Origin of the sequence: Corynebacterium durum, from assembly GCF_030408675.1 — a bacterium.
Classification (GTDB): Bacteria; Actinomycetota; Actinomycetes; order Mycobacteriales; family Mycobacteriaceae; genus Corynebacterium; species Corynebacterium durum.
The window spans coordinates 2,534,099-2,649,441 of sequence record NZ_CP047200.1; the positions used below are offsets into that span (position 1 = coordinate 2,534,099).

The window sequence follows — 115,343 nt, forward strand, 5'->3', positions numbered from 1 at the left end:
AGACGCCCGACATCATACTATGAACCGCCCCTAGCTGCGACGTTATGGACTGTGAGATTGCCTGAGCGATCGATGGAAGCACAATCACAACAAAGCACATTGCCTTTACTATTTCCACTAACTAGCATTAATAAAAAATCAAAGAAGGCACATAACATTACAGAAGTGCAATAGTTGCAGCATATCAGCTTATATTCTCAAACTAATTGCCATAGCACGCATTACGACCACCACTCGGTTTCACTATCAGCTGGCGTTATCATCTCTATACAGTCTTTCACATCCAAAAACGCCGTGTTCTTTATTGGCGCATTAACAGAGATATTCCCGCCACGATTCCGATACACAGTGACATTACTATTAGCCATCGTCTACACACCTGACAACAACCAGCACCCAAAGACGATCTACAGCCCCAAATCCGTTTTTATCCCCCATTTTGCTATTCAAGACCATGACACAGACACTCTTGGTGGCTGACCCCTTTTCCAGGACACAAATCGGAGACGACTATCACCACGAAACCGCAGTTTGCCGGAACTTACCGTCAATACCGACAATCATTGTTTTACAGCCAACTATCATGCAATAAGCCAGGCGTGTCTCACGATTATCGCTGGATAAGCGTGTTACGGTGGGTTATCTACGTTGACACGCCTCCATCAAAGCGCTATCCCCCCAGTTCAAGTATGGTTTTGAACGGGGTTAACGCGTGGGGGTGCAAAACCGGCTTGAGAAAACTCGATACCGGCGTTTGGTGCGTAGTGGGTTTAACTGGTGTTTTTATCGTGATTTAAGGAAGCAAATGTGGGAATGGGATCTATTCGACGGGGGTGTGTAAATCGTTTCCTCCGCCCCTGGTCAGAGGGGGTGTTTTTCTGGTAGGGTTGGAAACCAAGTACCGCGATATAGCGGATGGAAACTCTACAATCATGGCTTACCCCTTTCAAGGTACGAAGTCAGAACCCAAGTACCGCGATATAGCGGATTCAAAACAGGTCTATTGACAAAGCCGGACCGCTTTATTGAGTTGTCGCCAAGCGTTGTGTTTATTACAAACTCTTGGCACTATACATTGTGCGCCCCAACAAAAACAAAGTCCTACTCGCATGTAGGCTAGGCTCTTGTTTTTCATCCAAACAGCATGCACAAATTTTAGTTTAATTTGGCACGGATACCAGAAGTATCCCCACAATACACGAATGACACAAAAGCAGACAGGCCACTAAGATCAAATGCGCAGCAATTTTATTGACAACCAAGACTACGCTTACATCTGCAAAATCTCCACTCCACGGGACAGCGGAAACACTATCACTTACGGCAAAATCGGCGACAAGCTTGTTTTTCTATAAATCTCGATAAGCAACCTTGATGCACTCAACAGCCCAAAGGTTACATCTGCGGGCAATAATGCAACATTTCTCTCACAACGACTTTTTGAATGGAAAATTTTCCACCTACTGGACCATACTGATGTAAGCACAGATGCAGACCCGGAAAGAAGGAAAGTAGTAACGCTCAAGAAGAAGGTAGATCCGTTAGATGTTTAAACAGAGTTCCTGATGAAGCTGGCGGGAGTGATTGCCCAGTCTGCACATTCTGTTGCGCAGAACTGGACTAGGGCCGCCGTCATTTTAAATCAGATTGTCTCTTCCGAAGGCGCTCTGACCCGCACGGTTGTGTGTCCATTCCTTGTCGCTGATGGGCAAGGGCGGGAAATGATGCGCGTCGTAGAGGAGTAGCAGAGGCGTATGAATGAGTACGACTCAAGCTACGGAAAATGGCGCATCAGCGATTATGAGGAGGTCAACTGGTGGGCCTTCCACGAAGATTTCCACGGACACCCCTGAGCGGTAGCCCGGCAACGGTGACGCGGATGCTCGACGGCGGTTGCGCGGCCGTCGATAAGCGATAACCGCAGTTATTCGTACCGCAGCGCGTCAATGGGGTTGAGTTTGGCGGCTTTGTTCGCAGGATAATAGCCGAAGAACAGGCCAATTCCCAGGGAGAAGAACAACGCGATGAGCACACCAGAGATCGGTGGGTAGACAAAAGCACCCATCATGGCTGAGCCAATCATGCCTATAGCGCCGCCGAGGATCACGCCGATGATGCCGCCGAGCAAACCAACAATCATGGCCTCTACCACGAATTGGATACGGATGGCGTTGCGTGTCGCGCCGAGAGCTTTGCGGACGCCGATTTCGCGGGTGCGTTCGGTAACGGTCACCAGCATGATGTTCATGACGCCGATGCCACCAACCAACAGGGAGATGCCGCCGATAGCAGAGACGAACATGCTGACCGTAGATAGTTGCTGGTTGAAGCTTGCAAGTTCTTTCTTTGCATCCTTCATTGCGACCCGGTAGTAGACGTCGTTTTCGTACTGCTGGTCAAAGAATTCCTGCACTTTTTGTTTGACTTGGCCATCGTCAGTGCCAGGAGTGGGGCGGACACTGACGGAATCCCACGCGCCGTCAGCATTAGCGAAGCGTGATTCTGAGGGCCAAGGAACATACATCGTAGAATCATCCCTCAAATTAACAAGTCCTCCTTTTGATGCCGTTTCCTCGTAGACGCCTACGACAACAAACGAGGTGCTGCGGCCGTCAGTGTTGGTGAAATCCACCTCGGCCCCCAAGGCAGCGTTGTTATTTCCGTCGAAGAGCTGTTGTACGGCCTTCGGGGAAATAACGGTGACCTGACGGTCACCCTCAATGTCTTCCTCGGTAAGAAGTCGGCCCACTGCCGGCTTCAATTTCTTCATGGTAATGAAGTCTGTGTTCACCGCGTTGAGAGTGATATTTTTGGTACCCACCTGAGCGGGAGTAGAGATAGTCCCCTGATACTGGGAGGCACTGCCAATGCCTACACCAGCAATTTGTCCAGGGAAGCGTCTCTTCAGATCGCTGATCATGTCGGCACTGATTTTGCTACTCTGGTCAACCTCCACCGGAGACGTGCCGTAACTGTTCTCGTCCTCTTCCTCCTCCTCGTTGGTGGTTCGAGATTTCACCTGTGCGGTGAGGTCGTTGATCCCGGCATCCGCAAGATTCTGCAACGTCTGGGCCTGCAGGGCATTACCCAGAGTCACAATCGCGATCACCGAGGAGATACCGATGATCACGCCCAGCAACGTCAACAGCGCACGCATTTTGTTGGAGCGCAGGCTGGTCAGGGCGAGTTTTATGGATTCTGCGAGGCTCATGCGAATACGCCATCCACCATGGTGACAATACGTGTTGTTTCCTCCGCCAATTCGGCGTTGTGGGTAATGAACACGATTGTTTTGCCTTGTTCCTGGTTGAGCTGGTGAAAAAGATCCATGACGAGCCGCCCGGTGCTGGAATCCAGGGCGCCGGTGGGTTCGTCGGCAAGCAGCACTTCAGGGTTGTTGGCCAAGGCTCGGGCAATGGCCACGCGCTGCTTCTGACCACCAGACAGCTCATTGGGCTGATGCTTCATGCGGTCTTTCATGCCCACAAGTTCCAGCAGCTCGGTGGCGCGTTCGTAGCGTTCCTTGGCTGAGTAACCCGCGTAGATCATGGGGATTTCCACGTTTTTGATGGCGTTGATCCTGGCGATCAAGTTGAAGTTCTGGAACACAAAACCGATGTTTTTGCTGCGGTAGCGCGCGAGCTGATCGTCATTGGAGTCCAGCATGTCCACGCCGTCGAAAAAGTAGGTTCCTTCGGTGGGGCGGTCCAGCAGACCGATGATGTTCATCAACGTGGACTTGCCGGAGCCGGAGGCACCAACCACGGAGACGAATTCGCCGCGGTCCACGTCAAAGTCGCAGCCGTGGATGATGGTGAGTTCGCCTTGATCGCCAATGTTGAAGCTTTTGACAATATTGCGCATTTCAATAAGGCGGTGGGGTTCTGGCTGCAAGCCGTGCATGTCCTGCGCGTCCTGCCCGCTGACGACCTTGGGAAAATTCTGTGTGTGGTTACCCATCCAGCTTCACCTGCTGCCCTACCAAACTACGGTAGCTGTCGGGGTTGCTCAGTACGGTGTCGCCACTCTTGAGGTCACCTCCGGAGATGATGGTATCCACGTCATTGGCCGAGCCGACCTTTACCTTACGTTCCGCCACCACTTTCAGACCGGAGTCTTCAGCGACAACGAGCACGCATTGCTCACCTTTGTCGTTGGTGAACACGGCGTCACGAGGCACCGTCAGAACATTGGCCTTCTTTTCGGTGATCACCTGGGCTTTTGCGGTACCACCGATGAGCAGGCCCTGGCGCTCACCCGTCACCTCGATTTCAATGGGGAAGGTGACTTTCTGGGTACCTGAGCCGGATGCGCCGCCACCGCCAGCTCCACCTGCACCGGCTGCTGCGGAGGCACCACCGCCACCTTGGGCACCACCGCTCGGCTCTTGTGAGCTGCCGCTGACGGACGAAACAGAGGTGACGCGACCGTGGAATTCCTTGGCACCCGTACCCACGGTGGTGAAGGTCACCGGGAGACCGGGAGTGATTTTGGAAACGTCAACTTCCTTGACGTCGGCACGCACCAGCAGCTTGGAGTCATCGCCCACAGCAAGCAATGCACCGTTGGCGGCTTTGCCCTGTTCAGCAGCCACGTTGGTCACCACGCCGGAGAAGGGCGCGCGGATTTCCGAGGAGGAAATGTCGTAGCGCAGCTGGCTGTTGGCCTGCTCAGACACCAATTGCCCGGCCTCAGCGGCACGGATGGCCTGTTGCACGCCCTGGTTGTAGGTGCTCAGCTGCTGGTCAGCGGCAAGTTTTGCCGATTCCAGGCCAGTAGCGGCCTCGCGTTTGGCGGCGAAAGTACCCGCCACATTACGCTGAGCAGCAGCCACTTCCTGATCCACCTTGGCCAAGTTATCCAAGTAGGTTGCCTCAGCTTCGCGCAGCTGACGGTTCGCACTGTCCAGATTATTGATGGCATCGGCACCGTTGAGAATGCCATTGGCAATGCCCTGACCCGGGAGTCCGGCGATGCCGCCGCCCTGCTGACCCTGGCCTTGATCACCGTTGGCACCGCCTGCCTGGCCACCGGCTCCTCCGGCACCTCCACCTGCGGCGGCGGCACCGTTTCCAGCGGCGTAGAGGAGGTCAACACCAGCGCGAACGGCATTGATGGAGGCCGTCAGCGCCTGGGTGCGTGCCGCGTTCACAGCGTTGGCCTGGTCCCTGATCATTGGGTCGCGGCCGGTCGCACGGTCATGATCCTTAATCTGGAAGTTGATCACTGCGTCGTTAAACTGCCCATCGGCATTGCGCAGCGCAGCCTCGGCCTGATTGATCTGCGAGTTAAGCCCTTGGTCAAGTGCATCTTTGTACTGGTTGTACTGGTTCTGTGCCTGCTCGATCTGGTTTCGCGTGTTCACAGCGCCACTGTTCTGCTCGGCCAGCTGCTTGTTCAACTCGCGCTGGTTGCTGGACACATCAATCTGCGCCACCAATTGGTCCTGATTCACATGGTCGCCCACGCGCACGTCAAGAGCACTCACCGGGCCGGTGAGGTGCGTGTACAGGTTTGCGGTTTTCACCGGCGCAACCGAACCATTGACGGCTACGCGACTGGAAAATTCTTTAGGCTTGAGCACCTGGTAGTCGCTAGTCGGGATGACCGTCGCAGATCCTCGTAGCAGGAGGAAATACGCACCCAACGCAGCAATCAGCACCAAGGCCACGATAGACGTGATAACCCACTGGCGTTTACTCAAATTCCTTATTTTCATTGCCGCCCTAAACGTATTCGGTCACATGAGATTCTTGCAATAATCTTACCGATACATATTTATAAGGCACGTTTAGTGGAGCCAACTCTACCCCTAGCCGCAGGTAGAGTGAGATTCACTACAAGTTTACCGATACACATCATTTTCACAGAATATTAACAGCAATATTGCTATTTACACAGCGGCAGTATACTTATCGCCATGCGTGTGCTTGCGTTACGCTGCGGCTGCCCCACATTCGACCTGCCCGAAACCTGCGAGGTTTTCGACCTCCCGGCTATTCCAACTCGCCGCGACCTCGCGCCCCTCGACGATCCCATCCGCAACGCTCTCCCCCACGACCCGACGCCCTCGCTCGACGAGATCGCCGCCATGCCCGACGTCGCGCATCTCGGAGCGCCAACGCTCGCGCCGCAACAACCCGACGAGCCCCTGCGGATAGTTGTGGTGGGTACCGACGCCGCCCTCTCCACCGTACTCACCCGCCTCATGCGTATCGACGCCCTGTGGGCACAGATCGGCTTTATCCCCACCGCACCATCCACCGCTGCAGAGAACTGGGGTTTACCTGGGGATACGGCTTCGGCATTAGCGCTGGCAACGGAGGGAGCGGTTCATCCTGTGCCACTTATCCGTGATGATTCGGGTACTGCGGTGGCAGGTTCTGCGACAATTACGCCTTTTGAAGGGCGCGACTTTGTTGGCGAAGTCATCGTGGACGACCGCGTTCTACTCAGCGGCAACAATGAACTCGGGGCGCGACTCGTTCCCATGCTCGACGCACCGGGAATCGCTGCAGTCCGCTACAAGCGAGGATGGTTCGGACGCGTTGGAGCCGATATGAGTTCCTTGTCTACAGGACGCGCCTTGCAGGCGGGCGGTGTAAAACTCAAAGTCTCCGTGGACGGTGTGGATAGACCACGACCTGTGGATAAGGTCACCTTCTACCGGCATTTACGGGATTTGCAGGTTGTACGGGGATAGGGCTATTTGGGGATACTATGCCGCAACTTCTGCGCGAACATTGAGCGTGATTCAGGAAAAGTATTTCCACAAACACATTAATCACCGTCGAGTGCGCTGCAGAAACAACCTAGGAATGGATTTGACATCCGCCAACGTTTCACATGTGCAACGGATCACCTCACCATATACCCGTCTTGTTGAGCGTGTTTATTGCGGGCTTTTTTCTTAATTAAGTCAGATACCCAGAGATTGTGCGAGATACCAAAATCTGATGGAAACCCCCATTTAATCCCACAACTCCGGCGGCATCGCCGGATGCTCGGACGTGGGTTTTAGAACCGCCACTGCGGATTTCTTGGACAGGCCGCATACCTGTAAAAGGTCCACGATGATGGACCGGGTCTGTGCCAGAATAACCTGGGCGGACAGCACACGCCCTTCAGCGACGTCCAAACCTGCGGCCGAGCCGAGTTTACGTAAGCGTTTGACCAGCATCGGAATTTCGGCGGACTCGCTCACCTTGGTTTTCCCCATGTACAGCACGCTTAACTGGGACGCCACATCGGCTAGTTCTTCAATGATCTGGATTTGTTTTTCACTCACCGTGTCGTGATCTTCCAAAAGCACCAGGGCACGTCGGGCCAGCACGCGAGTGTTGCGAATGGCGTTATCCACCGGGTTCAGGATGCGGATAAGCGATTTCACTCTACGGCGTTCCGGCCACAATAGCGGCGACATTCTCATGGATTCTTTGCCGCCTTTAGCGGCAGCGATCATGTTGTTGATGTTGCCCTGGGTACCGCGCGCAGCGGCCAGGGCATGGCGAACAACATCGGCGTTATTGATGCGCAGAGCGTGGGCGACGTCGGTGAGCACGTCCGAGATGATTTCCAAGATAATGGCGATTTCTTTGCGCCCCGCAGACAGCGGCGAAATCGGGATGAGGCTCATGATGATCAGTCCCACCATTCCGCCGATGAATGCGTCTGACATGCGGTCCGTCCCACCGGACGTGCCGGGCGGAAGAATCGTGGCGATGAGGATTGAACCGAATGCAGCCTGGTTGGCCACCAGCGGGCCTTTATCCACTAACGTGGCCAGGACCAGCGACAACGTCACTGCCACCATGATTTGCCACGTCCCGGATCCCACCCACGAGATAATAAAATCTCCCAGCCCCACCCCTAGACTCACACCCACTACAAGTTCGATGGCACGACGGATGCGATCGCCGCCAGTCAGGCCCAACACAATGATGGCGGCCATGGGAGCGAAAAACGGGAGAGGGTGACCGAACAGGTTTTTCGCCACCCAGAAAGCTGCACCAGCAGCAACGCTGACCTGGACGATCCCTAGCCAGGATCGACGAACCCGGAGTAGACCAGCGTAAAGGCTGTTTACAGGGTTTTTCAACATGGCGCTCTTGGCCCGACTCAACGCGTGAACTCCTTGATGTTCAGCAGGCACACCAACGCCCCGGCTGCCGCTGGCGGCGCTGGGGCGAAGCGTGTTTTTAGGTAGATCGATTACTTCGACAGGGAGCTTCCCACCGAGTGCAGATCCTGGCAGGCTTCCACGATGCGGTCAGCCATGCCCTGCTCGGCTAGCTTCATGTAGGAACGCGGGTCGTATGCCTTCTTGTTGCCGACTTCGCCGTCGACCTTCAGCACACCGTCGTAGTTGGTGAACATGTGGCCCACGATCGGGCGGGTGAACGCGTACTGCGTATCGGTGTCTACGTTCATCTTGATCACGCCGTAGCGCAGGGCCTCTTCGATCTTTTCTTTCTCGGAGCCGGAACCACCGTGGAACACGAAGTCGAAAGGCAGGGCGTCGTCACCCAGGCCAAGCTTTTGGCGGGCAACCTTCTGGCCGTCTAGCAGAACCTCGGGGCGCAGCTTCACGTTGCCGGGCTTGTACACGCCGTGCACGTTGCCAAACGTTGCAGCCAGCAGGTAGCGGCCGTTCTCGCCGGTGCCCAGGGCGTCGATAGTCTTGGCGAAGTCCTCCGGGGAGGTGTACAGGTTGGCACCAGCCTTGGCCTCTACGCCATCTTCCTCGCCGCCGACGACGCCGATCTCTACCTCAAGGATGATGTTGGCAGCGTGTGCCTTGGCCAGCAGTTCCTGGGCGATTTCCAGGTTCTCATCGATCGGCACTGCGGAACCGTCCCACATGTGCGACTGGAAGAGCGGAAGCTCGCCACGATCCACGCGCTCCTGGGAGATAGCGATCAGGGGGCGGACGTACTCGTCAAGGACTTCCTTCTGGCAGTGGTCGGTGTGCAGTGCAACGTTGATGTTGTAGTGCTTTGCAGCCTCATGAGCGAAAGCAGCGAGGGCGCAGGCGCCAGCCACCTTGTTCTTAACGGACAGGCCGGAACCAAATTCGGCACCACCAGTGGAGAACTGGATGATGCCGTCTGACTCTGCTTCCGCAAAGCCACGCAGTGCGGCGTTAATGGTTTCTGAGGAGGTGCAGTTGATGGCCGGGTAGGCGAAGCCGCCCTTCTTGGCCTTGTCCAGCATCTCGGCATAGACCTCTGGGGTTGCAATTGGCATAGTGTGTTTCCTCCATTAGGTGACACAAGTTGGGCATTCTAGGTTTTAAAGTCCTGAGGTCGATTATGCCCCTGTTCTGCACTTTGTGCCCGTCTAAAGGGGGAATTTTTAGCGCCGCAATGCCCGATCAAACAAAACAAATACATTCCCACATTACGAGCAGGGCGTTGACGTGGCGAAACGCTCAAGAAAACCCAAAAAGTGAAATGCAACACCGTTGCACTCGGGCATCGCCACATCACACAGATACCACTCAATCACCCCCGTTGCCTGTACTCTTCGCGCCACCATGATCCGAATCCCGCATGGCATCCACCTTCACGGCGGCTTCCAAGAGCATCCAGCCGGATAATTGAACAGACAAATCTCGCTCGGGAATGTGGGAACTCATCACTGCGCCCGCGATGGATTGCGCCGCCACCCCCGAGTTCTGCGGCAGCCGGGCATCCTCCGTCCAATCGGAAGCAAACACCGGCAGTCCATCCACCTCTAGACGGTGGTTCCACACGCTTTCCGCAGAGGCCAGGACGAGGCGCGCGGCAATGTCCCGTGTGGAATGGTTCAGTGGGGAATCGTCAGGCAACCGCACCGCCACATCCGCCAAATAACGAGCCAGAATGCCTTTGAACAGCCCCCCATCGCCGCCGCCGGTATTCCAATCGATCACGCCCTTGGGGGTTGCCATGTCTTTGGCAACGGCGTGCACGAGGTCGCGCAGCCGGGACACGTATTTCATGGCCACTGCGGCCTTTTCGCCTTCGCTGACGGTGGTAAATCCATGCTGATTCACTATGCCTTCGTATTCCAGTAGGCGTTCCGAAAGTTCCAGGCAGGCCCCCATCATCACGCCCTGGCAGTAGGGGTGAATATCTTTGACCACCTCGGGACCGTGCATACGCATGCGCACACCGTCCATGACCAGGCCCTGATCATTAATCAGGTTGTCGTAGACCCAATCGATCAGCTCCTGGGCCTCCGCAATTCGTCCGTTGCGCGCCAACATAATGGCGGCGGGACCATTAGTGGGCACGTTGTAGAACGTCTCATTGTGCCGCCACGGCAGCACACCCGTCAGGCTATCCCTGCCTGCAGAAATGTTGGACTCCAGCGCGCGCAGACCTTTTGGGGGACGAAGTTTGCGCACCCCACCAGCCCGGGCGGCCGCCAGCGCCAGCCACGCCTTGTCGTCGTAGTAGCGGTTGTGGGTCCAGCCGCGAAGATTGCGCACTCGAATTCCCCGCATGGTGTCCCTGATCAGTTGCAGGCGCTTGGTGGTGGTGCGTCTCGACGCCGCGTCGACCAGACAATCCAGGTAGTGCGCCTGCCACCAGTAATGCCACTGCACAAACAGTTTGTCTTTGATGGCCGGTGGCCAACTCACCACAGCCAGGTTGGTCCGTGGAATACCCCACACGCGGCTGGCATGCCGCTCGTTAATGGCGGCTTCAGCAAGGTCGGCGCGGTGCGCCCATTTTTCTTCCACAGTGTCTCTCCTACCAGGCTTGTGAAATATCAGCGTGCTGGCGTATCCACGCATGCATAGCAATACCCGCTGCCACACCAGCATTAATAGAGCGTGTGGAACCAAACTGCGCAATCGAACACGTCATCAACGCCCCACTGCGCGCCGCCTCCGTCACACCCGGACCCTCCTGCCCGAACAGCAACAGACAGCGCTCCGGCAGCTCCGCCGTTTCCAGCGGCACAGACCCAGGGGTGTTGTCGATGGCCACAACAGTCAGCCCCTGCTCCTTTGCCCATTGTAAAAGCGTATCGACGTCCGGGTGGTGAAGGAGGTGCTGGTACCTATCGGTCACCATCGCCCCCCGCCTGTTCCAGCGACGTCTACCTACAATGTGTACCGTATTCACTGCGAACGCGTTGGCGGTGCGCACAACCGTGCCAATGTTGGCATCGTGCTCGAAATTCTCAATGGCCACATGCAGATCATGCCGACGGGTATCAATATCGGCGACGATGGCATCCCGCGTCCAGTACCGGTAGGCATCCACAACGTTGCGCCTATCGCCTTCGGCGAGCAACGCGGCGTCGAAACGCGGATCGGTGGGCAGCGGCTGACCAGGATGTTCTACCTCCCACGGCCCGACACCAACACGGGATTCTCCCCACTCGGTGGGGCCGGGGTGCTGATCAGGCAAGACCAAGATCCTCCAGGCCCAGGAGGAAACGGTAGTCCAGCCCCTCATCCGCAATGACCTTATCCGCACCCGTGGCGCGGTCCACCACCGTGGCCACCCCTACGACCTCCGCACCAGCCTCGCGCAGCGCCGCAACAGCGGTCAGCGGGGAATTACCGGTGGTCGTCGTATCCTCCACCACCAGCACCTTCTTGCCCACAATGTCTGGGCCTTCAATACGGCGCTGCATTCCGTGCTTCTTCGCCTCCTTGCGGACCACAAAGGCGTTAATGTCGCGACCATCGGCGTGCATAATCGCCGTGGCCACCGGGTCCGCCCCCAACGTCAAACCACCCACAGCAACGTAATCCCAGTCGGCTGTCAGCTCTCGCAGCAGCTGGCCAATCAACCGCGACGCGCGATGATGCAGCGTTGCACGCCGCAAATCCACGTAATAGTCGGCTTCCTTGCCAGACGACAACGTCACACGGCCATGCACCACGGCCAGTTCCTTCACCAGCTCCGCCAATTCGGCCAGCTGTGCATTATTTACCATCAACAACTCCTCAAACTACAGGGTGGGACCATCGCGCAGTGGATTCGTCCCAAACTCCTCCGCCAAATCCTCAAAGATACTGGAGGGGCGGCGCTGCTCCCGCACAATACGGGGCGTCTGGGTCGGCTTGTCTTCCGGCTTCTTCTCCCCATCGGCGATGGCGTCCACTTCATCCACGCCCACCATGCGAGGCTCCACCACGCCGCGCACCTCAGAATGCATCCGACTGGGCATTTCCACCGGCGTATCGGGACGCTGCACCCGCAAAAACGGTGCTGGCTCCGGCTCTGGGGTGGGGGCTGGCGTCGACTCTGGGGCGCTCTCTGAGGCTGCAGGCATCGGGCGACTCGACCCCAAGCTGTCAAATGCATCCACCTGCAACGCCGAGGTGCGTGGGGGTAGCATGCGCGCGGCGTCGGCAAGCAACGCCAACGGTTCCGAGGCAGCCTCCCACACCACCGGGGTGGTGCGGGGAACAAACTGCGCAAGAATCCAGTCCGATTCCATCCATACCTGCGAGACCTCAGCAGGCATGGCGGTCAGGGCGGCCTCCACACGCGCATCGATCAGACGCTCCGTGGCACCGACATCATTACTCAAAATGCGGAAACCAGCGGTGGAACGCACGGGAACCAAATCCTCCGCGCCCTGCGGCACGCCGCGATGCGCCTCCACCACAATGTCCGACGAGGAACCACGGCGAACAGCCATTACCGTCGTGCCGCCAATATCGGCCAAATACATCTCATAATCGCCGACGGTTCCACTCACCACTTCCCGCACAGGCGCGCCCGAGGCTGCGGTGCCGCGAGCCCACTCATCGTGCAGAAAATCATCACGCTTGGTGTAGCCAAAACCACGAGACATTGCCCACTGACGACGCTCCCGGCGCGACGACCCCGGCCACTTATCACGCCGACCGGGTGCCTCAGATTCTGACTGTTCTGCATGTTCTTCTTCTGAGTTAGCGCGATCCGCGATGGTGGCCTTGGTGGTCACCACAGGCTCAGGCTTCGCGTGCTTGCCTTTCGACGGCTTTGCCTTATTCGGCAAGACGATCTGCCGAGTATCGTCAGAGCGAAGCCCGCCAGCCGGGGCGACTGCCTGTTCGACGGTGCCATTGCTGTCCTTGGCCTGCTGCAACTGGGGGTTCCGACGCGAATCAAGAAACCACAAGCCAACAGCGGCTGCTGCTGCTAACGCAGCCAATATAAACCACACGATGCCCTCTCAGAAGAATTCACTGATGTCTAATCGCTACGTTCAACCGGGTTATTTCGGTCGGCACACCACTGCGACCACCCACCCAAATACAAAGCGGCACCCGGAAGACCCGCATGATGCATGGCGGCAATGGCCTGGGCGGAATGTACCCCAGAACCAGAATAGACAATGACGTTGTTGGGATCTGTCACCCCAACCTTCTCAAACGTGGCGCGGATCTCCTCGGCGGGACGGAAGGTGTTGTCCGGGTTGAGGATTTCGCGGGTAGGCACACTCACCGCGCCAGGAATATGGCCGGCCTTCAAATCAAGGCGTTCCTTGCGGCCGGCGTAACGGTTCGCCTCACGAGTATCAATGAGCACCCCATCGAAGTTTTTCACTTCATCAATAGTCGCCACAGGGAGCTGACCAGCAACAACCTCCTGGGCCTGACCACGACCCAGGTTCCCCGGGCCGCCGACAATCTGGTACCCGGCGCGCTCCCAGGCGGCGAGGCCACCATCAAGAATGCGCACGCCTTTTACACCCGCCCAGGTGAGAATCCACCAAGCGCGGGCGGAGAACAGCCCCTTGCCTTGGTCGTAGACGATGATCTCGCGGTCGTCGTGAAGCCCCCAGTGGTTGAACCAACGCTGCAGTTTATCGGGGTCCGGCAGCGGGTTACGACCAACGGAGCTGCTGGGAGTGCTGGCCAGCGCAGCGGCAGTATCGCAGAACAAGGCGGTGGGGATGTGTTCAGACTGGAAAAGCTGGAAACCGCCCCCCTCATGGGGCATCCACAACGACGCCAAAATGGTTGTTTTGGCACCGTGGCTGATGCGTTCATTGAGATCTTGTGGAGAGATGAGGATGCTCATGTCTGCGATTGTATTGCCTTTCTACCTGGGGGCGCACCGGGTGTGATGCTGGGGTGTGCTTTGCGGGCGTGATTGGGGTTGTGGTTGGGGATGCGGTTGAGGTACGTGACCAGCCCCATCCGTAGCACACACTCTAAAATTGTAACTGGTGTGAATATTGTAAATTAATGTGACACAAGTTCGCAATTTATGGTGCGATTGATCGGGAGGGCGGGGGTCCATGATCGCCGAATGCACGATAGGTCCACCGGCAGGTATGGAAATCAGTGTTTTCCTAGCTCAGCGATGGACTCATCGTGCATCTGCATAGTGTGCTTATGCCCAAGCACGAAAATGGGACGTTTTTGAGCTTGGAGATAGGCATACTTTCATGCAAGCGTTTGCACTAACGCCGTTCAGTGGCTGTGTGTGCGCCGCGCTCTATCACACTCACGTTTTGAGCAGGTTTTTGTGCAGTGTGGTAGAGCACAGCACCCTTCTACGCAAGCCCCCAATCACGCCGTCGCCATCGCTGGCTCACGCTCACCCGCAGTCGGTCCTCCAACCACGCCCCGCCGTGTGGATCGCCACACCCCCACAACACTGAGGGAAAGCCCACCAAAGAGAATCAGAAGACGCATCCCCAGCACGGTCCGATCGCTGAACTCCATAAGCGCCAACACCTTCGGGGAGTTCAGAAACACCAGGCTTGTCCCCACAACACCACCGAGCAGGAACGGGTTCACTCTGCTAACCAGCCATGCGGCCAGCGGGGCAGCAATAACCCCGCCGAGCAGCAGCCCAGCAACCGCCACTGCGTTAGCCACCAGGTCATGCCACATCCCCAGCGCAAACCCGAGGGTGGCGGCAAGAGTAACAAGGAACTCGGCGGTATTGACCGCTCCGATAACGCGGCGCGGCTCCGTGCGTCCCAAACTCATCAACGTGGAGGATGTCACAGGACCCCAGCCACCCCCGCCGGAGGCATCAATAAAACCACCACATACCCCCAGCACGGCCAGAAACACCGGGTTGTAAGGCTGTTTCATTGGCGGGGGCGCCGACGCACCCCGGGCAAACTTCGCTACAAGCACCACACCCAGCACACAGAGGATACCGGCGGTGACTGGCGCTGCTACAGCCGTGGACATGTGGCTGAGCAGGGTGGCACCAAGAAACGCACCGGTCGCGCCGGGTACACCAAGGCGAAGCACCACGCCCCAATCAACGTTGCCAAATTTCCAGTGGGACACTCCCGAGGCGAGGGTGGTACCCAGTTCAGCAGTGTGGACTATCGCGCTCGCCTGCGCCGGTCCGAGTCCAGCGAGAACAATGAGGACGGTACTGGCGGTCACGCCGAAACCCATGCCGAGGGTTCCGTCGATAAGTTCGGCCGCAGCACCCGCCACCGCAATGAGGAGTAGTTTTCTCATGGGCTTTTCCTAGGCTGGTACGGTGACGCAGTCGCGGTAGCGCGCTGCGACTATTCCGGCAAGGTCGCTGCCGAGCGGCGGACTCACAGTCACATGCGACGCGCGTATATCCACTTTGTCTAGAAGCAATCCGGCAGTCACAAACAGCGGAAGAATATGCAGTTTGTTGCTCTGCGCAGCAACGTCGCCAATGGTGATGCCGCGCGTCGCGGCGACAGCCCACACCCAACGCCCGGTCAGTTCAGCAACGTCATCGGCGAGGTTCACCACGCTGCGGTTGGCATCGTCGCAGCTGGTACCCACCGAGTAGAGGGCAATATCGGCATCGGTGGGGGCGTCGCGGCGCACACGCCACGCAAGGAGCTGCGCCATGTCCTGCCCAACACCCAACCCGTGCGCAAGCGTAAGGTTCAGGCCACTGGCCGCGTGGGCCTCCGCCACTGCGCTGGGCACATCCACCCGACTGTGATAAGCGCGTGTGAACAGCAGGGGGACGACCACCGCATGGTGGTGGGTGGCGGCGAGAGCGCAGGTGGCGTCGATAAGCAGCGGTTCGTTGAGGTCAAGGTAGGCGGCGTGGGCGGGCACCCCCAGCAGATCGCCAGCTGCGGCGGCGAGCGTATCGACGCCCCGTGGCGCATCGCCGTGCCGCGACCCGTGCCCCAGCGTGATGAGGGCTACCATGACGTCACCAACCCGGCACCAAGCGTGTCGCCGCTGGCTTGGTCGATCACCAGAAAGGCACCGACTGCCCCGCGCGCTGCATAGGGTTCCACGGGAAGTTCGGAGGCGAGGTCGATACGCACCTGGGTGACGTCGTTGAGGCCCCACTCACCGTCAGCGATGCGGGCGCGAACCAGCGATGTTCCGTACCGGACTCGCACATTCTGACCTAGCCGGACATGTTTATCCGCAAGCCCCACTACCGTAGCGGTGATACTGCGTACAGCATCGGGGCGGTCAGGGCCTGCGATGAGGTCACCGCGGGAAAGATCAATGTCATCCGCTAGCAGCAACACCACCGCATCGCCCGCCTGGGCATGGTCCACTGGACCATCCGACGTATCAATGCCGAGCACCTGGGTTGTCCGACCCTGACCCACCGTCACCGTATCCCCAACAGCGACTTGACCTGTGGCAATACTGCCCGCATAGCCGCGATAATCGGAGGAATGCTCGCGGATCACATACTGGATAGGAAACCTGAACCCCAGGTCGTGGGCGCGATCTGCGGTCACAGAAATGTTCTCCAGCAGCTCCAGCACAGTCGGCCCGGTGTACCACGGCATGTGAGCACTGGGTTCCACAACGTTGTCGCCATACAATGCGGAAATAGGCACCACGTGCACCTGGTCAAACGCGGCGGCGAGAAGGCGGAAATCTTGGGCGATTGCGTCGAACGTGTTGCTGTCAAAGTCAACAAGGTCGATCTTGTTCACCGCCAACACCACTGTGCGCACCCCCAGCAGTTCGGCAGCCCGCAGGTGGCGACGCGTCTGCTCCACAATGCCGGTGCGTGCGTCCACCAACAGCACCACAACCTGGGAGGTAGACACCCCGGTCACTGTATTGCGCGTGTACTGCACGTGCCCCGGTGTATCCGCAAGAATGAACGTGCGTTTAGGCGTGGAAAAATAACGATACGCCACATCAATAGTGATGCCCTGCTCGCGCTCAGCGCGCAAGCCGTCCACCAGCAGCGACAAATCCAGCTGGTCCAGACCCTTTTCCCGGGAGGTGCGCTCCACAGCGGAAAGCTGATCCGCCAACACACTCTTGGTGTCATGCAGCAACCTGCCGACAAAGGTGGATTTCCCGTCATCCACGGAACCCGCCGTGCATAGCCGAAGGGTTTCACGGTCCTGCAGATGATCCTGCACATAAGTAGTCATCAGAAGTACCCTAGAAGTACCCTTCCTTTTTGCGGTCCTCCATGGCGGATTCGCTGAGCCGGTCATCGGCGCGGGTTGCACCCCGTTCCGTCAACCGTGAGGCGGCAATCTCCGCGATCACCTCATCCACGGTCGCGGCGTTAGACAGCACAGCCCCGGTGCAGGACATATCCCCCACCGTGCGGTAGCGCACCCGTTTGACCTGCACTGTTTCGCCGTCACGGGGGCCACCCCACTCCCCTGCTGTCAGCCACATGCCGTCGCGTTGGAAGACTTCACGTTCGTGCGCAAAATAGATCGGTGGCAGCTGAATATCACGGGCGCCGATGTATTCCCACACATCCGCTTCCGTCCAATTGGAGATGGGAAACACGCGAATGTTCTCGCCAGGCAGGTGCTCGCCGTTGTACAGGTTCCACAATTCAGGGCGCTGGCGACGGGGATCCCAGCCACCAAAAGAATCGCGCACGGAAAAGACGCGCTCCTTCGCGCGGGCGCGTTCCTCATCGCGGCGGGCACCGCCCAGAACGGCCCCATGACCAACCTCGTTGATGGTGTCTACCAGCGGGATTGTTTGCAGTGGGTTACGTGTTCCATCCGGGCGCTCCACTACATCACCACGATCAATCCAGTCCTGCACTGCAGCCACCCTCAGGCGGGCACCCGTCTGTTCCACCAGGCGATCACGAAACTCAATCACTTCCGGAAAATTATGGCCCGTATCCACATGCAGCAGTTCAAACGGAACGGCGGCGGGGGCAAACGCGCGGCGCGCCAGCTCAAACACCACCACCGAATCCTTGCCACCGGAAAACAGCAAGGCAACCCGGTCGAATTGGCCCGCAACCTCGCGAAGGATATGAATGGACTCGTTTTCCAAGTCCTTCAAGTGAGGGGACAACGGCGTAGTTGCTGTAGAAGTCATTGTTGTTGTCATGTGTGTAGTCCGCATTCTGTTTTGGCGTGCCCGGCCCAACGGCCAGCACGGAGGTCTTCACCAGCGACGACGGGGAGGGTGCAGGTGGCGCACCCAATCGAGGGATAGCCCTGGTGTGTAAGGGGGTGTTCAATGAGGTTGTTGTCAGTGATAAACCGCTCCGTATCCTCCAGCGACCACGTGACCAGCGGGGAAATCTTCAACCGGCCGGCGCTATCCAACGCCAGCGCTGGGGTGGTCGTGCGGGTCGGCCCGTCGGCGCGCCGCAGGCCCGTCACCCAACCCACATAGGGGCTGAGGCTCACCGCGAGCGGTTCCACCTTGCGCATTCGGCAACACGCCGCCGGGTTGCTCTGATACAGATTCGGACCATATTCCTGAGCTTGCTCATCGGCGCTGAGCACCGGTTTCGCCGTGACCAGGCGCTGCGGGTACCTGCGCTCCACCTGCGCCGCCACGTCCAGGGTTTCGGGAAAATGGAAACCGGTATCCAGGAACAGGAAATCCATGTCGGGTGCGTGGCGGGCCGCCAGCTCCGCCAGCACCGTATTCTCCATCGACAGCGTCACCACCACCCTGCCTGGCGAGAACTCCTGCGCCCACTGCATGATCGTCGCCGCATCAGCGTGGTACAGGTTTTCAGCGTGCTTATCGACGAGCTCCTCGTTCCGTTTCCGCAGCTCATCCGGCAAAGGTTCCGTGGTTCGGGGCCCGTCGGGGCTTACAGTGGGATCGCGAAACAGCGACAAGGTTGTCGGTATCTGAGTTGTATTATGAGGCAACATGATTGTGTCCGTGGGTTCGTAGGCTGGTGCGTAGCGCCTGCGCCGTTGATGCTGCTGGGGCGGGCGTTTGGTCGGGGTCGTCTTGGCCGTGGAACATGACGGAAAACACGCGGCGGCATTCTCCGCAGCTCCAGGCGAAATCATTCTCTACGTCGGGAAACAACTGAGTTCCCGCACAATAGGGGCAATACTCTGGAAAATTACGATTAGCGTTCGGTTGTCTGCGCAGGCTCATTGCAGATCCTCCTCGGCGGCGCGCAGCACCCACTCGCGGAACTGCTCGCCCTCTCGGCGCTGCTCCTTGTACTTAGTGACAAGGCGAACAACGTAGTCGCCCAGCTGCGCGGAGGTCACCTTATGTCCACGGAGCTTTTTGCCAAAGTCGGGGTCAAAGCCGAGGGAACCACCCAAGTGCACCTGGAAGCCCTCAACCTTGTTGCCCTGTTCATCGGTAACCAACTGGCCTTTCAATCCAATATCGGAAACCTGTGTGCGGGCACACGAATTCGGGCAGCCATTCAGACTGATCCGCAAGGGAACATCCAGATCACCGAGGCGTTGTTCCAGTTCATCCACTAGCTCAATGGCGCGGCCCTTGGTGGTGACCAGCGCAAGCTTGCAAAACTCCAAGCCAGTGCAGGAGACCACGCCGCGACGGAACTCACTGGGCTTGGTGTACAGGCCAATCGCGTCAAGATCCTTGGATAATGCCCCCACCTGATCTTCTTCCACGTCCAGGAACAACAGTTCCTTATCCACCGTGGTACGCAGGCGGGTCACGGCGTGTTTGTCCGCAGCGTCGGCAATAGCGATCAGCTGCTCGCCGGTCGCGTGACCGACCGTCGGTTTAACGCCGACATAAAACCTGCCGTCTTTCTGCTTGTGCACGCCAATATGGTCGCGATTGCCTGGATTGATGGGAGCTGCGGGGCCGTCAGCAAGGCGGTAGCCCAGGAAATCAGTTTCCAGAATTTCCCGGAACTTCTCCACTCCCCACGCGCCAACCAGGAATTTCATGCGGGCGCGGTTACGGAGGCGTCGATAACCGTACTCACGGAACAACCGCACTGTTGCCACCCACACCTCCGGCACCTGCTCCAAAGAAACCCAGACCCCAAGACGCTGCGCAAGCATCGGATTCGTGGACAAACCACCACCCACATACACGTCGAATCCCGGGCCAAATTCTGGGTGAACGGCACCAATAAACGCCAAATCCTGAATCTCGTGCGTCACGTCCTGGCGCGGCGACCCCGAAATAGCCGACTTAAACTTGCGCGGAAGATTATGAAACTCCTCCCGGTGCAGCCACTTTTGCGTGAGTTCTTCAATTGCTGGGGTGGCGTCAATAATCTCATCCGCCGCCACGCCTGCAACCGGGGAGCCAAGAATCACGCGCGGAACATCGCCGCAGCCCAAGAGAGTAGACAAGCCAACGGAATCCAGCTCCTGCCAAATCGCAGGCATATCCTCAACCTGAATCCAATGCAGCTGCACGTTTTGGCGATCCGTGAAGTCCGCAGTGCCCCGCGCATACTGCTGGGAGATCTCACCGACCGTGCGCAGCTGTTCCGTGGACACCACGCCACCATCGAAACGAACACGCAGCATAAAGTACTTATCCTGCAACTCGGCGTTGGTCATGGTGCTGGTGAACTCGCCGCCCAGGTTCTGCTTCCGCTGCGAATACAAGCCCACCCACTTAAACCGGGGCGCAAGATCTTCTACGGAAATCGAATCAAAACCCTGCTGTGAATACAGCTCGATAATGCGCTGCTTGCAGGACAAACCCGGGTCTTCCTGCTTAATGCGCTCATCATCGTTCAACGGGTCCGTGCCGTCTAATGCCCACTGTCCATCAGGTTTCTTCGTGCGGGCGGGGCGATTCCGGGCGGTTCGGGTCGCAGTGGCGGTAGGAGGGGTCATAGGGAGTCCTTCAGTCGGAGATGTTTGTGTGGAGCACGTGGGGTTTCGGTGCCGCTCGGTTCGTGGACACAAGTAAAACATACCACTTTGTCTATATCAACGATACGGCAAAGATTGAAGTGAAAACAGAGCGGTTCGGCGCAAAAATACAGCCTTTTAACTGGTATTTTGTTTTTATTCATCAGCAACGAGCCATCCGGGTTGCAGCATCAAATGGTCCACTATCCGGCCAGTTTTGCTCATATCGGATCAAGTTTAAGTGATATATCTCAAATTTTGCATACAGATTAGTCTAGTTAGAGAAGACAGGTTCGCCTCGGAATCCATAAAAATGACCGAGATGTGGGCATTAAATTCACAAAATTTACAACAGGACGCCGGAACAACAGCAGACCAGCTACCGACATACATGCTGTTCATATGGGTTTTATTGCGAATAATCTTGCCCTTAGACTGTCCTCGCCTCACTACAGACAACTTAGTCTGTGATTGCTAGGCTACGTTTTGGCCATACGTGACTAGCCACATATCTCTGACGCCTGGCATCGCAGCAACGGCGATGCCTACTGAGCCACCGGAACCACCGAGGCGTCGTAAAGCACGAACAACACTGCACAGCACTATTTCACCTACCCGAAAGGCAGAACAACCATGACACACCCCCTTCGCGTCGCCATCGTTGGCGCAGGTCCCGCAGGTATTTACGCTTCGGACCTGCTGATCAAATCTGCGGCTGACGTGAGCATTGACCTGTTTGAACAAATGCCAGCGCCATTTGGGCTGATCAGGTACGGTGTAGCGCCCGATCATCCGCGCATCAAAGGCATCGTGAAATCCCTGCACAACGTACTGGACAAGCCGGAGGTGCGGCTGCTGGCCAACATCACCATCGTACGCGACATCACCGTCGACGAACTCCGCTCCCACTACGACGCCGTTGTGTTCTCCACCGGCGCCGTCGGCGACCGCGACCTCGGTATTCCCGGGGCTGATCTTGAAGGCTCCTTCGGTGCAGGCGAATTCGTGGGATTCTACGACGGCAACCCCCACTTCGCACGGTCCTGGGATTTGTCCGCGCAGTCCGTGTCCGTGGTGGGTGTCGGGAATGTGGGTCTTGACGTTGCACGCATTCTTGCCAAAACCGGCGACGAGCTCCTAGTCACCGAGATTCCCGATAACGTGTATCAGAGCCTAAAAAACAACAAGGCCACTGACGTGCATGTGTTTGGGCGCCGCGGGCCTGCGCACGTGAAATTCACCCCGCAAGAACTCAAAGAACTCGACCACTCCCCCACCATCAATGTTGAGGTTGACCCCAACGACATTGACTACGACGCAGCCTCCGAAGAAGCACGTCGCAGCTCAAAATCACAGGACTTGGTGTGCAGCATCCTCGAAAACTACGCCATTCGCGACCCCAAAGACGCACCCCACACCATCCACATTCACCTCTTTGAAAACCCCGTGGAAATTCTCGGCCGCGATGGGCATGTGGTGGGTATACGAACCGAACGCACCGAACTCGACGGCAAAGGCGGCGTACGAGGAACAGGAAAATTCACTGACTGGCCTGTTCAAGCCATCTATCGAGCCGTTGGATACCGCTCCGATGCCATCACCGGACTGCCCTTTGATGAGGACGCCGCTGTTATCCCCAATGACGGCGGGCATGTAGTTGATGTTGATGGCAACGCGGTTTCTGGAGTGTATGTGACCGGGTGGATCAAGCGCGGGCCCGTCGGACTCATTGGCAACACCAAATCAGACGCAAAAGAAACCATCGACATGCTGCTTCACGACGCCGCGAACAACCAGCTCCCCACACCCGGTAAACCCGGTAAAGGTGACATTGTTGAACTACTCGAAGAACGCAACATCACCTACACAACCTGGGACGGGTGGTACCGTCTCGACGCAGAAGAACGCCGCCAAGGTGAACTCGAAGGACGCGAACGCAAAAAGATCGTCGAGTGGGACGAGATGGTGAACGCGTCAAACTCGGTGCCGGTGGTGGGGTGAAAGGTGAGGTTAAGATGTTGATGACGTGCGTGACACGGCGCGTTGCTTACCGCACGAGACACACCTCACGGTTCAAAAATTTACAGCACAACCTGCGCAGCTAAGCGTTTAGGTTTACACCGACATCAGAGTAAATCTGGGCAATACGCTTACGCGTATCTTCTTTAACACGCGGCGCTACAATGACCCCAAGATACTTTGCGCCGCGTTGCGCATCCAGTGGCTTAGCATATGCGGCCTCGTCGTCAACGAGATCTTTAGTGATATATTTGGCCGCATCCCGATCAAGCTCAGAATCAGAAAAACGCATATGCTTTGCCGCTTCCCGAAGGTCTGCAACATACTGAAACCAATCAAAAACAATAAGATTCTGCCATGCAGGATTGGGTTTAACGCGCCCCATATCTATCCCGTAGAACTCGCAACCACGCAACCTCGCCTCCGAAAGATCAACCCCCTGACACTGAGTGTGCTGGGCATTTTCCCTGAAGACCACATGATTAAGAAAACCAGAGATCGTCGAATCAGTTATGTTGTTGATGAAGCTATCACCATAGCCATTAAGGTCTACGTGCAACAATTGAGTGTTTTCGATGCTGGTAAATGCATTATTTGAGAACCTAAATGTATTACTAAAATTCTCAATGGAGCAATCACGTAGAGTAAGATACGCAGCACCCAACCGTTCAAAACTAAAATCTTTTGCCACAATGCGTGAAACCATGCAATTGACCATTAGCTCTACTGAATAAAATTCAACGTCATTAATTTCAATCTCAACAAATTCCACATTATCGAAATTTGTTCCACATAATAATTTCTCATTCTGAAGCCTAAGTCCAGTGACATGGGCATCGCGTATAGTGGCTGGCCCCATCGTAGTAATAAACTCTATCGTGTTACGAAGTTCTTCTCCATAGTTTTGGAGTTCTTCCCAGCCAGTTAGTCTAATCATAAAACTATCCTCACACGTTTCTACGAGTTTAATGTTGGGCGAAGATCTACACCAAGATCAGCATAGACCTCTACGATTCTCTCGCGTGATTTTTTAGGAATTCTTGAAGCTGTGACGAGGTCAACGTACTTCGATCCTCGTCTTGAGTCCAGAGGCCCCCTATAGCCAAATTTTTCAAAAGTTAAATCTCCTTGTATGGCCGAAGACGCCTTTCTATCGGCTTTATCCGATGACGATCTAAGCTTTTCAGAGGCTTCTATTAGGCGATCCACGTATTGAAACCAATCTGGAACTATGAGATGCGCCCATTTTGGATTGGGATTGACTCGCTCCATATCAACACCAAAGAAAGCAGAATCAATTAACTCAAGTTTCGAAAAATCAACGCCCATACATTGAGTACGTTGAACATTTTCGTTTAACACCATATTCCGGAACACCCCGGAAATCTCTGAGTCTACAATATTATCAATAAAGGGATGTTCAGCACCATCAAAATCTACATTAACTAGCTTACATCGCTCAATGCTATCAAATCCGAGATTAAAAGGGCGGCTTACATATATTGAATCTTCAATAGTTGAATCCGATATAATTAGATTTTTAAATCTGGCACTCAGCACCTTAATATTTTTGAAAAATGAGTCTGCGATCCAGCAGCCATCCTGCAAAAATAAAGGAGTCTTAATAACAATATCTTCGAATACCATATTGGAAAATTCACATCGGCGAAAATAATTTTCACAGTCTATTTCTCTACGATCGATTTGCATGTTAGATATCATCGCGCCATAAATAACATTATATTTTTGTTTCACTTCCGCGTTTCTGTCGAAAATTTCCGTCATATAATCGTCTAAATTCATTTAAGCACTCCAGTATAGTGTGTCGATGAAGATTACTTTACATAATCAACTATCTTGACTTTCCATAAAACCCAGACTTCGCGTAGTTAGATCCCACCAAACCAGAATTATTTGGACCATCACACCCACAGCATTTCACCAGAAACAGAAACATCTTACATATATTATTCTTGTTCAGCGATATATCTGATAATTCTCTGATTCAAATCTTGCACAGTCACGTTACGATAATTACGGTCCGAACTGCGCTAGCTGCATATGCTTTAGCCTTGATTGCATTCTGCTCCGCAATGTTATACGCGTTAATGGCATCAACAACAGCTTGATGTTTTATCCGCCCATCCTTGGCGGTACCCCACATCTCAAAAAGATGCTCGCCTAAAGTCTGCCCGTAGGAGTCTAGGAGTGCCCCGACTGCGCCGTGGACTTCACTGATGTCAGACAGAAGCTTTGGCCTAATTTTTTTGACCTGGGCACTGTAATACTCCCCCTCCGTTCCCCGGAACTCATCAATCGGTAACCCATGTAGTTCTGCAATAATTTCTTCAGCGGTGTCATTGAAAGACGTCCACGTTGCACTGGTTTCCCACACCAAATCCGGATCGCCACCGATATGAAACTCTGGCTTTTCAAAAGCTTCAAACGGTGGGATCATCATCTTCGGCATGGCGCCTCCAAGAGTAGGTCTATTAAAGTAATTACTTAGCCTACCGCACCAACCTTCAATTTTTCATACACAACAGATGAAAAATTTCTAACATATCATGAACTGCGGAAACATCACAGCGACCCATCACTAAGACCACGGATTCAAAGCACTCATGACCAGAACCATCACTGTGCTACCACGCTTTTATCCGTGAACGAGATGGTCGCGGGACCGAGTTTATCGAGACTTCCCTCATGGGTAACTAAGAGCTCCGAGTAATCATTACCCTTCACGCCCTTGACGGTGTTGCCAGATACGTTGACGCCTTTAATGTCTCCACGGACCTCCTGCCTGCCGTTTTGCGCTTTCGACACTTCCGCACCCACATACACAACAGGAAGAGTTTTGTTACGCGGGGTGAAAGTATTGCCAGTGATGGTGATGTTTTCCAGAGGACCATTTCCACCCGCGTACCGCACAGTCTCACCCGAGGGTTTCTTAGATTCCCCTTGAACCATATAGGAATGCGGGTTATCCTTCGCACCATTCAGATGAGACAGACTTGAATCTCCGTCCCACACGGATTCCACCCCAACAAATGCGCGGTTTGCCGTTCCGTCAACGGTATTGCCCGTAAATGTTGTCCCGCCAGAGTCGGGCCCCACGTACAGCAGCCAGCTAGGATGTTTGTCTCGGGTTGTCACACTGTTTCCGCTGAACGTGTTGTTTTTACTGCCCTGGTACGCCTGCAATATCCCCTGCCCATATGCCCGGCGAGTCACAATATTATTACCTTTCACATCGTTATGCTCCGAGCCATAGGCAATATGAACGCTGGAAGATATACTGTCCCGCAGCTGGTTGTTCTCCACGGTATTGTTGCTACTGCGGTCCTGCATGGAGATGTTGCGGGTGTTGTTTCGGATGGTGTTGCCCGTGATGTGACTACTCGTCACGCCGGAAAATTCAATACCGTAGTAGCCCCCGTCAATAGTATTGTCAGTGATCTTAATATCAGTATTTTTGAACATCGGATCCGCCGTTTTTCCAGTCGCGACATAACGCTCCCACACTTCCGCGCCTTTGCCCGTATAGTCGTCTTTTACACGATTCGTAGACACAAAGATCGGCACAACGCCGTCGTTTTCGTTGGCCATCGTGATGGTACTGCGATCCACCGTCACATTGCTCACATCGCCATGATCAGCAAGAATGCTTACTCCCCGGTAATTTACGTCGTTCATGGTGACGTTGCGAACAGTGACGTTTGAAATATGATCCCCAGAAATTCCGCTACTAAAACTGGAATTTTTCATATTGAGAGTGAAATCACTCAGCTCGATCCCAGAAGTTTTGCTCTGAAGCTCAAACGCACTGGCAAGCGTGCTGCTCGTTCCCTTCGTCCGCACGTCCAGGTGCGCACCGTGCCCGCGGATGTAACGCACCCCCATTGGCACATTCAGCGTCTCTGGCACCACGTAGGTACGCCCCGCCATCAGATCCACCCCGGCATTCTCCTGGCCTGCCTTCTTCAGCATTGCCTGCAGTTCATCCGCTTGGGCAGATGCGGGTACGCTTATCGACGCCCCGAAACACAGCAATCCAGCTATCACACTGCTTATTATCTTCCGCATACCAAAGAGCATACCTATCATTTTTTCAGCCCGCATCTGTGCTACCCGTCTCATCATGACCTTCCGCTACCCCCCATCCTGCGTCGCAATCACATTGTCAGTAACTAATATTCTATCCAATTATCACATGTAGATAAAGGTTTACACACCCCAGCGCATACAATATTATTCAATATTTTTCAGCACAATAACTAACAGAACAAAGAGCGCTCCCCGCGAGGGTTAATTTTATTCATTACCCCCGCATCTTTCATTATTTCCACCCCAATATATTATGAGCTTTATAAACATCTTTTCAGTTCATTCCAAAGGAGCCACACATGTCTTTGTCTCGGCCACTTGTCCGCACTGCCATCGTCGGCGCAACGGTAGCACTCACAGCACTGGGTCTTTCACCCTTGGCCTCTGCCGACGACCTTGAAGGTACCTTCCAACCCAGCACCGGCGAAATAGTCCGCATCAAGTACACGGATGCCTCTGGTCTGTTTTGCATGAGAGTTGATTCCAATAAACCCAACGCGGGAGGTTTTAACGTCAGTTTGGTTCCCGAGATCCCCAAGGGAGCTACGGCAAGCTCAGCAGTTGGGTTCTTGGTCCAACCCAACACTGGGTGGAAGTGCGAAGATCATCCCAAGTTTGCCGACGAGGATACCTTGTACACATACACCGTGAGTCGTGACAAGGTTGCAAAGTACGAAGGCACGTTCCGTACCTAAAAACCGCTATAAAAACCACCGCACCCCCGCAAGCATTCCTGCGGGGGTGCGGGTGTCGCGGCGTCGATAAGCGCCTAAGCACCTTTAGCTGGAGTAAATATCCAGCTTCTCGCCACCATCAGCAACGTCAACGTTGACCTCGTCGCCGTCGTGGATGTCGCCTGCCAGCAGTTTCTTGGCCAGAGCATCGCCCACGGCCTGCTGTATCAGCCGACGCAACGGGCGGGCACCGTAGGCGGGATCGTACCCACGTTCGGCGAGCCACAGTCGAGCGGCGTCGGAAACGTGCAGGGTGAGGCGTCGAGCGGCAAGGCGACGGGCCAGTTCGTTGATTTGGATATCAACAATGCTGGTCAGCTGCTCTGCCGAGAGCGGCTCGAAGATCACCACGTCGTCGAGGCGGTTGATGAACTCCGGCTTGAAGTGACGCTTCACAGCCTCCATCATCTGCTCTGGGGTGCCACCTGCCCCCAAGTTGGAGGTCAGGATAATGATGGTGTTGCGGAAGTCCACAGTCCGCCCCTGGCCGTCGGTGAGCCGACCTTCGTCGAGCACCTGCAGCAGCACGTCGAACACCTCGGGGTTCGCCTTCTCCACCTCATCGAACAGGACCACGGTGTAGGGACGACGGCGCACGGCCTCCGTCAGCTGACCGCCCTGATCGTAGCCAACGTATCCGGGAGGGGCACCGACGAGGCGCGCGACCGAGTGCTTCTCGCCGTACTCCGACATGTCGATACGCACCATGGCGCGTTCGTCATCGAAGAGGAATCCGGCCAGTGCCTTGGCCAACTCCGTCTTACCCACACCCGTCGGGCCGAGGAACAGGAACGAACCCAACGGACGGTCAGGGTCGGCAACGCCCGCACGGGAACGACGCACCGCATCTGACACCGCCTGCACAGCCACTTTCTGGCCGACCACCTGGGTGGCCAGTTCCTGCTCCATGGCCAGCAGTTTCTCGGTTTCACCCTGCATCATCTTGCCAGCAGGAATGCCTGTCCACGCGGAAACGACCTCGGCGATGGTGTCGGGGGTGACTTCCTCCGTGATCATCGTGTTGTCGGTGCTGTCTGCAACGTTGGCTTCGGCGTCGGCTACTTCCTTTTCCAGCTCGGGAATGCGGCCATAGCGCAGCTCAGCCACCTTGCCGTAGTCACCGTCGCGCTCAGCGATTTCGGATTCCTGGCGCAGCCGCTCCAGTTCCTCCTTCGCGCCACGCACCTTGTCGATCGCGGATTTCTCGTTGGCCCAGCGTGCCTTGAGTTCTCCTAGTTTTTCGCGCTCGTCGGCGAGTTCTTGGCGCAGCTTCTCCAAACGGTCTTTCGAGGCGGCATCGGTTTCCTTTGCCAAAGCCATTTCCTCGATTTCCAGGCGGCGCACCACGCGCTCCAGGGCGTCGATTTCCTGCGGTGAGGAGTCGATTTCCATACGTAGGCGCGAGGCGGCCTCATCCACAAGGTCAATGGCCTTATCCGGCAGGAAGCGGGAAGTGATGTAGCGGTCCGAGAGTGCGGCGGCGGCAACCAGAGCGGAATCCTGAATCCGCACGCCGTGGTGCACTTCGTAGCGTTCCTTCAACCCACGCAGAATGCCGATGGCGTCTTCCACAGAAGGCTCGCCCACAAATACCTGCTGGAAGCGACGCTCCAGGGCGGCGTCTTTCTCAATGTATTTGCGGTATTCCTCCAGAGTGGTGGCACCAACAAGGCGTAGCTCACCGCGTGCAAGCATAGGTTTGATCATGTTGCCCACGTCCATGGCGGATTCACCGGTGGCACCGGCACCCACGATGGTGTGCAGCTCGTCAATGAAGGTGATGATCTGCCCGTCGGACGCCTTGATTTCATCAAGAACAGCCTTGAGACGTTCCTCAAATTCACCACGGTATTTGGCGCCCGCGACCATCGACCCAAGATCCAGGCTGATCAGGGTCTTGTCCTTCAGGGATTCCGGCACGTCACCAGCCACGATGCGGCGGGCAAGCCCCTCCACAATGGCGGTTTTACCCACACCGGGTTCGCCGATCAGCACCGGGTTGTTCTTGGTGCGGCGGGAGAGTACCTGCACCACGCGGCGAATTTCCTGATCACGCCCGATCACCGGATCGATTTTTCCTTCGCGGGCGAGCTTGGTCAGGTCGGTGGAGTACTTCTCCAGGGCCTGGAACTGCCCTTCCGGGTCTTGGGTGGTCACCTTGGAGGAGCCACGCACAGCCGGGAACGCTGCCTTAATCGCATCGTAGGTGGCACCGTGCTCTTTCAGCAGTTGTGCCGCGTCGGAATCGCCGCGTGCAATGCCTGCGAGCAGCACCTCGGTGGACACATACTCGTCGCCGAGTTCACCGGCCAGTTCCTGAGCAGCGGTCAACGCATTGAGGGCGTCACGGTTCAGGTTCGGGTTGGCCATATTGGAACCCTGCGCACTGGGGAAGGAATCCACTAACTTACGGGCGGCGTCAAGAACGGCTTTCGGATCCGCACCTGCGGCCTGCAGCACGGGTGCCGCAATGCCGTCCGGTTGGTCCAGCACGCCCACCAGCAGGTGAGCAGGGCGAACATCAGGGTTGCCCTTAGCGGAGGCAAGTTGCACTGCTGTTTGCAGAGCCTCTTGGGTTTTGGTCGTGGGGTTAAAAGAACTCATGATTATTCCTCTCGTTTCTATCTGTGTCTTATCGTTTGGCCTTAGCTGCGCGCTCTAGCCTGAGTCCAATCAGCCCACTCAGCTGGTAGTTCAGTACCGTCACGCGCGGTTTTTCTTTGATGTCGTTATGTACAACGTCGCCCAGGTTGAGTCTGTTCCACTCAAGTCTAAATTTTTTAGTTGAGTGCATCACACTCAACTTTGGCGATCGACGCGATTGGGGCATCAGACTGACATTCAGGCCACCCCACCTAGCGACACCCTGACCAACAACCAGCCCGCCAGCAGAAACACCATCCACCCTCTACATTTACCGACGCTCCGTTTATCAGCACGTCAATTCATCACACCATGTACGGGCCACAAAATTACCAGTCCAGGCCGCCACTTCCCGACTGTACCGAAGAATGAGAAAAGGGAATCTGATACCTTTCTTAATGGCAGATACTTGACATGTACCCCAAATTGGAAATAAGGATGAACACAACAGGTGAGTTGGTGCACAATAGAAGAGTGACAATGGAAACCCTCAGCGTCGTCGCCGAGTGTCTTGAACGACACCCGGACCTTTTTCGCACCCTCGCGCAGCGCTATTTCCTCGACGATTGCCCCGAGGCACGCTTCCTTTTCCCCACCGACGACAGTACCGCGCACGCCGACCTCGCGGCCGCCCTCATCTTCGTTTTTAATCACAGCAATGCTGACGGTAGTCTCACCCCCAAACTAGTTTCTATACTCGAACAATTAGGCCGTGACCATCGTAAATTCCAGGTAGCAGATAACCATTACGAGCGCTTTGGTAACGCCCTGAATCGTGCCCTGAAAATCGTTGGAGCACATGCCCCCACCTACGCCATCACTGCCGCCGAGAAGGCCATCACAGCCACCCTTGAGACCATGCGTCGGGCCGCCAAAGAAGAGGACGATACGGGCCTTCCAGCGACCTGGACGGGCGAGGTGATAGAGACGCAGCGACGCAGCCGATACATCTCTGTGGTGCGCCTGGTAAGCGAAACTCCACCCCCGTTTGCCCCCGGTCAGTACTTGCCCGTCACCTGCTCCCTCATGTCCCGCCAATGGCGTTACCTTTCCCCTGCATTACCGCCCAACAAGGAAGGTCACCTGGAGTTCCACATCAAAACCACGGACACAGACAGCAACTCACGCATTCTGGCCAACTCCCGCCCCGGTGACATCTGGACCTTCGGCGCCCCGCTCGGAAAAATGCACATCAGCGGCACACGCGACGTTCTAGCCATCGCCCACACCACGGGGCTTGCCTCGATCCGCTCATTGCTTCTCGACGCCGCGACACTCTCCGACCCTCCCCGCACCCACCTGTTCTTCGGCGCAGATTACCCCGGCGAGCTGTACGAACTCCTCGGCCTATGGAATTTCGCAGCCAGCGCCCCCTGGCTATCCGTCACGCCAGTGACCACCTACACAGAAAACGAATGGTGGGTCGGTGCCACCGAGCACTCCGTAGCACCACGCGGCTTGCATTTGCCGCAGTACGGGTCACTCTCCTCAATAGTCAGTTCCTACGGTTCCTGGGAGGACCGCGATGTACTTATCGCCGGCCCTAATGAAGTGGTACGGGATGTCGTGAACACACTCCTTGCCTCCGGCACCCCCGCCAGCCACATCCAGCACGACCCGTTCTAGGCCGCATGCTGCCGTATGCTTAGGCGTTTTCCACGTATCGACGCCCCGCTGCCCGAACCACATACCAGCTCGCCACGCACCCCAGCGCGGCCAGAGGCATCGCAATGATGAAGCGCTGCACAGGTATGGCGGTTTCCGGCCACGCCAGTGGCGCGATCACCCACAGAAAACTTTCGGCCAGTACATCGCCACCGATGAGGACGGTCACGATGGTCCACACGATCATGGCCACCAGCGTCGCCCCCATGCCAAAGCGGATCACCAGCGCCAGCGCGAGCAACACGAACACGGACCCCACCAGCAGCCACAAAATGAGTTGCCGCAGCACCTCGCCAGCGGGCTGTCCCACCGCTACCAGCGACGCTGACGTCACCCCGGCAAGCACGGCGAGAATGATGATGTGCGTGGCAACATAGGCGGGAAAGAACCTCGGATTTTCGGCAGTAGTGTGCGCGAGGTTTGGCCCCACCGCCGCCCAGGTAAGCACCGGCAGAATACCTACACCGAGAGACACAATCATATAGCTGAACAGCCCCGATGCAGTATCAGCTGGGTACCACGACGCGAGAGCCACGACAACAAGCGCCGACAGAACCACGCAGGTGAGCACCCCGCTTCGGCGCAGAATGGACACTACCGCCAGGATCGGGAATGCAGGCAGCTGGCGGGATGCGGACGCGGTGGTAAAGGCGGGCGTCGATAATGGCGCACTGTGGGGTACGGAAACCTGGGGCGCGGGCCGACGTCGAACGGGCCGGGCTTCACCAGTTTCATTCATGAGCGCTGCCGCAGCGAACGTGACCACACCGAGCAGGACGCACAACCCAGCCCCCACCAGCGGCGGATCGTGAAGCGCCGGATTATCGGCAGGAATGGGAAGGCCACTGACCGCCACACCAACAGGAACCAGCAGAATCCGAATCGGCCACGTCGGCGGACACAAAAGCCACCAGCTACTTTCCGCAAACACCACCCCAATCAGTTGCCACACCACACCGACCGCGAGGGCCGCGATCATGCCGAAACGACGCGCCACCAGTGCACCCAGACCGATGAGCCCCAGCGAACCGATCCAGCAATACAGCGCCGCTACCATCCCACGATCCAGCGGCGCGCCGAAAAGAATAACAATCCCAAAGTTCAGCACCTGGAGCAGCGCCGATATACCCGCCAGTATCAGCAGGCGAGCTGCGCGGTCCTTCCGCTTGTCGACGCCCCGCCACCACAGGCCGCCATGGCGCGCCCGCCGCTCGCGCTGCTCCGACAGGGCTGCCATCAGCATCATGAGCGGGGCAGCCATGCCGGTGAAGTACATTACTTGCCAGGAAAATGGCACCGAAATGTAGCCGGCGGACTGCACCCCTGCGGACAACACAACTGTCATGAGAGCAAGTAGCACGCCCACCCATGGGAAATACGCAACTGACGTTCGCCGGACGCGAATCACTTCAGCATGCAGATAGGGAATCATGGTGGTTACTCCCCTTCCGCAACGTCGGGCAGCTGATGCGTCAGATGGAAGAAGCGAGATTCCAGATCGCCACCCTGCGTCAAATAATCAGCGGTACCACTAAATACAGTCTTTCCCGACTCAATGACCGTAATATCGTCGGCCAGCCGCGCAATCTCCCCCAATTGATGAGAACTCACCACCACAGTTCCGCCGCGCTGCGCCCACTCCTTAAGAAAAACTCGCAGGTCAGCGATGCCTTGTGGATCGAGGCCATTTTGCGGCTCATCCAGCAACAGAATCTTCGGCGACCCCAGCATCGCAATAGCCAACGCCAAACGTGCCTTCATGCCCGTGGAAAAAGACTTTGCCTTCTTCCTGCCTGTTTCAGACAATCCCACCAGTTCAAGCACGCGATCAATGTCCGCGTCAGGTAGCCCCAGCAGTAGCGTATGGACTTTCAGATTCTCCCGTGCTGTCAAATGACCATACAATGCGGGACCGTTAATCGATGCTCCGATATCCCGCCGATGCCCGGCGTTCAATGGTTCCCCAAGAATATTCACGGTGCCGGAAGTGACTGGGACAAGACCCAGAATTGTTTTAAAAGCTGTGGATTTACCTGCACCGTTACGCCCCAGAAGCGCGTGAACCCGCCCGGGTTCCACACTCATGGACATATCATTAAGAATGCTATTTCCGCCCAGGCTTACGTTTACATCACGTAGTTCAATTATCGCCATAGTATTACTATTGTAGAAGTAACCTTGGCGGTATCGCGACCACGAATAATGTGATGAAATTATTGTTTACACAGCCGCAATTCTTGTTGCAAACCCGGCACATGTTAAGAAGGGGCTTACTTCATTATAAAAAAAGAAAGGAAAGGAACAATGAAGAAAGCCTCCCACAGCATAACATCGTTAGCACTGCCGCCACTGGAGAATCGTCAATTAATTTCAGGATTGGGCGAGTGAGGGGTTCTAGCAGGCCAGTCCAGCACCGGAATGGCTTTGCGTGCCCGCCGAACGTCGGTGAGATCGATGTCGCAGACAAGCACCTGCTCATCGTAGCCTGCTTCAATGATTCGCCGCCCAAACGGGGAGACCACGGCGGAATGTCCAATGCCGGTGGGGCCGTCGTCATGCCCGGCTGCAGTCTCTCCACCAGGCCGGGCCTGGTCTGCGGCAATAATGAAGCTGGTGGAGTCGAGGGCGCGGGCAGTGACCAGGGTTCGCCACTGGTCAAGTTTTCCAGGGCCGTCTTGCCAGGACGCTGGAACAACAATAACCTCAGCACCCAACTTGGCAAGGTTGATAAATTGTTCGGGGAAGCGGATGTCGTAGCAAATAGCCACGCCGACACGGGCGCTCGGGGCGTCGAAAAGCATCAGATCGGTGCCGGGAGCAACGGTGTCAGATTCGCGGTAACCGAAGGCGTCGTATGTGTGTATTTTTTGGTAGCTTTCGTGTACGTCAGGGCCGGTAACCAGCGCCATGTTGGCCACGCGGTTCCGGGTTGTACCGTCTTTGTCCACGGTGTCGGCGGGGCTGAACATGCCGATGACCGCGATGACCCCAAGTTCAGTCGCGTGGTCGCGGATGAGGGTGGCAAAGGGGCCGTCGAGGGGTTCGGCGATGGTGTCCAGCCGCCCACCACCGAAGGAACGCATAGTGGCCTCGGGAAAAACAACAAGCTCGGCGCCTTGAGCGACAGCGGTATCCATGCCGGAGATGACGTGGGACAAATTCTCCATTGTGTCCACACCTGACTGCATTTGTACAATCCCGATTCGCATATCTCCCAGATTATGTGGATAAGTCCTAGTTGTACACAGGCTGATGGGTGTGCGGGACGCACGGCGCACGGTGCTAACCAGTATGGAAGGTATGGGATCTTTTACTCTTCCTCCAGAAGCTGTTGCTATTTTAAGCAACTTTAAGATGGCATCGTTTCAGGTCAACCCCGGACTGCAGCCGAGCCACACGAGTTCCGTGGTGTCGTCGTTGGTGGATGGCTGGATGTCCAAGAATCGTTCGCTGTGCGAACGGCACGCAGCTTTGTGCGACAACATCGCCGATTTCTGTTCCACTCTCCAGGACATTGATGCCGACCTCGCATCGAGGTTGCGTTGATGCCTCCTTCGTTGTTTCCCTTGAATAGCGAACAGCTGAGCAACCTGTCTGCCGCGTTGAAAAGTTCGGCAACAAACCTCGCCCACAATGCCGTCGAGGCTGCTGAGCGCTGGCAATACATTTATGGTCTAGGGCTCGCGGGCGAGTCCTTCAATGCTGCCTACGAACAGGAAGACATGACACATAGAGCAAGCAGGCAGACGGCAGCACAGTTGGCGGAGCTGGCGAGGACCATGGATAAGGCCGCAGCGAAGCAGAAAGTGCTGGATGGACTGGCACAGTATGCGCTTCCATTTCTGGAGGCCGAGGGGGAAATCAATATTCCTGTTTCTATTTTCATGACGCAGCTAGGCACACTCGCGCGGGCCTTGGACCTGGCCACTGCATTCGCCGCTTCAATGATCGGCGGTGACGATACCAAGGTTCGCGGACTCACACTCGCCGATTTTGGGGATATGTCAGCCGCCGAGATCAACGAGATCAATTCTCATCGCCTCACCCCCGAGGCCGCCGCCGCGCTGGAGGAGTTCACCAAGGATCGCAAGCCGGGCGACCCACCAGTGCACGTGTTGGAGGTGGAACCGGGAAAGATGGTGGTGGCGGTTGGAGACATTGATACCGCCGATTCCATCACCACCCTGGTCGCCGGGGTGGGGTCCAGCAATCCTGCGGGCTGGGCGACGTACCTGCACAGAACCGACCTGATTCAACAGCACACGCACGGTGCCGCGATCATGTGGCTGGGTTACGACGCCCCGCCTTCCGTGCCCGCCGCCGTCAACCCACGCGCTGCCCGTGAGGGGGCGCCTTCCTTGCAGGAGATGCAGAGTACGCTGCGCAGACGGGATGAAGTGCGCAACGGGGCGTCGAAAAGCGGGCATAGGCAGCGGCTTCTCGTGGCTGCACATAGTTTCGGCTCGTTGTTGGCCTTTACGGCAGCAGCGTCACCAGGCGGCCTGGAGGCCGATGGGTTGTTGGCGATGGGAAGCCCCGGAGCTGCGGTGCTGCACAAAAGCCAGTTGAATTTGCATGCAACTGATGGTGATCCTGAGGTGTACGCGGTCACCGGCTCGCGCGATTGGATCAGTATGTTGGGCTCGGCATTTGGCGGCTATCATGGTGCCGATCCTTCGGATGCATTGTTCGGAGCGGAACGGTGGCCTTCAGAGTCCGACCATGATTATTGGAAGGATGAGTCTTTTTTGAAGCGTGTGGGCGAGGCCGCCAACGCACGGTAAATGCACGTCGGCCCACCCCACACCGCACAGGGAAAGCGGCGGGAGGCGGGCCGACGTGTGTCTCTTTTAGTAGCGGATGCTCATGCGTCCGTCGATACGGCCGTGGCGCATATCGTCAAACACAGTGTTGATGTCGTCGAGTTTGCACTCGGTGACGGTGGGCTTAATCAGGCCGCGGGCGTAGAAGTCCAGGGCCTCTTCCAGGTCCTGGCGGGTACCCACCAGGGAGCCGCGGATGGTCAGGCCCTTGAACACGATCTCGAAGATCGGTGCGGGGAATTCCCCTGGGGGCAGACCGTTGAACACGATGGTGCCGTTCTTGCGGGCCATCTTGATGGCCTGCCCGAATGCCTGCTCGTGCACAGCTGTCACCAGCACACCGTGTGCACCGCCGCCGGTGAATTCAGCCACGGCTTCGCCGGGATCAACCTCGCGAGCATTTACGGTGAATTCTGCACCATGCTTGCGGGCAAGTTCCAGCTTCTCATCGGCAATGTCCACGGCAATGACACGCATGCCCATGGCCACGGCGTACTGCACAGCAATGTGACCGAGGCCGCCGACGCCAGAGATAACCACCCACTGGCCAGGGCGGGTCTCCGTCATCTTCAGGCCCTTGTACACGGTCACGCCTGCACAGAGGATGGGGGCAACCTCAAGCAGGTCAGCACCTTCTGGAATGTGTGCGCAGTAGCGGGTATCTACCAGCATGTATTCACCGAAGGAACCATCAACCGTGTAGCCGCCGTACTCGGCGTTGTCGCACAGTGTTTCCCAACCGGTGCGGCAGTGCTCACAGACACCACAGGCGGACCATAGCCAGACGTTACCAACAAGGTCACCAATCTTGACTGCGTGCTCGCCGGGGCCGAGTTTGACCACTTCACCCACGCCCTCGTGGCCGGGGACGAAGGGCAGACCTGGCTTGATCGGCCAGTCCCCCTGAGCTGCGTGCAGGTCAGTGTGGCACACACCCGAGGTAAGTACCTTCACCAGTGCCTCGTTTGGTCCCGGCTCCGGCAGGTCAATGTCTTTGAGGTTGAGGTCTTTGTTGAACTCTTCAACCACGGCAGCATGGAACTGGTCTGGGTGCTCTGCGTTGGAAGTCATCTGCTTTTCTCCTTGAAAAGTAGTAGGAATGAAAGTCTTGAAATATGTGGCGCACCCTGCGGTGCTGCACGGCGCGCCAAGTCAGAGGTCAGGGGGGATGGCTGAGGATGCCAGAACAGGTGCGTTAGAACAGGCCGACGGGTTTCTCGTCGTAGGACACCAGCATGCACTTAACTTCCTGGTACTGACGCAGCATCATGAGGTGGTTTTCGCGACCAATGCCGGATTCTTTGTACCCACCGAATGCTGCGTGAGCTGGGTAATTGTGGTAATTGTTCACCCACACGCGGCCCGCCTGGATGGCACGCCCTGCCCGATAGGCAATGTTCTGATTTCGGCTCCACACACCAGCACCGAGGCCAAAGAGCGTGTCGTTGGCAATGGCGATGGCCTCATCAAAATCCTTGAAGGTAGCCACGGACAGTACGGGGCCGAAAATTTCATCCCGGAAGCAGCTCATGGTGTTATCCCCACGGAACACCGTTGGCTCGATGTAGTATCCACCTTCAAGCCCCTCGAGCTTTGCGACGTGCCCGCCCGCCAGCACTTGCGCACCTTCAGCAGGTCCGGACTCCAGGTAACTGGAAATCTTATCCATCTGCTCTTGGGAGGTTTGAGCACCCATCTGCACGTCCGTGTCGAGCGGGTTGCCCACGCGGAGTTTCTTCACGCGTTCCACTGCCAGCTTGAGGAACTCATCGGCAATATCCTCGTGTACCAGGGCGCGGGACGGGCAGGTACACACTTCGCCCTGGTTGAGAGCGAACATGGTGAAACCTTCAACAGCTTTGGCCAGGTAATCGTCGTCCTTGTCCATCACATCGGGGAAGAAGATATTGGGCGATTTTCCACCGAGTTCGAGAGTGACGGGGATGACTTTGTCTGCGGCCATCTTGTTGATGAGCTTGCCCACTGGAGTGGACCCTGTGAAGGCGATCTTGTTGACGCGACCCGAGCCAACAAGCGCGGAACCTGTTTCCTCGCCCGTACCGTTGACCACGTTCAACACTCCGGGTGGGATGAGGTCACCAACGAGGTCCAGCCAGTACAAGATGGATGCGGGCGTCTGCTCAGCTGGTTTCACCACGGTAGGACATCCTGATGCCAATGCCGGAGCAATTTTCCACGCTGCCATCAAAAGCGGAAAATTCCACGGGATGATTTGCCCGACTACCCCAATCGGCTCATGGAAATGGTAGGCAACGGTGTCGTTATCAATTTGTGAAATATGGCCTTCTTGAGCGCGAATCGCACCCGCAAAGTACCGATAGTGATCAATTGCAAGCGGAATATCTGCCGCAAGAGTTTCACGAACCGGCTTACCATTTTCCCATGTTTCAGCAACAGCAATTTGTTCTAAATGCTGTTCCATTCGGTCGGCAATATTATTGAGAACACGGGCACGCTCAGCTGGTGAACTAGTTGCCCATGATTCTCGTGCAGCATGTGCAGCGTCCAGTGCTTTATCAACATCGGCGGCGCTTGACCGCGCTACCTGGCAAAACACTTCCCCAGTCACCGGAGTGATATTGTCCATGTACTGACCCTCAACGGGAGGCACCCACTCTCCACCTATGTAATTTTCGTACCGTGGCTTGAAAGTGACAATCGACCCGTCGGTCCCCGGGTTCGCATATACAGTCATGAAAATTTCACACTCCTTACGATGGGGCCTCACATGAGTTAGTGGGGTTGCGGTCCATGCTAACCAAAATTCGCCACATTCTGAATCACGTTTTGACCACAATAGAAAACTATCGCCAATAGCAACACTCGCTCCCCCGGTTCCCCCTGGTTATATCAATTTTAGAAACGAGATAACATGAGATAATCACCCTATACCAGGGGTGCCCCATTACCCGGAAGGCCAGATGGATTCAGCCCACAACCGCGAACACGGCCGCCATTTTACGTCCCCCACCCCACCTACTGGCACCACATACCACCTCCCGTTCTGTGACTAAGCAGACACCTCCACTACCCCCGTAGGGGTGACCCCCAGGCAGAGCGTAAAACGCCATTAATTCACAGAAGGATTCACAATAAGTTTCCCCCGACCATGCCCCCGTTCACTATAAGAATGCTTGTCAGCATTTTTTCCAACGAAAAGCAACGATCAATATGTGGTTTTATTACCCCATGATAAATCAGCACTGATACCTGCCCAACTGGTATCTATCGGGGTACAAAAAATATCTAATCGGCACAAATATCTTGTGCACGCGCCTCCCCCGACTGTGTGGGATCCGGCGCTGAAATGATTTGTTCAAAAACCAGAAGCCAGTACGGCAAACGAACGCGTAAATACATCCCCGCCGATAGCGTCCACGACACAAATCCACCGCCATGCAATCAGATCAGTACCGCACTCAACCCATGCACACAATCTTGCTTCATGGCCGATGCTGTGGCATACACCTCCGCCTCGGCATGGCGAGCAAGTTGGATCGCTATGCCGATGACGTTTTACGCCCCCGTATCCTTCCGCCCCCGGCGCTTACGGTTAGGGTCCCACATGACCACCGCCGTGGAACGTGGAACATGCACGATCTCACCACGGGACCGCAGAGACTCATGCTCAAGATGAGCAACCTCCGCTTTCAAGCGGTTGATTTCGGCACGGGCTTCGTCGAGTTCTTGTTGTAGGTTTTCATTTTCTTGGTTGAGGGAGATGATGGCCTTAATTCCTGCCAGGTTCACTCCCTCTTCTTGGCTTAGTCGCTGGATTTCGCGCAGCACATCAACATCCCGGCGGGAGTAGCGGCGACCCCCACCGCGGGTGCGCTGCGGGATAACAAGCCCCATGCGGTCATATGTCCGCAGGGTTTGGGCGTGCATTCCCGCCAACTCAGCTGCAACGGAAATCACAAACACTTCACCACCGTCGCTGTTGTTGCGCGTATTGTGCGTTGGCATTGTGACACCGTCACCTTCTTTCCCTTAGTAGTATATCTTCTATGTCGCACTTCCAACGGTGTTTCCGACCCAACCCGCACGTGGGTCAAACCCGCTTTCTTGCTCCAACCTGGCGTATTCCTCCAGCGCCGCACGTGCCCCATCACTGAGGTTCTTGGGCACCTTCACATCAACGGTGACCAGCAGATCCCCGCTTTGTCCATTACGCTTTGGCACACCGCGTCCACGTACCCGCAGTGTACGGCCGTTAGGCGTTCCCGCCGGTACCTTCACCCGGACTGGGGTGGTCAAGGTAGGGACCGAAATGGCTCCACCGAGCGCCAGGTCCGTAAAGGACACGGGGACGGTGATTTTTAGGTCGTCGCCACTGCGCTTAAACACTGGGTCGGGCCGGACGTGGACAGTGACAAACAGATCACCCGCAGGCTTGCCGTTGGGGCCTGCTTCTCCTTTACCTGCGAGCCGCACTTTCTGCCCGTTATCCAGCCCTGGGGGGATACGCACGGTGATGGTGCGGGTGCGGTGCACTGTACCGGTACCAGTACAGTCGGAGCAGGGATCAGTAATCACCTGCCCCGTGCCGCTGCAGTGCACGCAGGGCGCGGAAAACCCGAATGCCCCTTGGTTTTCAGAGGTAAACCCGGTGCCGTTGCAGTATCGGCAGGCCGTCGGATTTCCGGTTTTGGATCCAGAGCCGTGGCAGGTGGTACAAGGTGCCTCGCCGGTGAGCTGTATGGGCAGTGTTGTACCCTGGGTGGCTTCCCGGAAGTCCAGCGTAATATCCGCTTCCACGTCCGCTCCCCTCGTGGGTCGGGCCGTGTTGCGTGGGGTACCCCCGCCACTGCCGCCGCGGTTGAAGAGTCCACCGAAAATATCGCTAAAGCTACTACCATCGGATGAGAATCCACCGCGGCCACCACCAAAGAGGTCACTGACGTCAAAGTCCGCAGCTTGTCGGAATCCACCACCGAAACCGGTGCTGTTGCCGCCGAAGCCGCCGCTACCGAACCCTGGAATGCCACCAGAGGCGATGAGGTCTTTGAGTTCGTCGTATTCTTTACGCTTCTTGTCGTCGCCGAGAACGTCATACGCCTCAGCTACTTTTTTGAAGCGTTCCTCAGCAACCTTGTCACCTGGGTGTTTATCGGGGTGGTTATCGCGGGCAAGCTTGCGGTAGGCTCGTTTGATTTCGTCTGCGGTGGCGGACGAGGAGACCCCCAGATCCGCGTAATAGTTCTTGTCTGCCCATTCTCGTTGAGTCACTGGGCATCTCCTCCTTTCTGTACAGTGAGAATTATTATGTCGCTAATTAAAGGTATAAAAAAGTTCTTTGGCATGGACCCTGACCAGTTCAAAGACCACGTTTTTCCAGAGCTTACCCGCCAACAGGCGGATCGCTTCCGGGCGTTGCTCCATAAGGAGTTTCGGAAACGCGGCATTGAGATAGAGCTGATGCAGCGGATCGTCAGTCTTGAGTTTCCGTCTGGCACCCGCGGCACGATTGACTTAGAAAACCTGTACCGCACCCTGTCGCAGGATCCCGAGCGCATGGAGGAGCTGGTCGCTGACTTTGTTCCTCATGTGCTGTCGTTCCCAGAGACAGAGTCTCTGACTGATGCAGAGTTTTATTCAGTTCTTAAAATTCGTTTAATGGCCCCACCCGCGCAACCGCTGCCCAAGCAGGACGACTGGATGGAGTGGCCTTTTAGTAAAGATATTGTGGTCCAGCTGGTGCAGGACGGTGAACACACCATCGCCTCCCTCAACTCTGATGTTGCGCTGTCTCACGGCGACCCAGCGGACTTGATCAGGATTGGGGAACGCAACACCTGGCAGGAGCTGGTGGACGCGGATGTGGATGTGGAGCATTTTGCCCCTGACCACGATTCACCTGGTGCCTCCATGTGGGCTGTCGAGTCAAACTCGTTTTTCACCGGAAGCGCCCCACTGTTTTTGGAAAAGATCCTGCAGCGGTGGATTCCCAACCTGGACCAACGTGCTGGCGTGTTGTTCGCTGTCCCGCACCGTCACCTCCTGCTCGCGCGGGAGGTGACACAGGGTACAAACCTTTTTGAGGGCGTGAACTTCATGTCAAAGATCGCCTACCAGCAGTGGGAGTCCCAAGCTGGCCCGATTTCGCCGTCGCTGCACCTGATGTATGCGGGTGAGTTGACGGCGATTTCTGAGTTCGCCACCGACGAGGAAGGCAAGGTCATCATGGGCATTCGCCCAACTGATTACCTCATGGACATGCTTAACTCGGATCAGCAATGATCACCATGGCGGTGCGGATCAGACGGTCGCCCATCTGGTAGCCGCGCCGCAGCACAGTGCCCAGTACTTTCTCTTCTCCGCTGGACAGGTCCTGCACCGCTTCGTGTTTCTCGTGATCGAAGGCATCGCCTTCTTCACCGACAACGGTCACCGAGAACTTATTCAGCACTGCATGGAACTTGTCCGATACGGACTTGAGCGGCCCGGACTCCAAGTCGCCGTGTTGGGCGGCGAGGTCAAGGTCGTCGAGAATGGGCAGCAGCTCAGTGATCACACTGGCTTTAGCCGTCTCCACGATCCCGGCACGATCACGCTCTGTCCTGCGCCGATAGTTGGCGTATTCAGCGGTGACGCGCTGGAGGTCCTCGGTGCGTTCGGCGAGTTCAGCCTCAAGGCTGGTGATCTCGCCATCACCGTCGGCATCAACATCGGGGGCATCCGCGTCGAGTTCGAGGTCAATATCCTGCGTATCGACGTCGCGGTCCTCTAGGTTGTCCGAAACCTCTGGGTTGTCACTCACTTCTTGTCTTCTTCCTCGTCGACAACTTCGGCGTCAACAACGTTGGGGTCGGAGTCCTCAGTGGTTGCACCGGTGCTGGTGTCGCCTGCAGCACCTGCCGATTCGGCCTCGTAGATGGCTTTGCCCATCTCCTGAGCCTCGGTGGTCAGCTTCTCCATGGCGGTCTTCAGCTGGTCAAGGTCGTCGCTCTTCAGGGCTTCTTCCACACCGTTGGCAGCGTCCTCAATGTTGGTCTTGACGTTCTCCGGGATCTTGTCGGAGTAGTCTTCCACGGACTTACGTGTCTGGTAGACCAAGGATTCAGCCTGGTTACGGACTTCCTGCTCTTCGCGGCGCTTCTTGTCCTCTTCGGCGTGGACCTCAGCGTCCTTGATCATGCGATCAATTTCTTCCTGGGACAGGCCGGAGCCTTCCTGGATCTTGATGGTGTTTTCCTTGCCGGTGCCCTTGTCCTTGGCGGTGACGTGGACGATGCCGTTGGCGTCGATGTCGAAGGTGACTTCGATCTGTGGAACGCCACGCGGTGCCGGTGCAATGCCACCGAGTTCGAAGGAGCCGAGCAGCTTGTTGGCGGATGCCATCTCGCGCTCGCCCTGGAAGACCTGGATCTGCACGCTGGGCTGGTTGTCCTCGGCGGTGGTGAAGGTCTCTGAGCGCTTGGTCGGGATGGTGGTGTTGCGCTCGATGAGCTTGGTCATCACACCGCCCTTGGTTTCGATGCCGAGGGAGAGTGGCGTGACGTCGAGAAGCAGCACGTCCTTGACCTCACCGCGCATAACGCCAGCCTGGAGAGCTGCACCGATGGCAACAACCTCATCCGGGTTAACGCCTTTGTTGGGCTCGCGACCACCGGTGAGTTCCTTCACCATCTCGGTAACAGCAGGCATACGGGTGGAGCCACCGACGAGGACCACGTGGTCGATGTCGTTGACGGACACACCGGCGTCCTTGATCACCTGGTTGAAGGGGGCCTTGGTGCGATCCAGCAGGTCCTGAGTGATGCGCTGGAATTCTGCGCGGGACAGGGTTTCATCCAGGAACAGCGGGTTCTTGTCTGCATCAACCGTGATGTACGGGAGGTTGATGTTAGCGGACTGCGAGGAGGACAGCTCAATCTTTGCCTTCTCAGCGGCCTCGCGCAGACGCTGCATGGCCATCTTGTCCTTGGTCAGGTCAATGCCGTTGGTCGACTTGAACTTGTCTACCAGCCATTCGACGATGCGCTGATCCCAGTCGTCACCACCGAGCTTGTTGTCACCGGCGGTGGCACGGACTTCCACCACACCGTCGCCGATTTCCAGCAAGGAGACGTCAAAGGTACCGCCACCAAGGTCGAAGACCAGGATGGTCTGCTCCTTGTCACCCTTTTCCAGGCCGTAAGCCAATGCGGCTGCGGTGGGCTCGTTAACAATGCGCAGCACGTTCAAACCGGCGATCTGACCGGCTTCCTTGGTGGCCTGACGCTGAGCATCCTCGAAGTAGGCAGGGACGGTAATAACAGCATCGGTAACGTCTTCACCCAGGTATGCCTCGGCATCGCGCTTGAGCTTCATCAAGGTGCGGGCGGAGATTTCCTGCGGGGTGTATTTCTTGCCGTCAATATCCACGCTCCAGTCTTCGCCAATGTGGCGCTTCACGGAGCGAATGGTGCGGTCAACGTTGGTCACAGCCTGGTTCTTGGCGGACTGACCAACAAGCACTTCACCGTTCTTGGCAAAAGCAACAACAGACGGTGTGGTGCGGGAGCCTTCAGAGTTGGCGATAACGACAGGCTCGCCACCCTCCAATACGGACACCACAGAGTTTGTGGTTCCAAGGTCGATGCCTACTGCACGTCCCATAATGTTTTCCTCCTAAGGATCTAGAGTCTTTCACTCTGCTTTGAATCTTCATTGAGTGAGCCTCACTCAACCTTTACATCTTCTCCAACGCACGCGTTTCCAAAGTTGTTCCCACTCGACTCAACTTTTTACCAGTGATCCACAGCACACACAAAAAAGGTAGGCAAGGGGGTAATCCACCGCATACAATCCCGCTTACTGGTATCGGTTCATGCCGAACACCACAAATATTGAAGAAAGGAGACAGCGCGCCCCATGTTTACGCAGGCAGAGATGGTTCATACACACGCCAATCGCACCCAAGCATATGGCGGCCGCCGTCGCCCAAGCGGAGATCGCCCACCCGTCTCCATTCGGGATTAGGCCTCCCCTCACTACCCCTACACCACCCCCACTTTCTTCAACCAAGCACCAACCTTACGGTGAAGCATTCGCGTTAATGGGGGCGTTGCCGCGCTATTCCACCACAGCTATCCCACCACACCACCCCGCCACAGCACTATGAAAGTGAGCACCCCCCGTGTCTGACGCACGCACTCCACTACCCAACAGCTCGGATGTTGATAACATTGTCGACGCCGCAGTCCAGCGCGCACAACAATGGCTTGCCGCCACAACCAGCGGACAATCCCGTTCCGAAGCAAAGTCCACGGAACAACTCGCCGCACTCGTGCGGGAACCGCAGGGCGTGGAATTCACCATGGGGTTCGTGGACCGTGTCGCCCGCCCCGAGGACAACGAGGTAGCCGCGCGCGAATTACGTAGCCTGGCCAACCCTTTTGGCGCTAACAGCATTCCCGACTTTGTCGGACTAGTCGACCGCGGACTGGTTTCCGCAGGTGCACTCATGGCGCGGAAGCTCCCCAACGTGGTAATGCCGCTGGCCCGCAAACGACTCAGGCAGATGGTGGGGCACCTGGTGCTTGACGCAGAAGGCAAAGCATTGAACAACCTGCTGGATAAGTCTAAGGAAGAAGGCTTCCAACTCAACCTCAACCTCCTGGGCGAGGCAGTGCTGGGTGAAACCGAAGCAAAGAACCGTCTGCAACGCACCATTGAGCTGCTGAAAAACCCGCGCGTCACCTACGTGTCCATCAAAGCTTCCAGCGTGTGCGCACAGCTCAACCCGTGGGATATTGGGGGCAACACCGAACGCCTCAAAGAACGCCTCCGCCCCCTTTACCGGCAAGCATTACAGCGCAGCCCCCATCCCTTTATCAACATGGATATGGAGGAATACAAGGACCTCCACCTCACCATCAAACTCTTCACCGAACTGCTCAGCGAGGAAGAATTCCTCAACCTTGAGGCGGGGATTGTACTCCAGGCGTATCTGCCGGACACCTTCGAAGCACTCCGTACCCTCGCTACGTTTGCCAAAGAACGCCGCGAGAAAGGCGGCGCCCAGATCAAAATTCGCCTGGTCAAAGGCGCGAACCTGTCCATGGAACGTGTAGAGGCGGAGATCCACGACTGGGAACAGGCCCCCTACCTCACCAAGGAAGAGGTAGATGCCAACTACATTCGGCTGCTCGATTACATCCTGCAGCCAGAGCACGCCGATAACGTACGCATCGGCGTGGCCAGCCACAACCTGTACACCGTGGCGTTGGCACATGAGCTTGCGGTAGCCCGGGGCGTCGAAAAGCAGCTGGATGTGGAAATGCTGCAGGGCATGGCACCGTCTCAGGCCCGCGCGGTGCGGGACGTTGTGGGCGGGCTGATCCTGTACACGCCGGTGGTGCACGCCGAAGATTTCGACGTTGCCGTGTCCTACCTGGTGCGTCGCCTTGAAGAAAACGGGGCGAAGCAAAACTTCCTGTACGCGCTGTTCGCGCCCGACGTAGTGGGGACCGAAGGGGCCACGCCGTTGCAGAACCAAGAGCAGCGTTTCCGGGAATCCGTGCGTCACCGCTGGAACGCGTTTGCTGGACCGCGCCGCACCCAGGACCGTACCAAGGAGGAAGCCGCCAAGCTGGGCAGTCGCTCTGGTTCCGCCCCAGGGCACTTCCGCGGCGAACCCGACACCGACCCGGCACTGCCCGCCAACCGCGCCTGGGCACTCGCGGCCCTCGCCACCGATCCTGGACCCGTCGAATCCGACGTGGTCACCGACCCTGCGACTATCGACGCCGCGGTGCAACGCGCCCTCGCCAACGCCGACGATTGGGCAGCGCAAACAGGCGCGGAACGTGCTGAATACCTCTACCACGCGGCCGACGCACTGGCCAACAACCGCAGCCGACTGCTCTCTGTGATGACCCACGAATCCGGCAAAACCGTGGGCGAGGCCGACCCGGAAATCTCCGAAGCCATCGACTTTGCCCACTACTATGCCGAATCTGCACGCGCACTTGACGGGCTCAACACCACCGTCTTCACCCCCTACAAAGTCGTGGTGGTTACCCCGCCGTGGAACTTCCCCCTCGCCATCCCCATGGGCGGCGTGTTCGCAGCACTTGCGGCAGGCGCGTCCGTCATCATCAAACCCGCACCTCAGGTGGTGCGCTGCACGGAGGTAGCCATTGAAATTCTGCGCGAAGCAGGCATCACCGAAGACATGGTGCAACTGGTCAACGCCGACGAAGCCGCAGCGGGCAAACGCCTCATCTCCCACCCTGATGTGGACTCCGTGATCCTCACCGGGGCCTCCGACACCGCGCGGCTGTTCCGCAGCTGGAAGCCCCAGTTGACGCTCAACGCCGAAACCTCCGGCAAAAACGCCATCATCGTGACCCCCTCCGCCGACCCCGACCTCGCCGTCGCCGATGTTTACCGCTCCGCCTTCGGGCACGCAGGCCAGAAATGCTCCGCAGCATCGCTGGTCATCCTGGTGGGGTCCGTGGGCAGCTCCAAACGATTCCTCACGCAGCTCACCGATGCCGTGGAATCCCTGCATGTTGGCCCCGGTGTGGACATCTCCACCACCATGAACGGCGTGATCGAAGCCCCCAGTGACAAACTCCTGCGCGGCCTCACCCAACTCGACCCAGGTGAAACCTGGCTGGTCAAGCCACGCAAGCTCAACGACGAAGGCACCCTCTGGTCCCCCGGCCTCCGCGACGGTGTGCGCCCTGGATCCTGGTACCACACCCACGAATGCTTCGGCCCAGTCCTGGGCATCATGCGTGCCGACACCCTCGATGATGCCATCCGCCTGCAAAATTCCACTGGATACGGACTCACCGGCGGCCTACACTCCCTCGACGAAAAAGAAATCGCCTACTGGCGCAACCGCGTTGAAGTCGGCAACGCCTACATCAACCGTGGTATCACCGGTGCGATTGTGGAACGTCAATCCTTCGGCGGGTGGAAAAACTCTTCCATTGGCTCCGGTGCCAAAGCTGGCGGACCCAACTACGTGGGACAACAAGGCACCTGGACCGACGGCGACCTGTCCGTCCGCCCCAACATCAGCGTCAACCCCACCGTTGCACGCCTCCTCCGGGACCTGGAAAGCCGCTTCGGTGCTGCGCTCACTGACGACGACCGCACCTGGCTGTGGCGCGCCGCCGAACTTGACGCCGTGGCATGGCGTGACGAATTCGGCGTGGAACACGACCGCACCGCACTCATTGCCGAATCCAACGTGTTCCGCTACCGCCCACTCATCGAGCCGCTGAACGTTCGCGTTGGCGACAACTACGCACTCCGCGATCTCCTGCGACTCGTCCTCGCCTCCCGGCTCACCGGCACCAAGATTGTGATCAGCGCCAACGAACTCGATGCGCAGCTCACCGAACTCGGCGCCCTGGGTGCACGCATCCGGCAGGTGTCCGACAAGGCATTCGCCAACGAAATCGCCCACAAACCCAGCTGCCGCGTGCGCACCCTCGGTGAGGTCGACCTAGCACTCTACGAAGCCGCCGTGGAATCATCCTCCGTGATCTTGGACCAAGACGTGCTTGCCGACGGCCGCCGTGAACTCCTGCCCTTCCTTCTCGAACAGGCAGTGTCCACAACCAACCACCGTTTTGGATACATCAAAGGGCGGAGCCACTAGGGGCGGGCTTGATGGGGCTTGTGGTGAGTGTGCGCCCTGGGAATAACATGCCCTGAGCAGTGTGTTGTCCTAAGTCCCATCTTTTGGCGGCATGATGAGACTTAGGACTTTTTCCTCTTATTCCTGGGTGATTCTGCTAGAGATCCCCGTGAGAAAACCCCGCTTATTTATGGCTCCCCTCTCGCCGAGTTGCAGGCCCAATGATGCTACAGTCAACCCCCAAACGGCAATCAACACCCCCACGACCAGCGCATCTTCTCTGGGGACCCCTTTGGGGATTACGGGAAAAATACGAACAAGGACGCCCACACAAACAAGGAGCGCCCCTGAAATAAGTGACGCCCGCTGAAGCTTCCCATTTCTTGTCACTCCAGCACCGATGCGAATGACACCACGTGGAATCATCCATATGGCAACCAGCCATGTGAGCAGCGCGATAAAGGGTTCCATAACAGGTGGCTTATCCGGATTGAGAAAGTCCTGAAACTCCAAACCAAGAACGAAGAGAAGCAGCGCTAACCACACAGCAATCACACCGCAGACCATAAGAGGATGTGGCGTGGCTGGAGCATTTTTATAGCCGGTACCTGACATAACCATGTAGCACAGCACAACCACTTCAAGAACAATGTAGATTCCCCATACGAGAACCAAAGGTTCCGCAATGCGTCCCGACCAGAACATGAACAGAGCAGCAAGAAACGCCATAACTCCCTCCAGCCTGCAGGAATAACCGAGCCGCTGCTCGGCAAGAGGGCATTTCACGCGGTTTTTGCCAGCGTTAATCTCACAGACATCTACAGGTTGTGATGCCTCCTGCTTCCACAGTGTGGACTGACAAATCAGCACAAGGCCTAGCCAGAAAAGAGAAAACACCAAGAACACGTACGCCAAGGTTACGATGCTCCTCTACACAAAAGGGAAAATAGCCACAGCATCTCAGGATACGCTGATCACTATTTTCTGCGCAGGTGAGAGAACTTTTGCGAGAAAAATGCGTGGCTCTTCTTCCTATACGTCGCCGTCACCTTCGGACAAGCCACCATCGTGGACACGAAGCCAATGAGTTTCCTTGCTTAGCCCGTTGCATGCAGGCTCCTCTCGTATCTGGATGTGCATGCCCCAGGATCCACGCTTTCCTGAGTCCCGAGATAAACCACTGCTCAGAGGATCTTCTACTGAAGCAAACATGAAACATGGCCTGACCTGTGGCTTGTCAGAATAGCTACCAGCCTTCGAGCCTGCACCCCAACACGAAAGTCCCATCATTAAGCAAGAACAAAATATTCTGGCATAGTTAAGTCTTGATGAGTAACAAACCCGAATCACAGAAACAACCTGCGGAAGAGTCAGCAGGCGACCAGCCACGCGACCCCATCGACACGATCTTTGACGCGGTCGATTCCGATGGCTCTCCAGCTCCAGTACAAGAGTCGGCCCCCTCGGCCCCCCTTACAACCGACACCATAGACGACACCGACCCCCCTGTGGATCGCGTCGCCATTCTAGGCAAGGACGGCCGATGGCTGTCCGGTTGGGCGCTGCGGTTTATCGTGCTGACCGTTGCCGCCTACTTTTTGTCACTCATATTGGGACAAATTTGGACTGGCCTGCTACCTATCTTGCTGGCGATCATGCTGTGTACCGTGTTGTGGCCACCGGTGCGCTGGCTGCGCAACCATAAGATTCCGCCATCGCTGGCTGTGACTATAACCCTGCTGGGCTGCGTCTCGGCCTTTGGTGGTTTGTTTGCTGCCATGGCCCCGACAGTGGCGCACCAGTCCAAGGGGCTGGTTGATCAGGCCATTCAGGGCGTCAACACGCTCATTGACTGGGTGCAGGGGCCGCCACTGAACATTGACGCAGATCAATTCAATACCATCTTCAATGAGTTTGTTGCGAAGATTCAGGAAAACGGTGCCTTAGGCAAGGTTCAGGAGCAGGCCGGCAATATCGCATCGGGCGTGTTTGCGGGGTTGTCGTCAGCAAGTTCGGTGGCTGTGACCTTGGGTATCATGCTGGTGCTCACGTTCTTCTTCCTGAAAGACGGGGATCGTTTCTTGCCGTGGGTGCGCCGCAACACCGGACCGACGGTTGGTTTGCATCTGTCAGAACTGTTCACCCGTATTTGGAATACGTTGGCGGGCTTTATCCGCGCCCAGGCGATCGTCTCGTTTATCGACGCCTTGTTCATCGGCATTGGCCTCGTCCTGATGGGGGTTCCGCTGGCGCTGGTCTTGGCCACAATAACTTTCTTCGCGGGCTTTGTTCCCATCGTGGGCGCGGTGTCCGCCGGCGCGATTTCGGTACTGATTGCACTGGTGTCCAATGGCCCCACCACCGCGTTGATGGTGCTGATCCTGATCCTTGTGGTACAGCAGCTTGAGGGCAATATCCTCTCCCCCATGTTGCAGTCCAAGGCGATGGATCTACACCCGGTGATTGTGCTGCTTGCTGTCACGGTGGGTGGTGCGTTGTTCAACGTGGTGGGCGCGTTCCTGGCTGTGCCAGTGGCCGCCACGATTGCCACCTGTCTACGGTACCACTCCGAGACGGTGGCGCTGCGTGCTGGCGAAACAACGGTGCAGGATCTGGACTTGGCCACGGAACAAACCGAACCCGCCAAGCTCACATTGCTGTTGCAGAGAATGATGCACCGCGCATCAGACAAGCCGGGGAAAGCACCAGGGAAAGCGGAGGAGTCAGAGGGCTAACGCCTCTAGAGCCTCCATTAGGCGGCGGGAACTTGCGGGCAGCGCGTCTGTCCAGGTTCCCGCCGCTTTATCGTCTGCATTGTCGCTGACGTCTTTGAGCAGGGTGACGGGGATGCCAAAGCGTTGCCCGGCCAGTGCCACCACGTAGCCTTCCATATCCACTAGACTGGCTTGTCTACTGATGCGCTCCCGACTGACGGAATCGCTAATGAAGCTGTCACCGGTGGCTAGCCGCGCGGTGGGCAGCAATCCGCTGACGTCAAGGTCGATGCCGTTGGGGTAGGGGTGGCCAGTAATGGCCGCGATGGTGTCGTTGGAGAAGTCATGTTTCAGCACGTGCGAGATTTCAAAAACACCACTCAGCCCATCCACCAAGGCACCTGCTGTACCCACATTGACCAGCCGGGACGGGAGGTTTCCGTGGATGCGGGCGGTAGTCAGGGCGTCGATAAGCGCGAAGGCGCAGTTGAGGGTGCCAACTCTGGTAACCAGCAGCGAGTCACGCTCGATGCCGGAGATTTCTGCGGGGTCGGCGACGATATACAAAGGTGTGTTCACCGTCTCAATTATAGTACAGACAGAATTGTCTATACATACCGCACCTATAGTGCTATATTTATAGACAACATAGTCTAGTTATTGAGGAATCATCATGCAGATCGCAATCATCGGCGCGGGTCACATCGGCATCACCCTGGCGGAAAAGCTCATTAGCAGCAGCCCCGACATCCACATCGACCTTTTCGAACGCACACCCGCCCCCTTCGGCCTCATCCGCTACGGAAAGCTTCAGGACAACACCGGAACCGCCCCTCAACTGCGACTTTTCGGCAACATTACCGTCGGCACGGACATTACCGCCGCCGAACTTGGTGAGCATTACGACGCCGTCATCTCCACCCCCGGCGCACGCATCAACCCCGATATCCACTCCCTGCTTGACGACGCTCGCCCCTCCCGCCGCGACATTCGGCCGCTCCTTGAACAGCGCAACATCGCTTACACCAGCTGGGAAGGGTGGCATCACCGGAGCGACGCCTCCCAACCCAGCATTGATTGGCAGGATCTCATATCTTCCGCACACGGTATTCCCGTGTGGTTGTAAGCGGGTTTAGTTCACTAGCTTCAATGCTCGGGAATTCATCACATCCTCAATGAGCATGGCCCGCGTTTTACCCGCATCGTACAGAAACTTATATGAGGTCACCCCTACAGCCACTAATCCCTGATCAGTTACCGCATACACCGGACCGCCAGAGTCACCACGATCCACAAAGGACACAAACGAAAATAGACCGTCACTTTCCAGCCGATCAAACTTGCCGCAGGTTATGCCAGTGCGATGCCCCATCCTGCAGATATATGGCTTATGTTTTTGCAGCCATTCCGCGCCAGCCCAGCCGATAATCTTCTGGGTTGCGCCCGGATAATCGGTGTGCCGACTATTTTTGGCAATTTCGGTGTGCACCTTTGACATGTCATCAATTTTCACCAAAGCAATGTCGCGTTTACCGGCCCACTCAAACTCGGACAAGGTCACAGTGCCTACCTGATCAATGTGTCCACTATTATTTCGCACCCCAATACGATCCCCCACAGCTCCGCAGTGACCGGCCGTAAGCATGAAGTTTCCCTCAGCATTTCCCACAATGTACGCACTGGAGCAGGCCCCGCCTGTCCGCATATTCACAAACGCAGCACCTGGGATGACCATCCCAGGTTTTTCTAGCCAGTGGAAGCCATCGCTGAGGTGAAACATCGTGTCGTCGGCCTGTTCATCAGGGGCTTCACTCGGGGCAGGAGTTTTGCTGGGCTGCGGTTGTGGGAGCGGTTTTTCGGTAGGTCCTTCGGGAGATTTTTTGTAGGTTTGTCCACTATCCGAACTGAAACTACTTTGAGCCACCGCCGGTGGTGCCGTAAGCGTCATGGTCGCAATACCGAGCATGACCACCATCGCGGCAGTTGCAGAACGCCACACAAGGAGGGGAGTACGTTTCATACGCATACAAAACCTCTTCACATAAAGAAATCGGTCATATTCTTTACATGAATCTTATATTAAGATAAGGCAATTTATATATTATACATATGTTAATGAAACGAAATCATGAATGCAGATCACGTCTAGCAAACAGGAAGAAAGACACTGCAAGCAGCACCAGCGTTCCTGCCATCAGGATCGCAACGTGCCCCCAATCAACCCCATTTTCCAGGGGTTGTACGGCCCCATACCAATAAAAGGGAGAAATACGCGCCCACGTGACATAACCCGAGTTCATAGGCAAAGTGATATTCAGCGCATAGCCCACCACTCCCACTCCGGCCGCAGCCCACGTACCGGCGGACGGGGTACCGAAAGCCGCCACACCCAGCATGGACACCGCACCCATGCACAGGCCCAGCGCCAACAGATGCACAGTGGCACCAGCGATATGCTCCGCGGTCAGATTTATGCCACCCAGCCGTGCGCCACCCCACACTCCAAGCCCAGTGAGCACCGCCACGATGGTGATCAGTGTCGCCTGGGCTGCCGCTGCCAAGCCGAGCACACGGATTCGCCTCATGGGGGTGGATAACACCAGGCCAAGCTGACCCGAATGTTCATCTGCACCCAACCGTGATGCCACGGCAGCACCTGCCACAATCACCGCAGTGGGCGCCATGAGACTCATCGTTTCACCCCAGTAGAACCCTGCAGGGCTGGCCATATCGGTGGCTCCCCACGCCTGCAAAAGTGCGGGCGGCATCGACTGCGACGCAGTCTCCAACTGTGGGGCCATCTGCTGGTATATCGGCCCCATCAGCAGTCCCATCACCGCAAACATCACCACACCCAACACCACAAGCAGCCCAGCGTGGCGAAGCACTAGGAGGGAATAAAGGTCGCGTCCGGTTGCACTAGTTCCTTTCACCGCCTGCCACACCCAACCCACGTGCTGAATCCTCTGAGCAAGAAACGTTCCGCGCAGGTTCCCACGCAAGTCACGAACATTCAACCCCACAATCCCCACCACAAACAGCACCACAGCAACGGCGATCATTAGGGCCATGTAGCCAGCATCAAGGCCGTTCAACAGCACCGACGGTTCGCTGTACCAGTACCAAGGAATGAAACGCGCCACATCCTTCGTCTGCGACCATTGGGGCAGTAGCCCGGCAAACAACCACCCCAGCCCCACCAGCATGGCACCAATTCCCGTAGCCGCTTGACGACGCCCCGTCACTCCCCCAACTGCAAAAGCACCGGCACCACACACCACGGCGTTGGCTCCCAGTGCCAGACACAGTTCTCCCAGGTGAGCGTCACCTAGTGCGATGTCGAAGAGCGCTCCGGCGAGCAGTCCCGCACCCCATAATCCCAGCGATATCGCAGCGACCGCCAGCACCAACGCCACCACTTTGGCCATGCCAACCCCAAGACGAGAGACCGGATAGCTCAGCAGCAACGACAGTGTGCCGTCTTTCTCCTCACCTGCAATCATCCGAGCCCCCACAGCGACGGCGAATCCCGCAACGGTGATAGCTCCCAAGAAGCCAAGCATCTGCGCGTACACCATGGCGGAGATGGACGCCCCAGCGGGAATCCCGGCAAGGGCCAGCATCGCAGGTGGTAGCGAATCATAGACGGCGGTGTCCATGGACTGCACCACCGCAATACCCATCAGCAAGCACGCAAACATGCTCACGACAATGACAGCTATCGCTTTCCACTGCGGCGCAAGACTGCGTTCCATTACAACAACACCGCTCATGACTGCTCCCGGTAGTACGCAAGGAAGACCTCTTCCAAGTCGGCATCGTGGGCCGTCATGTCAACAATGCGATAGTCAGCGAGCGAATCGAGCAGTGTGCCGAGTTCACCATCGAAAGCCAAGCTCACTCGCGCCCCAGTCACTGCCACGTCATGGGCACCAGGAACGTCGTCAAAGTCACGCGGATCGGCATGACGGTCTAGAACCAGGTCAACGCGACGCACTGCGCGCAGATCCGCAACGCTCTCTACCGCCACCAAACTACCTGCACGAATGATGGCAACGCGGTCCGCCACTTCTTGCACCTCGGAAAGTGTGTGGGAGGACAGGAAGACCGTCCGACCTTCGGCAGTTACTTCCCGCAGAACCTGGTGGAACTCGTGCTGGACAAGAGGATCAAGACCCGCATTGGGTTCGTCCATGATGATCAACTCAGGTTTATGCATCAAGGCGGCAATCAACCCCACCTTCTGCCGATTACCTGACGATAACTCCCCGACGCGCTTATCCAGGTTGGCGTCAAATCGCTGCCGGAGCACTTCGACGTAACTCCAGTCGATGCCCCCTCGCAAGCGAGCGAAAAACCGCAGCGTCTGCGCCCCGGTCATCGTGGGGTACAGTGCCAAGTCACTGGGCAGATAGCCAAGTCGACGATGGATCGCCACAGCGTCACGGCGGGAGTCAAGCCCGAGCAGGCGGGCGGTGCCAGCGGTGGCGCGGATCTCATCGAGAAGAATGCGGATTGTTGTGGATTTTCCGGCGCCGTTGGGGCCGAGGAAACCGAAGATCTCCCCGGTGTGAACCTCAAGGTCAATTCCCTTGAGTGCTTCAAAGGAGCCGTACTTTTTGCGCAGTCCTTGAATCTCAATGGCTTGAATAGCAGTCATTCTTCCTTCCCCTCCAGTTGAGCACTCATTTGTTCCAGCAAGGTCGGGGTGAACAGGCTTGAGAACAACGAGAGTTGAACCTGCACATAGTCCGTGACGCCCGGTTCAGCGATGAGATTATCGGCGGTGATGTCAATGTTCAGAAGTCGCTTGAGATGAGGCGCAAGCACCAGCGACCCCAGTGAATAGATGGTGAGCATTCGCGCCGCGACGGGCACGTTAGGGACAGGGTTCATCAGGTCCGCATCGATGGCACGTTGGATGTAGCTGGCAGCATCGGCGGCGAGTTGGTCAACGAGGGCGTCGATACCCGGGGTGGATTCGGTGAGCCGATGCGCGAGGTAGCGAAGAATGTTATCCTGCCCGGCCTCCCGCAGAGTCTCCAGCACATTGGGTAGCGGTCCGCGGATGGCATCGTTTTTGGCGTCACGGATCAGTGTGGCGATGTGTTCGTCGCAGGCCAGGAGCAATCCGTCCATAGTTCCAAAGTGGTGCCGGATCAGCCCGATGGACACGCCTGCTTTGCTCGCCACGGACCGCGCTGTGGGTTTGTCGCCGCCGGCGATGAGCGCAATGGTGGCATCGCGAAGTCGCGCCCGTGCCGTCAGATCGTCAGTCATGATACAAGCGTATAATAAACTATACAGTTGTACAATGATCTGAGTCACACGAAGTAGCGCCCGCCAAAACCGGACCAGAAACCCCAATTAAAACCATTATGAAATGTGCTTTATTTCAATTTCGCTACCACCCCACAGTGACGTAATTACATCATTAAAAATGCGGCAAATATTCACCCTTTTAATGAGAATAACATAGCCGTAATTCAATTGTTGATAAATATGCAATATTGTCCACGCATCAACATTTTCCATTACCTAATTGTGCTTATTGCAAAATGAAATGTGCTACAGCAACTGCGGCCATAGTGAGCAAGAGTCGCGGCGTCGATAAGCGCCCACACAAGCCCCGAGCAACCGATGAGGAAAACCTTACTTAAGAGGCCAGGCGGCCTGGGAGGGTTTAAGCTGTAAGGCGACTCATTCCTTACGCCCTGTCGGCCCGGCCGCCCTATAAAGAAGGACAGTGATCTGCTTATGCCTCTTGCCGCCACAACGGTGCTCGGCATTGCGGGTATCGTGCTGTCGCTGCCCGCCTGGTTCTATTTCCTGCGCGGCGCGGTCCGGCTGTACCGTCTCATCGCGTCAGGCAAGCCCGATCCAGGGCACATTCCGCGCATCAACCGCCCGGTCAGGCGCCTGATCACGCTGATTAAAGAGACAGTGTTCCACACGGAACTGATGCGTAAACCAGTGGTGGCGGTGGCACACTGGTGCGTGATGGTGGGCTTCCTCATCGGCTCGTCGGTGTGGTTCGAGGCATATATCCAGACCTTCAACCCGGCGGGCGGCTGGCCAATTATTAGCGATTGGCCCCTGTACCACCTCGCGGATGAGGTTCTTGCGCTGGTCACGGTGCTGGGCATTCTAGTGCTGATTTTTATTCGCCTGGTAACCGGCAACAACAACCGCATCGACCGTTTCTACGGCTCGAACGCCCGCTCCGCGCACTTTGTGGAAGGCGTTGTGCTGCTCGAAGGCATCGGAATGATGCTGGTCAAGGCGGGAAAAATAGCCACCTTTGATGTACACCCTCATGTGTGGACAGATTTCCTGACCATGCAGCTGGCCAAGATCCTGCCCGCAAGCCCCGTATTAGTAAGCATTTTTGCCCTGATTAAGCTGCTCACCGGCATGGTGTGGCTGCTGGTGGTGGGTAACCAACTGCACTGGGGCGTGGCGTGGCACCGCTTCCTGGCGTTCTTCAAAATCTTCCTGCAGCGCAACCCCGACGGCGCACCAGCGTTAGGCAAGCTTCCCACGATTGATCTAGATGAGACAGTCGGGGTTGGCACCGCCCAGGATGTGCCGTGGACCATGCTTCTCGACGCCGCTACCTGCACCGAATGCGGCCGCTGCCAGGAACAATGCCCCGCCTGGAACACCAACAAGCCACTCAGCCCCAAAAAGTTCATTACTGATGTCCGCGACGCCGCACTTGATAATGCCAGCACCATGTACGACGGCGTGGACGTGCTGAAACTCGTCGGCACCGCCGTCACCGGCGATGAGCTCTGGAGCTGCACCAACTGCGGGGCCTGCGTCGAACAATGCCCCGTAGACATTGAACACATCGACCACGTGGCCAACCTGCGACGATTCCAGGTTCTCGCCGAATCCGACTTCCCCTCCGAGCTCACTGGCATGTTCAAAAACCTGGAGGCGAAAGGCAACCCGTGGGGCCGCAATGACTCGGAACGCGTCACCTGGATTGATGAAGCCCGACGCGACGGCCTCACTATCCCCGTCTTCGGTGAAGACATCACCAGCTTCGCAGACACCGAATACCTGTTCTGGGTCGGCTGCGCTGGAACCTTCGACGACGAGGGCAAGAAAACCACCCGCGCCATCGTCGAACTGCTGGAAACCGCAGGCGTGAAATACTGCGTGCTCTCCAAAGGCGAAACCTGCACCGGCGACCCCGCACGCCGCGCCGGAAACGAATTCCTTTTCCAGATGCTCGCCGAAGAAAACGTCACCACCCTCAACGGGGTTTTCGACGGCGTTCCCGCAGGCCAACGCAAAATCATCACCTCCTGCGCACACTGCTTCAACACCCTGCGCAACGAATACCCCGACTTCGACGGACACTTCGACGTTTTCCACCACACCCAGCTCCTCAATCGGCTGGTGCGTGATGGCCTGCTGAAACCCGTGCCCCGCCCGGCGTCGGCACGCAAACCCATCACCTACCATGATCCCTGCTTCCTCGGGCGACACAACAAAATTTTCGACCCGCCGCGCGAACTCCTCGGCGCCACTGGCATGGAGCTGCGCGAAATGGACCGCAACCGCAACGAAGGCTTCTGCTGCGGCGCGGGCGGCGCACGTATGTTCATGGAAGAAAAACTCGGCACCCGTATCAACGAAAACCGCACCGCCGAAGCACTTTCCACTGGTGCCGAAGAAATCGCCGTGGGCTGCCCCTTCTGCAACACCATGCTCACCTCCGGGGTGAAAGCGCTTTCCGACGCCCCGGCTTCCGAACAACCCATCGTCCGCGACGTCGCACAAATGCTGCGCGACTCCGTGATGGTCGACGGGGAACTCCCCAGCCCGCGTGAACCCCAGTTCCTCGAACCGCCGAAACGAAACGCCACTGCCAAAAAGCCTGCTGAAGAGAAGAAAGCTGAGCCCAAGAAGGCAGAGACTCCAAGCTCAACGGTGGTTTCCGCGCCGGGAGTTCCTTCTGCTGGCGTGCCGAAAGCTGGTGGGGTTCCTCCAAAGCCGGGGATTCCTGGAGCGCCCGGAGTACCAAGTGCGCCTAATTCGGCAAACATTCCTCAAGCACCTAGTGCTCCAGGCGCACCGAATGCTCATACACCGCCAGCTCCGCCTGCAGCCCCTAAGCCACCCACACCAACTGCAGGTATTCCCGCTGCGCCTGGTGCTCCCGCTACACCTAGTGCGCCTGGAACACCGACCGTGCCGAAAGCACCAGGAGCTCCCACCGCGGCTGTGCCGAAGCCACCCGGAGCACCAGCTTCACCTGCAGCAAAGCCTCCATCAGCACCACCGAAGCCACCGAGCGCCCCGAAGATTCCTCAACCACCATCTGGTTCTGGCGTGCCGACTCCCCCTGCCCCTGGGGTCCCCCAGCCGCCCAAGCCGCCAGCGCCGCCAAAGCCTGCTGAGGATGGTGAGGAGAAAACAGACACGTAGTTCATAGTTGAGAGCTATCCCTTCACGGGAAATCACGGTTATTCTGCGCCACGACAGACCACTACAACAACACTATCCCCACCCCAACGGCGCTGAGCATAGCCGCAACCAGCACGAGGGGAACGAAGCGGAGGACAAATCGCCACCCGAATGCCCCTGCCTGCATGAAGACGAGTTTGATATCCACCATCGGCCCCACCACCATGAACGCCAGTTGCGCGATCGGGGACACACCCACGAAAGAGGCTGCGACAAAGGCGTCCGCCTCGGAGCAAAGGCTCATCACCACGGCGAGCAGCACCATCATCGCCACACCCAACCACACGTTGCCGGTCACCACACTCAAGGCTGATTCCGGCACAGCGACTTTAATCAGCGCCGCAATGGCCGCACCGATCACCAGGAAGCCGCATGCCTGCAGAAAATCCTGCACAGCGGTGATGCGGAATGCTTCCCAGCTGCGGTGATGGTGATGTCCGCACGTATCGTCAACTATCCCATCAATGGTGAATCGGACTCGCATCCAGATCCACCCCACCACGCAGGCAGCAGCAAGACTGGCCGCGAACCGCGCCCACACCATCATGGGGTTGCCGTTAAACGCAACGGCCGTGGCAACCAAAACCACGGGGTTGATCGCGGGCGATGCCAGGAGGAACACCAACGCATGGCTGGGTGCTACTCCCCTGCGCATCAAAGACTGCCCTACCGGCACCGATGCGCATTCGCAGGCGGGAATGGCCATGCCCGCAAGCGCCGCCACCGGCACACCGAACACCCCGCGTGGGAAGCGTTGATAGACGGATGCTGGTACGAATGCAGACAGCACACTAGACACCAGTATTCCCAGCACAAGAAAAGGAATGGCCTGCACGATCAGCGCAATCACGATGGTTGCCCACGCCTCAATGCGTGCGTGCAGTGTGATAAGCGGGGCATCGATAAGCGAGATGCAGAACGCGCCGCCGAGGGTAATGAACACAAGGGTTGGAATGACCCAGCTGCCTGCGTGAACGTCGATACGTTCGTCTAGCTTACTCATAGGTACGGCCTCGCGGGTTCGCGGATGCTGGTGATGCTGCGTATCGTCAGCGTGAGTTCCGGTTGAGTTGATGCGGTGCCGATGACCTCAACCCATTTGCCTTCCTGCGCGTGCGGCACGGTTCCTGTGATGGGCACGGCGTATTCGGAGGCGTCGGCGGCGCAGCAGATGATGCGGAAACGTCGCACTTCCCACCCGTTGTCGCCACGGTGAAGCATGCCAGCGGTGCGAATGGTGTGGCCGTCAAGGAGGGCGGGGTCGTCGAAAAAGTAGCGTTCGTACAGCTCAAGCAGCGTCATCTCGTTGACGCTGCTTGTCAGGGCCGAGTGTGGCTGGTCAGGCACTAGTTTCGATGGTCCAGTTGACGCAAACTGCAACGCTCCCGGCAGTACCAGCGCAACCAGCAGGATGGGCAGCAGCAATGCTGTGCCAACGCGCGGAAAAGGCCCGGCGGTACGGTCTTCCGCGATGGAACTGAACGTCCACACCCCCAGCGCCGTCAGTAGCGCTCCCGCCGCCCCCACCCACGGACGGAAGCCCGGCTGCACATACCGAAACACCAGACCAGTGGCCGCAAGGAAAATCAAGCACAGGCCAAGCCCTAGCACCAGCGCACCCGAAAAGAGGTCACACGGCTTAGCGACGCCCCGACTATCATGCATACGCCTGAATGTACGCGGCTCGCTGGTTGCCCGTAGCAATTAGGGGCGTGTCAGTCGCTCTGAATTCGGCAAAAGCACCACCACCAAGGCAGCTAACCCGCAGGCAACCTGTGTCCAGGCTGACCAATCGAGAAACGCGCCGAGAAGAATACCTGCGGCAAAGATAGTAGCAACTATCCGACGGTTAGCAGTCACAATGTTCACCTACATTTCCCATGGAATATAAACGGTAGGAAAAGAAATTTCCTACAGTAAAACATCACCGCGTGTACGCTGCAACAACTTTTACCAAACCGTGATGCCGCAACCACCCCCACCCGCTGCTACTTGCTGGACTGACGCTCCCAGATCGTCGCGCCAATCGCGCCGACAGCCGCCATGAGATTAAGAACGAAACCCCACTTAAGCAGAATGGTGAGTATCAAAAATACGACAAAAACAATTTGGACAATCCGAGGAACGCTCATTGCACTACCTTTTCTACATCGACAAAATAAACCGCTGTACAGCATGCCCGATATGTGCAACAAAACCAAAACGGGTTACGTTAAATAGTTTTCATCTTTTCTCGACTGCCTCCCGCGTCTGAACTGTGAGCCTGCGGCAGGCCGGGCGTCAATAAGCATGGGAAACCTCCCCCAATACCCCACCATCACCTTTCCGACTCGCCTTAAAAGTGGCAACATAGTTGGGGTGAGCAAGCATTCCGAAAACCCACAAAATCCAGACAATTCGCAGCCAGCCCCACAACCAGCCTCGAAACCCCAGAAACGCAGACGCCCCCGCATCTTTGACCAATCGGAGAAGATGAAGAACGTCCTGTACGAGATTCGGGGGCCGGTGGCTGCGGAAGCGGAACGCTTGGAAATGGACGGGCACCGCGTGCTCAAGCTCAACACCGGCAACCCCGCCGTGTTCGGTTTCGAGGCACCCGATGTGATCATGCGGGATATGATCGCCGCCCTGTCTACCTCGCAGGGCTATTCCACCTCGAAAGGCATCATCCCGGCGCGCCGCGCCATTGTCACCCGCTACGAGGTCATCCCGAATTTCCCCGACTTTGATGTGGACGATGTGTTCTTGGGCAATGGCGTGTCCGAGCTTATTTCCATGGTCACTCAGGCCCTGCTCAACGACGGCGACGAGGTGCTGATCCCCTCCCCAGATTATCCACTGTGGACCGCCGCTACCTCCCTTGCCGGCGGCAAACCCGTGCACTACCTGTGCGATGAGGAGGACGACTGGAATCCCTCGATTGAGGACATCAAGGCGAAAGTCACCGACAAAACCAAAGCCATTGTGGTGATCAACCCCAATAATCCCACCGGTGCGGTGTATTCCCGGGAAATCCTGAAGCAGATTGTGGATATTGCCCGCGAGCATCAGCTGCTGATTCTCGCCGACGAAATCTACGACCGTATTCTTTACGATGATGCGCAGCATATTTCCATCGCCACCCTGGCACCTGATCTGCTGTGTATCACTTTCAACGGGCTGTCCAAAACCTACCGCGTGGCGGGCTACCGCGCCGGATGGATGGTGCTCACCGGCCCGAAGCATCATGCACAGGGCTTTATCGAGGGGCTTGAACTGTTGGCGGCCACACGCCTGTGCCCCAATGTGCCTGCTCAACACGCTATTCAGGTGGCCTTGGGCGGTAGGCAGTCCATTTTCGACCTCACCGGTGAAGGTGGCCGTCTGCTGCGGCAGCGCAACATCACGTGGGAAAAGCTCAATGAAATTCCTGGGGTTAGTTGCGTGAAACCTATGGGCGCGTTGTATGCCTTCCCCAAGATTGATCTGGAGATGTACGACATTCAGGACGACGCCCAGCTGATGCTCGACCTCCTGCGGGAAGAAAAAATCCTTCTCGTCCACGGCACTGGCTTCAACTGGCACGCCCCCGACCATTTCCGCGTGGTAACACTGCCCCGAACTGAGGATTTAGCACGCGCTATCGACCGCTTGGGAAGGTTCCTATCCAGCTACAAACAGTGAAACTTAACAAGCGCCCAGCATTTGCACATCTGCTAGATATAGGCAGCTTACATTGTTGACGGTAAAATAACTGTATTGCATAAAGAGCCTCCCGTTTATGGGCGGCTCTATGCCTGTTAACCGCTGTTTTCCCCGCTTTGTTATGAGGTTGCATCCATGGGCCGTCACACTTCCGGACCTGAAAAGGCTCCCAAGCCTACACGCTCAGGTCCTTCAGAGGCGCCTCACACCGCGCGTTCCGCTACTGCGCGCCCACAGCGCAACCACCCGCAGCGCGACCGCAGTAGCGCCCACAACGCTCCCAAGCGTAATGCCACTCAGCGCGTAACCCAGCACCCCATCCCTCGGCCTACCGCTGACCACACAGAACACGCAGAACGCAAGCCAACCAAAAGCCGCACAGCGCATCCACGCACCTCACAGGCGCGCGTGACACCGCCGCACACACGTGACGACGCCCCCCGTTCCAGCAACCCACGCCCCTCCAGCACGCGTCGCAGGAATGGTGCGGGAGAAGAGTCGTCGACAAGCAGCACACGGATTAAACAGGAACGGCAACGACGCCGCACACCGAAGGAAATTCGGCCGGACGGCTCACAATCACATGACTCGCCGGTCAGCCCGGTTGATACAGACAGCAAGGAGAAAACCCCTTTCACCATGTGGCAGTGGGTTCTTGCTGTGTTGCTCGTGATCGCGGGCATCGCGACTGCGGTAGGTGTGGTAATGCTGTGGCCAAGCAGCTCGGACCCCAACGTGTCGCCAGAGCTGGCCAACACCAACGCGCTGCCCGCGAACCAAGTCAACGGCACAGTGGCGATTCGCGATACAGGTGCCTGTAACTCCCCCTCGATCGGCAGGGCGTTTGATGTCGCCCCGATCTCTCCACTGGAGGAACAGCCCAACAAATGCGAACGCGCCATCGTCTCCATTGACGCTGGCGATAACGCGGGCAAACGGACTCTTCTAGTAATGAGTGACAAGCCCGGCGAACCGGAACTGCACGTTGGCGACAAAATCCGCATGAGCGAAACCACCGCCGCCGACGGCACACACGCCTACACCTTTAGCGACTTCCAGCGCACCAAAGTGCTGCTGCTCTGGGGCGCCATCATCATCCTCGCGATTATCGCTATCGGTGCCCTACGCGGCGCACGGTCCATCCTCGGCCTGCTGATCACCCTCGCCGCCATCGCATTCTTCCTGATCCCCGCACTCCTGCGCGGCGGCTCCCCCCTCGGGCTTGCCGTCGTCTGCGGCTCCGCCATCCTCTTCGCCGTGTTGTACCTGGTCCACGGCTTCAACTGGAAAAGCTCCTCCGCACTGGGCGGCACGCTCCTCTCCCTCGGGCTATCCGCCTGGCTCGCGCACATCGCCATTGACTCCAACCACCTGCGCGGGCTTGGCAGTGAAGACAACATCCTCATCCAGCTCTATCTGCCCGATGTCACCGTGCCCGGGCTGATGCTCTGTGGCTTTATTATCGGCGCGCTCGGCGTGCTTAACGACGTCACGATTGCTCAAGCATCCACCGTCAACGAACTCTCCGAAATAGAACCCGACGCCTCCCCCTGGCGGCTGTTCGCGGGTGCCATGAAAGTCGGCCGCGACCACATCGCCTCCATGGTGTACACGCTGGTGTTGTCCTACACCGGCGCGTCTCTGCCCACGCTTCTGCTGCTCAGCGTGGCCAACCGGCCGCTCACGCAAATCATGTTCAGCGATGTCATGGCCACAGAGCTACTGCGATCTGGCATTGGTGCGCTGGCGCTCTCCCTCGCAGTGCCCATCACCACCATCATTGCCGCCTTCACCGTCACCGGGCAACGGCAACGCAGTGAGGCTGACGCGTAACGCCACCTGGGATGGTGAGCGTCGGGGCGTCGACAAGCAGCAGCTCAGGAACGGAAATTCAGATAAGCCTTCGACGGGGTTGGCCCGCGCTGACCCTGATACTTCGAGCCGATCGTGCCCGAACCGTAGGGCGTCTCCGCAGGTGACGACATACAAAACAGCGCCAACTGCCCCACCTTCATGCCTGGCCATAGGGTAATTGGCAGATTGGCCACATTCGACAGTTCCAGGGTGATGTGCCCAGAAAAACCCGGGTCAATGAAGCCCGCAGTGGAATGCGTCAACAAGCCCAAGCGGCCCAACGAGGATTTCCCTTCCAAACGACCAGCTAAATGCGCGGGAAGTGTGAACTTCTCCAGCGTTGCACCTAGCACAAACTCGCCCGGGTGCAGCACAAACGGCTCATTCTCCGGGACCTCCACAAGACTGGTCAAATCGTCCTGCTGCTGCTTCGGGTCAATATGCGTGTACTTCGAGTTGTTGAACACCCGAAAAAAGCGGTCCATACGTACGTCAACGCTCGACGGCTGGACCAAAGCCGGGTCATACGGCTCAATGATCAGGTCGCCTTTATCAACAGCAGCTCGAATATCACGGTCTGAAAGAAGCACCCTGCCAGTGTAGGTCAGCGCACGCGGGTGGGGCTAACGCTTAGGTTGAGGCAGAATGCCCGTTGGAACGTTGGTAGTTGGCTTGGCTGGCAGTCTCGCCATAGTGTTTGCTCACCAAAATGCCGTTTTCACCCCCTCAAAACACCATTTTGGTGAGCAAACACTATGAGTTCTTCCCATCTGGGATGAGGCGGGAACAAACCACAAGCCAGGCAGCAAACTCTACTCACGGTCAACTCTCCCAGCATATCCCCTAAGTGGAAGTTCATCCTCCGGTTACAGTAGACTGGCCCCACACGTCACCTCAACTCCCTGGAGCACATGCGTCATGCCTGAGGAACAACTCCCAGAAACAATGAACGCCGTCACCGCCGTCAACCTGGCGTTACGCGGCACTGAAGGTCCTGTATATGGCCCGCTCACGTTCACGGCCCCAGCATCTGGGCTGACCGTGTTGTCGGGGCGCGGCGGCTCGGGCCGCACCGCCTTGGCTCTCACACTGGCGGGCCGAATGGCAAGCACAACGGGCGAGGTCACCGTCCTGGGAGAGACGAAGCGATCAAAAATCCGCCAGATGGTGGCCGTCGCTGGCGTGGAGCAGATTGATGCCCTGGATCGGGACGTAACCATCAGGACGGCGCTGTCCGAGCATCTTAACTGGTCACGCTGGTGGTGGACGGTTCCTCGGCGCGCATCCCAGGAGTACTACGAGCAGTTATGTGGCCGTGTGTTTGGGCAGCGTGATCTGCCGCCGCTCAACAGTTATGTGTCACAGATTTCGGCGCTGGATCGGATTCTTATTCGTATCGCACTGGCACTGCACCCTGCGAGCCACCAGCCAATTCGCATGCTTGTCATGGACGATCTGGAGCAGGTTCGTGAGCTGGATGATCGCCTGCAGCTCGTCCAGATTCTCATGGAATTATCGCAGGTTATACCGGTGATTGTGATGGCGGTGAATCCTTTACCGCCATCACCCGGCGTTGAGTATCACCTCATCGAGTTACACACCACCACACCAGCGAAGGAGCAGCAACAATGATCTCAGCATTGACGCCCGGAACGGAATTACGCCGGTTTAAGCGCTCAAAGCTAAGCCGCATCGCCATCGCCGCGATTGTGTTGATCCCGCTGCTGTATTCAACGCTGTATTTGTGGGCGTTTTGGAATCCTTTTGACAAGATTAACCAGCTCCCCATTGCGTTTGTGAATGCGGATAAGGGCGCAGTGGTGAACGGAACCCCGCTGAATGCTGGCGACAAGATCGTGGATAACCTCAAAAGCAACGATCGCGTGAGCTTCCACTTCACCGAGCATGATGATGCCATCCAGGGGGTTCGCGACGGCCGCTATTACTTTGCCGTGGAACTCACCCCTGATTTTTCGCAAGCCGTGGCGTCCCCAGCGAATGGCGACGCCCGTCGCGCGGTCATCCAAACCACCTACAACGATTCAAACGGATATTTATCCACAAAGATCGGCGAGAATGTCATGAGCACAATGCTGCCAGTCATTTCCGATCAAATTGGCACCCAGGCGATTGACCGAGTACTCATTGGCATGCAAACTGCCGGCGGAGGCATTGAACAGGCAGCCGATGGCGCTGGGAGGCTTCACGACGGCGCGACGAAACTGAACGACGGGCTAGGAACTGCGTCGCAAGGCGTGGACACACTGGCCAGCGGCTCAGCAAAAGTTGACGAAAAGATGGGCGAACTAGCGGCTGGCGCAGACAGGCTTGCCGCCGGAACACAGCAACTCAACGACGGCGTGACCACCGCAACGGCATCGCTGGAGCAGTTGACGCAGGGCGTCGATAAGCTGCATGGTGGCGTGGACGAGCTGGCGGGCGGTGCGACCCGCATCAACGACGGGGTGCAGCAGCTCACTGGGCAGCTGGGGCAGGTGACGCAGGCGCAAACCGCCACCTCGGGCGAGATCCGTAACATCGCGAACTCTATTCCCGACCCCGGTGTTGCGGCACAGCTCAATGACCTTGCCGCACGTATCGACGCCCAGGGGCTCGGGCAGAACGCACCCGCCACCGCCCAGCTCCAACAGCTCGCCAACGGAACGGGGCAGCTTGCCTACCAGCTTTCCGACCCGAACGCGCCGTTCCGATCCGGCTTTGACCAGCTGCATGCGGGGACCGGGCAGCTTCCCGGCAAGCTTGGGGAAATGCAGTCCGGCGTAAGGGAACTCAACACCGGGACGCACACGTTAGCCTCCGGGGCGCATCAGCTGCACGACGAGGGCACAACACCCCTGGCCAGCGGCGCAGCCAGGCTGAACGGTGGGATGGGGCAGCTGCGCGACGGGTCGTCGCAACTCGCGACAGGCAGCGGCGAGCTAGCAACCAAGCTTAACGACGGCGCGAAAGCCGTGCCCACCTGGACCGACAAGCAGCGCGAAGGCACCGCCAGCGTCCTCGGCGGACCCGTGTCGCTGACCAGCAGCAACGACGCAGGCAGCAATACTTTCGGCGGTGGGCTCAGCCCCTTCTTCCTCTCACTCTCCCTGTTCATCGGTGGGATCGCTACGTTCATGCTGCTGCGGCCCATGCAGAACCGCGCCGTTGCCTCCGGCATCGCACCCTTGCGCGCGGCGCTGGACGGCCTGGCACCCGCGCTGTTCATCGCCGTATTACAAGCGCTGGTTGTGTGCGTGGCCACGATGCTCCTCGTGGGCCTTTCCCCCGCCTACCCGCTGGGACTTATCGCCTTCGCCATACTCGTAGCCATCATGTTCGCCGCCGTCAACCAACTCCTCAACGTTGCGCTCGGCCCAGGGCCAGGGCGCGTGGCTGGCATGGCGTTCCTGATGCTGCAGCTACTATCCTGCGGCGGCCTCTACCCCGTGGAAACCGAACCCAGGCTCTTCCAGATCCTGCATCCCATCATGCCCATGACCTACTCCGTCGATGGCTTTAGACAGCTCATCTACGGCACCCTTGACCACCGGCTCCCGCAAGCCATTGTCGCCGTGGTGCTGATCACCACTGTGACCGTGGGACTGACGGCACTGTGCGCACGCCGCGACAGGACGTGGACGATGAAACGGCTGCACCCGGCTATCAAGTTGTAGATCATCTGGGGCGTGCTACACTGGACGAGGCTGTTCGGGTGCAGCAAAGCACCCACCACGCTTGCCGATGTAGTTCAATGGTAGAACTCCTGCTTCCCAAGCAGGCGGCGCGGGTTCGATTCCCGTCATCGGCTCCAATTTTATTGCGGGGGTTGTGGGGTAAAAGGATTGAAATAGCAATGTCTTCTGATACCCCATCTAATGAGGAAACTAAGACGCTGCTCACTGACGACGCCCTGCTTACAGCCGCTATTGACACAGCCCTCGCGCTCCCAGCAACGGAGCTTTATCCCTTTACCAGAGACTGGGAAGCAGTGCGCGTGCGCGGAAAATGGTTTCTTGTCACCACAGTGCGTGAGCAACGCATGATTAACGTCAAGGCAGAACCACTTGATGTTCTGGCGCTGCGCCAAGAATATGCGTCCATTACACCCGGCTACCACATGAACAAGAAACACTGGATCAGCATCCAGCCTGGTGCCTACATCACCGAATCCCTTGTGCAGGAACTAGTGACGGACTCCTACCTACTAGTGGTGGCTTCACTGCCGCGTGCCGAGCGGCCAGTTGATCCAGAGACGTTTGGGCGGCAAGCATAAACAAATAGCTTGTTGGGGGTTTTACAAGGTGCACTGACCCAAAAAGTCGGCGAAATTGAAAAACTGGTGCTTTGAGACAAACCGCCCGAACCCTACTCCTGTAGCTCCTTCACCCCTTAAACGGCTTGAGTTGCTCGGGAACCCGGTCGGTGGCCACGAGCTCAAGTCCAACAGCAGTCAGCACATCAATGAGTTTGTCCAGACGCACCGTCTGCTTTCCTTTTTCCACCTCTCGAACGAACCGCTCGGAGACCCGAGCAAACTCAGCCACTTCTTCTTGGCGTAGTTGGTATTCTTTGCGCCTGGTTTTTAGTGCGTTGCCAATCTCTTCGGGAGTCACACCTGCCTCCTTGCCCCTCCTACCCATCATTTTTCCGGCACGTTCGTTCCGATTCTGCCGGTTTTGAATCAAAAAAGCAAGAAACCGGCACGATCGTACCGGTTTCGCCAGGCCCCCAGGACAGCCCAACCCCCCAACCCAGACTCCCCGACCTACTTATTGCACTTCACAATCGGCGAGGGATCATAGACGGTGGTTGTGGTGTCGCGGGAGATTTCGCGACCGTCGAGACCCTTCACGATGCGGGTGTCGGAGGTGGTGAACCCGGGGGCGCCGCTGGAGGGGGTGCAGTCGTTGCCGCTCAGATTGACGGTGTTGGGTTGTGTTTGCGCCCACCGCCCGCCGGAGACGGATTCAACGTTGACGGTTTTTACGCCCATGAGTTTGACGGTGACGTTTTTATCGTCGGCGGAGGTGCTGATCAGCACCGGGTACTGCGAGGTGTTTTTGAATTTCAGGTCAATGGCACCTTCATACACGGTTGCCTCACGGCCCGCCGGGTAACGGGAAATGTAGTAGCTGTGCGGGGTGTGCGCCACATCCTCCATGCCGGCGAAGTAGGCGGCGTTGTACAAGGTCGTGGCGAACTGGCTAATACCGCCGCCAACGGCTTTATCGGCGCGTCCGTTCAAAATAATGCCCGATTCCACGAAGCCCTGCGCGGCACCGCGCGGACCGGTGTAGCCGTTGAGGGAGAAGGTATCACCGGGTGCGACCATCGCGCCGTTGACAATCTCGGCGGTCTTGCGAATATTCACGCCTGAGGCCTCCGCAAAGCCCCCGGTGGTGAACTCGCCCACCACCTGGTCGAACGTCGCCTTTTCGGCTTGCTCGGTGGTGAAGGTCGCGGGTTCGTCAATGTAGGCGACGTCAAATTCGCGCGGCTGATCGCCGATGATACGCCCCGGGAGGTCTTTCAGCAGCAGGTCCCAGTCGATACGCACGCCATCCACCGAGGGGGTCACGGAACGGCTGGCACCGCTGAACTTGATGTCCGCGTTGCGACGCTGCTTTTCTGTAGGCCCAAGCCCCTCGGTAAGGATCGCCCGCGCGGCCTCCACGTTCACCTCGGTTTTCAGGGAGCTTCCGTCCGGCACGAAGGTCACCACTTCACCCATGCGCTCGGGCGGAATCACGCCACGCGTGTTGTCGCGCCCACGCGCCACAACAGCACCGCTCAGTGCTTTCTTCGCATCACCGTCCAGCACTTTGTCCACGGCGTCCTGCTGCACCGCAGGCTTCACGACGTCCGCGTCAATATTCACCCCGTTGGGGCTCAGCCAGCCAGTGGTCACCGCTTTATTGAGCGTGTCGCGGTCAATCCCCTGGCCATTAGTCGGCGGCACGGGTGTCGCCTTCCCATGTTCCAAAACCACGCCACCATCGGTCGGTTGCCTGGTCAGTGCCGCCTGGGTGGCATCCATGGATGCAGTGAAGGTGGGGCCGGTGGTGCTCACAATGCCCACCTCATGCTCTGTGAAAAAGCTGGTGATCTTCACAATAGGATTGAGCGGCGGCGACCCGGCAGCGCGGATAGTGGACACCCAGTCAACCTGCAACCCGGCATCGGTGGGGTTCACGGTAGTGTTCATGTCCCCCGCCGCGACTTTCACGGGATCGGTGAGGCGTGTGCCCAATTCCTTTTCCAGCAAGGCGCGGGCATCCGCATTAGACATTCCCCCAATGGACACGCCCGCGACGGTGGTGCCTCGCGGGACTTTTCCTTTCGTCAAAAGGTAATCTGCGCCATAGGCAAGGACGCACAGACCCAGCACACCAAGGATCACACCAATAACGATGCGACGGGTGCGACCCTGCGTCAGTTCGGGGATATTCACATGAATCAGAGTAGTTACTTATCGGGTTGCAAGGAAGTTGCGCGCGCGAAGGACGTCTCGAATTTCTCCCGTGGGTAGCGACCATCCGTCACAGCAGCATCCACCTCATCGATGGCTTTCGGCAGGTCATCGGTGGTAATCCAGAGGGCGATGTCGGCCCCGGCGGTGAGTGCCGTCAGTGCCGCAGTGGGCGTCGAAAAGCGGTCGCTGATGGCCTTCATTCCTGAAAGATCGTCCGTCACAATGACACCATCATAAGGGCTACCCTCAGGATAATCTCCGCTTCGTAGCAGATTGTAGGCCGCCGGATTCAGGGTCGCGGGCAGGTCTCCCCATTCTGGCACCACCAAGTGTCCCAGCATGACCGGGGCGGGGACCTGGGATAGAGCCTTGCCAAAGGGGGGAAGGTCCACCTCTTTCAGGCTCGCCAGCGCCGGAGTGCGGGAGGTCTGCTTGTGAGTATCACCTGAGGCGCGGCCGTGACCGGGGAAATGTTTGTACACAGGTTCAATACCCGCTTCCCGCAGCCCCTGAGCAAAGGCCGTGGCGTAGGTGGCGGCAACCGCCGGGTCGCCGGAGAAGGAACGATCACCGATAGCACCGTTGGCGCTGCCGCCGTCAACGTCCAACACGGGAGCGAAATCCATGGTGATACCGCGTTCCCGCAGCTTTGTACCCAGGTCACGCGCCACACCTGTCACCTGTTCCGGTTTCATGGTGGCTGCCATCTCACGTGGCGACGGCACCGACCCGAACAGGGCGGGCTGGCGCTGCACTCGGCCGCCTTCCGCGTCGATGGACACCGCAAACGGGCGCCCAATCTCCGCCCGCAGCGCCGCGACATTACGGTCCTGGGAGGTAAGCAGCGCCGGGTCCGTCCACGATCCGATGAAAATGCCACCCGCGCCGTTCTTTAGGGCAGTGCGAGCATCGTCGTAGTTTTTCACCCCGACCATCATCAGCCGCGCGGCTTTCTCCCGTTGCGTCAGCTCCTCCGGCGCACGCTCGGGTGGTGCGGTTGTTGTGTCTGCGGTCATGGTTGCGCTGGCGCTGGTCGTGCTTGCCGACGTCGCGGCGGTGTTGGTCGGCTCTGTAGCGTTATTGCCGCAGGCAGTTAAGCCCCACGCCATCGTAGCCGCCGCGACCACTGACAATGCTGTGGTCGTCACCGTTGGTGTAGTGCGTTTCATGGTGTGATCTGCCGTCCTTAAACTACGCACGTTCTTGTGCTCGGCAAGGCAGCATAGCCCTACCACAATGGTCATTTCATAGAAGGGAAAACCCTCTATGTCGCCCCATCGTAGTACTCTGGGCAGGGAATGCTCGGTAGCCCCGAGTTACGCGCCGCGCTAAGAACTGTAAGGGATAACCATGGCTTACGAATCTGATTCTGTCACCCGCCGCACCATCGGCCCGGCACTCGCCAGCACCGTCGTCGGAGTCGTGCTGGGAATTGTTGCTGTTATTGGTGTGGCAGCATTGGCATCCCAGGACGCCCTGCCCCCCACGCAGAAAGTCAGCAGCCAAGATTCTCTGCTCGGCGGGACTGAATACGGCTCCAGAAACTAGGCCGCCGCCCTCGCTTGAGTAGCCAGACCACAGCGCGACGCGTCCACCTCATCGGGTGGCTGTGCTGCGCCTTTATTATTTTTCTGCAGTCCCCAGGCAAAACTGTCGCCGACACAAAACACGACCTGGTGGCCAACCCCGCGCGGTTTTTGGGTGGCGCACTACACGCCTGGACAGACACGTTTCCCCTAGGGCAGCTGCAAAATCAAGCCTATGGTTACCTTTTCCCCCAAGGATTGTTTTTCCTGCTCACAGATCCGCTCCCTGATTGGATTGCGCAGCGCCTGTGGTGGCTGATTGTTGTTGGGGTGGGGTTTTCCGGGTTCTTCACGCTGCTGAACCGCTTAGGGCGGAGTAAGGGGCAGAGTAAGGAGTGGAGTTCGACAGCGTTCATGGTGCTGGCTGCGATGCTGTACGCATTCTCACCGCGAACAATCAGCACTCTAGGGGCAATTTCTTCGGAAACCTGGACGGTCATGCTCGCCCCCTGGGTGATAGTGCCATTTATACAACCCATCACCAGGGTCGGCCCGGCATTTCGGGCAGTTGCGGCATCCGTATTGGCGGTCGCCGCGATGGGCGCGGTCAATGCCACGGCCACCCTTGCAGCGTGTGTGCCCGCTGGGTTGTACCTGCTGAGCACACTGCGGCAACGTCCCTGGTACACGCTTCCCGCTTGGGTGACTGGGTGTGCGCTGGTATCGGCATGGTGGGTGGGGCCGCTGCTGGTGTTGGGTCGGTACGCGCCACCGTTCACGGATTTCATTGAAAACGCGTGGGTGACCACACGCTGGCTCAACCCCACGGAGATTCTGCGGGGAACAACAAGCTGGACCCCATTTGTTGATACGGAACGCACGGCGGGTTTCCAGCTGGCGACCGAACCGACGTTCATCCTGATTACCGGTGCCGTTGCTGCCCTGGGGGTTGCTGGGTTGGCGCTGCGGCGCACACCGCAGCGCGGCGTGTGGGTGATCATGCTGTGCACCGGTGTTCTTATCCTCGGTGCCGCGCACGGGCCATTGGGCGACGACGTTCGCGCGTTTCTGGATGGCCCCGGCGCGGCGTTGCGCAACGTTCACAAGTTCGACCCGGTGGTACGTATCCCACTGCTCGTAGGGCTAGCGACCTGGGGCAGTGTGGTGCGCCTGCCCCAAACATGGGCCGAAACAGCGCGTTCGGGGCGTCGACAAGCGGCGGGGGTGTTGGTGGTGTTGGTGCTGGTGTGTGCCGTCGCGCCTGCATGGTCGGGCCGTCTCGCACCCAAGGGGGCGTACGGGCAGGTGCCGGGGTATTGGCAGGAGGCGGCGGATTGGTTAAACAGCAACGCCGCTGACACGCGCACGTTGATCGTTCCGGGTGCGCAGTTTGCGCGGCAGTCCTGGGGGTGGACGCGCGATGAGCCGTTGCAGCCGCTGTTGTCGGTGCCGTGGGTGGTGCGGGATGCCATTCCGCTTGTGGAGCCTGAGGCGATCCGCGGGCTTGATGGTTTGATGGCTACGCTCGCCTCTGATGCGGTAGATCCGAAAGCCGCGTTTGAGTCGGCAGCGCAGTTCGGTGTGGGTGTGGTGGCAATTCGTCATGATCTGACCAGCGGCGATGCCAAAAGGCTGAGCAGTCGCGCGCGGGAGGCGGGATTTCCCATCCACACGTTTGGCGAGGTGGACATTGTGGAGGTCGATAGGCACGCGGGGATGCGCGTGTCCCCGGACCGTCCGACACGGGTGGCTGGCGGGGGCGAGTCGGTGGCTATGCTGGCGGCGCTCACGCAGCAGCATCCCGCAGAAGCCACCTACCAGCTGACTAATGCCGACGCCGAGGTAGTCACCGACACTCCACAATTGACGGCGCGCAACTATGGTGCCGTCTCCGCCGCAGCCAGCGCGGCATTGGCTGACCTGGACGAAGGTTCTGACGTGCATAATCCCGTCAAAGACTACCCTTCCGTGGGGCCGCTCACCTCGGTGGCGCAGCATGGGGGCCGGGTGACGGTGTCCTCCTCCGCCGCCGATGCCACGAGTTTTGGCGGGGTGCAGTCCAGAAGGTCCGCGTCCGCTGCGGTTGACGGGGACCTCACCACGTCCTGGTACCCGACGCCCGGAACGCAGGAGGGACAGTGGATAGACATTGATGCAGACTCGGTGGAGGCAGACGGAGCGAAGGAGATTGAAGTCCGAACCACCGGTGGTTCCGTCGCCGCCACCTTCACAGCCAACGGAAAGTCCTGGTCGGAGTGGCTGCAGCCGCACCGCACCATGCGCTTCACCATCCCCGATGGCCCCGCCACGCAGGTTAGACTCACTCTTGGCGAAAGCAGGCACCCCGTCGGCATCACCGAATTTCGGCTGGTCGGCGCACCCGTCACCCGCGAGATCACCGTGCCGAACACCTCCCCCAACGCGCGACAATTTTTCTTCCAGCAGCTCACCAGCCGCACCGACCTGCTGGCCCGCACCTTCACCGCCCCGCGCCCCATGGACGTGCGTATCGACGCCCCAACCTGCCGCGCCTCCCCAGCAACCCCCATGCGCATCATCCTTGACGGGGATGCTGTGGAGTGCGGGGAGACTGTGCACCTGGACGAGGGCGAGCACACGATCCGCACCCACGCGCAATGGCTGCTCCTCACAGAACCTGGCTTTACTGGCGTCACCTCCACCGCCCTGAGGGACGCGGACGCTGCCGCTGCCGATCAGAACCGCCTGGTCAACACCATGCGCGCCCACAACCCTGGCCTGGAAGGCTATGCAGGCGAAACCCGTCTGGAGGGAACTGTGCTGGGCGCGGGCATGCAGGCATTCACCCTCCCAGCCGGAGTGTCCGGTGATGTTCACCTGCGGTTCAGTGGCGATACCCCCTACCGGATAAGCTTGCTGGTCGGGTGCATACTCTGGGCAATAACGTGCCTGGGGTGTCTGATCGTCGTTGCGCGGACGCGGACAGGAGGGCGTCGATTAGCAACGGCCGAGGTAGCGGAATGTTCACCCGGGATAGGGCGGTGTGCACTGGTGGGAGCTGTGGCCGGTGGGCTACTCAGCATGTGGATTGCCGGGTCGTGGAGCGGCCTCGCGGCCGGGGCACTGGGACTAGCCCTGGGAATCGGGCTGAGCAGAGTGACGGGGCAGGCTGATGGTCGGAGTGTTACAGCATTCACAGGCGGCAGCATGGGCATTGCTGCATTGTGGTTGGCGCATGCCCCGTGGCCGAACGCGCACTACGCGGGTGACCAGCCCTTTGTCTCTGGGGCGTGCTTCCTCGCGCTGGGTTTCCTGCTCAGCACGTTCTACTCGACGCTGGGGTTTCGGGCAGCAGGTAAACAGACCCCGGGGTCGTGATTGCCGTAGTCTTCCAGCGGCACCCAGGTGACGTTGTGTGGGATCTCGCCGATGGCCACGTCGGACATGTGGGCGGACAGTGCCTCACTGATCTCGCTGAGGCTGCCCTCCACGGCGTCGACTTCCGTGACGGCGAATGCATTGTAGAGCAGGGGCTCCTGGTTCCACAGGCCGCTTCCGATGGAATATTTCACGCGCTCCAGCAGGTCATCCATCTCTGGTGGATCGTCCGTGCGTTGGGGACGCAGGGAGCTGAACATCACCCGAACACCACGGAGGCTGCGAAGTGATGCCACCCCCGTAGTAAATGCGCGGTAACCAGACTGTGCCAACCCCTTGGGGCAAATAAATGTCACTGTAAACAGGTAATGCATATTATTTTCCTTTAGTCTGGCAGCCTATAACGCGCTAAACCGCGCGCCATCTCCAAAACATAGTACTTGTCCTAACAAAATTCTCAAATGCGCCGCACAACCCCATTAAAACACGCCAAGAATGGGTGGGCACAAGTGGCGGTCACCATGCAGGAAGCCTAAGTAGGTATTTTATTCTCTGTGGGTTTCTTTTTGCTTTTGGAAAAGAACTTTCTGGCGGATTGTTCAACAAAAATGTACGACGCTGCCGCCACTGGGATGGTCAGCGCCAGCGTCGCTACAAGAACAGGAAAGAAGTATCCGCTAAACGGCCTGATCCCCAGGATTGGGAACGTAAAACCCAGCATGGGTAGATGCCAAAGGAAAATCCCGTAGGCCCACCTGCCGAGCATCCGCACGGCCCGGCTTTGGAGGATGCGCCCACTATCGTCAGGGTCCAGCGCTTGGGGAACCAGCACCGCAGCGGCAAACACGGTACCGGCGAGGATTCTACGCACAAATTCCGGGGCGGTGGGATGAACCAGGCCCGCGGGTCCGAAAAATGGTTGAGCAGCAAGAACCATGACAACAACAGCGATACATAGCCACAACCAGCGGCGACGCAACCAACGACGCACACACGGCCCCACACGCCCTTCCACTTCGGCCGCAAGAATACCCACCACAAACCAGCATGTAAACGCAGGAGGGAAAATCTGCATATTGGGCACCCCCGGGGCGGGGCTGGCGTCAACAAACGGCAGGAATGCCCATCCAAGACTCAGTACAGCAACGGCGAGAATCGCGGGGACGCGAAGACGCTGCGGAAGCGTTGATACCGCCCAGGCAGCCAACGGCAACACGAGATAAAACGCAGCCTCAATGCAGAGTGACCACAGATGTGTAAGCCCGGGCAGTAATCCATTGGGAAAGTAAATCTGCGTGAGCGTCATATTCGCCACTATGGCCAGCGGCGGGGATGCGTACGCTTCAGGAAAAACCAACAACACAAATACAACAAAGACCACATAAGCAGGCATAATTCTGCTGACGCGACTGCGGTAATATGCGCGCCACTCTCGACTGTGTGTAACACCGCCACCCCAGTGCCGCCACAGGAGAAACGCTGATAATGCGAAAAAAACAGCAACAAAAAAGTCGAAGCGTGTGAGTATGCCACCAACAAATGTCGCCGGATCAACACCTGTTTGAAAACCCACATGGGTGAGCACGATTCCTATGGAGGCAACGGCCCGTAACCCCTCCAGGTTGTTCAAGAATGACACGTGCTTTGCGTAAGATTGCATTGAGTCTGATTCTATGTGTTTTTGAGTCTCCAGCGGAAAGGATCACTCTTTTGGCTTCCCGTGTTATCAGTTATTGTGCACTGGGCCTAGGTATTGCGTTACTGATCATCGCAGTACTATCGCCTTTTCTGCTGATCCCAACACTGAAGGTGATTCCCCTGGATGCGGGCGGACCACAGACCACGCAGGAGGCCCCAGGAATGCTGCTTGATGCGCAGGCTTTCGCCGCAAACCAGCCGGTGGAGGAGCATCGGGACGCGCCGGAGTGCGCGCCCTCAGAGGGGGAATTACCCATGAGCTGCTTTATTAGCAGCTCCACTCCGCTGCGGTTGAACCGTACGATGGAGTCCAAAGACCCTGCGACGAAGAAGTTTGTCACTCTGCAGGCCACCACCACCTTGTCCCGTGGGGACCGTGAGGCACCGGATAACGTGGTGTCCACGGCCGTCGATGCGGTGACGCTGAATCGTTTTTCGGCTGAACCGGATGCTGACCTGCAGTCATCCTTCCAGATTCAGGCCCCTGACCTGGGCTTGAATGAGGATACGGGTAAGTTCGCACGCGTGGGTCTGCAATACCGCTTCCCTTTTGATACGGAGCGGCGTTCCTACCAGTTTTTTGACACCACCGCACAGACCGATAACCTCATGGATTTTTCGGATGCGGTGAAGGAGCACGGCACAAAGTCCCTGCAGTTCGAGCAGAACGTGGGCGCGGTGAACATGCTGAATGCGGTCACAGACGCGTTGAGACGCGATGGGGATCTGTCCGACAACGATCGTGCTGCCCTCACCGACCTGCAGGTTACCGCCCCGGCGCGGCGATGGTATTCGGCTGACGAGCTGGCCGCACAGGGCATCAGTCCCGATGAGCAGGTGTCCATGACACGCTACTATTCGGTGGCCCGCACGGTTCGTGTGGAGCCGAAAACCGGCATCATCGTCTACGGCGCGGACCGCCTGAACTACTTTTTCGCCCGCTCGGATGAGGAGGCGCAGCAGGTGGCGGACGCGTTCTTCCGTTCCGTTGACCACGGTGATGCATTCACCCCCAGCCCGCAACGCACCGCCCTGTTTGTCGATGCCGCGTGGGACCAGGACACCCAAGACCGGGCCTGGGATTCAGCCCTCGCTGGCTTCACCGCCTTGAAGAACCTGGAGTTTGCCATCTACGTCGTGGGCACTCTGGGTGTCCTCGTGATCGCCGTGTCCATGGTGTTTGTCCGCCGATCACTGCACCGCCAGCATCACTCCTAGGCCCCGCAGCCATGTCCGCCCGCCACGTGTTCCTCCCCGCCTACGCGGTGTTCCTGGTTGGGCTGCTGTTGTGGCCCCTCGCCTCCCCTGGGGCGCTGATTCACCGCGACATGGTGGTGGTCCCGCACCCAAGCTTGAGCCTCAGCGCGTTTGGGTGTGGGGACCTCCCAGCACGCAACGCCCCGCAGGATGGCGTGTTGGCGCTTGCTGGGCAGCTTATCGACGCCTCGTTCCTCGCCCGCCTGCTGCTGCTCACCGCCGCACTTCTCGGGGCATACGGCGCGGTTGCTGTGGCGCGATATGTACAGGCCGGAACGGTGGGCACAGCCGCCGCCATGACGATCACCATCTACAACCCGTTTGTGGTGGAGCGACTACTCCAAGGCCATTGGTCGCTCGTCATGGCTGCCTGGCTCCTTCCCGGCATTGCCGCCTGGGGGTTCACTGGACAATGGCGGTTGCAGGTGGTGGCGCTGTGGTTGGCATCGCTCACCCCCACTGGCGCGATCACCGCCCTCATCGTCGGAATGTGCACCACCACGCGTCGGTGGTTTCTCCTCTGCATGGGCCTGCTCACCTGCCTGCCGTGGCTCATTCCTGCGCTACTCCACCCGGCGACCAGCAGCCCCGATGGAGCATGGGCGTTTGCCCCACGCGCGGAAACCCACGTTGGGGTGGTGGGTTCAGTGGCAGGGCTTGGCGGGATCTGGAACAGTCAGGCCGTCCCCCCATCCCGGGAAGCGGGCTTCGCCATAGCAGGTGTCGCGCTGTTCTGTGTGCTGCTGGTCGGGGCATGGCGGCAGACCGCCCGGTGCGCACTGCGCCCCCTGATTATGCTGGCTGCGGTGGCCTTGGGATGCCTTCTGATCAGCTACATCGCCTTGCCGTTTACCTCCTGGATAGTCACCCACATTCCCGGCGCGGCACTGTGGCGGGATTCCCAGAAACTCGTCATGTTCGCCATCCCCGCCTACGCCGCGCTGGCGGCGAGTATTCAACGACGCACTGTCGCTGCCGTGGCGATTACTTTGACATTTCTCCAGGTTCCCGACGCCGCGCGGGTGGTCACCCAGATCACTCCCGTCCCAGCTGATCCTGCGTGGTCGGCCTTGGCTGAGCGCGCCGCAGGCCGGGACGTGTTCATCCCCGATTCCACCACCATGGTTCATGACGGTTCTCGGCTATCCATTGACCCCCGCACCAAAGCGCTCTCTACCGTGGAGAACGGGGAATTACGTGTGGGTGGCCGTGTAGTGGATCCCCCATCGCAACGCTACCGCGATGCCCAACACGCCTGGGCCACCGGGGATCGCGCCCAGCTTGAGCGGCTGGGCATCGGCATGGTGGTGGACAATCACAACAGCATCATCACCGAAACCGCCGCGCCACCGCACCGGGGGGCGCGCTTCGCCCTAGGCGTGTTCCTCACGGTGTTGTGGTTGGCCGTGCCGTTGGTGTGTCTCCCGTGGAGGTTCCGACAGCGAGGCAAGTAGCTGTTCAAACTGCATTCCCGTCGTGTGCCAGGAGAATTCCCGCGCGCGCTCCTGGGCGGCGGTGCCGAGGCGGGTGCGGTAGGCGGGGTCGTCGAGAAGCAGCGTCGTGGCGCGAATCAGTTCGGCCTTATCAGAGACGAGGATGCCGGTGTGGTCGTCGATAATCGAATCCTGCAGGCCGGCGGAACTGCGGTACCCCACCGTCGGCACGGCGTGCTGAGCGGCCTCAATCACCGCCAAACCCCAGCCTTCCTTGCGGGAGGGCATCACGTGCAGCGTCGCGCGGGCTAGCAAGGCGTGCTTCATGCCCTCCGACACCTGGCCGTGAAACTCCACACGGTCGCTCACCCCCAGCTCGGCCGCATAGTCCCGCAACTGTGCATCCCACCAGCCGCTGCCAATCACATCCAACACCACATCATGCGTGGCCGACACCGCCGCCAGCACGTCCATCGCATGTTCGATCTGCTTGTGCGGAACCAACCGGGACAGCGTGACCAGATGCACCCGTCCATCGTCGTGCCTGAGCAGCGAGTTCTCCGAGGTGGCATCGGGCAGCGGGTCCACTCCGTTGCGGATAATCTCAATGCGATTCGCATCCACACCCAGCTGCATCAACTCGGTCGCACTGGGCAATGACACCGTCACATAAGGGGTGCGCCGATACAGCCAGGGGGCGACCCACCGTTCCACACACCAACCCACGCGGGACAAAATCGGCCCCGCCACCGGCCACTGCTCGCGGTGGCAATGATGTGTGAGCAGCACCGTGGGTTTACCACTCAACGGCCCAGCAAAAAACGGAATGCCGTTTTGAGTGTCCACCACCACATCCACATCCCGAAACCTACCGACCCCCAGCCTCGCGCCCACCAGCCGCAACCACGCCAGCGGATACACCGTCAGCTTGCCGCCGGCACGGGTGTAGGCGACCCCACGCTGCACGCTGCGCCGAGGCGCACCCGGATACATGGCGGTGTGAAAAAACACCTCATGACCTTGGGAAACCAGGAAATCCCCCACACGCTCTAGATAGCGCTCACTGCCGCCGCCCTGGGGGTGGTGCGTATCGCGCCAACACAGCAACAGAATTTTCATGACTCATCCAGACTAACAGCATCAACCCATCACTCCCGGTGCGGGAGACACGGTTAGCGATTGTTTAACATGGAACCATGACGTTCAGCCATTTTTCCCTGCGGCGCACCCGCACAATGGCCACCCTCAGTCGCTCGCTGTTTTTGCTGCGCAGCTTCGGCTACGAGCAAAGCGACCCCGCGTACTTCTACGGCAACCTCGCCGAAGACACCGCGCAGTTTATCGCCTCCCTCTACTCGGACCGCGTGGTCGGCGGCGCACCCGCCGCTGCCCTGCACAACGCGCGGATTCTCGACGTTGGCGGAGGCCCCGGCTTTTTCTCCGAAGCATTCACCGCGCGCGGTAGCACCTACATCACCGTCGAACCCGATGTCGGCGAAATGGCCGCCGCGAACATTGAGGTTCCCGGAAGCGTCCGCGGCTCCGGCGACGCGCTACCCTTTGCCGACGCCTCCTTTGACATTGTGTATTCCTCCAACGTCGCCGAGCACATGCCCAATCCTTGGGATATGGGGGATGAAATGCTGCGCGTCACCCGCCCCGGCGGCCTGGTGGTGCTCAGTTACACCATCTGGCTGGGGCCCTTCGGCGGGCACGAAACCGGACTGTGGCAGCACTACATCGGCGGCAATTTCGCCCGCAACCTGTACACACGCACCCACGGCCACCCCCCGAAGAACGTGTTTGGGGAATCGCTTTTCGACGTCTCCTGCGCCGACGGCATCAACTGGGCCTCCCGCGTCCAGGAATCCGGCACTGCATCGCTGGTGGGCCTGATCCCCCGCTACCATCCCCGCTGGGCGTGGTGGCTGGTGCATGTTCCAGGTGTCCGCGAGTTTCTGGTGAGCAACCTGGCCATTGTGCTGCGCAAAAACGAGGCGAACGCAGAAAAGTGAACACATAAGCATCCCCTTCCTCGCGGACTGCCTGCGGGGAAGGGGATGCCAGGGGTGGGGATCTTCTTTTTTGAGAAGTCTTACTGCTGAGCCTTAGCCACCCGTTCCTTGAGGGCTTCGAACTGCTCATGCACCTCGGCGGGAACCTTCGGGCCGAGCTTTTCCAGCCATGCTTCGTTATCAACCACGTCGCCGGCCCACTGGTCGGCGGGTGCGGAGAGGGCTTCACGGACATCATCAAGCGGGGTGTCCAGGCCGGTGAGGTCCAGGTCTTCCACCCGGGCGGTGAGGCCAGCAATGGTCTCATCAGCGCTAACGCGGCCCTCAATGCGGTCCACAATCCACTTCAGCACGCGGCTGTTGTCACCGAAACCAGGCCAGAGGAAGCGGCCGTCTTCGCCGCGGCGGAACCAGTTGACCAGGAAGACGGCGGGCATCTTGTCGCCGCCCTTCTTGCCCATGTTGATCCAGTGCTGCAGGTAGTCGCCAGCGTTGTAGCCAATAAACGGCAGCATGGCCATCGGGTCGTGCCGCAGGGCACCCACCTCACCCTCAGCGGCGGCGGTTTGGCCGGATGCCAGGAGTGCACCAATAAGGGTGGCGTGGTTCCAGTCATGTGCCTGGGAGACCAACGGAACAGTGTCGGGGCGTCGTCCGCCGAAGAGAATGGCAGAGATCGGCACGCCTTCGCCGTCGTTGAACTCGGGGGCCACCACCGGGCACTGCTCAATGGGCACGCAGTAGCGGGAGTTCGGGTGGCTGGACAGCTCGCCGGAATCGGGGGTCCAGTCGTTGCCTAGCCAGTCGATCAGGTGCTGCGGGTTGCCTTCCAGGCCCTCCCACCAGATATCCCCGTCGTCGGTGAGGGCGACGTTGGTGAACATAGTATTGCCCGGTTCCATGGTCTTCATGGCGTTCGGGTTGGAGCTGTAGTTGGTGCCGGGTGCCACGCCGAAGAAACCAAACTCGGGGTTGGTGGCGTAGAGGCGGCCGTCCTCACCGAAGCGCAGCCAGGCGATATCGTCGCCCACGACCTCGGCTTTCCAGCCATCAATGGTGGGCTGCAGCATGGCGAGGTTGGTCTTGCCGCAGGCCGAGGGGAATGCGGCGGCCATGTAGTAGGACTTGCCTTCAGGGGAAGTGAGCTTCAGGATGAGCATGTGCTCCGCCAACCAGCCCTCATCGTGAGCCATCACCGAGGCGATACGCAGGGCATAGCACTTCTTTGCCAGGATAGCGTTGCCGCCGTAGCCGGAACCGTAAGACCAAATCTCGCGGGTTTCGGGGAACTGCGTAATGTACTTGGTGTCGTTGCAGGGCCATGTAACGTCTTTTTCACCTGGTTCAAGCGGCGCACCCACCGAGTGCAGGCAGCGCACGAACTCGCCCTTCTCACCAATCGCATCCAGGGCTTTCTGGCCCATGCGGGTCATGATGCGCATAGACATCACCACATAGGCGGAATCCGTCAGCTGAACACCCAACTTCGGGTCAGGGGCGTTATCAGGGCTCATGCTGAACGGCACCACATACATGGTGCGGCCTTTCATGGCACCACGGTAATGCTCAGTCATTTCGGCCTTCATGGCCACCGGGTCGGCCCAGTTGTTGGTGGGGCCTGCACCTTCTTCAGTTTCGGAGCAGATGAACGTGCGGGATTCCACACGTGCCACGTCGGAGGGGTTGGAGCGCGCCAAGAAACTATTGGGGCGTTTTTCCTCATTGAGGCGGATAAGTGTGCCGGCTTCCACGAGCTCAGAGGCTAAGCGATCCCATTCTTCTTGGGAGCCATCAGCAAACACCACGGACTCAGGCTGGAACAGCTCGGCAGCGTCGGCGATCCAGGCTAGCAGTTCTTCATTGTTTGTTGGAGCCGGACCGACGAGACCCGGGATTTCAACTGCAGACATTAATTCTCCTGACATTGGGTGTCACTTGAGGGCTTTCTCTTTCATCAGCGTAGTCATAGACAAAGGTCCTACACAGGGTCTCGGGTGAGAAACTGGCCACAATTTTCCGTTTAGGGGTCATTACCGGTTGGATTACCCCCAATCTCTTCGCTTTTCCTGCACATATCTCTACAATCCCCACCAATGGTTTGCCACCCCCTCGGGGGTAATCTGCTCGACAAGCCCCCAGGATGGATCCCCCCGCTCACCCACCCCCAAGGCTCCCATCGGGTTCAAACCCCACTGTTCTGTAGATGCGTCACCAGGCGCGCATTCCACCGTGTAACAATCCCCGCTAAACAGGACCGTGGCCACCGAATCAATCAGACCATCCCCGTTATAGTCGGTAAACACGCTAACACCACGGTCATCATTCAGCTCCACCGTGCCACCAGGTTCGCCCTCAAAAGCAAAGGACTTGCCATCCATATGCAGCAGCAAACCCGATGATGAGCCGTTGGGAAGCACCTCCTCCAGCGGAGTCATCTCACCCAACCCACACAGCATTGACACCCAATCACCCATCCCACACCATCCTTAGGTTTTGTGTTGTTTTTCTATACCGGAGAGCTTTAAACGGATCCATTGCCCACCCGCGGAAACTCCACGTTGTTGATAACTGGTACTATCCAGTTCCTTCGTAGTAGCAAGGATTGAGATAACCAATGAGCACCATCGCTGCCTCCGGGCCACCCATTGCCGCCATAGCCGAAAAGCACCGCACACAAGGCTGAACGCAACAATCCCACCGAGCCACAGCCCCGGAATAGCGCTGTCGACAACGCTGTGCACCAACCGAAACAGCGCGCCCCCGCTTACAACAGTGACCACCGGGGCGTCGACAAGCGCGCGCCATCCCAGCCGCAACGGGGGTGGCACCTCGACGTTACGTTGCTCACACAAGTTGACAAGGCGGTCCCGCGCCGAGGCGTATCGACGTCCCGCCAACCTCTCGATACTGGACAGCTCAGCGCGCAGCCGCTCCTGCGCCCGCTGATCCGCACGCTCTGCGGCATGCATCCATCGCGCAGCCTCCGGCATGGGCATGACCCCCACCGGCGGTCGAGCCACCACATCCGCCAATTTCTTCTCCACACTGCCCTGAGCGACGGCGATACCCGGCACTGCCTCGGGCGGAAGTGCGGCCGTGCTCACGACCCTGCCGACTTTCTCCATCGCGTCCGCAAGGGTAGGTGTATCGTGCGGGCCCCACCCCTGCGGCGGGGCAGCGGCTATCACGACGTCGACACCCGCATGGGGTTTGTCCGCCACCTGCCAGCGTTGCCGGAGTTGCAGCGACACTGTCGTGGTCGTAGTGGAATCTGGGCCGATCACAGCCAGTACCGGCTCCTGTTCGTACGGTGCAACCACCGGAGGTGGCGGACCGCATACGGCGAGTGCTTTCTCTAGGTCATCAGCAACCTCGGGGAAACGATACGCAATAGCCCTCACCTCACCATGCAGCACGCGTTGCCGCGCCCCCACCAAGTCCCCATCAGGGCAGGATCGCAGCAGATCCGCCACCAGTAGTGGCACTTCAGCTGCGCTCTCGCAATGCGTAAACAACATCGGACCTGCCGCCATGCGGGCCTTGGTGCGTGCACCCACCTCGCTGCTATGCACCAGCACGGCGAGGTCGACGCCCCCTTGAGTGACCGGCCAGGCTGCGTCAACGATGTGAATTCCGCGGCTAAACCCACTATTTGTGTCCTTAATACTAAGGAGTGGAACAGATGCCGATTCTGTGCACACCACCACGCGCAGAGGACCCAGCGCAGCCTCCAGTACGGCATCCACGCACTGCGCGGCCACGCAATCAGCGGGACGGGACCGCAACCAGGCGCGCAGCGGCATCGCGTTCAGCCATTGTTCCCACTGGTGGGGTGACACAAAAGGAACGGAGGAAGACACAGCGGACGGCTCTACAGACGGCACTGATCGACCCGCCACGGCATTCATCATGCTGTTCATGAATCCCCCACATTCCTCACCCCAATTATGTACCCCGCCAGGCTGCCGCCGCGTACAAGCACCATCAGCGATTACCCAACCGTGATACCACAGGCACCGCGGTTGGTGCAGCGCATGCCCTCATATCAGGGTATGCATCACAGTCGCGACATTGAAGTTCGCCCACGAAAAGGGGCAAAATATGAAACGATGTCTATCCCCGAAAAAACACAACCGCACGGCCGCCGCCCACTACAGTCGGAGTTTAACGACGGCCGTGATTACCCGCGTCTTGGGAGCGTCAGTTTCCGACGCGGCACCCTCACCGAGAATCAGGAAAAAACCTGGGAGGAGCACTGGCCGCAGCGAGGTCGTGAACTCACCAACGACCCCGCAGACCAGACCATTGATATTGCAGGCTGGTTCGGCCGGGAGGGTCACCCCACCATCCTGGAAATCGGCAGCGGCACCGGAACCTCCACCGTCGCCATGGCACCCCTGGAACCCGACACCAACATCATTGCCGTGGAGTTGTACCGGCCGGGCCTGGCTAAACTGCTCGGGGCGTCGGTACGCGGGGGCGTCGATAATATCCGCATGATTAAAGGCGACGGTGTGGAAGTGCTGAACCGCATGTTCCCCGAAGCGTCGCTGGACGGGGTGCGCATCTTTTTCCCCGATCCTTGGCCGAAAGCCCGGCACCACAAGCGGCGCATCATCCAGTCGGGAACCCTGCACCTCATTGCCACCCGCCTGAAACCCGGCGGCGTCCTGCACGTGGCCACCGACCACGCCGACTACGCAGACTGGATCACCGAGCTGGCCACAGTCGAACCCCTGCTCGACTACAAAGGCTGGCCGTGGGCGGAGTGCCCGCAGCTCACAGACCGCCAGGTCATCACGAAATTCGAGGGCAAAGGACTCCAGAAAGACCACACCATTGCCGAATTCCTTTGGCAGCGTACCGCCGATAACGTAGCCGAGGGCACGCCGGATAGCGTAGGTGATGGCAGCCCTAGCGCTACCACAGTGACGTAATTCTGGAGGCTACCGCAACGATATGACCAGCATGATCGACACGATTCATGAGCACTCCAGCGGCTCTTTTCCCTGCAGCACACCCGTCTTTGTCCCCCACCCCACGGACAACGACGCCACGAGCCATCACGCCAAGCCACAGGGGCTCCTCCTCATCTGGGATGCCCCCAACCTTGACATGGGCCTCGGAGCCATCCTCGGCGGGCGCCCCACCGCCGCCTACCGCCCCCGCTTCGATGCCATCGGCCGCTGGCTATTAGATCGATCACAGCAGCTGTCCGAACAGTTGGAAACTCGTATCGAACCGGAAGCAACGGTGTTCACCAACGTCGCTCCCGGCGGTGCCGACGTCGTGCGCCCCTGGGTGGAAGCCCTCCGCAACGTCGGTTTCGCCGTCTTCGCCAAACCCAAACTCGACGACGATACCGACGTGGACCCCGATATGCTCGCCCACATCCGCCGCAGGCACAGCGAAGGAGTACTCAAAGGCATCATCGTGGCCAGCGCGGATGGCCAAAATTTCCGCGACGAACTGGAACAGCTCGCCACCACGGGCATCCCCACAACCGTTCTTGGTTTCCACGAACACGCCTCATGGGCTGTAGCATCGGAAACGTTAGAGTTTGTGGACTTGGAAGAAATTCCCGGTGTGTTCCGCGAACCGCTACCTCGCATCAGCCTGGACAATCTGCCCGAGGAAGGTGCCTGGTTGCAGCCATTCCGTCCGCTATCTTCGCTACTGTCAGGGCGGCCTTAGTGCTGGGAGGCTAAATTATGTTTACTGCTTGGGGACATTTTGCGTACCAACATAGAAAAGTTGTTCCCGCTGTCATCGTGTCGGTGGTACTGCTATGCTTTCTCATTTTTGGCACCAAGCTTGATGAACGCATGAGCCAAGAAGGGTGGGACGATCCACATTCGTCCTCCACCCGTGCCGCACAGATCGAACAAGAGGTCTTCGGCCGCGACAACTCCGGCGACATCATTATGCTCTTCGACGCCGCGCCGAGCGTCGCCCTGAACGACCCCAGCACCGCCCAGAAAGCCAAAGATTTTCTGGACAAGATCAAGACGGAACACCCCGAGCAGGTCGACCATATTGATAGCTACTTTGACAACCGCAACGCCCAACTGTTGTCCCCAGACCAGCGCACCGCCTTCGCCGCGATCGGCCTCAAAGGCGACGGCGAGGACGTGCTGAAAAACTACCGAGCCCTTGAAGGCTCACTGACCCCCGGTGACGGGACACTGCCCGACGGCATTACCGTCAGCATCGCTGGATCCACCGCCGTTGCCGACGCCCTGGACGAAGGCATGGCCGGCGACATTCGGCGCGCTGAAGTCTACGCACTCCCCGCCGTAGCGATCCTCCTGCTGTTTGTCTTTGGCTCCGTAGTTGCCGCAGGCATGCCCCTGGTCGTGGGCATCTTGTCCATCCTGGGGTCGCTGGGTGTGCTGTCGATCCTTGCGACACAAACGCAGGTCAACGTATTTGCGCAGTCCGTGGTCACGCTGCTGGGGCTGGGCCTTGCCATCGACTATGGGTTGTTCATGGTATCTCGGTTCCGCGAAGAACTCAGCAAAGATGTGCCCATACCCGACGCCGTTGCCAACACCACCGCCACCGCCGGACAAACCGTGGTTTTCTCTGCGGGCATGGTCGCCGTGGCGCTGTCCGGGTTGTTTATTTTCCCGCAAGCCTTCCTCAAATCAGTCGCCTACGGTGCCATCAGCGCCGTGAGCCTTGCAGCCTTATTGTCTGTGACCGTGTTGCCCTCAATGTTTGGCCTGCTGGGCAAGAACATTGACAAGTGGACAGTGCGGCGCACGGCCCGCTCTGAGAGCAATCTTGACGCCAGCTTCTGGTCGCGTATACCCGCCTGGGCGATGCGACACTCCGGGCTGGTCACCGCCGGGATTGTCGCCGTGCTCGTTGCCTTGACGATCCCGCTGATGGGCGTGAAGTTTGGCGGTATCAACGAAACCTACCTGCCGCCGGACAACAAAGTCCGCCAGGCCCAAGCGGAATTCGACGAAAAGTTCCCCAACTTCCGCACCGACCCGGTAAAACTCGTGGTAACAGGCACCACCGGCAACGATCAACTCGTGCAAGTGTTCACCCAGGCCAACTCCGTGGAGGGCCTGACCGGGCGCTTCACCGCTCAGGGGGCCACCACGGACGGCACTACCGTGCTCTCTGCGGGCATCACCGACCGCGACGATAACGCAAAGGTGATCAAGCAACTCCGCGAGATCGAAGCCCCCGAAGGCGCGGAAGTCCACATTGGCGGCACGCCCGCGCTGGAGGTGGAGTCCATTGAGGCGCTGCTGAGCAAGCTCCCGTGGATGTTCCTCTACATCATTGCCGCCACGTTCATTCTCATGGCGTTGGTGTTTGGATCCATGATCCTGCCTGCAAAGGCAATCATCATGACCATCCTCGGTTTGGGGGCAACCCTGGGCGTTCTCACAGCCATGTTTGTCGACGGCGTGGGGTCCAGCATATTCAACTTCACCGCAGGCCCCCTCATGAGCCCAGTCCTGGTGCTCATCATGTCCATTGTCTACGGTCTGTCCACCGACTATGAGGTGTTCCTGGTCTCCCGCATGGTGGAGGCGAAGCAAAAAGGCGCCACCACCGACCAGGCCATCCGGTACGGCACAGCACATACGGGGTCCATTATCACCGCCGCCGCCGTCATCATGATCGTCGTGTGCGGCGCGTTCGGGTTCTCCGAGATCGTGATGATGAAGTACATCGCGTTCGGTATGATCGCTGCGTTGCTTCTCGACGCCACGGTGATCCGCATGTTGCTCGTTCCCGCTGTGATGCACATCCTGCGGGAAGACAACTGGTGGGCACCACCATTTGTGAAGAAAGCCTCTACCTATTTGGGACACACCTCAGAGCCAGCGGGGGCGCAGCCCACGTTTGCCGAAGTGGGAGCAGCCACTACGGGTGGTGTAGGTGCCACCGAGACGTCGCTACCGAGACCCGTGACCATTGGCGGAGTCAATACCCCCCAGGTGGTGGATTCGATCCCTGAAAACAGGGTGATCCCCAGCGCCGGATCGATCCCTGGAGTTGAGACCATCCCCAGTTCCGTCGCGCAAGCAGCAGCCGCTGAAACAGTGGTGAACGTGCGGCCGGTGGCAAGCGCCCCGCCCACGCCTCAGCACCAACAGGAGCCAGTGGAGGAACCACGTCAGAAGAGTGCAAGCGCCCCATCAAACCCCTCAGTGCATGGGCAAGTACCCGAGTCGCAGCCGGACGTTCCTGCGGCATCGCACACCGCGTTGTTGCCGCAAGTACCCAAGCCAGGGCAAGGCCCCGCTCACGATGCCAAGGCAACGCCCGTCGCAGTGCAAAAAGTCGAGGAAGCAGTGGGCAAAGGCTTGGACAAGGCCGTACTGCTTGTGCGTCAGGGCATGAAGAAGGTCCAGGAAACCCGAGAGGAAGCAGCCAAGAAGCAACAGGCCCGCAAGGAAGCGCACGAGAAGCAGCAACTGCAAGAAGAGCAGAACACTGCTGTTGTCCAGGATGAAGCGCAGGTTCCTGTCGGACAGTCGGCATCAAGGATCCCCGGCCCGCCAGTTCCTGGGATGCAAAGTCAACCACGTCGGCAGTCGGCACCGCGCCGCCAGATGCCCACCACGCCGCCAACCCCAACACCGGCAGCGGTGCCGCGCCAACAGGCTCCTCAGCCACCAATGACGCAGCAGAAACCGCAACAACAACAGCAGTGGCCTTCCGGCACCCAGCAGCGTCCGAGCCCCATCGATGAGTTGTCCCTCGACGATATTCCCTTGCAGGACCTGCATATCCTCGCCGCCGATGATGCGGCGCGAGGTGGTCGGCGTGCCAGTGAAGACACCAAACTAATCCCTTTCACCGAGTTGATGGAGCGGCTGAACACCAACGACCCCCAGGGGCGGCCTCAACAGTGAAAACGCTTCGCGCACTTGCCAGCACCCCATGGCTGAGGTGGCTTTTTATGCTGGCCATACTAGCCATGGTGGTGTTTTTCCTGCGTGGGCGCCTGAGTTTTCTGTCGGAAGGCATCGCTGAGGTGCGTAAGGCCGACGGTTGGGGTGTCGCCCTTGCCCTGTTCGCATCGCTGGCATCACTGGCAGCGATGGCCGAGGTCATGCGGATTTTGCTACGTGCGGGGAAGGTGCACACGCGGCGTCGAGATGTTAACGCCCTGGTGCTCAGCGCAAACGCCTGGTCCACCTCGTTTCCCGGCGGGCAAGCGTTGGCGACTGTCCTGCAATTTCAGACCATGCGACGGTGGGGCGCCAGCCCCATTTTGTGTTCCTGGCACATCGTCCTGTCCGGGGCGTTGGCTACGGTGTGGTTGGCAGCGCTGGGTGTGATTGCCATCCTGTTTTTGGGGGCGTCGTTTTCCTTGTGGTCGCTTGTGGGCACGGTCGCGGTAATGCTGTTGCTATCGTGGCTGGTGTATTGGGCGGCGCATAACCCCCACAAGCTGGCTGAACTGATCCGCACGGTCCTGCCGAAGCTGAATCGATTGCGCCGCAAGCCGCCGCAGTACCAGGTGGACGAGGCCGTAGAGCAGGTGAATCAGCTGCAGGCCGTCAACATGACCACTGGCCAGTTTCTTCTGGCCGCAGTGTGGTCGTTGATGAACTGGGTGTTTGACATCCTCACCCTGTGGGCGTGCGTCTGGGCCGTCACAGGTGCCACCCCAACCTTCCACTCGGACCCGAATAACACCACCGTTGCGGGCGTGGCGTTGGCGTTTGTCACTTCCAAGATCGTCGGCACTATCCAGGCCACTCCAGGCGGTTTGGGGCCCGTGGAGGCCGCGCTGACTGGCACGCTCGTGGCCGTGGGTATGACGGTGGTGGAGGCATTCGGCTCGGTGTTTGTCTACCGCATGGTGTCGTTCGTGATGATCACCCTGCTCGGATGGGTGGTGTACTTCTTCACCTACACACGCAAAGGACTCTCTGCGCGGGACGCCACCTAAACGACCACGTAAACTAACGGCTATGTCTGATCGCCTTACCCGTTTCTTTCCGCTTTTCGATGCCGCGGCCATCCTGCTGTTTGCTCTGCTCGCCCGAGTTGCACACCGCGGCGACCGTGGCCTCACAGTGTGGACGTGGCTGGATACAGCCTGGCCGTTCTTAGTCGGCGTCGCCATAGCATGGCTGGCAGCCCGGCGCGTGTTTCAGGGTTCCGCTCAGGGGATGGGCTTTGGCGGGGTGGTATGGGTGTTGGCCGTGGTCACGGGCCTGGGTATTTGGTGGGCGCGGCACGCCACCGTGCCGCATTGGTCCTTTATCATCGTGGCCAGCGTGACCAGCGCCCTGCTGCTCTTTGGGTGGCGGCTGGTCGTGCGGTTTGTGCACTGAGCTAAGGTGAACTGGCTACATGGGCATGATGGTGTGCTTCTTGCGCATCTCGGGCTCTTCCTTGGTGGCTAGTTGGCGCAGGGCTTGGCGCAGCATCAGCCGGGTTTGGTTTGGCTCGATCATGGCGTCAATGTATCCGCGTTCTGCGGCGACGTAGGGGCTGGTCATATTCTCGTTGTAAAAGTCCATGAACAGCTTCTTCATGTATTCCCGCTGCTCGGGCGGGGCAGCTGCGAGCTGGCGGCCTTGGATCATCACCACAGCGGCTGCGGCACCCATCACGGCGACCTGGGCGGTGGGCCAGGCAAGGTTGATGTCACCAGTCAGGTTTTTGGACCCCATGACGGCGTAGGCGCCACCGAAGGCTTTGCGCACGATCAGGGAGATTTTCGGCACGGTGGCTTCTACCACGGCGAAGCCGAGTTTGGCGCCACGGTGGATCAGTCCCACTTTTTCCTGCTGGACGCCCGGTAGGTAGCCGGGGGTGTCCACCACAAAGATGATGGGAACGTTGTAGGCATCGCAGATGCGGATGAAGCGTGCGGCTTTGTCAGCGGCATCAGCATCGATGCAGCCCGCAAGGTGCAGAGGTTGGTTGGCAACGATGCCGACCGGGCGGCCGTCGATACGCGAGAAGGCGGTGATGATGTTGGGGGCGTAGTCGGGCTGGATTTCCAACACGTCGTCGGAGTCGAAAATCTTACCCAGCAGGTCCAGCATGTCGTATCCGGCATTGGGATCGTTGGGAATGAATGTGTCCAACACGCTGTCTCCCACAACAGCCTCGTCGGCTGGTGCCCAGTACTCGGGCGCGGGTTCGTCGCAGGAGCTCGGCAGGTATTCGAGCAGGTCATGGACGTAATTAAAGGCTTCATCCTCTGTAGGTGCCACATAGGAAATGTTGCCGTTGAGCGCCTGCTGGTGCGCGCCACCGAGTTCAGCAGAGGTGATATCCTCGCCGGTGACCTCACGGATGACGTCGGGGCCGGTAACGTACATTTCGGCTCGGCCTTCCACGGCAATAACAAAGTCCGTGGTCACCGGGGCGTACACCGCACCACCAGCGCATTTGCCAAGCATGATGGAAATCTGCGGGCTTCGGCCCGACAGGGGCAGCTGGCGCCGCGCAATTTCCGAGTACATGGCCAGCGAGGTCACGGCGTCTTGGATGCGGGCACCACCGGAGTCTTGGATGCCGATCACCGGGCACCCGATCTTGATGGCCATGTCCATGACTTCGCAGACTTTGCGGCCAAACGTCTCCCCCACAGAACCGCCGTAAACGGTCTTGTCGTGCGCGTACACGGCGACGGGGCGACCGTTGATACGCCCATACCCGGTGACCACGCCGTCGCCGTAGGGAGCTTCCGGGTCGTCGGGGGTGCGACCCAGCGCACCGATTTCCACGAACGAACCTTTGTCGAGCAGTCGGTCAATGCGTTGCCGGGGGCTGGTCAAACCAGCCGCATCTCGCTTTGCTCGGGCACGTTCACTGCCCGGATCTTGTGCCTTTTCAAGCCTGGCGTGGAGGTCAGCGAGTTTTTCCGCCGTGGTGGTACCAGTCACTGTCGAGCTACTCGTTTCCGTCTTCTTCTCCGGCGAGCTCCGCGATGCGCCTGCTCAGGTGCGCACCCACGGTGCCTATTTCGGGTTCATCTACAACGGCAAGATGATCGCCGTGTAGCTGAATAATGTCTAACTTGTCAACGATAGCGGACCAGCCACCGTCCGCGTCAATCTTAGCGTAGTTGGGTTCCAGCTCAATCGCCCCATCGTGCATGCGCTCGGCTCGGAACAACATGACGGGAACTGTCACGTCGTCCCAGCGGTGCAGGTCCAGGTGGTTGAGGATGCGGTTATCCACAAAGGAGGCGCGCTGGTGCTCCAGCACCCCGGCGGCCAGGCCATGTTCGGAGGCATCGGTATTGGCGAGGAAGTCGGTCATCATCTGCAGAAGGGCTTCTTCACCTGCGGTCTCCAGCAGATCGTAGGGCACCTCAAAGTCCAGGCCGTACGTCTTCTTGGCAAAGGCCGAATAGCGTTCCCACCGCGCCCGGGTTTCCTCGGGGGTGTTGGGGATGGGTTCGGAGGGCTGTACCGTGTCCAGCAGCGCAATCAACGCCACGTCTATGTCGCTATGTACCAGCTGGTGAGCCACCTCGTAGGCGAGCGCACCGCCGAGGCTCCACCCGCCGAGGATCACCGGTCGCCCGTCCGAGTATTCACGAATATCGTCGAGATAGGCTGCGGCGCGTTCCTCCAGGGACCCTTCCAGGCGTTCCACACCGTAGACGGGTACGTCCGCAGGGAGTCGCCGCACCAGCGGCTGGTACACCACCGACGATCCTCCGGCAGGATGGAACATGAACACCGACGGCTTGGTGGATCCCTCTGGGCGGGCTCGCAGCACGCGGATCGTGCCTTCCACCTCTGTTTCCAGCCCTTCGCGCACGATGTTCGCCAGCGGTTCCAGGGTATCCGCGTCCAGCACCTGCTGGGTTGTCACCTCAACACCGCTGCGGTCGCTGAGCCGTTCCGCGATGGCACGCGCGGTGTCCTCACTAATGGACGGCAATTCGCTGCTAATGCCCGCCGCTGCCGTCCCGGTAATGCTGGCCCAGGTAGCAAAAACCATGCGCTCGGATGCGTCACGAGGCGCAACACCCACACCTTGTTTGGAGGCACGAGTGCCAGCAGCGGCCTCATCGGCAGGGCTCTTATCGACGCCCGCGCCTGCCGCAGGTGCCTCGTCCCCACCGGCTTTCTCCGCCACCAGGTTTTCCACCAGCGTGACCACATCGGCCACGGAGGCGTCGCGAAGCGCCTGAACCTGCAGTTCGGGGATTTGGAAGTCATATTCGATGCGGTTTTTAATGCGCATACCCATGAGGGAATCCAGCCCGAGGTCAATCAGTGGAAGCTCACCGGGGAGGTCTTCAACGTCGTAGCCCATCGCCTCAGATACGATGGACCGCATGCGCTGCTCCACGGTTTCCCCAGACTCGGGATCCCAGTGAACGGCGTCAACGGTGACATCATCAAAGCGTGAGGTCGCCGTGGAGTCAAAGGCTTCCGGCTCGACCTCATCCCCGAGGCCGTCCTTGCCAAAGCCCGCGTCCATGCCACCAGCGACGGAGGATGCGAAACCTTCCGCCACCAGCACCGTAGCATCGCCCATAACGCGGTGCACGGCCACGTTCACCCCACCAAGGTGCTTCCTGGCCACCGTCGTGACCTCGCCGGACGGCGGCAACGTGGTGTGTTCCTCCACGGCCACGAGCTGCGCATCAGGGTCGAGGCGTTCCGCAGCGGACTCCAGCAGCGCCACCGCAGAGGGCGCGTTTTCCGCGAGGGTGGAGAACGCGACGGACCCGTCCGGCAGAGTCACTTTCGTGCCAGGCAGGGTGGCGTTGCCGCCGCTGGAGGGGCGGGCGGCAGTCCAGTAACGCTGGTGCTTCCAGGTGATGTGCGGGGCGTCGATACGCGGACCGGAGCCGGTGATCAGTTCCAGGTTGATGGGCTGGCCAGCAACGTAGAGTTTGGCCAGCAGGTCGCGAATGGACTCCGCCGAGCCGACCTTGCGCTTGAGCACGTACAGCAGCTGGGAGTCACCCGCGCCGACGCTGAAAGCGGTATTCATCATGCCCATCAGCGCCACTGGGTTGGGGGATACCTCAACCAGCATGGTGTGGCCTGCGGCAAACGCCTGCTGGGTGGCGTCCAGGAACCACACGCGCTGGCGGGTACAGCGCACCCAATAGTCAGGTTCGTGTACCACAGTACCGGGCTGGTATGTCACCCCACGGTCTACAGAGCTGAACAGCGGAATGCGCAACGGCATGGGGGTAATGTCAGCGGTTTCAGCGGCAAGTTCGCCAAGGATCGGCTCAACAGCGCTGGTGTGACCGGCGCCTTTGACGTTGAGCAGTCGAGCAAACTTGTTTTCCGCTTCCAGCATCTCCACCAGTTTCACCACGGCCTGGCGGGGGCCACCCACGGTGGTCATGCCGGGACCCGCGTACACGGCCGGTTCGATGCCTGCGTATTCGGGGTGTTCCTCGATGAAAGTGTCCAGTTCATCCACGGAAAACTCCACCACAGCCATGGCACCCAGCTGATCTTCGGGCAGCGACTTCTCGCCCTCCCCCATCAGACGGGAACGATGGCAGGCCACCCGCATCGCGTCCTGAGCACTCAAACCACCGGCCGCGTAGGCTGCGGCAATCTCGCCCATAGACATGCCCATCACGGCACCGGGTGTCGCCCCAAACGCTGCCAGCAGGTCCGTCAGGGCAATCTGGATCGCGGTAATGCCCGCCTGCGCGGTTTCCGTGTCGTAGGTTTGGGAATCGTCCGCGATGAGCTCCATTAACGACCACCCGGACTCGAACTTAATGAACTCGTCCAGTTCCTCAAGCCGGGCCTTAAACAGCGGCGACATGGCCACTAGTTCCTTAGCCATCTTGCGGTGCTGCGACCCGAAACCCGAGTACACAAACACCGGACCCGCAGTGGCAGGACTGTCAGCCACGGCGATGCCAGGCCCCTTCTTACCGTCCGCCACCAAGCGGAGCCGCTTCACTGCTTCTGCAATAGTCCCGGCATCCACAACCGCGCTGGAACGCCCGTGGTTACGGCGGGCAAGGGAGCGAGCCACGGTGATCAAGTCATCGTCGCTGCGCCCCTCCAGGAAGTCCGCCATGTCCGCCGCCGCTTGCCGACGCCGCGACGGCAGCAACCCACTCACCGGCAACAGCACATGCGTCCCATCCGCCAGCTGCGGCTCCACGGGCTGGGGGTTCGTGTCGTAGTCTGCAGGATCGAACTGGGCAAGCACAGCATGTGCGTTCGTTCCACCAAAGCCGAAACCGGACACACCAGCCGTGGCGCGCCCCGAGTAGCATGGCCACTCGCGGGGATCCTCCACCACTTCCAGATGCTCACGATCAAAATTAATGTAGGGGTTCGGGCCACTGTAGTGCAGCGACGGCGGAATCACGCCAGCATTCATGGCTAGAACCACCTTGATCACCCCGGCAACACCGGCAGCGGCTTCCGTGTGCCCATAGTTCGTCTTCGCTGAGCCCAAAAGCAGTGGCTCCGCAGTATCGCGCCCAGCGCCCAACACCGCGCCCAAAGCAGATGCCTCAATGGGATCGCCCAGGATCGTGCCCGTACCGTGAGCCTCCACATAGTCCACCGTGCTGGGATCCACACCCGCGTCGGAGTAGGCGCGGTCCAGCACATCAACCTGGGCATCCGGGTTCGGGGCGGTCAGACCGTTTGAGCGGCCATCCGAATTCACGGCGCTTCCCTTGATCACCGCAAGAATGGTATCGCCGTCGGCAATAGCTTCCTTAACGCGCTTAAGCACCACAATGCCCGCGCCGTCGGAACGCACAAAACCATCCGCATCCTCAGAAAACGCGTGAATCTTCCCGGTGGGACTCAGCACCCCCAGCTCGCCAAACGCGGTGGTCACAAACGGCGAAGCCAGAATGTTCACGCCGCCAGCAACAGCAACATCCGCATCCCCCGCACGCAAATCACGCACCGCCTGATGCAAAGCCACCAACGATGAAGAACATGCGGTATCCACGCTCACGGATGGTCCACGGAAATCAAACGCGTAGGAAATCCTGTTGGGAATCACCGCACTTGAGGTTCCAGTCAGTGCATAAGGGTGAGCTTCCGCAGGGTCAGCGGTGATGATCATGCCGTAGTCATTGTTGGTGGACCCCACATACACACCCACCGACTGTCCACGCAGCTTATTCGGGGCAAGGTGCGCGTGTTCCAAAGCCTCCCAGGTCAGCTCCAGCACAATGCGCTGCTGGGGATCCATGTTGGCGGCCTCCACCGGAGAAAGTCCGAAGAACTCGGGATCAAAGCTCGCAATGTCATCCAGGTAACCACCCACGGTGTTCGTGTTAGCGATGCGTGTGCGCATCACCTCGTCACCGGAATATTCCGACCAACGGCCAATCGGCAGGTCGGACAAACCATCCCTACCCGCAACCAGCTGGTCCCACATCTCACTGATGTTGTTCGCGCCGGGGTAACGCCCCGCCATGCCAACAATGGCAATGTCGTGCACATCCGGGGTATCGACATCGCTGCTCACCCGGGAGGTGCGGGCCTGTGCCGTGGCTCGGGCGGAGGTTGCGGGGCCGTCGATAAGCCTTTTCGCTAGAGCGCCGATCGTTGGGTATTCATAGGCGATCGTGGCGTCCAGCTGCACATGCAGAAGGTTTTCCAATTCCCCGGACAGGACCACAACATCACGGGAGGATAGGCCAAAGGTCTCCATGGGTTTATCGTCCGTGACGTCTTCTTCGGGAAGACCAGTGGTGGAAACAACCCACGCGCGCAGCCACGCGCGCAGTTCATCAGTTGTCATGGACGATGTCTGGGATGACTTCCGGCTCTGATCCATGTGGGGAATTCAACTCTTTCGTGTGATTAAGGCTTATTAAACTAACTATTTATCTACATGGCGAACCCTCCGCCACCCGCGTCCGAAGAACATATGCGCACCAGCGGAGGGTTGTCATCTATGGGACTTTACTCGGCCTCGCCAAGGTAGTGACGACGGGCAACCCTGCGAGCAATCTTACCGCTTGAGCTGCGCGCAATCGCATCAACGTCAACAATCTTGATGTCCGAAGGAACAACGCCGTGAGCAGATGTAACAGCCGCACGAATGGCTTCGATAGCTTCACCATCGCCGCTGGGGTCGCGGCCCAGATCACGCTCGGCCAGAATAACCAGTTTCTCAACATCGTCGCCCTCGATCGCAAACGCGGCGATCGCAGCAGGTCGAATGTGCTCGGAGGCATGGTTGACGGTGTACTCAATGTCCTGCGGATAGTGATTACGTCCGGCGATCACAATCAAGTCTTTCAACCGGCCTGTGATATAAATCTCATCGTCGATGATAACCCCGAGGTCACCGGTGGCCATCCACCGGTCATCGTCAGGCGCACCCTCTGCGCGAGAGTTTTCCGGCAGGCGCGAAGCCAAGGTGTTGCGGAACGTCTCCTGAGTCTCTTCAGGGCGGTTCAAGTAGCCGGCGGCAGTGTTATCACCATGCGTCCAAATCTCGCCGATGGTGCCATCGGGCAGTTCGGCACGCGTTTCGGGATCCACGATCACCATCTGCTGCGGGCGCACAACCGAACCGTTGGACATGAGAGGCACGGCCTTCTCATGGGACTCGTCGACAATCACGGCTCGACCATTACTCAGTTCCTCACGATCCACCATGACAATGCGGGCATTTTTCTCGCCCTGAGGAGTAGCCACCAGCAGGGTGGCCTCGGCCAAGCCATACGAGGGACGAATCACATTACCGGGCAGACCAAAGGGTGCAAAAGCATCGTGGAACTGCTTGATGGCCCGAGCCGTGACCGGCTCCGATCCGACAATCACGCCGTCAAGTGTGGACAGGTCCACCTGATCTTCCTCGCTAGGTAGTCCGTAACGGACAGCCAGTTCCAGGGCAAAGTTCGGGACCACAGCATAAACGTTGTTGCGCTCATCGCGCTTGCTCAGCTGGCGAACCCACCGCACCGGCTGCTGAATGAAATCGCGGGGCGTCATCATTTCCATCTCAAGACCAAGGATGGTCACAAACGCGGCCAGGATGATACCCATGTCGTGGTGCAGCGGCAGCCAGGTGACCAGGCGCAATGGAGTCTTCAGCTTAGCGGCCGTGAAGATCTGCAGTACGTTCGTCATGATGCTGCGGTTACTCAGCACCACACCGGCAGGGGTGCGGGTAGAACCGGAGGTGTACTGCAGGAACGCCATCATGTCCAGAGGGGCAGTCTGGGACTGCGCCAGAAGCGCCTGACCGGCCTCGGTCATGAGGGGGTTGACGTAGCTTTCGGCAAGACTATCCGGCAGGGAATCAACCGACAGGATACGGGGGCGCTCCGCTGCGGGAACGTCGGCAAACTGGCGTCGGACCGCAGCTGCGGAGGTGGAGTTGGTGAGGACGATCGACGGTTTGCAGTCCGCCAGCACAGCGGTCAGGTGATCAGCGTGCCCAGGCTCGGTGGGGTCGTAGAGCGGCACAGGAATCAGGCCAGCATACAGTGCACCGATGAAGCTGAAGATGTACTCAGGACTGTTGCCTGCCAGAATGGCCACGCGGTCACCGATGGTGCCAACTTGCTGCAGGCGCGCCGCTACGGACTTGATGCGGGTGTTGATCTCAGCGCGAGTGAAGTCGATGGGAGTTCCCTCACGCGACTCGGAGAAGTCCCAGAAGCGCAGGCACGGGCGGTTGACGGTCCCCGCCGCTGCTTCCGCTTGGTACAGGGTCTCGCAGAGGCCGGCCAGTGTCAGCCGGGGGTCAAGGTTGATCTGTCTTTTGTCATCAAAAAACTGGCCGATGGCCGCTTGCAGATCCATGGTTCTCCTTAGTCGGTAGCTAGATCTCTTAAAGAAAGTTAAAAGACATCCTAGCGGTATTATGAGCTACGGTTACGACATCGTAAGTAAGACCCGTTTCATTACTTTCCCCACACAACACTGACGCGCGGGTACTCCACCGCACCCGCGCCCCGTGTTATTGCTGGTTAATCAGACCATTTGCCCAGTTGATCAGCCACTCAGTAGTTGTGCTTCCCGGGAAGACATTCGGATTCGTTGCGTACTGCGAGTGCACCCCCGTTGCAGCCACCAGAGCCTGCGCACGCTCGAACGCGGCACCGACACCCAGCGGTGCGTCGCAAATGTGATCATCCGCCGCACAAATCTCAAAGGTGCGATCATTCAGCGAACCGAAGCCGCCTGGCCGGGGTCCACGCATCGTCGCACCCGGCACGATCGGTTGAACCAGAGCATTCACCGCTGCCAGGGACACTTCCGCGCCCACGCCAGCGACCGGATTACCTGCCTGCTGGCCCACGCCCGGTTCTCGACGTCCGTCCGCAACCAGCGCCACGCCGCGCACACGGTCGGCAGGGATAGGTCCAGTGCCTTGGCCGATAGCGTTAGCAATGTCACCCATAATCACGGCCCCCTGGGAGAAGCCGACGAGAATGAAGTCTGTGAGCGGACATTCGTTGTGGGTCTTTGTCATCTCCTCCTGCGCGCGAGTGGTGCCCTCCGTGCGGGATTCGTCATAGGTTATCTCTTGCTGGGAGTTAATGTTCTTGAACTGCGCCACGTACGGCAAGGTCCACACCCGAACGTCATCGGCTGGATGCGTTTCCTGGAGCGGACGAGTCACGCTCAGCATGTAGGACATCGGGTTGAAGGTGGGGTTGTACGGGTCATCTGTTGAGGCGGATTCCCACGTACCCGGCGCAGCAACAACCTCCACGTTTGGACACCAGTCCGGCTGCTGAGCCTGGGTTGTCGGCCCGTCAGTCGGTGGAGGCGTGGGTGGGTTGTCCTGGGAGCCAATCCATTGGAGTATCCCGCCAACGATGATGCCCAGGACAACAACGACCGCAAGAACTGTCAAGCCTTTTCTCATAAGTTCTAGCAGTATGCGGATTTCGCAGCGCGCGCAAGTACAGCCGCGACTTCTTCAGGTTTTTGTTGGGTGCGGCCTTGTTCCACAAGTTGCCCTGCAACGGCCAGCGTCATGACGTCAATATTTTTGGTGTCCTGACTTTGGCAAACGCCGGATGCAGTTCCGATAAGCGAGCCTTCGGCACCATCAACATTGATGGAGTTATCTTTCAACTCCTTAAGGTAATTCTGGTCACGTTCGGACAGTTGCTGCCCGCTTGAGGGCACCTCGGAGACTTCTCGGGCCTCCCGATCCTGGGGTGTCTGGGTCTTCGACTCACCGCTCGACTTTGTGCTGCTGGAGTCTCCACTGGACGAGGTGGAACTCTCCGTGGCACGCGCCGACTTACTCAGCGGTGCCACAGCGGAGGATTCGGAACTGCCACCATCCGAGGTTGCCCCACCGCAGGCTGCCAGCAGGACAGTAGAGACGGCACACAGGCCGACGACGGCGCCGAGTTTAGCGCGAGCAAACATTGTTACTTCTTCTCCTCAACAATGCGGCCGTTGACTTCAGAGATGGTTCCATGCTGGAAGGTCATCTTCTCGCCACCGGATTGGATTTTCTCCTGGTCTGCGGTCGGCCAGCCGAAGGCACCGTTTTCCCAACCCTGCTTGCCCCACGCGTCGCGAATGTTGCCGTTCATGATGAAGTGTGCGCCGGTGCTTGGACTCCAGTAGATGGCACCATGCTGGAAGGTTTGGAGAGCGCCACCAGAAATGGCCTGCTCACCGCTAACGGGCGCACCGAGGCTGGATTCCACACCATTGATCGAGGCGTACTTCTTGGCAATCTCGCCATGAACAGCGTAGGCACCTTTGTCCTTGGTCCGGATGACGTAGCCACCCTGGAACTTCTGAATGTAGTTTCCGTTGTGCTCAACCGTGTCTTCCGTCGGGTAGCCCAAGCTACCGCCTTCCCAACCCTGGGAGCCCCAGGCATCGAAAATGTCCTTTGGCAGAGCACGGGCCCCGGTCTCTGCGGTCCAGTAAATGGAGCCGTTCTGGAAGTGAACGTAACGTCCCTTGCCATCCGGGGTGGCCTTCTCGCCGGACGTCGGGTGGCCAAGCCAGGAATCTGGGCCACCGAACTCGGAGTAGCGGGCACCGATCCGCCCAAAGAGCACGTGCGCACCGGTCTCAGGGGACCAGTAGGCGCGACCGCCACGGAAGTCCTGGGCCTTGCCGCCCTTGACGTCGTATTCGTTGTTCACGCAGGCGCCGAAAGCGTTGGACTTGGTTACCTCGGCGATAGCACCCTGGGTGGCGCAGTCGGCACCACGATCCGCCTGAGCAAGCTTGAGGGAATCTGCAATGTAGGGCCATGCCTGAGTCATCTCGAACTGCCAGTACGGCCAGTTGTGCACGCCAGACGGACGGAATACGGCCGTCACATCAACGTTGGACTTCTTCGCGCGATCCACAAAGGTCTGCGTGGTCATGCGGGACAAGATTTCTAGGCCAACGCCCGCCGGGTTTGCGGGGCCGTTGGCCACGGAGCCAGGCTGACCGAAATCGTCGGCACCGGAGCCGGAGGATACGTATACGGCCTTGCCCTTCAGGGCGTCGATACCCAGCTTCGGGTCGTGGTCAATCCAGTCCTGGGAGCCGGGCTGACCCCACATGGCTTCCGAGTTGTAGCCGCCGGCATCGCTCTGAGCGGCGCTGATCGCCTGGGCCATACCCATAGAGGTGGTGTCCAGGTACCCGGAGAACGAACCCACGAACTTGAACATGTCGGGGTTGCGCTCCGCGAGGTTGATGGCGGCGGTGCCGCCCATGGACAAACCGAAGACGGCGCGCTCGCCGTTGGAGCGGTAACCGTTTTGCAGAACCGCAGGAAGTTCCTTGGTCATGAAGGTTTCCCACTTGTAGTGCTTGCCATTGTCTGGCTTCTGCCAGTCCGAGTAGAAGGAGGATTCGCCACCCACCGGCAGGATCACGTTGACGTTCTTGTCAGCGTAGAACTGCTCAATGTTGGTGTTGATGGTCCAGCCGCTTTCCGTATCCAGCGCGCGCAGGCCGTCCAGGGCCCACACTTCCGGGTATTTTGCGCTGGGGTTGGAGTGCCAGTCACGGGCCAGCAAGACCTGTACCTGAATGAGTTCCTTCGGCATGGCGGCGGAACGAATGAACAGGGCAATACGGCGCTCAGTGATCCACTCAACGCGCTCGACGCTCACACCGGATGGCAGCCCTTGGATAGAGGGGTGCTCGTCGGTGCGGATGGGGGTGCGCTGCGGCACACCATCGGTTTCGAGGTAGTCGGTCACGTCGGAACTACCAAACAGGGAATTCTGTGCCTGGTTAGTCACGTCAACTGCAGTAGCCGGAGCGGCAGCGAACAGCCCGGACCCAAGAGCAAGGGCGGTGGGCACGGCAGCGAATGCCGTGAATGCCCGCCGAAGGGAACGTCGGCGCCGTGGAGTACTGGAGACTGCGGTATCACGCATGTGGTTTAGTCCTTTGTGTCTGTGTGCTCCGCCCTATCGAGCCAGCACATTGCAAGTAAAACTAGCGTGCAGGTACGACAGGAAAGAGGCATACGATGGTTCCAAGCCCTGGCCATTGATGTTCTGGAGGTTCCCCTCCTCCAGAACATCCCAGTGCTTGGTCAACGATGGATTCAGTTATCAGATTATATATCGCCAGGAAGGGGCCGTTTCGTTACACCAGTGTTACGTCAGCGTTACATCGCTAACGCGCATACACCGATGCACCGTCCGACCCTGTAGGTTGGTTTCAAGTTTAAGTTCAACTTGAGACTTTTTCTAGCGCAACACGCCCAAAGCAACACGAAAAATAAACATAAACGCCCAACCTGAACACCACTCCCCTACCCATGTTGCGCGGATGGGAGGGTTGTGACGCCAGGTTGGGCGACGTCGCTAAGAAAATGTGTTTTTAGCGAGCGTTCATGTGATCAAGGACGCGGTCCTTAGTGCGGTTCAGCTGGTAAGTCCACTGATCCCAGTTGTGAACGCCCAGCGGCGGGTAGTCTGCAGTCACGTTCAGACCGGTGGCGCGAGCTTTAGCTTCCCAGCTGACGGTGGACATCCTGGACAGACCTTCCAGACCGGAGCCGTAGATACGCTGATCCAGCGGGTAACGCAGATCGCTCGGTGCCCACACGCCACTAGCTGCGGAGACATAAACGTCAGCATTCTTCAGGCCGCCCATGTTCAAGTACGGATCGTCCTGGTAACGGCGGGGGTTCAGGATAGAGGTGTACATGTTGTTCAGGTTGAAGCCACCAACATCAAGCAGAGCGAGACGCAGCATGGTCTGCATACCGAAAGCAGTGGTGTGCAGGTAACCGGAGTAGGACATTGCCTGGCGGAACTGGTCCGGGTGCTGTGCAGCAAGGCTCAAAGCAGCAGTGCCACCCATGGAGAGGCCACCGATGGAGTTGTTGTTCGGTGCGATACCGAAGTTCTGCTGCAGGTAGCCGGGAAGTTCAGAGGTGAGGAAGGTTTCCCACTTGTACACCACGTCGTTGCCACTGCCGGTGGACAGGAAGTGTGCCGGGTAGTCCCAGTCGGCATAGAAGGAACCTGCGCCGCCAATGGGCATGACAAGGTTGATGTTGCTGTCCGCATAGACCTGCGGAGCGTTGGTGGATGCAGTCCAACCAGTGAAGGTTTCACCGGCGCGCATGCCGTCGAGGAGGTACAGACCTGCGTTACCTCCACGGGCGGCGGGCTGCACCAGCACCGGGATGTTGCGGTTCATGGACGGGGACCAAACGTCACAGCGCTGGACCCAGAACCCCACAGCGTCCCATTCACAGGCGCCGGTGTTATCTGCGCGCAGAACGTCGCGGTTGGCTGCGTGCGCGGGGGAAGCTGCGACGACACTCAAGCCAAAAGCAGCTGCAAGTGCAACAGCTATGGTCGTCGCTTTGGCTCCTACGGTGCGAAGTCGAGAGGCGATCGTCATTTTTCTCCTCGATACCTTGTTCTTCTTAGCGTTCTTAAATGCTGCCCAAGCTGGCGTCTTGGATGTTGGGCGCCAGCCTGTATGGCCTCATACTTCTTGACTATCTTAGTATCTTTCTACTTTATTCAAACGTTATAAAGCAGAATGAGAGACCTTTAATTATTTTCTTATACTAAAACATACCCTGGCCAGCATTTTCACAAAAATATGAGTTAGGACACAACAGGGGCTATATAGACCGCTGCGCCGATGCATCCGACCCATGCGATCGCAAGTATTTGAAGGGTGCGATCACTGAGTGCCAACTCGTCTGGAGCACCACCGTCACCACGGTCAACATCAGCCGCATAACGCAAGATAGCGACGGTAAATGGCACCATTGAAACTTGGTACCAAACGGCGCCATGATGCTGCACCATGTTGGCCATTTCGAAGCCCCAGAGTGCGTAAGACATAACCACGGCAGTAGCTGAAAGTGTCCATACGAAACGCAAGTATGTTGGTGTGTACCCTTCTAAGGCTTTACGAATCTTTGCACCGGATTTCTCAGCAAGCAAAATCTCAGCGTAGCGCTTACCCGATGCCATAAACAGGGAGCCGAACGCCGCGACCAAGAGGAACCACTGGGACAGCGTGATGCCTGCGGCGACACCGCCAGCCATAGCGCGCAGCATGAACCCCGAGGACACCAGCGCAATGTCAATCACTGGCAGATGCTTCCACCCGAAGCAGTAGCCCAGCTGCAACACAATGTAGATTGCCATCACAATGGCCAGGTTGCGGCCGCTGGATGCCAGCAGCGATACCCCCACCGATCCCGCAATGAGCAGCACCGCCATGCCGTAGGCCAACCCCACAGGAAGCACGCCTGCGGCGATGGGCCGGAACTGTTTCGTTGGGTGCGCGCGGTCTGCTTCCACGTCTTTCGCGTCGTTGACCAGGTAAATTGCCGAGGCCGCCATACAGAACACCGCGAAGGCAATCGCTACGTCGATGATTGTTCTGCGGTTCAGCAGCACATCCGACCCCGCCGCCATGGGGGCGGCCAGCACCAGCACGTTTTTCACCCATTGGCGTGGGCGCAACGCTTTGATCATGCCGTCTGCCAGGTTTTTCGGCGGTTTGTGTTTAGTGGAGGGTATAGCAAGTCCGCCTGTGTGCGGTTCGGAGCCGAGGATGCCCGCCTGCTCCTTGGTCATTTACGTTTCCCTTCTTATCCTCGAAATAGTCTCAGCGGTCACTGCCCCAACCAGCGCACCAGCGGCAACATCGGTGGGGTAATGGACTCCCAGCACCATACGCGACAGCATCATGATCGGCACGCCAAGTAGCGGAAGTGGTGACCGAGTTAACTTCGCCAAACTTACCAGCGCCGCCGTGGTAGAGGTGGCATGGGAGGAGGGGAAGCTCAGCCTTGACGGCGTACCCACCCCCACCGCAATCCGGTCGTCATGCGGGCGGGGCCTGCGCACCACGCGCTTGATCACCACGGATGCCGCGTGGCTCAGCAGTGACGCGGCAATCAGCTTTACCCACTTGCCGCGCCGCCGCTTATCGACGAGCGCGCCTACCGCACCCACACTGATCCAGCCCAGGGAGTGTTCGCCGAAGTGGCTGAGCAAACGGGCAGTGGCTTGGACCCCCGGGGCGTCGAAAAGCGAATCCTGGATGCGTACCAGCATCTCAGTTTCGTTGAATGGGTCGCCTTTAACCATTAATCGAATACCTTCTTCCAAGCCTCAAGGCTGGTGAGCCTACTGTGGGCTGCACGGTACTGCGCGCGGAGGTCGTCGAACCGCGCGGCAACTTCCTTCTGCAGTGCGCGAGACTCGTCCAGCAGTGCCTTTGCCTTGTCACGGTCACGCTTACGGTACACCACCCCACGCCCATCAGCGGTGGTAACGGTGGCGCCGTCCACGCGAGACAGTGAGAACCAGCGCGCCTCAATGGGTGCCCAGTTCGCCTGGGGGACATCGTGATGCGAGGTGTCTGCGGGGCGGAGGGAATGCAGCACACCTTTGGCCAACCAGATGGACTTCTTCAAGGGGGCCAATCGTCCACCAATGTCCTTCGTGGGCACTCCCGGCGCGCCGGAGGGTTTCGGCAGATCGGCCGCCGTGGGCAGAACCACCGCGTCCGGGTAGGTTGCGCGAATGGCGGCGATGCGCGGGAGGGAGGTTTCCAGGATGTCGAAAAGCTGGCTGGGGCCTGCGAGGAAGTCCTTCATGGCCTCGTTTTGGATGGCCACCGTGGAGTATTCCAGGCACATGAGGTGTTTGAGGGTGGCCTTCTGCATAGACCGCACAATGCCCTCTGCTCCGCCTTCATGATTCAAGGCGGCCACGATCAGGCGGTTGCGAAGGTGGAAGTATGCCTGCCAGTCGATGGCATCGTCTTTGTCGGACCAGGCCATGTGCCAAATGGCAATGCCCGGCCAGGTGGCGGTGGGAAACCCGGCTTTGCCTGCACGCAGGCCGTATTCCGCGTCGTCCCACTTGATGAACAGCGGCAGGGGCTGCCCAATACGTTCTGCCACCACACGGGGGATCATGCACATCCACCAGCCGTTGTAGTCCACATCAATGCGGCGGTGCAGGTCCACGGAGTTCGGGGTGCCTGGCTTGTCGCCGAACTTGCCGCGGTCACTGAGGGGGTGCTTGGAAAAATCGTGGTCGTAGTGCACATGGGGGGCGGAGGTCCACATGAAAATGCTGCGGTCAATCACTTCGCCCATGGAGTGCAGGTGGCTGCGTTCCTGCAGGTTCAGCATCTGCCCACCCACCAGGATTGGGGTGCGCGCGTAGCGGGCTGCCTGGAGGGCACGGAGCACGGCATCGGGTTCGATGGCGATGTCATCGTCCATGTACAGGATGTAGGGGGACTGCTTTGCGGCTGCCTCTCTGGTGCCGTCGGGGCCACCCATGGCCTCATACATGATGCGGGAGTAGCCGCCGGAACCGCCGAGGTTACCCTGCTGGTACACGAACAGCCGACCTTTGAAATGCTCCGCAGCATCGGCGAAGCCTGGTTCGTCAGCGGGGTGTTTGGTGCCCTGGTCAGGCATGATGATGGTGTCGATCACGGCGTCGACAAGCGGGTCACTGCGCAGTGCGTCCAGTGCCGCCACCGCATCGGTCGGCCGGTTGAACGTTGGGATGCCCACGGTGACGCGCGGCTCGAACGGGCCAACCTCGCTGCCGTCCGGCATGATTTGCGGTGCGGGGGCCTGGGGTGCGAACCAGCCCGCGCTGGCGATGGTCACATCTGTTTCGGCGGTGATGTCGAACCACAGCCAGCCGCCGTCCTCAAACGGGGCAAGCGACAGCTCAAACTCAATCACACCGTCGCTGACCATGCCGCCGTCGACGCTGATGCGGGCACCGTCAATCTTGGAACGATACACCTCGACCCGGGCCTCCCCCAGGGCCTCCACCTGCAGCACCACCGTGTCCAGCTGGGACCAGCGGCGCCAGTAACTGGCGGGGAAGGCGTTGAAGTAGGTCTGGAAGCTCACCTCGCTGCCAGCGGGAATGGTTACCGATGTCCGGTCGTCCCACGTGGCACGGGTCTTATTCGTTTCCACTTCCAGCAGATACAGGGAACGCACATCATGAGGTTCCCCGCGTCGTGGCAGCAGCACACGCTGCAACTGCTCCACAGCCTTGGTGTGCGGGGAACTCCCGCCAGAAGCCCCTTTTGTTGAGGATCCTGACGATTCCTGTGCCTTCGTCATAGAGCTAAGCCTTTCCTGTGGTTATCTGCTGTGGTTATTTCTTATGCCCGCACCGTCATGATCATGAGTCGCACACCCACTGTCCGCCGAAGCTATCTGCTGGGGCTGTACGCCGGGTGCGGAAAAGGTGCGAAACACTCATTCATATAAACAGTAGTAGGTTTCACTGCCTTACCGCTGTTTGGCACGCTCGCAGACCACGGTTTTATCCGCTCAACTACCCCATTACCCATGCACTGACTCGTGTAGCGGGTTCGCATTCGTTAACGTTTAACGAGTGAACTATGTCGCAGGTACCACCATTAGCCGCTTATCGACGTCCCGGTTGCACAGGTTTCATACTGTGGTGCATGTAGTTGCAGCGATGGTGGCTGTGGTTAGTGCAGTACTTTTACCTGCCGCAGCGAATACGGCAGTGATCGCACCAGCCAATCCTTACATCACCACTTTCCCGCCCATCAACGGAAAAACAATCACCATTGCTGATGGGCCGCAACTGCTACCCCCAAACGACGAAAATATGCTCCGCGACGTGACCGCCCAGGCAGCGCTACCACCAGTGGTCACGCATGTTGACTTCATTACGTTGAGCTTCCCCGAACCTATTAACATCGAAGCAGCGCTGTGGGGCAATGTCCAGAAGTTTCGCCCCGATCTGCTTTCACCCGAGCGCACGCGGTACGCCGATGGGCACCTCATTGTTGCTGTTAACTTCGATGGAGGCAGCGGTAAAGGCTCATTCGGCTTTTTCTCCGGCGACGATGTAAAACAAAGCGCGCAGCTTACTGATCAAGCACGAACGCAAGGCGTGCTTGCGGCCATGAAACCCGGCATGAACGCGCAGCATCGGGCAGAAGGCATGGCGCAGGCGATTCGTGCTATCGCTGACCCACGCATTGGCGAAGCCGCTCTGCAGGAACAAGAAAAAGCCAACAACAACACGACTGTTGCTGGAGCCCCACTCAAACAGTGGAGCGATCCTAATCATGTTGCTGTGACTGTATGGGATGGTGCCAGCAAACTCAGCAACACGGATATGGAGTCTCTACACCAGAACACGCTGAATATTGCCCTGCCCAGTGACGTAAAGTCCGTTGACTACTTCACGTTTGGCAACAATTCTGACAGCCTCAATAACACCCTTCAGGCCCACCTCAAGCTGTATCGCCCAGATCTGCTCACACCAGATCGGGAAAAATACGCTGACGGGCATCTGATCGTTGTTGTTGGTTTTAGCCCACACAAAAATGCCATATATGGCGGTGAGGATGTTGCACAAGCTGTGGGCTTACGTGATCAACAACGCCTAGAAACCCTCACTGCTGCCCCGAAAGAGGATTTGCGCGCGGGACGCTATGTCGATGCCATGATCGAATCTGTCACCGCAGCGGCAAACCCGGACTACCAACTACCTGTAGATACAGGCAAAAAGGTCACGAATATAGTTGCTACGGTGGCATCCGTTGCGGTCTTTGGTGGCGGGCTGCTGTCCATCATTGGTGTATTCATACACACACGAAAAAACCGAACCCGCCAGGCACGTGAAGCTTATAATCATGCGGCCGCAGAATATGGACGCATCGCGAGCAGCCTCGATGCCATTGATATTCGCGCCAACTCCCTCACTTCTAGTTTTGCCAATGACGAGCTTCGCGCCCAGTGGGAGGACGTAAAGCAACGATTCCTGCAGCTCCACGCCACTATGGATTCCATCAGCCACTTGGCAGACTCTGGAACGAACAAACAGTTCTACAAAAGCCGCGCAACAATAGCTGCGGCACGTGAAGAAGCAACCAAAATTGCACAAGCAGAAGAAAACATCGAGCTGCTGTACAGCCTGGAACACGGCGACCATGATGCCCGCAGAAAGCAGCTCCGCCGCGTCCGATCCGACGTGTACAAAGCAAAATTAGACGCACCAACACTACCTCTTCGGCAGGAATGCGATGCGCTGGTGAACAGGCTGGATGCGCTTCTTGAAAACGTCACTCACCCAAGCTTTATGCATGACTTCACACAAGTCCTCAGCGACTATCAGGTGGTCAGCAAAGCAATACGCGACCATGCCATGCCGAACGTTTTGGATAAAGACAACCGAGCAGTACCGCGCCTCGACTCCTACGATTGGAATGTGGGCCTTGGACACACAGACTTCATCCCTTACGGAACTTTGAGCTCTTGGAATAGTAGCGATACTGCCTCTATATCAAGCGATAGTAGTGGTGGTGACAGTTCTGGAAGCTACAGTGTTGACACCAGCTACAGCGATTCCAGTTTCTCCGGCGCAGGCGGCTCAAGCGACTGGTAAAGGTGAGCACCGACACGATTCAGGCATCTTCCGTAAGATAGCTAACGTGTCACCTATATCTAAGTCTTTCCTGGGAAGAGCTGCCATGAGTCGACTCGCTGCACCACTATGTGCAGCAGCGTTGACGCTTCTTATCGGCAGCCTTGGTGCCATGACTCACATCGCGCCGATTGATGCCCCAGCCGCACAAGCAGAATCCGCATCAACCGGGTCCCCCGCTGTGTCAGTGGCACAGGAAACAATGTTGACAACCGATATTGACGGGGCGTCGTTAAGCACCTGGCCAGGGGCACAAGGTCCAACGGTGACGGTATGGGACGGTGCTGGCAAGCTCAGCGAATCGGATAAGGAATCGTTACACCAGAACACTCTCAAGGTTGCCGTTCCTTCTGTTGTGACATCCGTTGACTACGTCACGTTTGCCACCAACGATGAGAACCTAAATGACACAGTGCTGAATCACCTGAAGCAGTATCGGCCCGACTTGCTCTCACCGGACCAGACGAAGTACGCCGATGGGCACCTCATTGTTGCCGTGGGTTTTGACCCCCGCCAAAATGGTGTACTCGGTGGTGAAGATGTCGCCCAGGCTATCGACCTGCGTAAACAGGAGCGGCTAGAGACCATAGTTGATGCCGCGAAGCCTGGCTTGCGCAAGGGCCATTACGCAGACGGTATGGTGGAGTCGGTTGTTGCGGCCGCTGACCCGAACTATAAGGCATCCGGCAACACCATCAACCCTGGCCTCGCAGCAGGCCTTGCTGCTGGTGGAGCTGTCACTGTTGCAGGTATTGGCGCGGTCATTGCTGCCAGTGTGACAAGCCGCCGTACCAATCAGGCGCGCGCCAACTTTGACACTGTCTCCCGGGAATACGGCCGCGTGGCCGCCGATCTTGAGGCCATTGATGTTCGCGCACATTCTCTGACCTCTAGTTTTGCCAACGATGAGCTTCGCAGGCAGTGGGAGGATGTGAAGCAACGATTCCTGCAGCTGCACACCACCATGAACTCCATTGACCATCTCACTGTTGATTCGCCCAATAAGGAATTCCGCCGCCACCACGCAGCCCTTGCCACAGCGGTCGAAGAAACAACCAAAATGAGCCAGGCAGAGGAGAACATCAACTTGCTGCATGACCTTGAAAATGGCAATGAAGAGGCTCGCCGTAACCAGCTGCAGCGCCTACGTGAGGACGCATTAAAGGCCAAACTCGACGCACCCGATGATCGCTACGCTGCGGAATACGACAGCATCATGACGCGTATCGACGCCCTGGTGCACAACGCCGCCTCCCCCACCTTCATGGATGAGTTCACTACTATTCTGGGCGACTACCAGATCGTCACTAAGAACATGCAGGAAAACACCATGCCTGAGGTTCTAGATAAAGACGACCGCGTGGCCCCGCGCATTGATTCCCGCGATTGGAACGTGGGCC

At 58.4% G+C, this 115,343-nt stretch carries 89 protein-coding genes, 1 tRNA gene and 2 pseudogenes (1 of these 92 cut by a window edge); 30 read left to right on the forward strand and 62 right to left on the reverse strand.

From position 1 onward, the window contains the following. Positions 1-1,565: 1,565 nt before the first annotated feature. Positions 1,566-1,745: a hypothetical protein gene (locus CDUR_RS11830; RefSeq protein ID WP_179418358.1), complete on the forward strand. Its 180-nt coding sequence runs from the start codon at positions 1,566-1,568 to the stop codon at positions 1,743-1,745. 179 nt (positions 1,746-1,924) lie between these two features. Here CDUR_RS11830 and CDUR_RS11835 read toward each other — a convergent pair whose 3' ends face one another. Genes CDUR_RS11835 through CDUR_RS11845 form a run of 3 tightly spaced genes read right to left on the reverse strand, consistent with a single transcriptional unit; the run spans position 1,925 to position 5,704 of the window. After that, positions 1,925-3,211, reverse strand: a complete 1,287-nt coding sequence (locus CDUR_RS11835; RefSeq protein ID WP_179418359.1) for an ABC transporter permease — start codon at positions 3,209-3,211, stop codon at positions 1,925-1,927. After that, positions 3,208-3,903, reverse strand: a complete 696-nt coding sequence (locus CDUR_RS11840; protein WP_040359027.1) for an ABC transporter ATP-binding protein — start codon at positions 3,901-3,903, stop codon at positions 3,208-3,210. The genes CDUR_RS11835 and CDUR_RS11840 overlap by 4 nt, the downstream gene beginning before the upstream one ends. A gap of 49 nt (positions 3,904-3,952) precedes the next feature. Beyond that, positions 3,953-5,704 (reverse strand): permuted SH3 domain-containing protein, encoded by a 1,752-nt coding sequence (locus tag CDUR_RS11845; RefSeq protein WP_179418360.1) that lies wholly within the window; start codon positions 5,702-5,704, stop codon positions 3,953-3,955. Between the two features lie 216 nt (positions 5,705-5,920). On the opposite strand from CDUR_RS11845, the gene CDUR_RS11850 reads away from it, so the two are divergent. After that, complete coding sequence (locus tag CDUR_RS11850; RefSeq protein WP_179418361.1) at positions 5,921-6,703, forward strand: hypothetical protein; 783 nt, start codon at positions 5,921-5,923, stop codon at positions 6,701-6,703. A 267-nt stretch (positions 6,704-6,970) separates the two neighbouring features. On the opposite strand, the gene CDUR_RS11855 is transcribed toward CDUR_RS11850, so the two are convergent. The 14 genes from CDUR_RS11855 to CDUR_RS11920 all read right to left on the reverse strand — a co-directional run bounded on the left by CDUR_RS11855 (position 6,971) and on the right by CDUR_RS11920 (position 20,973). Continuing rightward, positions 6,971-8,101, reverse strand: a complete 1,131-nt coding sequence (locus tag CDUR_RS11855) for an FUSC family protein (RefSeq protein WP_179419137.1) — start codon at positions 8,099-8,101, stop codon at positions 6,971-6,973. A 110-nt stretch (positions 8,102-8,211) separates the two neighbouring features. Then, entirely contained in the window at positions 8,212-9,246 is a 1,035-nt protein-coding gene (gene fbaA, locus CDUR_RS11860) for a class II fructose-bisphosphate aldolase (RefSeq protein WP_006062314.1), read from the reverse strand. 253 nt (positions 9,247-9,499) lie between these two features. Beyond that, positions 9,500-10,729 (reverse strand): glycoside hydrolase family 76 protein, encoded by a 1,230-nt coding sequence (locus tag CDUR_RS11865; RefSeq protein WP_179418362.1) that lies wholly within the window; start codon positions 10,727-10,729, stop codon positions 9,500-9,502. Between the two features lie 10 nt (positions 10,730-10,739). After that, a complete protein-coding gene (locus CDUR_RS11870) occupies positions 10,740-11,453 on the reverse strand; it encodes a TrmH family RNA methyltransferase (RefSeq protein ID WP_375379376.1) in 714 nt (237 codons plus the stop codon). After that, on the reverse strand, positions 11,398-11,940 hold the full coding sequence (pyrE, locus tag CDUR_RS11875; RefSeq protein ID WP_179418364.1) for an orotate phosphoribosyltransferase: 543 nt from the start codon (positions 11,938-11,940) through the stop codon (positions 11,398-11,400). The genes CDUR_RS11870 and pyrE overlap by 56 nt, the downstream gene beginning before the upstream one ends. Positions 11,941-11,955: 15 nt before the next feature. Next, positions 11,956-13,161 carry a TtfA family protein gene (locus CDUR_RS11880; RefSeq protein ID WP_179418365.1) on the reverse strand — a complete coding sequence of 402 codons (1,206 nt, stop codon included), beginning with the start codon at positions 13,159-13,161 and terminating at the stop codon, positions 11,956-11,958. Between the two features lie 29 nt (positions 13,162-13,190). Continuing rightward, positions 13,191-14,021, reverse strand: a complete 831-nt coding sequence (locus CDUR_RS11885) for a sulfurtransferase (protein WP_179418366.1) — start codon at positions 14,019-14,021, stop codon at positions 13,191-13,193. Positions 14,022-14,515: 494 nt separating this feature from the next. Further along, the gene (locus CDUR_RS11890; protein ID WP_179418367.1) at positions 14,516-15,433 is read right to left on the reverse strand and encodes a sulfite exporter TauE/SafE family protein; all 918 of its coding nucleotides are present in this window, start codon (positions 15,431-15,433) and stop codon (positions 14,516-14,518) included. A gap of 9 nt (positions 15,434-15,442) precedes the next feature. Then, positions 15,443-16,117: a sirohydrochlorin chelatase gene (locus CDUR_RS11895; RefSeq protein ID WP_179418368.1), complete on the reverse strand. Its 675-nt coding sequence runs from the start codon at positions 16,115-16,117 to the stop codon at positions 15,443-15,445. Beyond that, positions 16,111-17,325: a sulfate adenylyltransferase subunit 1 gene (locus CDUR_RS11900; protein WP_179418369.1), complete on the reverse strand. Its 1,215-nt coding sequence runs from the start codon at positions 17,323-17,325 to the stop codon at positions 16,111-16,113. The genes CDUR_RS11895 and CDUR_RS11900 overlap by 7 nt, the downstream gene beginning before the upstream one ends. A gap of 10 nt (positions 17,326-17,335) precedes the next feature. After that, complete coding sequence (gene cysD, locus CDUR_RS11905) at positions 17,336-18,250, reverse strand: sulfate adenylyltransferase subunit CysD (RefSeq protein WP_179418370.1); 915 nt, start codon at positions 18,248-18,250, stop codon at positions 17,336-17,338. A gap of 8 nt (positions 18,251-18,258) precedes the next feature. Further along, on the reverse strand, positions 18,259-19,047 hold the full coding sequence (locus CDUR_RS11910; RefSeq protein WP_179418371.1) for a phosphoadenylyl-sulfate reductase: 789 nt from the start codon (positions 19,045-19,047) through the stop codon (positions 18,259-18,261). Next, positions 19,034-19,282 (reverse strand): hypothetical protein, encoded by a 249-nt coding sequence (locus CDUR_RS11915; RefSeq protein WP_179418372.1) that lies wholly within the window; start codon positions 19,280-19,282, stop codon positions 19,034-19,036. The genes CDUR_RS11910 and CDUR_RS11915 overlap by 14 nt, the downstream gene beginning before the upstream one ends. Beyond that, a complete protein-coding gene (locus CDUR_RS11920; RefSeq protein ID WP_179418373.1) occupies positions 19,279-20,973 on the reverse strand; it encodes a nitrite/sulfite reductase in 1,695 nt (564 codons plus the stop codon). The genes CDUR_RS11915 and CDUR_RS11920 overlap by 4 nt, the downstream gene beginning before the upstream one ends. 651 nt (positions 20,974-21,624) lie before the next feature. On the opposite strand from CDUR_RS11920, the gene CDUR_RS11925 reads away from it, so the two are divergent. Next, positions 21,625-22,992, forward strand: a complete 1,368-nt coding sequence (locus tag CDUR_RS11925; RefSeq protein WP_179418374.1) for an FAD-dependent oxidoreductase — start codon at positions 21,625-21,627, stop codon at positions 22,990-22,992. 100 nt (positions 22,993-23,092) lie between these two features. On the opposite strand, the gene CDUR_RS11930 is transcribed toward CDUR_RS11925, so the two are convergent. The 4 genes from CDUR_RS11930 to CDUR_RS11945 all read right to left on the reverse strand — a co-directional run bounded on the left by CDUR_RS11930 (position 23,093) and on the right by CDUR_RS11945 (position 27,096). Beyond that, positions 23,093-23,947 (reverse strand): pentapeptide repeat-containing protein, encoded by an 855-nt coding sequence (locus CDUR_RS11930; RefSeq protein ID WP_179418375.1) that lies wholly within the window; start codon positions 23,945-23,947, stop codon positions 23,093-23,095. A gap of 20 nt (positions 23,948-23,967) precedes the next feature. Then, on the reverse strand, positions 23,968-24,813 hold the full coding sequence (locus tag CDUR_RS11935) for a hypothetical protein (RefSeq protein WP_179418376.1): 846 nt from the start codon (positions 24,811-24,813) through the stop codon (positions 23,968-23,970). Positions 24,814-25,030: 217 nt separating this feature from the next. Continuing rightward, positions 25,031-25,480 carry a hypothetical protein gene (locus CDUR_RS11940; RefSeq protein WP_179418377.1) on the reverse strand — a complete coding sequence of 150 codons (450 nt, stop codon included), beginning with the start codon at positions 25,478-25,480 and terminating at the stop codon, positions 25,031-25,033. Between the two features lie 167 nt (positions 25,481-25,647). Continuing rightward, the gene (locus CDUR_RS11945; RefSeq protein WP_179418378.1) at positions 25,648-27,096 is read right to left on the reverse strand and encodes a NosD domain-containing protein; all 1,449 of its coding nucleotides are present in this window, start codon (positions 27,094-27,096) and stop codon (positions 25,648-25,650) included. Between the two features lie 320 nt (positions 27,097-27,416). Here CDUR_RS11945 and CDUR_RS11950 point away from each other — a divergent pair, with 320 nt between their 5' ends. After that, positions 27,417-27,812: a hypothetical protein gene (locus CDUR_RS11950; RefSeq protein ID WP_179418379.1), complete on the forward strand. Its 396-nt coding sequence runs from the start codon at positions 27,417-27,419 to the stop codon at positions 27,810-27,812. 84 nt (positions 27,813-27,896) lie between these two features. Here the strand turns inward: CDUR_RS11950 and clpB are convergent, their stop codons facing one another. Next, positions 27,897-30,455: an ATP-dependent chaperone ClpB gene (gene clpB, locus CDUR_RS11955; protein WP_179418380.1), complete on the reverse strand. Its 2,559-nt coding sequence runs from the start codon at positions 30,453-30,455 to the stop codon at positions 27,897-27,899. A gap of 519 nt (positions 30,456-30,974) precedes the next feature. Here clpB and CDUR_RS11960 point away from each other — a divergent pair. Next, positions 30,975-32,120 carry an FAD-binding oxidoreductase gene (locus CDUR_RS11960; protein WP_040358919.1) on the forward strand — a complete coding sequence of 382 codons (1,146 nt, stop codon included), beginning with the start codon at positions 30,975-30,977 and terminating at the stop codon, positions 32,118-32,120. A gap of 19 nt (positions 32,121-32,139) precedes the next feature. Here CDUR_RS11960 and CDUR_RS11965 read toward each other — a convergent pair whose 3' ends face one another. The 3 genes from CDUR_RS11965 to CDUR_RS11975 all read right to left on the reverse strand — a co-directional run bounded on the left by CDUR_RS11965 (position 32,140) and on the right by CDUR_RS11975 (position 35,368). Continuing rightward, the gene (locus tag CDUR_RS11965) at positions 32,140-33,591 is read right to left on the reverse strand and encodes a lantibiotic immunity ABC transporter MutE/EpiE family permease subunit (protein ID WP_179418382.1); all 1,452 of its coding nucleotides are present in this window, start codon (positions 33,589-33,591) and stop codon (positions 32,140-32,142) included. 5 nt (positions 33,592-33,596) lie between these two features. Beyond that, positions 33,597-34,313 carry an ATP-binding cassette domain-containing protein gene (locus CDUR_RS11970; protein ID WP_179418383.1) on the reverse strand — a complete coding sequence of 239 codons (717 nt, stop codon included), beginning with the start codon at positions 34,311-34,313 and terminating at the stop codon, positions 33,597-33,599. Between the two features lie 206 nt (positions 34,314-34,519). Then, positions 34,520-35,368, reverse strand: a complete 849-nt coding sequence (locus CDUR_RS11975) for a carbon-nitrogen hydrolase family protein (RefSeq protein WP_179418384.1) — start codon at positions 35,366-35,368, stop codon at positions 34,520-34,522. A gap of 91 nt (positions 35,369-35,459) precedes the next feature. Here CDUR_RS11975 and CDUR_RS11980 point away from each other — a divergent pair, with 91 nt between their 5' ends. Further along, positions 35,460-35,705 (forward strand): hypothetical protein, encoded by a 246-nt coding sequence (locus CDUR_RS11980; RefSeq protein WP_179418385.1) that lies wholly within the window; start codon positions 35,460-35,462, stop codon positions 35,703-35,705. Then, positions 35,705-36,943: an alpha/beta hydrolase gene (locus tag CDUR_RS11985; RefSeq protein ID WP_179418386.1), complete on the forward strand. Its 1,239-nt coding sequence runs from the start codon at positions 35,705-35,707 to the stop codon at positions 36,941-36,943. Before CDUR_RS11980 ends, CDUR_RS11985 begins: the two co-directional genes overlap by 1 nt. Before the next feature lie 66 nt (positions 36,944-37,009). Here the strand turns inward: CDUR_RS11985 and adhP are convergent, their stop codons facing one another. The 4 genes from adhP to dnaJ form a co-directional block, all read right to left on the reverse strand. Beyond that, entirely contained in the window at positions 37,010-38,053 is a 1,044-nt protein-coding gene (gene adhP / locus CDUR_RS11990; protein WP_179418387.1) for an alcohol dehydrogenase AdhP, read from the reverse strand. Between the two features lie 124 nt (positions 38,054-38,177). Then, on the reverse strand, positions 38,178-39,698 hold the full coding sequence (exaC, locus tag CDUR_RS11995) for an acetaldehyde dehydrogenase ExaC (RefSeq protein ID WP_179418388.1): 1,521 nt from the start codon (positions 39,696-39,698) through the stop codon (positions 38,178-38,180). Between the two features lie 821 nt (positions 39,699-40,519). After that, positions 40,520-40,969, reverse strand: coding sequence for a heat shock protein transcriptional repressor HspR (locus CDUR_RS12000; protein WP_006062283.1), 450 nt, complete (start codon positions 40,967-40,969; stop codon positions 40,520-40,522). 39 nt (positions 40,970-41,008) lie between these two features. Continuing rightward, positions 41,009-42,232, reverse strand: a complete 1,224-nt coding sequence (dnaJ, locus tag CDUR_RS12005; RefSeq protein ID WP_179418389.1) for a molecular chaperone DnaJ — start codon at positions 42,230-42,232, stop codon at positions 41,009-41,011. Positions 42,233-42,304: 72 nt separating this feature from the next. Here dnaJ and CDUR_RS12010 point away from each other — a divergent pair, with 72 nt between their 5' ends. Then, positions 42,305-43,243: a hypothetical protein gene (locus CDUR_RS12010; protein WP_290207781.1), complete on the forward strand. Its 939-nt coding sequence runs from the start codon at positions 42,305-42,307 to the stop codon at positions 43,241-43,243. Here CDUR_RS12010 and grpE read toward each other — a convergent pair. Continuing rightward, positions 43,224-43,763 carry a nucleotide exchange factor GrpE gene (gene grpE / locus CDUR_RS12015; protein WP_006062280.1) on the reverse strand — a complete coding sequence of 180 codons (540 nt, stop codon included), beginning with the start codon at positions 43,761-43,763 and terminating at the stop codon, positions 43,224-43,226. The two genes, CDUR_RS12010 and grpE, sit on opposite strands and share 20 nt — an antisense overlap. Then, the gene (gene dnaK / locus CDUR_RS12020; RefSeq protein ID WP_179418391.1) at positions 43,760-45,604 is read right to left on the reverse strand and encodes a molecular chaperone DnaK; all 1,845 of its coding nucleotides are present in this window, start codon (positions 45,602-45,604) and stop codon (positions 43,760-43,762) included. The genes grpE and dnaK overlap by 4 nt, the downstream gene beginning before the upstream one ends. A 520-nt stretch (positions 45,605-46,124) precedes the next feature. Between dnaK and CDUR_RS12025 the strand changes: the two genes are divergently transcribed. Continuing rightward, complete coding sequence (locus tag CDUR_RS12025; RefSeq protein ID WP_179418392.1) at positions 46,125-49,607, forward strand: proline dehydrogenase family protein; 3,483 nt, start codon at positions 46,125-46,127, stop codon at positions 49,605-49,607. A 117-nt stretch (positions 49,608-49,724) separates the two neighbouring features. Here CDUR_RS12025 and CDUR_RS12030 read toward each other — a convergent pair whose 3' ends face one another. Beyond that, complete coding sequence (locus CDUR_RS12030) at positions 49,725-50,315, reverse strand: hypothetical protein (RefSeq protein WP_179418393.1); 591 nt, start codon at positions 50,313-50,315, stop codon at positions 49,725-49,727. Positions 50,316-50,914: 599 nt separating this feature from the next. Here CDUR_RS12030 and CDUR_RS12035 point away from each other — a divergent pair. Then, entirely contained in the window at positions 50,915-52,321 is a 1,407-nt protein-coding gene (locus tag CDUR_RS12035; protein WP_179418394.1) for an AI-2E family transporter, read from the forward strand. On the opposite strand, the gene CDUR_RS12040 is transcribed toward CDUR_RS12035, so the two are convergent. Then, on the reverse strand, positions 52,310-52,879 hold the full coding sequence (locus tag CDUR_RS12040) for a nucleosidase (protein WP_290207788.1): 570 nt from the start codon (positions 52,877-52,879) through the stop codon (positions 52,310-52,312). The two genes, CDUR_RS12035 and CDUR_RS12040, sit on opposite strands and share 12 nt — an antisense overlap. 94 nt (positions 52,880-52,973) lie before the next feature. Here CDUR_RS12040 and CDUR_RS12045 point away from each other — a divergent pair, with 94 nt between their 5' ends. After that, positions 52,974-53,426: a hypothetical protein gene (locus CDUR_RS12045; RefSeq protein WP_179418395.1), complete on the forward strand. Its 453-nt coding sequence runs from the start codon at positions 52,974-52,976 to the stop codon at positions 53,424-53,426. Positions 53,427-53,432: 6 nt separating this feature from the next. Here CDUR_RS12045 and CDUR_RS12050 read toward each other — a convergent pair whose 3' ends face one another. The 4 genes from CDUR_RS12050 to CDUR_RS12065 all read right to left on the reverse strand — a co-directional run bounded on the left by CDUR_RS12050 (position 53,433) and on the right by CDUR_RS12065 (position 57,580). Continuing rightward, positions 53,433-54,320 carry a S1 family peptidase gene (locus CDUR_RS12050; protein ID WP_179418396.1) on the reverse strand — a complete coding sequence of 296 codons (888 nt, stop codon included), beginning with the start codon at positions 54,318-54,320 and terminating at the stop codon, positions 53,433-53,435. 106 nt (positions 54,321-54,426) lie between these two features. Next, positions 54,427-56,073, reverse strand: a complete 1,647-nt coding sequence (locus CDUR_RS12055; RefSeq protein ID WP_179418397.1) for an efflux permease Rv1217c-related protein — start codon at positions 56,071-56,073, stop codon at positions 54,427-54,429. Then, positions 56,070-56,960 (reverse strand): ABC transporter ATP-binding protein, encoded by an 891-nt coding sequence (locus tag CDUR_RS12060; protein ID WP_179418398.1) that lies wholly within the window; start codon positions 56,958-56,960, stop codon positions 56,070-56,072. The genes CDUR_RS12055 and CDUR_RS12060 overlap by 4 nt, the downstream gene beginning before the upstream one ends. Continuing rightward, on the reverse strand, positions 56,957-57,580 hold the full coding sequence (locus CDUR_RS12065; protein WP_179418399.1) for a TetR/AcrR family transcriptional regulator: 624 nt from the start codon (positions 57,578-57,580) through the stop codon (positions 56,957-56,959). The genes CDUR_RS12060 and CDUR_RS12065 overlap by 4 nt, the downstream gene beginning before the upstream one ends. A 477-nt stretch (positions 57,581-58,057) precedes the next feature. Between CDUR_RS12065 and CDUR_RS12070 the strand changes: the two genes are divergently transcribed. Next, complete coding sequence (locus CDUR_RS12070; protein WP_179418400.1) at positions 58,058-60,742, forward strand: heterodisulfide reductase-related iron-sulfur binding cluster; 2,685 nt, start codon at positions 58,058-58,060, stop codon at positions 60,740-60,742. 61 nt (positions 60,743-60,803) lie between these two features. Here CDUR_RS12070 and CDUR_RS12075 read toward each other — a convergent pair whose 3' ends face one another. The 4 genes from CDUR_RS12075 to CDUR_RS12090 form a co-directional block, all read right to left on the reverse strand. Further along, entirely contained in the window at positions 60,804-61,784 is a 981-nt protein-coding gene (locus CDUR_RS12075) for a permease (RefSeq protein WP_179418401.1), read from the reverse strand. Beyond that, the gene (locus CDUR_RS12080) at positions 61,781-62,446 is read right to left on the reverse strand and encodes a TIGR03943 family putative permease subunit (RefSeq protein WP_179418402.1); all 666 of its coding nucleotides are present in this window, start codon (positions 62,444-62,446) and stop codon (positions 61,781-61,783) included. The genes CDUR_RS12075 and CDUR_RS12080 overlap by 4 nt, the downstream gene beginning before the upstream one ends. A 39-nt stretch (positions 62,447-62,485) precedes the next feature. Continuing rightward, positions 62,486-62,641, reverse strand: coding sequence for a hypothetical protein (locus CDUR_RS12085; RefSeq protein ID WP_179418403.1), 156 nt, complete (start codon positions 62,639-62,641; stop codon positions 62,486-62,488). Positions 62,642-62,769: 128 nt separating this feature from the next. Further along, positions 62,770-62,913, reverse strand: a complete 144-nt coding sequence (locus tag CDUR_RS12090) for a hypothetical protein (RefSeq protein ID WP_179418404.1) — start codon at positions 62,911-62,913, stop codon at positions 62,770-62,772. Positions 62,914-63,232: 319 nt separating this feature from the next. Between CDUR_RS12090 and CDUR_RS12095 the strand changes: the two genes are divergently transcribed. After that, a complete protein-coding gene (locus CDUR_RS12095; protein ID WP_311144000.1) occupies positions 63,233-64,444 on the forward strand; it encodes a pyridoxal phosphate-dependent aminotransferase in 1,212 nt (403 codons plus the stop codon). Between the two features lie 660 nt (positions 64,445-65,104). Further along, positions 65,105-66,298 (forward strand): YibE/F family protein, encoded by a 1,194-nt coding sequence (locus CDUR_RS12100; RefSeq protein ID WP_179419139.1) that lies wholly within the window; start codon positions 65,105-65,107, stop codon positions 66,296-66,298. A 44-nt stretch (positions 66,299-66,342) separates the two neighbouring features. Here CDUR_RS12100 and dcd read toward each other — a convergent pair whose 3' ends face one another. Next, a complete protein-coding gene (gene dcd / locus CDUR_RS12105; protein WP_006062259.1) occupies positions 66,343-66,909 on the reverse strand; it encodes a dCTP deaminase in 567 nt (188 codons plus the stop codon). Positions 66,910-67,237: 328 nt separating this feature from the next. On the opposite strand from dcd, the gene CDUR_RS12110 reads away from it, so the two are divergent. The 4 genes from CDUR_RS12110 (at position 67,238) to CDUR_RS12125 (ending at position 70,592) form a co-directional block, all read left to right on the forward strand. Beyond that, positions 67,238-67,951 carry an ATP-binding cassette domain-containing protein gene (locus CDUR_RS12110; RefSeq protein WP_179418406.1) on the forward strand — a complete coding sequence of 238 codons (714 nt, stop codon included), beginning with the start codon at positions 67,238-67,240 and terminating at the stop codon, positions 67,949-67,951. After that, positions 67,948-69,993 carry a YhgE/Pip domain-containing protein gene (locus CDUR_RS12115; RefSeq protein ID WP_179418407.1) on the forward strand — a complete coding sequence of 682 codons (2,046 nt, stop codon included), beginning with the start codon at positions 67,948-67,950 and terminating at the stop codon, positions 69,991-69,993. Before CDUR_RS12110 ends, CDUR_RS12115 begins: the two co-directional genes overlap by 4 nt. 63 nt (positions 69,994-70,056) lie before the next feature. After that, a tRNA-Gly gene (locus CDUR_RS12120) sits at positions 70,057-70,130 on the forward strand. 42 nt (positions 70,131-70,172) lie between these two features. Then, positions 70,173-70,592, forward strand: coding sequence for an MmcQ/YjbR family DNA-binding protein (locus tag CDUR_RS12125; protein WP_179418408.1), 420 nt, complete (start codon positions 70,173-70,175; stop codon positions 70,590-70,592). Between the two features lie 109 nt (positions 70,593-70,701). Here CDUR_RS12125 and CDUR_RS12130 read toward each other — a convergent pair whose 3' ends face one another. The 3 genes from CDUR_RS12130 to CDUR_RS12140 all read right to left on the reverse strand — a co-directional run bounded on the left by CDUR_RS12130 (position 70,702) and on the right by CDUR_RS12140 (position 73,960). Beyond that, the gene (locus tag CDUR_RS12130; RefSeq protein WP_290207805.1) at positions 70,702-70,932 is read right to left on the reverse strand and encodes a helix-turn-helix transcriptional regulator; all 231 of its coding nucleotides are present in this window, start codon (positions 70,930-70,932) and stop codon (positions 70,702-70,704) included. A gap of 152 nt (positions 70,933-71,084) precedes the next feature. Next, positions 71,085-72,776, reverse strand: coding sequence for a VanW family protein (locus CDUR_RS12135; protein WP_411763066.1), 1,692 nt, complete (start codon positions 72,774-72,776; stop codon positions 71,085-71,087). An 8-nt stretch (positions 72,777-72,784) separates the two neighbouring features. Further along, positions 72,785-73,960 carry a glycoside hydrolase family 3 N-terminal domain-containing protein gene (locus tag CDUR_RS12140; RefSeq protein WP_411763062.1) on the reverse strand — a complete coding sequence of 392 codons (1,176 nt, stop codon included), beginning with the start codon at positions 73,958-73,960 and terminating at the stop codon, positions 72,785-72,787. Between the two features lie 181 nt (positions 73,961-74,141). Between CDUR_RS12140 and CDUR_RS12145 the strand changes: the two genes are divergently transcribed. Beyond that, positions 74,142-74,339 carry a DUF2613 domain-containing protein gene (locus CDUR_RS12145; protein WP_179418410.1) on the forward strand — a complete coding sequence of 66 codons (198 nt, stop codon included), beginning with the start codon at positions 74,142-74,144 and terminating at the stop codon, positions 74,337-74,339. Positions 74,340-74,353: 14 nt separating this feature from the next. Further along, the gene (locus CDUR_RS12150; protein ID WP_179418411.1) at positions 74,354-77,674 is read left to right on the forward strand and encodes an alpha-(1->3)-arabinofuranosyltransferase domain-containing protein; all 3,321 of its coding nucleotides are present in this window, start codon (positions 74,354-74,356) and stop codon (positions 77,672-77,674) included. Here the strand turns inward: CDUR_RS12150 and CDUR_RS12155 are convergent. Both CDUR_RS12155 and CDUR_RS12160 read right to left on the reverse strand, forming a co-directional pair. After that, positions 77,623-78,048, reverse strand: a complete 426-nt coding sequence (locus CDUR_RS12155; protein WP_179418412.1) for a hypothetical protein — start codon at positions 78,046-78,048, stop codon at positions 77,623-77,625. The two genes, CDUR_RS12150 and CDUR_RS12155, sit on opposite strands and share 52 nt — an antisense overlap. Before the next feature lie 158 nt (positions 78,049-78,206). After that, positions 78,207-79,334 carry an acyltransferase family protein gene (locus CDUR_RS12160; protein WP_179418413.1) on the reverse strand — a complete coding sequence of 376 codons (1,128 nt, stop codon included), beginning with the start codon at positions 79,332-79,334 and terminating at the stop codon, positions 78,207-78,209. A 50-nt stretch (positions 79,335-79,384) separates the two neighbouring features. Between CDUR_RS12160 and CDUR_RS12165 the strand changes: the two genes are divergently transcribed. Beyond that, positions 79,385-80,590 (forward strand): PorA family protein, encoded by a 1,206-nt coding sequence (locus CDUR_RS12165; RefSeq protein ID WP_179418414.1) that lies wholly within the window; start codon positions 79,385-79,387, stop codon positions 80,588-80,590. Between the two features lie 11 nt (positions 80,591-80,601). Beyond that, positions 80,602-82,083: an MmpA family trehalose lipid delivery protein gene (locus CDUR_RS12170; protein ID WP_179418415.1), complete on the forward strand. Its 1,482-nt coding sequence runs from the start codon at positions 80,602-80,604 to the stop codon at positions 82,081-82,083. Here the strand turns inward: CDUR_RS12170 and CDUR_RS12175 are convergent. Further along, a complete protein-coding gene (locus CDUR_RS12175; RefSeq protein WP_179418416.1) occupies positions 82,003-83,181 on the reverse strand; it encodes a glycosyltransferase family 4 protein in 1,179 nt (392 codons plus the stop codon). The two genes, CDUR_RS12170 and CDUR_RS12175, sit on opposite strands and share 81 nt — an antisense overlap. Positions 83,182-83,258: 77 nt before the next feature. Here CDUR_RS12175 and CDUR_RS12180 point away from each other — a divergent pair, with 77 nt between their 5' ends. Further along, positions 83,259-84,077, forward strand: a complete 819-nt coding sequence (locus CDUR_RS12180; RefSeq protein WP_233452951.1) for a class I SAM-dependent methyltransferase — start codon at positions 83,259-83,261, stop codon at positions 84,075-84,077. 80 nt (positions 84,078-84,157) lie between these two features. On the opposite strand, the gene CDUR_RS12185 is transcribed toward CDUR_RS12180, so the two are convergent. The 3 genes from CDUR_RS12185 to CDUR_RS12195 all read right to left on the reverse strand — a co-directional run bounded on the left by CDUR_RS12185 (position 84,158) and on the right by CDUR_RS12195 (position 87,997). Then, a complete protein-coding gene (locus CDUR_RS12185; protein WP_179418417.1) occupies positions 84,158-85,987 on the reverse strand; it encodes a phosphoenolpyruvate carboxykinase (GTP) in 1,830 nt (609 codons plus the stop codon). 168 nt (positions 85,988-86,155) lie between these two features. Further along, entirely contained in the window at positions 86,156-86,551 is a 396-nt protein-coding gene (locus tag CDUR_RS12190; protein ID WP_006062241.1) for a hypothetical protein, read from the reverse strand. A 12-nt stretch (positions 86,552-86,563) separates the two neighbouring features. Then, positions 86,564-87,997: a hypothetical protein gene (locus tag CDUR_RS12195; protein WP_179418418.1), complete on the reverse strand. Its 1,434-nt coding sequence runs from the start codon at positions 87,995-87,997 to the stop codon at positions 86,564-86,566. 189 nt (positions 87,998-88,186) lie between these two features. On the opposite strand from CDUR_RS12195, the gene trmB reads away from it, so the two are divergent. From trmB to CDUR_RS12220, 5 genes and pseudogenes are all read left to right on the forward strand, one after another. Beyond that, positions 88,187-89,014 carry a tRNA (guanosine(46)-N7)-methyltransferase TrmB gene (trmB, locus tag CDUR_RS12200; RefSeq protein WP_179418419.1) on the forward strand — a complete coding sequence of 276 codons (828 nt, stop codon included), beginning with the start codon at positions 88,187-88,189 and terminating at the stop codon, positions 89,012-89,014. A gap of 22 nt (positions 89,015-89,036) precedes the next feature. After that, a complete protein-coding gene (locus CDUR_RS12205) occupies positions 89,037-89,771 on the forward strand; it encodes an NYN domain-containing protein (protein WP_006062238.1) in 735 nt (244 codons plus the stop codon). A 17-nt stretch (positions 89,772-89,788) separates the two neighbouring features. After that, positions 89,789-91,924: pseudogene (locus CDUR_RS12210) on the forward strand (MMPL family transporter); the annotation flags it as partial. A 1,085-nt stretch (positions 91,925-93,009) separates the two neighbouring features. Next, a complete protein-coding gene (locus CDUR_RS12215) occupies positions 93,010-94,008 on the forward strand; it encodes a lysylphosphatidylglycerol synthase transmembrane domain-containing protein (RefSeq protein ID WP_179418421.1) in 999 nt (332 codons plus the stop codon). A gap of 22 nt (positions 94,009-94,030) precedes the next feature. Then, a complete protein-coding gene (locus CDUR_RS12220) occupies positions 94,031-94,396 on the forward strand; it encodes a DUF3054 domain-containing protein (protein WP_060995947.1) in 366 nt (121 codons plus the stop codon). 15 nt (positions 94,397-94,411) lie between these two features. On the opposite strand, the gene CDUR_RS12225 is transcribed toward CDUR_RS12220, so the two are convergent. The 11 genes and pseudogenes from CDUR_RS12225 to CDUR_RS12270 form a co-directional block, all read right to left on the reverse strand. Then, positions 94,412-95,962: an acyl-CoA carboxylase subunit beta gene (locus tag CDUR_RS12225; protein WP_179418422.1), complete on the reverse strand. Its 1,551-nt coding sequence runs from the start codon at positions 95,960-95,962 to the stop codon at positions 94,412-94,414. Between the two features lie 7 nt (positions 95,963-95,969). Beyond that, positions 95,970-97,031, reverse strand: a complete 1,062-nt coding sequence (locus CDUR_RS12980) for an alpha/beta fold hydrolase (protein WP_425551733.1) — start codon at positions 97,029-97,031, stop codon at positions 95,970-95,972. A 107-nt stretch (positions 97,032-97,138) separates the two neighbouring features. Beyond that, a pseudogene (locus CDUR_RS12230) lies at positions 97,139-100,832 on the reverse strand (beta-ketoacyl synthase N-terminal-like domain-containing protein); the annotation flags it as partial. A gap of 128 nt (positions 100,833-100,960) precedes the next feature. Continuing rightward, positions 100,961-102,814: a FadD32-like long-chain-fatty-acid--AMP ligase gene (locus CDUR_RS12235; RefSeq protein ID WP_179418424.1), complete on the reverse strand. Its 1,854-nt coding sequence runs from the start codon at positions 102,812-102,814 to the stop codon at positions 100,961-100,963. A gap of 157 nt (positions 102,815-102,971) precedes the next feature. Further along, positions 102,972-103,886: a cutinase family protein gene (locus tag CDUR_RS12240; RefSeq protein WP_179418425.1), complete on the reverse strand. Its 915-nt coding sequence runs from the start codon at positions 103,884-103,886 to the stop codon at positions 102,972-102,974. Positions 103,887-103,891: 5 nt separating this feature from the next. Next, positions 103,892-104,401, reverse strand: coding sequence for a DUF732 domain-containing protein (locus CDUR_RS12245; RefSeq protein WP_179418426.1), 510 nt, complete (start codon positions 104,399-104,401; stop codon positions 103,892-103,894). A gap of 2 nt (positions 104,402-104,403) precedes the next feature. Then, positions 104,404-106,377, reverse strand: coding sequence for an alpha/beta hydrolase-fold protein (locus CDUR_RS12250; RefSeq protein ID WP_040358895.1), 1,974 nt, complete (start codon positions 106,375-106,377; stop codon positions 104,404-104,406). 451 nt (positions 106,378-106,828) lie between these two features. Continuing rightward, entirely contained in the window at positions 106,829-107,863 is a 1,035-nt protein-coding gene (locus CDUR_RS12255) for an alpha/beta hydrolase (RefSeq protein WP_179418427.1), read from the reverse strand. Positions 107,864-108,075: 212 nt separating this feature from the next. After that, positions 108,076-109,062: a decaprenyl-phosphate phosphoribosyltransferase gene (locus CDUR_RS12260; RefSeq protein WP_179418428.1), complete on the reverse strand. Its 987-nt coding sequence runs from the start codon at positions 109,060-109,062 to the stop codon at positions 108,076-108,078. Beyond that, a complete protein-coding gene (locus CDUR_RS12265; RefSeq protein ID WP_006062225.1) occupies positions 109,063-109,578 on the reverse strand; it encodes a phosphatase PAP2 family protein in 516 nt (171 codons plus the stop codon). After that, positions 109,578-111,596: a glycosyltransferase gene (locus CDUR_RS12270; protein ID WP_006062224.1), complete on the reverse strand. Its 2,019-nt coding sequence runs from the start codon at positions 111,594-111,596 to the stop codon at positions 109,578-109,580. Before CDUR_RS12270 ends, CDUR_RS12265 begins: the two co-directional genes overlap by 1 nt. 343 nt (positions 111,597-111,939) lie before the next feature. Here CDUR_RS12270 and CDUR_RS12275 point away from each other — a divergent pair, with 343 nt between their 5' ends. Both CDUR_RS12275 and CDUR_RS12280 read left to right on the forward strand, forming a co-directional pair. After that, the gene (locus CDUR_RS12275; protein ID WP_290207834.1) at positions 111,940-113,904 is read left to right on the forward strand and encodes a DUF5129 domain-containing protein; all 1,965 of its coding nucleotides are present in this window, start codon (positions 111,940-111,942) and stop codon (positions 113,902-113,904) included. An 85-nt stretch (positions 113,905-113,989) separates the two neighbouring features. Continuing rightward, a protein-coding gene (locus CDUR_RS12280) for a DUF5129 domain-containing protein (protein ID WP_179418430.1) crosses the window boundary here: on the forward strand, positions 113,990-115,343 show its 5' portion. 149 nt of this gene lie beyond the right edge of the window; only the first 1,354 of its 1,503 coding nucleotides appear in the window; its start codon is at positions 113,990-113,992; its stop codon lies off the right edge, out of view.

Coding starts and splice junctions, on each gene's coding strand:
- CDUR_RS12140 (WP_411763062.1), bottom strand. CDS start 73,960: ATGAAACGCACTACACCAACGGTGACGACCACAGCATTGTCAGTGGTC.
- CDUR_RS12180 (WP_233452951.1), top strand. CDS start 83,259: ATGACGTTCAGCCATTTTTCCCTGCGGCGCACCCGCACAATGGCCACC.
- CDUR_RS12115 (WP_179418407.1), top strand. CDS start 67,948: ATGATCTCAGCATTGACGCCCGGAACGGAATTACGCCGGTTTAAGCGC.
- CDUR_RS12065 (WP_179418399.1), bottom strand. CDS start 57,580: ATGACTGACGATCTGACGGCACGGGCGCGACTTCGCGATGCCACCATT.
- CDUR_RS11890 (WP_179418367.1), bottom strand. CDS start 15,433: ATGAGAAAACTACTCCTCATTGCGGTGGCGGGTGCTGCGGCCGAACTT.
- CDUR_RS12215 (WP_179418421.1), top strand. CDS start 93,010: ATGCTGGCCATACTAGCCATGGTGGTGTTTTTCCTGCGTGGGCGCCTG.
- clpB (WP_179418380.1), bottom strand. CDS start 30,455: ATGAGTTCTTTTAACCCCACGACCAAAACCCAAGAGGCTCTGCAAACA.
- CDUR_RS12205 (WP_006062238.1), top strand. CDS start 89,037: ATGACCAGCATGATCGACACGATTCATGAGCACTCCAGCGGCTCTTTT.
- CDUR_RS12000 (WP_006062283.1), bottom strand. CDS start 40,969: ATGCCAACGCACAATACGCGCAACAACAGCGACGGTGGTGAAGTGTTT.
- CDUR_RS11975 (WP_179418384.1), bottom strand. CDS start 35,368: ATGCGAATCGGGATTGTACAAATGCAGTCAGGTGTGGACACAATGGAG.
- CDUR_RS12010 (WP_290207781.1), top strand. CDS start 42,305: ATGGACCCTGACCAGTTCAAAGACCACGTTTTTCCAGAGCTTACCCGC.
- CDUR_RS12090 (WP_179418404.1), bottom strand. CDS start 62,913: ATGAGCGTTCCTCGGATTGTCCAAATTGTTTTTGTCGTATTTTTGATA.
- CDUR_RS12980 (WP_425551733.1), bottom strand. CDS start 97,031: ATGGTTTTTGCTACCTGGGCCAGCATTACCGGGACGGCAGCGGCGGGC.
- CDUR_RS11830 (WP_179418358.1), top strand. CDS start 1,566: ATGAAGCTGGCGGGAGTGATTGCCCAGTCTGCACATTCTGTTGCGCAG.
- CDUR_RS11900 (WP_179418369.1), bottom strand. CDS start 17,325: ATGACTACTTATGTGCAGGATCATCTGCAGGACCGTGAAACCCTTCGG.
- CDUR_RS11925 (WP_179418374.1), top strand. CDS start 21,625: ATGACACACCCCCTTCGCGTCGCCATCGTTGGCGCAGGTCCCGCAGGT.
- CDUR_RS11840 (WP_040359027.1), bottom strand. CDS start 3,903: ATGCACGGCTTGCAGCCAGAACCCCACCGCCTTATTGAAATGCGCAAT.
- CDUR_RS12125 (WP_179418408.1), top strand. CDS start 70,173: ATGTCTTCTGATACCCCATCTAATGAGGAAACTAAGACGCTGCTCACT.
- CDUR_RS11850 (WP_179418361.1), top strand. CDS start 5,921: ATGCGTGTGCTTGCGTTACGCTGCGGCTGCCCCACATTCGACCTGCCC.
- CDUR_RS12070 (WP_179418400.1), top strand. CDS start 58,058: ATGCCTCTTGCCGCCACAACGGTGCTCGGCATTGCGGGTATCGTGCTG.
- CDUR_RS12110 (WP_179418406.1), top strand. CDS start 67,238: ATGCCTGAGGAACAACTCCCAGAAACAATGAACGCCGTCACCGCCGTC.
- CDUR_RS11885 (WP_179418366.1), bottom strand. CDS start 14,021: ATGAGCATCCTCATCTCTCCACAAGATCTCAATGAACGCATCAGCCAC.
- CDUR_RS12100 (WP_179419139.1), top strand. CDS start 65,105: ATGTGGCAGTGGGTTCTTGCTGTGTTGCTCGTGATCGCGGGCATCGCG.
- CDUR_RS11940 (WP_179418377.1), bottom strand. CDS start 25,480: ATGCCGAAGATGATGATCCCACCGTTTGAAGCTTTTGAAAAGCCAGAG.
- CDUR_RS12060 (WP_179418398.1), bottom strand. CDS start 56,960: ATGACTGCTATTCAAGCCATTGAGATTCAAGGACTGCGCAAAAAGTAC.
- CDUR_RS11870 (WP_375379376.1), bottom strand. CDS start 11,453: ATGAGGGGCTGGACTACCGTTTCCTCCTGGGCCTGGAGGATCTTGGTC.
- CDUR_RS11950 (WP_179418379.1), top strand. CDS start 27,417: ATGTCTTTGTCTCGGCCACTTGTCCGCACTGCCATCGTCGGCGCAACG.
- CDUR_RS12155 (WP_179418412.1), bottom strand. CDS start 78,048: ATGCATTACCTGTTTACAGTGACATTTATTTGCCCCAAGGGGTTGGCA.
- CDUR_RS11970 (WP_179418383.1), bottom strand. CDS start 34,313: ATGGCGATAATTGAACTACGTGATGTAAACGTAAGCCTGGGCGGAAAT.
- CDUR_RS12030 (WP_179418393.1), bottom strand. CDS start 50,315: ATGGCGTTTCTTGCTGCTCTGTTCATGTTCTGGTCGGGACGCATTGCG.
- CDUR_RS12075 (WP_179418401.1), bottom strand. CDS start 61,784: ATGAGTAAGCTAGACGAACGTATCGACGTTCACGCAGGCAGCTGGGTC.
- CDUR_RS12195 (WP_179418418.1), bottom strand. CDS start 87,997: ATGAACAGCATGATGAATGCCGTGGCGGGTCGATCAGTGCCGTCTGTA.
- CDUR_RS12175 (WP_179418416.1), bottom strand. CDS start 83,181: ATGAAAATTCTGTTGCTGTGTTGGCGCGATACGCACCACCCCCAGGGC.
- CDUR_RS11960 (WP_040358919.1), top strand. CDS start 30,975: ATGGAAACCCTCAGCGTCGTCGCCGAGTGTCTTGAACGACACCCGGAC.
- CDUR_RS12035 (WP_179418394.1), top strand. CDS start 50,915: ATGAGTAACAAACCCGAATCACAGAAACAACCTGCGGAAGAGTCAGCA.
- CDUR_RS12045 (WP_179418395.1), top strand. CDS start 52,974: ATGCAGATCGCAATCATCGGCGCGGGTCACATCGGCATCACCCTGGCG.
- CDUR_RS12235 (WP_179418424.1), bottom strand. CDS start 102,814: ATGGATCTGCAAGCGGCCATCGGCCAGTTTTTTGATGACAAAAGACAG.
- CDUR_RS11855 (WP_179419137.1), bottom strand. CDS start 8,101: ATGTTGAAAAACCCTGTAAACAGCCTTTACGCTGGTCTACTCCGGGTT.
- CDUR_RS12170 (WP_179418415.1), top strand. CDS start 80,602: ATGTCCGCCCGCCACGTGTTCCTCCCCGCCTACGCGGTGTTCCTGGTT.
- CDUR_RS12265 (WP_006062225.1), bottom strand. CDS start 109,578: ATGGTTAAAGGCGACCCATTCAACGAAACTGAGATGCTGGTACGCATC.
- CDUR_RS12190 (WP_006062241.1), bottom strand. CDS start 86,551: ATGGGTGATTGGGTGTCAATGCTGTGTGGGTTGGGTGAGATGACTCCG.
- cysD (WP_179418370.1), bottom strand. CDS start 18,250: ATGACTTCTACAGCAACTACGCCGTTGTCCCCTCACTTGAAGGACTTG.
- CDUR_RS11910 (WP_179418371.1), bottom strand. CDS start 19,047: ATGTTGCCTCATAATACAACTCAGATACCGACAACCTTGTCGCTGTTT.
- CDUR_RS11895 (WP_179418368.1), bottom strand. CDS start 16,117: ATGGTAGCCCTCATCACGCTGGGGCACGGGTCGCGGCACGGCGATGCG.
- CDUR_RS12220 (WP_060995947.1), top strand. CDS start 94,031: ATGTCTGATCGCCTTACCCGTTTCTTTCCGCTTTTCGATGCCGCGGCC.
- trmB (WP_179418419.1), top strand. CDS start 88,187: ATGTCTATCCCCGAAAAAACACAACCGCACGGCCGCCGCCCACTACAG.
- adhP (WP_179418387.1), bottom strand. CDS start 38,053: ATGACTTCCAACGCAGAGCACCCAGACCAGTTCCATGCTGCCGTGGTT.
- CDUR_RS12050 (WP_179418396.1), bottom strand. CDS start 54,320: ATGAAACGTACTCCCCTCCTTGTGTGGCGTTCTGCAACTGCCGCGATG.
- CDUR_RS12255 (WP_179418427.1), bottom strand. CDS start 107,863: ATGACGATCGCCTCTCGACTTCGCACCGTAGGAGCCAAAGCGACGACC.
- dnaK (WP_179418391.1), bottom strand. CDS start 45,604: ATGGGACGTGCAGTAGGCATCGACCTTGGAACCACAAACTCTGTGGTG.
- CDUR_RS11945 (WP_179418378.1), bottom strand. CDS start 27,096: ATGCGGAAGATAATAAGCAGTGTGATAGCTGGATTGCTGTGTTTCGGG.
- CDUR_RS11915 (WP_179418372.1), bottom strand. CDS start 19,282: ATGAGCCTGCGCAGACAACCGAACGCTAATCGTAATTTTCCAGAGTAT.
- CDUR_RS12185 (WP_179418417.1), bottom strand. CDS start 85,987: ATGTCTGCAGTTGAAATCCCGGGTCTCGTCGGTCCGGCTCCAACAAAC.
- fbaA (WP_006062314.1), bottom strand. CDS start 9,246: ATGCCAATTGCAACCCCAGAGGTCTATGCCGAGATGCTGGACAAGGCC.
- CDUR_RS11920 (WP_179418373.1), bottom strand. CDS start 20,973: ATGACCCCTCCTACCGCCACTGCGACCCGAACCGCCCGGAATCGCCCC.
- exaC (WP_179418388.1), bottom strand. CDS start 39,698: ATGACTGTATATGCGAACCCGGGGACCGACGGGTCGATTGTCACTTTC.
- CDUR_RS11985 (WP_179418386.1), top strand. CDS start 35,705: ATGCCTCCTTCGTTGTTTCCCTTGAATAGCGAACAGCTGAGCAACCTG.
- CDUR_RS12240 (WP_179418425.1), bottom strand. CDS start 103,886: ATGAGAAAAGGCTTGACAGTTCTTGCGGTCGTTGTTGTCCTGGGCATC.
- CDUR_RS11980 (WP_179418385.1), top strand. CDS start 35,460: ATGGGATCTTTTACTCTTCCTCCAGAAGCTGTTGCTATTTTAAGCAAC.
- CDUR_RS12270 (WP_006062224.1), bottom strand. CDS start 111,596: ATGACGAAGGCACAGGAATCGTCAGGATCCTCAACAAAAGGGGCTTCT.
- CDUR_RS11835 (WP_179418359.1), bottom strand. CDS start 3,211: ATGAGCCTCGCAGAATCCATAAAACTCGCCCTGACCAGCCTGCGCTCC.
- CDUR_RS12250 (WP_040358895.1), bottom strand. CDS start 106,377: ATGCGTGATACCGCAGTCTCCAGTACTCCACGGCGCCGACGTTCCCTT.
- CDUR_RS12080 (WP_179418402.1), bottom strand. CDS start 62,446: ATGCATGATAGTCGGGGCGTCGCTAAGCCGTGTGACCTCTTTTCGGGT.
- CDUR_RS12260 (WP_179418428.1), bottom strand. CDS start 109,062: ATGACCAAGGAGCAGGCGGGCATCCTCGGCTCCGAACCGCACACAGGC.
- CDUR_RS12245 (WP_179418426.1), bottom strand. CDS start 104,401: ATGTTTGCTCGCGCTAAACTCGGCGCCGTCGTCGGCCTGTGTGCCGTC.
- CDUR_RS11935 (WP_179418376.1), bottom strand. CDS start 24,813: ATGAATTTAGACGATTATATGACGGAAATTTTCGACAGAAACGCGGAA.
- CDUR_RS12160 (WP_179418413.1), bottom strand. CDS start 79,334: ATGCAATCTTACGCAAAGCACGTGTCATTCTTGAACAACCTGGAGGGG.
- pyrE (WP_179418364.1), bottom strand. CDS start 11,940: ATGGTAAATAATGCACAGCTGGCCGAATTGGCGGAGCTGGTGAAGGAA.
- CDUR_RS12055 (WP_179418397.1), bottom strand. CDS start 56,073: ATGAGCGGTGTTGTTGTAATGGAACGCAGTCTTGCGCCGCAGTGGAAA.
- CDUR_RS11930 (WP_179418375.1), bottom strand. CDS start 23,947: ATGATTAGACTAACTGGCTGGGAAGAACTCCAAAACTATGGAGAAGAA.
- CDUR_RS11965 (WP_179418382.1), bottom strand. CDS start 33,591: ATGATTCCCTATCTGCATGCTGAAGTGATTCGCGTCCGGCGAACGTCA.
- CDUR_RS12145 (WP_179418410.1), top strand. CDS start 74,142: ATGGCTTACGAATCTGATTCTGTCACCCGCCGCACCATCGGCCCGGCA.